Raw genomic sequence first — 115343 nt, 5'->3', positions numbered from 1 at the left:
GAAAAAGAGTTAACACTTCAAATTGCTAGACGTGTGCGAGATATTTTATCTGCAAATTACCCAATCAATATTAAAATGACACGTGATAGTGATGTGTTTATCTCTTTATCAGAACGTGCTAATATTGCTAATTCATTTGGTGCAGATTATTTTATCTCATTTCACATTAATAGTGGCGGTGGCACTGGATTTGAAAGTTATATTTACAATGCGCTATCTAATAGTAGTTCCGCATATGAAAAGCAACAAAAAATGCATGCAGCAGTCAATCCTGTATTAACAAAATATGGTCTTCGTGATCGAGGGGCAAAAAAAGCAAATTATGCGGTACTAAGGGAGACTGCAATGGATGCAATTTTAACTGAGACTGCTTTTATTGATACAACATTTGATGCTAATTTATTGAAAAATCCACAATTTATCGAAGATCTAAGTCAAGCATATGCAAACGGAATAGCAGCTATTTTTGGAGTAGCTCCAAATCCGAATCCTCCAAATCCACAACCTCCAAATCCTCAGCCAACACCACAAACGAAGGGGATTGCTTATATCCTTGGGAAAAATGTGAATTTAAGAAGTGGTCCATCAACGTCTTCTTCGGTTATTCGTCAACTAAACTCCCCAGAATCGTATGTCGTATATCAGGAAAGTAACGGATGGTTAGACTTAGCAAATGGACAATGGGTGTATAATGACCCTTCGTACATTAATTTTGTAAAGACGAGCAATAGCGATGGAAGTGCAATTGGTGTCGCATATATACAAGGAACGAATGTGAATTTAAGAAGTGGTCCATCAACATCTTCTTCAGTTATTCGTAAATTAAATAATCCAGAATCTTATTTAGTATATATTAATCAAAACGGTTGGTTGAACCTTGGTGGAAATCAATGGGTGTATAATGATCCATCATATATTAAATATAATCAATATTAGGAAATGAGTTTATAATGTAATATGAATGCGTATTTATGTATAACGTAGATACGCATTTTAAGAACGTTTATTATTTTCATACTTATACACTTTATTTTAAAAATAAACATTTGAATAGCGGATAGAATCTAAAATGTATATATTGAAAAAGTTTTCTGATATACATTGACAATGTATGTAATATACATTAATCTTTAATTGTTAATGATAATCGATTTCATCTAGGGAGGACATATGGTACATAGCAAAAAAATATTTATGTTCTGCATTATGATATTTATGGTAATAATCGCAGGGTGTAGCAAAGAAGAGAAAAAAGAAAATGATACATCGGCTAAAGCAAAAGATTCGTATACTGTAAAGCATGCAATGGGTGAAACAACAGTAAATGGTACACCTAAAAAAGTAGTTGTTTTAACAAATGAGGGTGCGGAGGCGCTTTTAGCTGTCGGAGTAACACCAGTTGGAACTACAAAACCACGTGCTGGTGATGAATGGTATCCTCATTTAGCGAAAGATTTAAAAGATACGAAAGTTGTAGGTACTGAGCGTGATATTAATTTAGAGGCAGTTATGAAGCTTAAGCCAGATTTAATTATCGGTAATAAAATGCGTCATGAAAAAATATATGAGCAATTGAACGAAATAGCGCCAACTGTGTACGCTGAAACATTGCGCGGGGATTGGAAAGAAAACTTTACACTCTATACAAAAGCTGTAAATAAAGAAAAAGAAGGGCAAAAGGCTCTTGAAGATTATAAAAAACGTATTGAAGGAATGAAAGAGAAGTTAGGAGATAAATTGAATTCTAAAGTTTCTATTATTCGCTTCGTACCAGGTGACGTTCGTATTTATCAGAAAAACTCATTCTCAGGTGCTGTTTTAAATGATATTGGATTTAAGCGACCACCACTACAAGATAAAGATGAGTTTGCGATAAAAGGAATTACAAAAGAGCAAATTCCGAATATGGATGGAGACTACATATTCTACTTCACATCTGATAAAGATGCAGATAAGAATAACGAAGGAACCACGTTAGCAAAAGAATGGACAGAAGACCCACTCTTTAAGCAGCTGCAGGCTTCTAAAGATAATAAAGTATTCCAAGTGGATGAAGTAATTTGGAATACAGCAGGCGGTATTAAAGCTGCAAACTTAATGCTAGATGATATTGAAAAATATTTTTTGAAATAAATGAATGGTTGAGTGCATCACTTTAAATAGGTGATGTACTTTTTTTGTTTAGTTAAATACAGAAAATTCCTTCTTTTAAGTGTGGATAAGTTGTACAATAAAATCAATTATGGAATAAAGGAGTGGGAAGGAATGAAAGCTACTCATAAAGATTGGATTTTATTTAACGGAAGAATTGTGAATACGAAGGAAGAACAGCCGATGGTCCCATTAGAGGAGAGGGGCTTTCAATTTGGTGATGGTATATATGAGGTGTTTAGGTTATATGATGGGAAGCCACATTTATTGGATTTACATTTGGAACGATTTTTTAATTCTATGGAAGAAATAAAACTAATTCCATCGTTTACTAAAGAAGAGTTAGTGGAAGAGTTACATCAAATGATTGAAAAAAATCAATTTCAAGAAGATGGGAATGTGTATCTTCAAATATCACGTGGTGCTCAAGCTCGAAATCATGTGTATGAAAAAGATTTACAACCAACATATTTTGCGAATATTGTTTCGTTTCCAAGACCTACTACTACTATGGAACAAGGAATAAAGGTTACTGTAGAAGAGGATATACGCTGGAAGTTCTGTCATATAAAATCTTTAAACCTTCTACCTAATATCATGATTAAAAATAAAATAAACGAGCAAGGGTATCAAGAAGCGATATTAGTACGAGATGGAGTTGTAACAGAAGGGTGTCATTCGAATTTCTTTATGGTGAAAAATAATAAATTAATTACACATCCGGCCGATAATTTCATTCTACACGGCATTACTCGTCACTACGTTATTACATTAGCGAAAGCTTTACATATTGAAGTAGAAGAGCGTGAATTCTCATTGCAAGAAGTATACGAGGCTGACGAATGTTTCTTTACAGCGACACCACTTGAAATGTTCCCTGTTGTTCAAATTGGTGATGAGAAGTTTGGAAGCGGCGAAAGAGGACCAATTACGAAAAAACTACAAGCTGCATATGAAGAAAGTATTAGTTTGTTTAAAGTGACAAATTAATAATGAGGGAAAAAGCTGGTATTCCCCCAGCTTTTTTTCATGATATAATTCAACCATAGGACAAGTTTTGAAAACGCTGTAAAAAGGGGATTTAATATATGAATTATGAAGATTTTAAAGAAGTAATTCACGGTAGACGAAGTGTTAGAAAGTTTACAGAACAAGAAGTATCCACTAGTGATATAAAAGAAATTATTGATTGTGCTCGTTATGCACCGAGTGATACGAACTCACAAACGTGGGAGTTCTTGGTCATTATGAACCGAGAGAAAATTAAAGAAATTGAACAAATGACATGGGATGCATTACATAAACTTGCAGCAAAAGCAGCAGAAAATGGAGAAGAGAAAGCAGGGAAATTACTTACACGTTCTTTCGGTCCATATGCGACAGCTTTCTCTGAGGCGCCAGTATTAATCGTATGTTTGGCAACACCATATGAATCAAAGTTTCGTGAAAAGATATTTGATCCAATTGCCTTCGTTCCTGATTCAGTATGGGAAGAGGAAGGAATTAAGAGTAGCTGTTTAGCAGCACAAAACTTAATGTTGGCTGCACATGCGAGAGGACTGGGTACTTGTCCAATGACAGGACCTGTATTATTAGCTCAAGATGAACTGCGACAATATTTACAAATTGAGCCTCAAAAACAAATTAATATGGTAATTTCACTCGGGTTTCCGAAAGATAAGCCGAAGAAACTTTCTCGAAAAGAAGTTGATGAGATTACAACATTTATTTTCTAAATGTTATGTAGAAAAGACATTGAAATGACAATGTCTTTTTATTTTGAATGGATATTTTTTTAGTGAATTGGGCTAAAATGATGAATAGATTGGAATTACTATTTATTTCTTTAAAAAAATTAATGTTCTTAAAATGAAAGTATGGTACAGTAATCGTGAGCAAGCTAATATTTGTTCATGAAAGTGTTAAAAACTAGTTTTAAAATCAAGAAGTTATTTTTGTATAATAAATTATAATGAAATAACAGGGGGAATGAATTTTGAAGAAATTCATAATCGCTGGATTGTCTGTATTGTTATTAGTAGGCTGTGGTACTCCAAAGGAAAAAGAGGATGCACAGTCAAACCAGGAAGAACAAGTTGTAAATGCAAGTGATGAGAATATGGTCGTATTTCCTGAAGGAGCAGTGCCAATCGGAGAAGGGAAAGTAAAAGTAACTACTCCAGATGGTACTTCTGAAAATGGCAATATACCAACTGTATTCATAAAAAAGGATACTTTAATTCAGCAAGTCGAATTAGAACTTTCCAATTTTCAAAACGATAAAGAAACATTTGTATTTGTAGATCAAATATTTGCAGATAAACATCAAGTAACTAGTACAACACAGACAACAGTACAATTAAAAGAAAAGACGCTTGAGACAGGTAGTCATACGATTACCGCAGCTCAGTTTGAAAACAATGATCCAAAAGGAAAAGTCATTAGCTTGAATCAAGCGACGTTTGAAACGAAACCTGCGTCTTAATATGGAAAAAAGTACATTACTCAAAAGTAGTGTACTTTTTAGTTTGGATTGAATTATGTCATTGAGAATAATTTGTTTCACTTTCTAGTACGAATGAATAGAAAGAACTTATTCTTTACTATCATGTAAGAGGAAGGAATTGAAAGTTTGAAACGAGTTATTCGTATTTTCTTATTTATTATAATGTTTTCGGTCATTTGGTTTACTTTACAAGAGGCGGTTGAAGTTACGCTCAATTATCACATTCATGACTTGTTAATTGGAGCTGTATGTTTTGTCATTGTGTATCGGTTTTATCAAGCCTTAACGGACAATAAGAACCCCACTTGAAAATTCGGCACATGCGAGGAAGTTAGGTGGGAGATCAACTTGCCCGTAAAAGCCCGATTGGTGAAGGATAATACCCCCTATGATTAAAGTTACGCTTTATGATAAACTCGGATTAAGGTAAGTATTGAGTTGGAAATGTAGGGATTTCATTTGAAATGTCGAATAGTACATACGATGTCGTAATAACAAATTTTCTATTGTTTACTGTGAAACAGAAGAAGGAGAGATTGTAGTTATGAAAAGAGCTCTTATAAATATTGATTATACATATGATTTTGTAGCTGAAAAAGGTGCTTTAACATGTGGGAAACCAGGTCAAGAAATTGAGAAGGAACTTGTAAGTGTAACGAAACAATTTATTGAAAAAGGTGATTACGTAGTATTTGCGATCGATAAACATGAAGACAATGATGTATATCATCCAGAAGCGAAATTGTTTCCACCTCATAATATAGCAGGTACAAATGGAAGAGACTTATTTGGTGAATTACAAGATGTATGCGAGAAATATAAAAATGCAGAGAATGTATACTATATGGACAAAACACGTTACAGTGCTTTTGCAGGAACGGATCTAGAAATGAAGCTAAGAGAAAGAGGAATAGGGGAAGTGCATCTTGTAGGTGTATGTACAGATATTTGCGTCCTTCATACAGCAGTAGATGCTTATAACAAAGGGTTTCAAATTGTGGTTTATGAAAAAGCAGTAGCATCTTTTAATGCGCAAGGGCATGAATATGCACTTGGACATTTTAAATCTTGTTTAAATGCAGAAGTGAAGTGAAAAAAAAGAGGCCTTCAAAAGGTCTCTTTTTCACATTTAAATAGAGACGACTTGCTGTTGAATTAACTTTTTAATGAACGGTCTAATCTTTTCTGGTAGCCCATTTAAATCAAAAAATTGTACAATGTAATGATTCAGCTTCGTCTGCTTTTAACGAGGTGAGTATTGCGGACTTAAAAGAAAGTCGTTTATAAAAAATTCTATTGTAATATCCCTTTAGAGGATTAAAAAGGATTATAGTAAATAGAAAAGAACATCTGAAGTTGAAAGATTGATTAAAGGGTTATATTGTTGAAGATGAACAATGAATACAAATACATAGTTAAGAAAGTACGATTTAAGATCAGGATAAAAGATGTTTCGAAAACAAGTGTTGAGATGATAAATGCGTATTTAAAATATAGTAGCTTTGTATGAAATTTTTATTAGTAAGGAAGTGGATGGATGAGTTTATTAACGTATACTGAAGAGTTTTTTAATTATGTAAGGGAGTTTTTACTTTTAAGGTTTTTACTATTTGCTTTAGTTCTTATCATTATTTCTTTTGTTATAAATCGCATTATTGATTGGTTTTTTAGGAAATCAAGCTTTTTTGATGAAGAGGTAGAGCAGACGATTCAAAGTGTAATTCGATCTATTTTTAGGTATATCATTATCATTAGTCTTATCATATATTTAATTAGTCAATTTGTAGATATAAAAAGTATTATTGCAGGTGCAGGGATAGCGGGAGTTGTCATCGGTTTTGCTGCACAACAGATGCTAAAAGATGTAATATTAGGCTTTGCAAGATTAGCGGACAAAGAGTTCCGTGTTGGCGATTTTGTTACTTTTAACGGAACAAATTCAGGAACCATTGAGGAAATTAGCGTTCGTTTTATGCAAATTCGTGAATGGTCAGGAAAACTCCTTACCATACCACACGGAGAGATTAGAACGATACAAAATTTTAATAAAGGATGGATGCGAGTTATTGAACGCATCACGGTAAGTTATCAGGAAGATCCTACAAGAGTTAAGGAATTGTTAGAAGAAGTGTGTGTTATTTGTAATGAAAAATTGGATCAAAGTCTGTATAGAGTAGATGATGAAGCTGTTGAACCATTTAAATATGTTGGAGTTACAGACTTAAATCCTAACCTTAAATATGTTGGATATGAATTTTGTATTACAGGTTTGATTAAACCGGAAGATTATTTTGAAACTTCTAGACAAGTAAGATTTGAATTAATGTCTATTTTTCATAAAAATCAAGTGCAAATGCCAGCAGCGAATATGTTCGTTAACACTGAAAGTTTACAGAATATCCATGTGGGACAATCTTTATCAGACAGTTAATGAAAACTAGCTAATTTCTGTTTTGGTTTAGAATTTAGATTTGTGAATCAGTAGATTTGAATGAACTGTATGGGATATCTCCGAAAAAAGAGCTGAAGAAATTCGGTTCTTTTTTGTTTGTAGTATTTTGAAATTTCTTAATGTTATAATGGTAGTTGGTGATGAGAATGAACATAGATGAAAAAGAGATGCATCGTTTAGAGGCATTAAAAGAAATTGCTGAGTTACTAAATGAAGCAACAAACTTACAGGAAATGTTAGGGAAAGTGTTACATACATTATTACAAGTTATGAATTTACAAACAGGGTGGATATTCTTTATTGATGAAAGTGGAAAGCATCGTATGCTTGTAGACCAAAACTTACCCCCAGCTCTTACGTGGCAGGAAAAGAAGCCGATGTGTGAAGGCGATTGTTGGTGTGTAGAACGTTTTGTGAATGGAAGATTGGAAAAAGCGACAAATATTATTGAATGTAAACGAATAGAGGATGCGATTGAATGTAATTGGGGCGAGACAGAAGATGTTACACATCATGCGACAATCCCGCTAAGATCTGGATCAGAGAAATTTGGTCTATTAAATGTAGCTTCGCCCCATAAAACACATTTTTCTGAGGAAGAGTTAGCGTTATTAGAAGCGATTGCATTTCAAATTGGAACGACAATACAACGTATTCAATTAGTTGAGAAAGAACGGAAATATGTAGTTGTAGCTGAAAGAAATCGACTTGCACGTGACCTACATGATTCCGTTAAACAATTGTTATTTTCAATTATGCTAACAGCGAAAGGGACTCTAAATATGACGAAGGATAGAGACTTGCAAGAGATGTTAAGTTATATTGGAGAGTTATCACAGGAAGCATTACAAGAGATGACACTTTTAATTTGGCAATTAAGGCCTGAAGGATTAGAGAAAGGTTTAGCAGAAGCGATTCAAAATTACGGAAAACTGTTAGGGATTCAAGTGGAAGTTCGAATTGATGGAATGGTTTTAATTGAAGATGAAATAGAAGAAGTTTTATGGCGTATAAGCCAAGAGGCATTACATAATTGTAAAAAACATGCCTCATGTGAAAAAGTATGTGTTCATTTAAGGATAGAAAATAATAAGTTGCATTTTTACATAGAAGATAACGGAATAGGATTTATACAGGATCAAGTAAGAGAGTCAGCACTTGGTTTGAAAAGTATGAAAGAACGAATTGAATTAATGAGGGGAATTTTTCGAATAAAAGCAGAACCGGAAAAGGGGACAAAGATAGAAATTCAATTACCGGTTTGAGAGGGAGAACGTCAGTGAAAATTAAATTATTACTTGTAGAAGATCATCATATCGTTCGAAGGGGACTCGTATTCTTTTTGAAGACGAGAGAAGAATTTGAAATTATTGGGGAAGCAGCAAATGGTGAAGAAGCATTAACATTCGTCTAAACAGAAAGGCCAGATGTAGTATTAATGGATTTATCAATGCCGAAAATGGATGGTATTGAAGCGACAAAACGTATAAAACAATACGATGAGACAATAAAAATTCTTATGCTCAGTAGTTTTTCAGAACAAGATTACGTTTTACCAGCATTAGAAGCTGGGGCAGATGGTTATCAATTAAAAGAAGTGCAGCCAGATCAACTTGTTGCGTCAATCGTTGCGGTATATCAAGGAAACGCAAATTTTCACCCGAAAGTAACACCAGCACTATTAGGACGATCAGCAGTCAAGAAAGAAAAAGAGAATCCTTTTTCTATGTTAACTAAAAGGGAGCAAGAAGTACTTCGTGAAATTGCGAAAGGAAGAAGCAATAAGGAGATTGCAGCAGAACTTCATATTACAGAACAAACTGTGAAAACACACGTTTCTAACGTATTGGCTAAATTGGAAGTAGATGATCGTACACAAGCTGCCTTATACGCAGTAAAGCATGGGGAAAACTAGAAATAAGTATGAATAATTGTGTCATATGCTACGGAAGAATACATATGAGAAATTAAAATGTATAGAGATGCCGAATAAAGGTTTTTCTTCTTTCAATAATTAGGTACAATAAAGTGAAACTTTAATCAGTGGGGGGGCCATCCCCACTGATTATTAGTTGAACCAATCGGGTTTTTACGGGCAGTTGATCTCCCACCTAACTCCCTTGCATTCATCGAATTTTGAGGTGGGAGTCTTACTGCCCGTTAATACGGGATAAAGCTACTATGGAAGGGGAAGATACGCTATGCCTGGTACAAAAAGTGGGATTGGAAAGATTCAGGCTTCGTTAAATGGTTTATCACCGAAATTACGAAGTATTGCCGAACATATTTTGAAACATCCACAAGATGTTGTACATAAATCGATTACGGAATTAGCGGAAGTTACGAATAGTTCCGAAGCAACGATATTCCGCTTATGCAAACACTTAGGTTTTCAAGGGTTCCAAGACTTGAAAATTACATTAGCTCGTGAGATTGTACATACCCCGATGCAAAATATTCATGAGGAAGTATCGGTAGAAGATAATATTGTCACTGTTGCTAAAAAAGTTTTTCATTCACATATTACAGGACTGCAAGATACATTACATTTGTTAAACGATAACGCGTTGGAACAGGCAGTAAGTGCGCTGAATGAAGCGAAACGAATTGAGTTTTATGGAAATGGTGGTTCAGGTATTATTGCGATGGATGCTTATCATAAGTTTATGAGAACGGGTATTTCTTGTATTGCTCATACGGATTCACATTTTCAAATTATGGGAGCGGGCTTGCTGACAAAAAAAGCAGTGGTCATTGCAATTTCTCATTCGGGCAGTAATAAAGGTTTACTTGAAGCGTTAGAAGTAGCGAAAGCAAGAGGGGCCAAAATTATTGCGATTACGAGCTATCAAAAATCGGCATTAAGCCAACTTGCTCATATAACATTATATACTTCGACGCGTGAGACGGAATTTCGTACAGAAGCAAGTTCGTCACGATTAGCGCAGCTTAGTTTATTAGATACTTTGTATGTGGGATTGTCATTGCAGCGACAAGAGGAAACACTACAAAATTTACAAAGTATACGTGAAACTATTTCGATGAAGCGAATATAAAGGGCTCTTCAAATGAAGAGCTTTTTATATTGGCGAGTAGTCTGTTGATATACCCTCTAGATCTACTTGTTCTAAGTGTCTATAGAAATATGCTAATTACCTATAATAATAATAATCTCTCATCTTTTAGACCCTTCATTTTTTAAACCTCGATATTTTGCATATGAAATTTAACAAGTAGCTTGATACATCAAAATACGTATTGGGTAATAATTCAAATATTGTTCAATATTTAACAATAAGCTTATGAAATTCCATGTTATGATGAACCTGTAATGATGATTGAAAACTTAAATTTGGTACAATAATTAGCCAAAATAGTGAGGACAGTAGTTGTGAGATAAACTCATTAAAACTCTAAAACACTAAAGGGGAGATCACATATGAAAGCAGTAGTAGTTAATAAAAACAGCAAAGCGAATATTGAAGTTATTGAAAAAGAATTACGTCCGTTACACTCGGGTGAAGCGCTAGTAGATGTAGAGTATTGTGGAGTTTGCCACACTGATTTACACGTTGCGAATCATGATTTTGGAAACACCGATGGCCGCATCCTTGGTCATGAGGGTGTAGGTATTGTTACTAAAATTGCTGATGATGTTACTTCACTAAAGATAGGTGACCGTGTAAGTATTGCATGGATGTTCCAATCTTGTGGACGTTGTGAATATTGCGTAACGGGGAGAGAAACATTCTGCCGTGAAGTAAAAAATGCTGGTTATTCAGTAGATGGTGGTATGGCTGAACAATGTATTGTTACAGCTGATTATGCGGTGAAGGTACCAGAAGGATTAGATCCTGCTCAAGCATCATCAATTACATGTGCGGGCGTAACTACATATAAAGCTATAAAAGTATCAGACATTAAACCTGGTCAACCTATCGTAATCTATGGTTGTGGTGGATTAGGTAACCTAGCTATTCAATATGCTAAAAACGTATTTGGTGCAAAGGTAATTGCAGTAGATATCAATGACGACAAATTAGCCTTAGCAAAAGAAGTTGGTGCTGATATGACTATCAATCCGATTTCTCAAGGTCCTGCTGATAAAATTGTTCAAGAGGAGTTTGATGGTGCTTATGCTGCTGTAGTAACAGCAGTTTCTAAAGTAGCATTCAACTCAGCAGTTGATGCAGTACGTGCTTGCGGTAAAGTAGTTGCGGTAGGTTTACCAGTAGAAACTATGGATTTAAACATTCCACGACTTGTATTAGACGGAATTGAAGTAGTTGGTTCTCTAGTTGGTACTCGTAAGGATCTGGAGGAGGCATTTATGTTCGGCGCAGAAGGAAAAGTAGTGCCGGTTGTTCAAACGTGTTCTCTAGATAAAGTACAAAATGTATTCGAAGAAATGGAACAAGGTAGAATTCAAGGGCGTATGGTAATCGATTTTAAACAGCATAATTGTGAGTGTAAATAATTCATTTTAAATATAAAAAGCATGAGTCTAGCAAAGGTCATTTAAAAAAGTTAGACGGCATAAAAAAGATGATCCCTCGTATTCAATAGGGATCATCTTTTTTATATTCTACTAATATCAATGCCAATTAATACTTGATTGATGAGACATGATTAAAGGTTCACTTTATCTACAAATGAAAAAGAATCTTTACTTTTAACAAATTTTTTATGATTTGGAACGGTTTGAATTGATACAACTTGCGAATCTCTTGCTTTCAGTGCATCTTGAATCCCGATTGTCATAAGCTTAATAAATAGAATCGTAATAAAGAATGAAACGAGAGTATACAAAATAATCCACCATGAAATATTCATTTCATAACGATTTAATCCAATAAGGCCTGCCCAATCATTCGATAGAGAAACAGGTTTGAGTACTCCGTCATAGAGTTCACGCATTTGTATCCCACCAATTACAATATCAAGCAACGCTAAATGGATAACGAGTATGAGTGTTTGGACGATATGTTCCATAAATAACACAAATAAGCGATCAAGTAATAAGACTCGTAAGTGTTTTTTGATAATATGAAAACGGCTAGCACCCAGTAATTGTGAACTTAAAATGTAATCTCGTTTCATAAATTCATCAACCTCTGAGGAGATATATAAAGAAAGTGTAGGTAGAGCGACGAAAATAAGTACGAGAACTTGATAAAACGCAAATGAAATATTTGGATCTAATCTATCAGCATTTGATATGATTACAATATTAACGGGCGTGATGAGTATAAATGCGATAAATAAAGTAGGAATATAGTAAAAAACTTCTGAGCATGCCTGGAAAAATCTCTTGAATCTTGGAGCGTATAAACTCAAGAGGATTCCTATACATGTTCCGCATAAAATTCGAAAGAAGCTAATTGCCACGGCTAATAAAATGGTGAATTTTGCTCCTTCTACAATTTGTAAGAAAACAGACTCTCCAAAACGATCAGATCCAAAAGGCGGCATTAACAATGGCGAAAAGGGGGCCTTTCCAAGTAATTCGTTATTGTCATTGTAAAGTAACTGAGGAGGTTTTGGGATGTTATCTTTAAAGAACCAACTATAAATAAAACTAGCTGAAACAAGTATGAATAGATAAGTAAAGCCGATTAAAAATCGTTTTGATTTCCAAATAGATTTCATAATGCTGCTCCTTTCAATTGCTTTTTCCATCTATTCATCATGAATGAGATTATTTGAAAAATGGCATAAAATGGTAAAATAATCATAACAAGTATGATAAATGCAGCTGGAGGTGAAATAAACGCCTTCTTAAATAAAAATTGAATAATGCCTTCCATATTAAAAACAAATTCTAAAATGAATAAGTTAGAAAGTAAGAAAACAAAAATCGTTTTTAAATGATGAAAGAAGTGGATAGATATATTTTTGAATAAATGAATGCGTAGTATATAACTTGATGAAAGTCCTTTTCCATATGCAACCTCTACGTAATGTTTTTCATGTTCTTCTTTTATGTATAACACCATCATCCGAAACATTTGTAATGTAGGTAAGACTGCTAAAGATAAAATAGGGAGTAAATAAGCTCGATTTTCATTAAAAGAAATAATGGTGACAGGAGATTCCCCGAATTTCTGAAGTACCCATATGAAAAATATTTGCAAACAAATCATCATCATCATATCAGGGACAGCTTCTAATATGAACACAATTCGGTTTATCCATTTTTTTATATAATCTTTTGCTAAAAAATAAAAAAATGCCATGCTAGATGATAGAAAGAGTGCAAGCAAAAAGGCTATAAATAATACAGTAAATGAATATAGGTAAGGTTCTAAAACAGTTGGAAATAATGGTGTCTTTTTGAAATGACCAAATTTCGGGTCTGATCCCATAACTACTAATGATTCAGGGGAGAAAACCTGTTTTAACATAGTAACGATCTGATTAAAAAAATGAATTGGTTGAAAAGTGAATCCCTGTTGAGTGATAAATAAATAAGGTAAATTTAGTAATAGTAAGAGTGATAAAAGAATTGATGAAAGTTTTATTGTGAATTGAGATATTTTATATAACATTAAATCCCTCCGACATCTTTTTACAACATTATACAATAAAGTTCATATTTTGTTTTGATTTTTCAGAAAAATATAAATACTATTAGATTTTATAGTATGGAACATATATTTACAAGGTAAAAAAGTGATAGTAGGCAGCCACGCCCTATGTCCATCAAACTAAGAAAACGAGAACTTATATATTATTATCTTTAGGTGGAGGGGAAAGAATGTTTGATAAATTAAAAAGGTTATTTAAAAAAGATAAAGAGAATGATTTAGAAGATGAGAGGTACATTTTGGTTTGAAAAAAATTTTCTTTTCATAACTTGATTTATGAAAAAATATTTTATATACTAATTCATGTAAACGGTTTACTAGATCGTATTTTGCTAGAAACGAAGGGAATGTTCGCATGGAAACAAGGGGGAGAGTAATCGGGATTGACATCGGTACCACAAGTACGAAAACGGTTGTATTCACTGAAAAAGGAAAAGTCGTTGCTTCACATGCAATTGATTATCCAATTATTCAACCGAACGTCGGATGGGCTGAGCAAGATCCTGATGTAATATGTGCTGCTGTATATAAAACTGTAAGCGTTGCCATTGAAAAGGGTAATGTGTCACCGGAAGATATTTCTTCTATCGGGATTAGTACAGCGATGCATGCCTTAATTGCTGTAGATGAAAACGGTGCGCCGTTAACGCGCTCTATTATTTGGGCAGATAATAGAAGCACAAAGCAATCAGAAAAACTATTACAACAAATGAATGGTCATGACATTTATAGAAGAACTGGTACACCGATTCATCCGATGTCACCACTTTCTAAATTATTGTGGATGAAAGAAGAAGAAACGGAGTTATTCAGAACTGCTCATAAATTTATTTCCATTAAAGAGTATGTCATTTATCAATTATTTTCACGCTATGTAGTTGATTATTCTATCGCATCTGCTACAGGGTTATTTAATTTAAAAACATTAAACTGGGATGAAGATGTTTTAACTATGTTAAATATGTCACCAGAACAATTATCAACACCTGTACCAACTACATATATTTTATCGGGAATGAAGCCGGAATTAGCACAAAAGATGGGTATTAGTGAGGATACTCCGGTTGTTATTGGTGCAAGTGATGGTGTTCTTGCAAATGTAGGTGTCGGTGCAATATCACCTGGCTCAGCTGCAATTACGATCGGGACAAGTGGTGCGGTTCGAACAATTTCATCGAGTGTTAATACAGATGAAAAAGGAAGAACTTTTTGTTACGCATTAACAGATGAGCACTGGGTGATCGGCGGACCAACGAATAACGGTGGAATATTACTTAGATGGTTACGTGATGAATTTGGTAGCCCAGAGCAAGAGGTAGCAAGAAAGCTTGGAATTGATCCTTATGATTTATTAATTAAGTATGCAGAAAGTGTACCAGCTGGAGCAGATGGATTACTATTTTTACCCTTTCTATCTGGAGAACGTGCACCCTACTGGAATGCAAATGCTCGAGGTACATTCTTCGGGATAAACCTTCAGCATAAACGAGAACATTTCATACGAGCAGTTATGGAAGGTGTTTGTATGAGTGTGTATTCAGTAGCACTTGCCATTCGAGATTGTACAGGGCCACTTACTGAAATACGTGTTTCAGGAGGCTTTGCGAAATCTGCATTTTGGAGACAAATGTTATCTGACATGATGGGGAAAGAATTGCTTGTTCCAGAAAGTCATGAAGCATCTGCGCTTGGGGCAGCAGCACTTGCTTTGTATGCAATTGGGAAAATTGATTCTCTTGAAGAGGTGAAGGATTGGATTGATATTGTCCATCACCATGTACCGAATAAAGAAAATACGGCTTTATATTTAGAGATGTTTTATATGTATGAACGACTTTACAATCGTTTGAAAGAAGAATTTGATTGTATAGCTGCTTTCCAACGTAAACAATAGGGGGATTGGGAGAAATGGTAGTTGGGATCGTACTAGCGGCTGTTGTTATATTACTTTTACTAATTACGGTAGTAAAATGGCATCCATTTGTCGCGTTAATTTTAACAGCAATCGGAGTTGGGCTAGCAATGGGGATGCCCTTAATTGGAACTTCACCACAACATCCGGGGATTATCGATTCTATTAAATTAGGTCTCGGTAATACGTTAGGGTTTTTAGCGATTGTTTTAGCTTTAGGAACAATGCTTGGAAAAATGATGGCTGAGTCTGGCGGTGCTGAACGAATTGCTAACACATTAATTGGACGTTTTGGGAAAAAGCGTGTTCACTGGGCAATGATGTTCGTTGCATTTATAGTAGGGATTCCGGTATTTTTCCAAGTTGGATTTGTACTATTAATTCCGTTAGTATTTACAATTGCGTTAGAAACAGGGGTATCACTTATTACAATCGGTATTCCGCTAGTAGCAGGTCTTTCGGTTGTACACGGACTTGTTCCACCGCATCCAGCAGCTATGGCAGCGGTAGGTATATTTAAAGCAGATGTAGGGAAGACAATTTTGTATGCATTAATTGTCGGACTTCCAACTGCAATAATTGCAGGTCCGCTTTACGGGAAATGGATTGGTGCTCGTATACATAAAGAAGTACCGTTAGATATAGCGGAGCAATTTATTGAAAGAGATAAGAAGAAGGAACTTCCTAGCTTCGGAAATACATTGTTTACTATTTTACTTCCAGTATTTCTTATGCTAGGTGCATCGATAGCGGAAGTAGCATTAAATAAAACAAGCCAACTTGCACAAGTATTGCATTTTATTGGAGATCCAATAGTCGCATTATTAATTGCAACGATATATTCTTTCTTTAGTCTTGGCTATGCAAAAGGGTTTTCTAAAGACAAAGTCTTACAAGTTACAAATGATTGTTTAGGCCCAATTGCAAACATACTGTTAGTTATCGGTGCAGGTGGTGCATTTAATAAAGTGTTATTAGATTCTGGGATCGGAACTACAATTGCGGAGATGGCGAAAGAATCACATATTTCACCAATATTATTAGGTTGGGGAATTGCTGCACTTATCCGAGTTGCAACGGGATCGGCCACTGTTTCTATGATGACAGCAGCTGGAATTGTAGCACCGATTGCAGCAAGTACACCAGGAGTAAATGTAGAGTTACTGGCACTTGCAACAGGAGCAGGGTCATTAATATTATCGCATGTAAATGATTCTGGATTTTGGATGATTAAAGAGTATTTCGGAATGACTGTGAAAGAAACATTATTAACATGGACCGCAATGGAGACAATATTATCTGTTGTAGCACTTGGATTAATTTCGTTATTAAATATATTTGTATAGAATGGGAGATTGATTAATATGAAACTAGGTTTAATTGGATTAGGAAAAATGGGATTCCCATTAGCTGAACACTTACATGAAGACAAGCATGAAGTAGTTGTATACGATGTAAATAATGAGCTTGTTGAAAAGGCAGGGGAATTAGGGATTACTGCTCGTCATACATTAAAAGAAATGATCGCTGAACTCGAAGCACCTCGTACAATTTGGGTAATGGTACCTGCAGGAGAAGTTGTTGAGTCAGTACTAAAAGATGTATATCCATTATTAGAGGAAGGCGATATCGTTATTGAAGGTGGAAATTCATTCTATAAGGATACGTTACGCCGTGCTGAAGAAGCGAAAAGCTTTGGCTTACATTATGTAGATATCGGTACATCAGGCGGTGTAGAAGGAGCTAGATACGGCGCTTGCTTAATGGTTGGTGGAGAAAAAGAAATTTATGATCAACTAGAACCTTTATTTAAAGATTTAGCAGTAGAAAATGGTTATTCATATGCAGGCCGCGTCGGTAGTGGGCATTTCTTAAAAATGGTTCACAACGGTATTGAATACGGAATGATGCAAGCAATCGCTGAAGGATTTGAAGTACTAGATAAAAGTGATTTTGATTTCAATTATGAAGATGTTGCAAAAGTATGGGCAAACGGATCGGTTATCCGTGGTTGGTTAATGGACTTAACTGAAAAAGCATTTGCAGAAGATCCGAAACTTGATGGCATTAAAGGTGTTATGAACTCTTCAGGAGAAGGGAAATGGACTGTTGAAACTGCGCTTGAATTACAAGCAGCGGCACCAGTTATCGCTATGTCATTATTTATGCGCTACCGTTCACAAGAAGATGATACATTCCACGGAAAAGTGGTTTCTGCACTTCGTAATCAATTCGGTGGACATGAGGTTGTGAAAAAATAGGAAATATTAGTTTTGTGAAACTCATACGAAAGTATGAGTTTTTTTTATTTCTCATACTATTTAATGAAAGTTTTTCCCTCTTTTTACTGTGTTTTGTATAGAAATTTCTGATAATATATAAATATAACTTGAAAACAAAGGGGAGAAATAATTATGAAACTAGTCGTTATTAACGGTACACCAAGAAAATTCGGTAGAACTCGCGTTGTGGCAAAATATATTGCAGAGCAATTTGAAGGGGAGTTATACGATTTAGCAGTAGCGGAATTGCCTTTATATAATGGAGAAGAATCACAACGTGAATTAGAGGCAGTAAAAAAATTAAAAGCTTTAGTGAAAGCTGCGGATGGAGTAGTACTATGTACACCAGAATATCATAATGCGATGAGTGGAGCGCTGAAAAATTCGTTAGATTACTTAAGTAGCAGTGAATTCATCCATAAGCCTGTCGCATTACTAGCAGTTGCTGGAGGAGGTAAAGGGGGAATAAACGCATTAAATAGTATGCGGACTGTCGCTAGAGGCGTTTACGCAAATGCAATTCCAAAACAAGTCGTGCTTGATGGATTACATGTGCAAGATAGTGAACTTGGAGAAGATGCAAAACCATTAATTCATGATTTAGTTAAAGAATTAAAAGCATATATGAGTGTATATAAAGAGGTGAAAAAACAATTAGGAGTTGAGTGATATGTCCTCTCTTTATCATGATTCTCGCTTGTATTACATTCTAGGAGCCAATAGTTTATCAGCTATTGGTTCCGGGATTGTTATGATAACGATTCCGTGGTTGTTAATTAAGGAAAGTGGAGGAGAGACAACATTTGGTTATGTTTCTATCGTTGCAACTCTCATCATGTTTTTACTAACACCATTCATTGGGCAAAGCATAGATCGTTTTTCAAGAAAATCTTTATTGTTATGTAACGAAGGTATCGGGATAGCCATTATAGGAATGATGGCCATTTGGGGATTTGCTGGGCAATCATACAATTCTATTCATTACATTATTATTTATATAGCAGGTTCTTTCTATTATCTATTATTCTATCCCACAATATTTGCATTTAACCAAGAAATATTTCAATCAGAGCATTATAAAAGTTTAAGTGGCACAATGGAAATACAAGGACAATTAACGCAAGTTATTTCAGGCGCAGCTGCTAGCTTTTTAATTGAGATTATTTCTTTGAAATGGATCTTGTTAGTGGATATGTTAACTTTTGCAGGAGCATTTTTTCTTTTCTTATGTATACCGTATGTAAAGAAAAAAGAAGTAAAACGGAAAGCAACATTTAAGAAGCAATTGTTCGAAGGAATTCACTTTATGAAAAAGCGCCCTAAGTTATTTTGGTTTTTACTAGCGACTTATATGCCGTTTATCGGTGTCATGATGGCAAATTATTTAATCCCAGTATATATTTCAGATATACTCAAAGCTAGTGCCTCTGTATACGCAATTGAAGGTATGATGTACGGTGTCGGAGCGGTTCTTGCAGGAATAAGTATTCCAATCATGATGAAATATGTCAAAATAGAAATTTCAATCGTTATGACGATGGTTATTTATGTAATTTCAATTACCGCAATGATTATTGAGCCTTCCATTATGTTATTATATGGACTAGCGATTTTCCATGCGATTGGAAATGCTGGAACACGAGTGGCGAGAAATGTATTGATGATGGAAGAAATCCCAAACGAAGTAATGGGACGTGTGGACAGCTTATTTCGATTAATTGGCACAGGAATTCGAATTGTATTATTAATGTTGTTTACGGCAGGCGTATCTAAAGCAGGGGTAATGATCCCGTTTTACGTACTGAGCTGTATATTGATCCTATCATTAGGGATTGCTTTTTATTATGTAATTTCAAAACGTAAAACGGAAGCGAATGTGTCTAATAAATCAATTGTTTAAAAAATACTTCTGCCTCCTTTTCTTTTTCTATATAATAAAAAGAAAGGGAGTGTTAACTTATTTATGAACAAATGGATATTGCTTATAATCTTATTACTACCTCCGCTATACATCATTTATATGACGTTTCGAATGAATAAAGTTGCTCGTGAAACATTGAGTAATCACTCTCCATACGTTCTTATATTAGGTGCAAAGTTATTTGGAGATAGACCGTCTTTATCTCTTCAAAATCGTTTGGATATAGCGTTGGAATATTTACATGCTCACCCTGAGGTGAAAGTAATTGTTTCAGGTGGTCAAGGGGAAGATGAAGATATACCGGAAGCTCACAGTATGAGAAACTATTTAATGGTACATGGTATAGATGAGAATCGTATTTTAATTGAAGACTGCTCTACAAATACGTATGAAAATTTAAAGTTTAGTATGGATTTATATGATGTAAAGCATGCGGTAGTTGTAAGTAATACGTATCATTTATATCGAACGAAAATAATTGCAAAGCGTTTAGGGATAAAGATGGAAGCTTTGGCTGCTGAAACACCGAGACGCTCTAAGAAAAAAGCGTATGTGCGTGAATATGCTGCAATTATGAAAACAATATTGTTCGACCGTTAGAGCTCAAATGAGAGCTCTTTTTTTGTATAATAAAGCGTATCATTTGAAATGAATGCTATATTCCATCAAAATAAAGGAAACAACATGAAAGGAGTTGTGTCTGTGATTCAATTTAATCATGTGTCAAAAGCGTATGAAGATGGCACAAAAGCAGTGGATTCATTACATTTAGAAATTAAAAAAGGAGAATTTTTTGTTCTCATTGGTCCGAGTGGTTGCGGGAAAACAACGACAATGAAGATGATTAACCGTTTAATTGAAACGACGGAAGGATCAATTTTAATCGATGGAAAAGATATTCAACAATATAACATAAACGAACTACGTTGGAATATAGGGTACGTGTTGCAGCAGATTGCGCTGTTTCCACATATGACAATTGCTGAAAATATTGCAGTTGTCCCTGAAATGAGAAAATGGACCAAAAAGGAAATAAAAGCACGTGTCGATGACTTGCTACAGATGGTTGGACTCGATCCAGATGTATATCGTGATCGCATGCCAGATGAATTGTCAGGAGGGCAGAAACAACGTGTTGGTGTCGTACGGGCATTAGCCGCAAACCCGAAAATTGTACTTATGGACGAGCCATTTAGTGCGTTAGATCCGTTAAGTAGGGAGCAGCTTCAGAAGGATATCGTACAATTGCAAAAAAAGATTCAAAAAACAATCGTGTTCGTAACGCACGATATGCAAGAGGCTTTATCACTTGGTGATCGTATTTGTGTAATGAAAGAAGGAAAAGTTGTTCAATTAGATACACCAGAAGGAATTATACATAACCCGAAAAATGAGTTTGTAGAGGAGTTCATTGGAAATCGTGGACGACCTTGGTATGAGGGGAAGAGTATAGAAGAGGTATTGCCGCTAGACGAGGGTATACGAGTTGAAGGGAATGCTTTATCTTTACATTCGTCATTACAAGAAGCACTAGTCCGCTTACAAACTGAAGAGTCAGTGCCGGTTGAAGAGCATGGTCAATATGTTGGAGCGTTAACAAGTCGTCATATTGTCAATTACATTGTTGAACAAATGAAGGAAAGAGGCTAAACAGTGACTGATTTTATTCAAACGTTCCAAGAACGAAAAGTAGAATTGCTAAGTGCATTAAGTGAGCATTTACAAATATCGCTTATTTCACTATTTTTTGCAGTAATTATTGCAGTGCCACTCGGCATTATATTAACGAGAAAAGAACGAATGGCTGAATTTATTATAGGGACTTCTGCTGTTATGCAGACAGTGCCCTCACTTGCTTTACTTGGACTATTAATTCCGTTAGTAGGAATTGGAAAACTGCCAGCTATAATCGCATTAGTTGTGTATGCACTATTACCTATTTTACGAAATACATATACAGGAATACGGGAATTAGATGAATCACTTATAGAAGCGGCGAGAGCTATGGGGATGAATAGCTGGAAAAGATTATGGAAGGTAGAGCTTCCACTCGCATTGCCAATTATTATGGCTGGTATTCGTACAGCGATGGTATTAATTGTTGGAACGGCTACATTAGCTGCTTTAATAGGCGCTGGTGGGCTCGGTAAGCTCATATTATTAGGCATAGATCGAAATGACCATGCGCTTATCATTTTAGGGGCCGTACCAGCTGCGTTACTCGCTTTATTCTTTGATATAGTACTTCGCATACTTGAGAGCCCGAAACGCTCTTCTAAGCGCGTTATATTGACGATATGTATAGTTGTAGTAATGATAGCTGCTCCATTTCTTTGGAATACCGAAAAGAAAGACATAGTTATTGCTGGTAAACTTGGATCTGAACCAGAAATATTAATTCAAATGTACAAGCAACTTATTGAACAGGATACAGATTTACAAGTGGAATTAAAGCCAGGCCTTGGAAAAACAGCATTTGTATTCGAAGCGTTAAAATCAGGTGAAGTAGATATATACCCAGAATTTTCAGGTACAGCTTTATCTACTTTCGTGAAAGAAGAACCGAAAAGTACAAATCGTGATGAAGTATATGAACAAGCTCGTATTGGAATGGAAAAGAAATATAATATGGTTATGTTAAAGCCAATGGAGTATAACAATACATACGCACTAGCCATGCCGAAAAAAATAGCAGATCAAAATAACATAAATACAATTTCTGATTTAGGAAAAATTGCACAGGAAGCTAAAGTAGGATTTACATTAGAATTTGCTGATCGTGAAGATGGTTATAAAGGAATGCAAAAATTATATAACTATAAGTTTTCAAATGTTAAAACGATGGAACCGAAACTGCGCTATAGTGCAATACAATCGGGAGATGTTAACGTAATCGATGCATATTCAACAGATAGTGAATTGGAGCAATATGGGCTTAAAGTGCTAAAAGATGATAAAGGACTATTCCCGCCTTATCAAGGAGCACCATTATTAAGAAAAGAGACGTTACAGAAATATCCTGAACTCGAAAAAGTATTAAATAAATTATCTGGAAAGATTACAGATGAAGAAATGAGAAAAATGAATTATGAAGTAAATGTGAATGGGAAAAGTAGCGAAGAAGTCGCAAAACAATTTTTACAAAAAGAGAAGTTACTTCGTTAATTTTACAATAAATATACAATTTTATATGTATGAAATGACCGTTCATTACAAAATGAACGGTTTTTTTGTGCATACTTATACATTTTTTCAAAAAAGTATTCCATTTTTCTTCATTTTCTTTTAGAATAAGTAATGTTTTCCTGAAAAAATATAAGAGAAACGTCTATTAGAGAAAAAGGTGACTTTAATAGTTGAACGAACATAACACCTAGAATGACAGATGGGGTGGTACAAATAGAAAAGAAGTTAGGGTTTTTTCCGTTAATCGCATTAGTAGTTGGAACGATGGTTGGTGGCGGTGTTTTTAGTTTACCGCATGATTTAGCAGTAGGAGCAAATAGTGGTGCAACGATAATTGGTTGGTGTATTACAGCAATGGGAATGATTCCACTTGCGCTCGTATATCAAACGTTAGCAAGACAAAAACCGGAGCTTGAGGGCGGAATCTATAGTTATGCACGAGCTGGATTCGGTGAATATATTGGTTTTAACAGTGCTTGGGGATACTGGCTAGCAGGGATTTTAGGAAATGTTGCAACAATTATGTTACTGTTTAGTACATTAGGTTACTTCTTCCCAATTTTTAAAGGCGGAAATAATGTTGCGTCAATCGTAGGTGCATCACTTTTATTATGGACATTGCATTTTCTAATTTTATTTGGAATTCGTGAAGCCTCCATTATGAATGTTATCGCAACGATTGGGAAATTAGTTCCGATCTTATTATTTATTGTCGTGATGGTAACAGCGTTTCGCTGGGATACATTTACACATGACTTTTGGGGCGAAGGAACTATCTCAGTTTCCTCTGTACTAGGTCAAGTGAAAAATACAATGCTCGTAACCCTTTGGGTGTTCATTGGGGTTGAAGGAGCAGTTGTATTATCAGGAAGAGCTAAAAATAGTAGAGACGTTGGAAAAGCGACAGTACTTGGACTTATTTTAGTAATGTCTATTTATATTTTAATTTCTGTTCTGTCAATGGGAGCCATGACAAGAAAAGAACTTTCAGTATTAGAGACTCCTTCAATGGGACATGTATTAGAACATGTTGTTGGGCCATGGGGTGCAATGGCAATTAATATTGGATTAGTTGCGTCACTTGTAGGTACATTAATTGGCTGGTTTTTACTTGTTTCTGAAATTTCTCACGTAGCAGGAAAAGACGGCGTGTTTCCGAAAGTCTTTACGAAAACAAATAAGAAACAAACGCCGCATATGGCATTGTGGATTTCAAATATCGTTGCCCAAACTATATTTATAATCGTTTTGTTTTCACAATCGACATATCAAATTATGTATTTTATTGCGTCAACATCTATATTACTGCCGTACTTATTATCAGCGCTATTTCAATTGAAATTAGTCATCACGAAAGAGCTGAAAGTTGCGAGAGTAAAAAATGGATTGTTAGCATTAATTGCTTCCCTATACTCTGTATGGTTAATTTATGCAGCTGGTTTAAAGAATTTATTGCTTGTTTCAATCGTATATGGTATTGGGATTCTCGTGTATATGTTTGCAAGAAAAGAAAAAGGGAATCGTTGTTTTGCAGGCAAAGAGCGATATGTGATGTTGGCAATTGTTATTGCAGCTATTACATCACTTTATATGTTACTGACAGGAACTATAAAAATGTAAAAGTCCTTTTAATTTAAAGGGCTTTTTTCCTTGTCTAGAGAATATTTAATACATAAGATATTCAGGAGGGATGAAAATGGAAGAAAAAGAACAGTTGTCTAGAATTATGGATTTAGCTAGTGATTTAAGGAAAGTATTAGTACAAGAATCTTTTTTTAATCATCATCCTGAACTTCGAGGCGTGATTGAAAATTTAGCGAGTTCTGTAGAGAATTTGGCGAGTTTGCAGCAAAATAAAGATGAAAATGCCGAAGATCGATTACGGTACGTACTTGCTAAAATGAAAATCGCTCATAATGCCATTTTACAAGAAAAAAAAGCATTTCCTTCTCATTAATATACGTTTTAATTTTGAACCTGACGGATGACGTCAGGTTTTTTATTTCTAGTTTTAGATTGTAGTTCATACAATAAGGATAGTATGAAAAAAAGAAGGTGACTACGTTGAAATTACATAAAGCTCTTCATCCAAGTTTTATAAAGCGAATGTATTATATGAGGTTTATTGGGAAGTTTGCAAAAGCTGAGGGAGAGAAGAATGGAGAAAATTTCTTTGTACAATGTCTTTCTTCAATACCTTTAACTTTACAAGAGTTATTTCCGACTGGAAAATATTTGTTTGAAGGGTTATGCAGTAATAAAAAGAATGAAAAAATCTTTACTGATTTAAAGAAGCATAAATTAGAAAAGCAACTGGTTATGTTTCGTCTTTATTATGATCGTGGAAATTTATTTCTGGAATTAATATGCACAGAAGAGCCTCGGGAAATAGCATCTTCATATAAAGTGATTCCTTCACCAAAGGTCTCAAATTATAAAAAGAGAGCGTCATTGGAACGGAAGTTAAGCAACGGTTATTTATCATTTCTTATGCCTAAATTACCAAAAGACTTTGAGCCTCCAGAATTATTGTGGCATGAAGGAAGGCTATATGGAAATTTATCGTTAAAATCATCAATAAGTTCAATTTCATATTTTGAGCAAAGAAAAGAATGCAAATATATTGAAATAAACGATTGGATGAAACATGTAGAAATAGCAGTAGATGCTCATTTATATTTTGTAAGTGAAAATGTGTATGACCAACTAAATAAACGAATTGCTGAAGAAGGTAAGTTAGTTGAAGTAGAAGATATTAAAATGCAAAAGGATGACTGGGAATGGGATGAGCGTGAATCCTCTTTTTTGCAGTATGTACAAAGTATGGTTCGTAATAAAGGGTTATATTTGGATGATACAGATATATATAATTTTCACATTAGTATTAAAACCAATATGTTAACAATTGTTGGTGGTATACCAGGTGTTGGGAAATCACGCTTTGTGCAAGCTTATGCAGAATCACTTGGGTTACGTTATGGGGAAGAATTAATTTGGATTCCGATTTCACCATCGTATCAAGAACCACATGATATTCTCGGTTACCTTCATCCGAATGGTAATTTTATTGAAAGTGAAACGAAGTTAGTTCGGACATTGTTAAAGGCTAAAGAAAATCCAAATCAATTGTATATAATTGTGTTCGATGAAATGAACATGTCACATATTGAGCATTGGTTTACTCCGTTTCTATCCGTTCTTCAACTTGAAAAGAAAAATCGTATTTTGAGTTTGTATGAGAAAGTACAAGAAATAGAAAATCAAATTCCACCTTCAGTGGAAATTGGTGAGAATATTATTTTCGTAGGCACTGTAAATTTTGATGAAACGACGAAAGAGCTTTCCGATCGATTATTAGATCGAACAAATTTGATTACATTACAAAAAATTCCGTTTTGCGAGATGAGTATAGAACATGAGAAAGTTGTTCAGCAACCCCCGCTGAAAGTAACAACGGGAGAATTTCGACTCAATTGGTTTAGGAATAAAGAGATGATCGAAGTGTATACTGAAGAGGAATTAGAGTTATTGGATAAGTTACATGATGTATTATCATCACACGATATATCAAAAGGAATTTCTTTCCGATGTGCAAGCGCAATCGCTACGTATTTGCAAAATATACCGTTCCAAAATAATCAGTCCTATATGATTAGCAGGGAAGAAGGTTTTGATTTGCAAATAAAGCAGCGTGTATTAACGAAATTAAGGGGGACAGAAATGACAGTGGGCCCTCTACTTTCTGAAGAAGCAAAAAGGGGAGCGACATTGATACCACTTTTACAGTCTCCGCTTGCAAATCGTGTATCTACATTTGAACATTCTTTAGCTTATATAAGACAAAAGCGTAGAGAACTGGAGCTGTATGGCTATGCAAAATGAGGAGCGTTATGAAACAGCAATCGTCGATACGAAAGAAACGCTCCCGTTTGTATTGAAGCTAATTATTGGTACTGAGGGGAAAGGCGATTTTATCCTTTTAAACCGGCTTTGTACGTCTACTACAGCATTAGTTCAATGTATTTATAAAGTACAGGAATTAAAACCACTGAAATTACATTTCCATTATCAAAATCCAATGGATATTACATTCATATGGAATAAAGTATATGAGGGACAAAAGAATATAAAAGAGTCACAATATGAATTAAATGAAAAAAAACAAAGAGTATTAGTGTATGAACATGGAAAAACTGAATTTTTTTATCCGTGGCGCTGTGGCTTATACCATTTTGAAGTGCGTATAGAAGATAAAACTTATTATGGTGCGTTTCAAGTTGTTCCTAAAAACTTTTTTGATGACCAATTTGAAATGATTCAAGATTATGTGAAGTCAATTTTAAACGAGTTAATTTTAGATAGAGGTTATTACAAGAAAACTTTCTCAGCACTTAGCGATATTGAAGATTCTTCTTATTTGGTATTGTTAAGAAAGTTGCCACAAAAAATGAAAAGAATAAAACAAATTTTTAAGAAAGTAGAATCGAATGCGGAATTTGTACACGAATATGAATGGGAAACGAAAGCGCGGAAGGCAACGAGAAAAACTGCCATTATGACAGAAAGAAAGCTTTATGCGAAATATTACAACCGTAAATTTAAGGAGCAAAAAAATAGTATTGAAAATGCATTTCTTAAATTTAAAACGATGCAATTCTATTATTATTTACTTGAAGCAGAAATTTTTGTACGTAAAACTATTGAAATACTAGAAGGAGAAAAGAAGAAAAAGTCAGATGAATTTCAAGCTGTTAAAACAATTATGAAAACGATTGAACGAAATGGATCCGTGACGGATAGGGAAAAACAAAAATATAGAAATCTACATTTACTGAAAGAAGCAGATTTACGGAAAAGTTCTGTGAAAATACAAGAATATAAAATATTAGCTCATATCGTATATGAAAGTGTGCAATACTTTCGAAATTTATTGTATTCTCCATTTTGGAGGGAAGTTTCTGAAACAGCTACCATTAATTCGAACACTTTATCTATACCGCATCAACAATTAATCCACCATTTAGAATTGTTACCGCAACATACGGAGCAACCTCCATCTTTATTATTCGTATATAAACCAACGTTTTTAGTGTATGAGTATTACGCTTTTTTTATCGTTATTTCTATATTAGAACAAATCGGATTTGAAGATAAGAATCCTATCCGTGAACAAATACAAGAACATTTTTATTTAGACGGATTACAAGATGGAACGACAGTGATTTTACATCGAGATGATATAAAAGTGCACGTCGCGTTTAATGATTTAATTGAAACACACCCTCTTATTGCACTAAGCAAAGGAAGTAATTTTTATAACGGAGAGGACACAAAGAAGCCGGATATTCGTTTAGATTGTTATGTAAAGGAAGAAGAGAAGTATGTATATAAATCTTCTATTATTATCGAAGTGAAATATAGTCCTATGTACAATATTTTTCAGCCTGTAGGTAATACGAAAGCAACTGAGCAAATGTATAAATACTGGTCTATTAAGTATGTAGAAGAACAGAATGGTAAACGAATTTTTAAGCGAAGAGCGATTTATGAAGTGATTTGTGTATATCCAGGTAGCCATATGCATAGTAAAAAAATTGAATCTGGATGTGGAGTGTTTTTACAACTATATCCATATAAAACGAAACAAGGAGAAGAGAAGTTGGCTGGGAAGCATGGGATGATTCAAATTTTTGAGAAATGGTTAAAAAGTAATAAAATGTAAAAGAAATCCTTTTTAATGAAGGATTTCTTTAGGTTAAGAAGAATTATATGCAGTACGGAAAGACACATTATACGGTTCGAACTTGATAGTGATTATCATTTTTTTATTAGAGTAATTGAATCTTGTTATGTTTGTAACAGTATGGGGAATTAAGGGGTTTTGCATGTGTATGAATGACTAATAAGTAGGAATTTAATTCATTTTGCAGAATATAATAAGACATAAATATTTTTAGTTGCATACGAAGATTTGTTCTTATATGATAGTAAGTGAAAGCGTTATCAAAAACAGAGCGGCGATGGGAAAGGCGGTTAAATATGTTCCAGCGTGTTCAAACAAAGGAAGAGCATTTTTGGTTCGAGCAACTGTGGGGAGATTTTTGTGAAGAAAGAAACTTAATGTTTGTAGAACGTAATTTAAATCCATCACGATTTTTATTAATAGAAGATGAACATCATATTGGTACAGTAGAATGTATTAAGTTTACAGTACCTGAACAATCAAATTCTGAGTTTTTCTATCCGTTTTCTAAAAATGATTTAGTGAAAGATTTGAAAAATGTGTATGAAATAGGAAAGTTAAGTATTGCGAAAACGTCTCGGGGGAGAGGACATTTCAAAAGGCTGGCAGCTATTTTATTTATGCATGCGTTAGAGACGAAAGCGGAATGGTATATTGCAGCAGTTACAAAAAGAATGTATATGTATTTACTTACACTCGGTTTTCCAATCGAACCGATAGATAGTCCATTCCAGTTTCATGATACTTTACAAGGTGTACCAGTGCGAATTCATGCTCGAAAAGGGGCTACACATCTGTATTCTTTGAAAGAATTCCGTGATATTATTCAAGGGAATGCTCATGCGCAGGCACTTATTGCAGAATACAGTAAAAATATTATGTTAACAAAATGAAAATATATGAATATGTATAGTATGAAGAAGAGTTACTTATTACAGGCATCTGTTTTCATACAAAAAGTAGACCCTTATTCTCAGAATAAGGGTCTAAAATATTATAGTCCAAATATACTAAAAATCATTTTACGACGCTTCGGTTTCTTTTCTCTTTCATATGTTGGTTTTGCATCAGGAGTAATGTATATTGGTTCTTCTTTTTTTAGGGCAGCTTCTAGTTTTTGAATTCGTTCTAACATTTCCTCTATTTCGCGGCGATGTTGTAAAAGTTGGTATGTAACGACATCATTTGCTTTATCTTGCATTTGTTCTTCCATTCGATCTAGTCTTCTCGTAATTGTGGTAAATTGAGCTGTTAATTGCTCAAAATCATTCGATGATGTGTTTTGAACAATTGTGTTTACTTGAGTTTTTAATTTTTCTACATCATTTGAAGATGGTTTTTGAGTAGTTTGAGAGTTTTGAGGCTGGTCTATTTGAGAGCGATGGTATTCTAACATTAGATCTAAATCACCTTGTGTGAAAATAAAATGACCATATTTATTTTTTTTAATCGTAAGATTTAATTGTTGTGCAATCCGGACAACAGCCTTTGGGCTAACACCTAATTTCTTTGCGATAAATGGTGTTTTATATTCCAAAATAATCCCTCCTATATATATCCTGTTGAATGATTTCTAGTTATGTAGCAAGTTCCCTTCAGGTGTGACAAAAGAAGTGTGGAATCGGCAAAGAAAGTGTTTTTTCACGAAGTTCAGCTGTTTAGCACATACTATTTATATAAATCATTTTTAGTTATCGGAAAATTGGGCTTATTATAGTTTGACGATAATAAGCTAATTAGATTATCATAATTATAAATATCTTTTTTATGTATGCATATAATATATAAAAAGGTGGTTACTAATGTAGAATTTTATTAGAGTATAAGAATGCTTACTTCACTTGAATAAATTTAAGTAGGAGGTGGCTTCCTTGCTTACACTGTAAGTAAGGAAAAGTATTTGGACATATATAGTATAAGTATAGTGATTGTTTTAATTGCCTTAACGGCATTTTTCGTTGCAGCAGAATTTGCAATTGTTAAAGTGAGGAGTTCACGAATTGACTATTTAATTGCAAAAGGAAATAATCGTGCAATATCTGTCAAAACAATCATTACAAACTTAGACGAATATTTATCAGCTTGTCAATTAGGAATAACTGTTACAGCTCTTGGGATTGGGTGGTCTGGTAAACCTGCGCTAAAGCACATGTTTGATGTGTTGTTTGCAAATTGGAACTTCCCTACTCAACTCGCAGACATTTTAGCTATAATTTTAGTATTTTTGTTTATCACATTTTTCCATGTGGTAGTAGGAGAGTTAGCTCCAAAAACATTTGCGATTCAAAAAGCAGAACAAGTGAGTTTCTTTGTTGCTAAGCCACTCATTTTGTTTTATCGTATTGCATTCCCATTCATTTGGATTTTAAATGGATCAGCTCGGTTAATTACAAAGTTTCTTGGGTTGAAACCACCAAAAGGGCATGATGAAGTGCATTCAGAAGAAGAATTGCGGTTGTTAGTTTCAGAAAGTTATAAAAATGGTGAGATTAATCAATCTGAATATAAGTATGTGAATAAAATATTTGAATTTGATGATCGTATTGCGAAAGAAATAATGGTACCACGAACAGAGATGAATATTTTAAATAAAGAAATGCCTGCTGAAGAGGCTTTACAAAAAATGTCTCATGAAAAATATACGAGGTATCCGGTTGTTGATGGTGATAAGGACCATGTAATAGGCTTTGTGAATTTTAAAGATATATTTACAGATTTTGTGAAGCACCGAGTTGTTAGTGAAAAGACAGTGGAGCAATATATTAGGCCAATTATTTTAGTTATTGAATCTATCCCGATTCATGATCTATTTTTAAAAATGCAAAGAGAAAGAACACATATCGCTATATTAATTGATGAATATGGTGGTACATCAGGTCTTGTAACCGTTGAAGATATTTTAGAAGAAATTGTAGGGGATATTCAAGATGAGTTCGATACTGATGAACAACCGGAAATCCAACAAGTTAGTGAGACGAAAACGATTTTAGAGGGAAAAGTACTTGTTAGTGAAGTGAACGCATTATTAGGTTTGACTATTGACGACGATGATGTCGATACGATTGGCGGTTGGATCCTAACAAAAAATATTGAGATTTCCGAGGGTGATACCATTGAGATTGAAAATTATAAATTTTGCGTAAAAAAATTAGATGGACACTATATTAAGAGATTAGAAGTAACGAAACCTTCAGAATCGATTGTTATTGTAGGAGATGAAAAAAAGATTTCGCTCCAAGAACAAATTAGTTCGTAAACTCTGCTTTGTAGCAGAGTTTTTTTGAGCAAAATGTTTTTTTGATGTATTAGGGCTATGATACAATTACACAAGTCAGACCTTTCACTAGGTGAAATAAATGAAATGTATTATTGTATACATATATTCGGAAGGAGAACCACTATGAAAAAACATTTATATATAAATGGGGTATGGAAATCAGTAGAGACGTATAAACCATTGTATGCACCATATTCTGAAGAAACATTAGCGGAGATTGCGCAAGGTACAGAAGATGACGTTAAGGAAGCAATAGTTTCGGCCAAAAATGCAATGAAAGAAATGAAAAAATTATCCGCATACGACCGTGCAACTATTTTAGAAAAGGTTGCACAAAAAATGGATGAGAGAAGAGAAGAGTTTGCAGAGATTATCGCAAAAGAAGCTGCAAAACCAATTCGTGCTGCACGTGGAGAAGTAGATCGCACTGTTCAAACATATAAGTTTGCAGCTGAAGAAGCGAAGCGAATATATGGTGAGACGTTACCATTAGATGCTGCACCAGGAGCAGGTGGCCGTATAGCGTATACAATTCGACAACCAATCGGGGTTATTGGTGCTATTACACCATTTAATTTTCCACTTAATTTAGTAGCACATAAGGTAGGCCCAGCAATTGCGGCTGGAAACACTATTGTGCTAAAGCCTGCCGACCAAACGCCACTTTCTTCGTATGCATTGGTAGAATTATTTGAAGAAGCTGGTTTACCAAAGGGAGCTTTCAATATAATTTCTGGACCTGGATCTGTTGTAGGTGAGGCATTAGTAAAAGATGAGAACGTTGCTAGTATTACTTTTACAGGAAGTCCGAAAGTAGGTATTGGAATTAAGGCAAAAGCCGGGTTGAAACGAGTGACGTTAGAATTAGGATCGAACGCTGCAGTAATTATTGATGAAGATGTTGAATTGACAGACGAAATAATTGAACGTGTAAAATGGGGCGCGTTTGTGAATAATGGACAAGTTTGTATTTCAGTACAACGTGTTTTTGTGCATGAACGCAAAATGGAAGAGTTTATTACAAAATTAACGAAAGCAATGGAAAACGTTGTAGTAGGAGATCCGCTTCATGAAGAAACAGATGTATCAGCACTTATTTCAAAAAAAGATGTAGAACGTATAAATTCATGGGTGGAAGAGGCAGTTAAGGAAGGAGCTAATGTTGTATACGGTGGTAACAAACGTGATGCAAGGATTTTTGAACCAACTGTATTAACAAATGTTCCAGATTATGTATCTGTTCAGTGCCAAGAAGTATTTGGTCCACTTATGACTGTAAATACATTTAAAGAATTTGATGAGGCTTTAGAACAAGTAAATAATTCACGTTATGGATTACAAGCAGGTGTATTTACAAACAATCTATGTAAGGCAATGCGTGCAATTGATGAATTAGAAGTCGGTGGTGTCATGATTAATGATATTCCAACGTTCAGAGTAGATCATATGCCTTATGGCGGTGTGAAAGAGAGTGGAACAGGCCGTGAAGGGATTAAATATGCAATAGAAGAAATGACAGAAATGAAATTAGTGTGTATTAAAAAATAAAGTAGATCGAGCTTAAACACCGCAATAAAAAACGAGCAGGAAATGTTTACGATTCCATACTCGTTTTTTATTGTTTGTTTTACGTTTCTCGGAACGATTACATTTAATCAAGTGTACCTTTTACTTCATTTCTTGTTTGAAAATATCATCTTCGACATAAATATGTTCTTTATCTACAGCAGTGCTATGAGAGAGTACTAAACCTATTGGTGTTTCAGTACCTTTATTTTGAACAATTGTAAAATGAATATTTTTTTCAGTTGCTAATTTAATGTATTTTGATAAATGTGGGTAAGCAATGCTTCCATTTAGGAATAGTTGTAATGATTGAGAAGAACGTATGTTACCCGTTACTTCTGTATACACATTACTTTGCATTACTTGACCGATTGTTAAAGCGATTTCTACACGCTCACGTAATGTAGTTAAGTACATATTACGTTCTTCTGGTTTGTTTTGCTTTTGGCCATATATGCCTTCTTGGAGATAGTCTTCCACATTTTTATTTACCATATTTTTCACACCTTTCACTTCTTATTGTACGCAAGAATTAAAAAGGATGCAAAAAAAAAGTAGTTTTGAACAGGAAAATAATTAAAAAAATGAGAAGAGAAAAGGGATATATGAATAAAACTTATTTATATAAGAAGGGAAAAATAAATTTTATCAACAGAAATTAACAAAATGTGACAATAATCTATTAACGAAATGTATTTTTTGTGTTAATATTCAAAATATAAAGGGTATTCGTCGTATGGAAATGGAGGGAATGGAGGTTTTTCCAATCGATAAGGATATTAAAGAAGTATTTTGTTCGCACTTGAAAAACAACAGGCACCAATTCGTAGAGAACTGGAAAAACAAAATGATAATTTCCGAAAAAGATCCATTTAAACAAGAGGTAGTTCAAAATGGAGCGAATTTATTAGAGTTAATTATCGAGCTTATTATGGAAGATAAAGACATTAATTATCTTCAGCCATTATGTGAGAAAATTGCGATTGAGCGTGCAGGGGCAGATGCGAATATTGGAGATTTTGTTTACAATGCAAATGTGGGAAGAAACGAACTTTTTGAAGCAATGTGCGAATTGGATGTAAGCGCTCGAGAACTGAAACCGATTATGGCCAAAATACATACTTGTTTTGACAAATTAATTTATTATACCGTTTTAAAATACTCAGAAATTATATCGAGGAATTTAGAAGAAAAACAGCAATATATAAATGAAACACATAAAGAAAGGCTTACGATTCTAGGGCAAATGTCGGCTAGTTTTGTACATGAATTTCGTAATCCGCTAACTTCGATTATGGGATTTGTAAAGTTATTGAAGACAGATCACCCTAATCTATCGTATTTAGATATTATTTCACATGAATTAGATCAATTAAATTTTAGGATTTCGCAATTTTTACTTGTATCGAAAAAAGAAATGTGGAATGAATCTGAACGTTTTTTGGTAAATGACTTATTTCAAGATATTATACAATTCTTATATCCAAGTTTAGTTAATGCAAATGTTTTGATTGAAAAGAATTTGCCGTATCCTATTCCACTCGTTGGTTACCGGAGTGAAGTGAAGCAAGTAGTTTTAAATATTTTAATGAATTCGATTGATGCTCTTGAATCGGTGAAAGAAGAGCGGAAAATTATCATTGATGTATTTGAAGAGGATCAGGCTGTTCGCATTGTTATAAAAAATAATGGACCTATGATTCCAGCAGACAATGTAGAGACTATTTTTGAGCCATTTGTAACTACTAAAAAGCTAGGAACTGGTATTGGACTATTTGTATGTAAACAAATTGTAGAAAAACATAAAGGATCCATATTGTGTCGTTCGGATAACGATTGGACAGAATTTCAAATTACGTTTCAAAAGTAAACAGTCTACACCATGCGAATGGTGTAGACTGTTTTAATTTGTAAGTATAACGGTTTCTAATTTTGGATCCTCAGTTGAATAACCAACTATTGAAATTGTGTAAATTGTATTTGGTTCAACGTTGAATTTTGGAATGGTTAATAGAACTTTTTTTGTATCAGCAAGTGAAACTTCAATATCTGCTGTACCAGGGCTAACTTGTAAAAAATCTGTTATTTGCTTAAAGAGTACATTTTCAAATAAATGATCCCCATCTTTTAAATTTACATTTACAACTGGAGTGTCTGGTGAAAAATGTGCAAATCGTATTTTTGCTTGACCAGATGGTAAATGAGTATTATCAAGAATGGGTTGTAATTGGAGATGATTATCGCTATTGACCGCTGCAAGGGTATAAGTGTGATTCCCCATTATTGGTACTAATGCTGAAAATATTGGAGTTTCGTTTCCGACAGGGACAATATCAATACGGTATTTACCTTGCACTAATGATAAATACGGACTGAATTGTTTAAAAGAAATATTTTTAATAACCTTTTGTCCGTTTATTATAATATCAACTGCTGGTGTATGGGGAGCTGTGTGGAAGATTCTCATATGTGACGGTAAAGTCGCTTCTTGTGAATCTCTCTTTTCATATGCTTGTACAAGTTTTGTAATTGCATCATAGTATTTCATATAGAGTTCTACATATCTTTTAGGATTGCTATATTGATAGTAACGAGCGAGCTGTTCGTAACGTGCAGCTTCTTGGCCGTATTTTTCAATTTCGGATTGAGTCATGAACATTCCTCCTTTATCATCATTACAAATATATGCGAAGCTAGAAAGAGGTTATGCAAAAAACTTGCCTTTCTAGAAGGAAAAGTTAAAATGGGGATTTTTTTATTTATAGGCAAACACACATACAAATCGATAATTGTCCTACATAAATTATAAAGGAAAGGTAGTTTAACTTTGATGGAAGGAGTGGAACCATTGGGATGGGGATATCCCCATAGTTATTGGGAATGAAGTTATGGAGGATTTGGTGCTATAGGCTGTGGGACGAATTATGGATTTGTATTATGAGTATTTCTATTAATTTTAGTGATGCGTTGGATAAGGTAATACCGATAAAAGAGCGTCGTGCCGAACTGATTAATGTGGTTAATCGGTTCTTTTTTTATTGTTCTAAACAGGTGGTACTATTTGTTAAGAAATAGTTACGATAAATGAGGCGGAGTAAAATGTCGAATTTTGTTTGAAAATATGCAATATAAAGTAGGATAATAGGAAGGAGAATAACGGGAGTTCCGTCGAAGTTTACACAATGTCAGCAATTGAGGGAAGTTGATATTATATTAAAAAAATATTCAATTTGCTGTTATCTTAAATCAGGAAGGGGTATTTAAGCGTACAGGTAAGGTTGGTCTTCATTTCAAGTTCTGAATTTTCTGTTTTTAAAATAATATTTAGCAGTCATTTGTATATTTTATAATAGTTTTTTGATAAATTCACTGCTTTTGCAGAGGATTCTTTTTTATGAAAGAAACGTCAATTTTCTTCATATACATATACAAATTGAAGAAATGGGGGAGCGCTATGCGCGATTACTTAATTAAACCACTTGTTGGTCAGCCGTATCCGATGATTTCACATGGAAAAGGTGTGTATTTGTATGATCAAAACGGAAATAAATATTTTGATGGTTCGTCTGGAGCGATTACGGCAGGTATTGGACATGGCGTAGCAGAGATAGCAGAAGTTATTAAAAAACAGGCAGAGGAGATTGCTTTCGTTTATAGATCACAGTTTACGAGTGAACCAGCTGAAAAATTAGCGAAGAAGTTAAGTGATTTATGTGTAGGAGATTTGAACTGGAGCTTTTTTGTGAATAGTGGTACGGAAGCAAATGAAACAGCTATGAAAATCGCAATTCAGCATTTTCAGGAGCGTGGCATTCAAGGGAAACATAAAATTTTGTCACGGTGGATGAGCTATCACGGGATTACAATGGGAGCTTTATCTATGTCTGGGCATCCACTGCGCAGACAACGTTTCGTTTCTATTTTGGAAGATTATCCGACTATTCCAGCTCCATACTGTTTTAGATGTCCTGTACAAAAGGTATATCCAACATGTCAACTTTCTTGTGCGACTGAACTAGAAAGAGCGATTGATCGAATTGGTGCAGAACATATTGCAGCTTTTATTGCTGAACCGATTATCGGAGCTGCTGGAGGAGCGGTTGTCCCACCGAAAGAATACTATAAAGTAATTAAAGATATTTGTAGTCATTACGATATATTATTTATTGCGGATGAAGTAATGACTGGACTTGGTCGTACTGGTGCATGGTTTGCGATGGAGCACTGGGGTGTAGAACCGGATATTATGACCCTTGGTAAGGGGCTAGGAGCGGGTTATACACCAATGGCAGCAACAGTTGTAAGTGACCGTGTTATGGAGCCAATTTTACGTGGATCACGTTCTGTAATGAGCGGGCATACGCTTAGTGCAAATCCATTGTCTGCAGCAACGGCTTTAGCTGTTATTGAATATATGGAGAAACATAATTTACCTGAAAAAACAGCAGAAAAGGGAGAGTATTTATTAAAAGGTTTGCAGAAAGTTCAGCAACAATCGACAATCATTGCCGATGTGCGTGGAAAAGGATTGCTAATTGGAATAGAATTGCAACCGTTTACAAAAGCGTCGGAGCTTATTTCAGTTGCTGCTAAAAATGGACTGCTCTTATACCAAGCTGTTTCAGGGCAAGCAGGAAAAGAGGATAGTGCACTGCTTGTTGCACCACCAATGACAACTACATATTCCGAGTTAGATGAATTACTTTCAATTTTTGTAAAGAGCGTGGAAGAGATGATGCAAAAAGGAGGGCATAGTATCGCATGACAACTATTACAAATACATTCGGTAAATTAAAAGAAATAGAGGAAGTAATTTCTTTGTTCCATGATGATATGACATTAATGTTTGGGGGATTTGGAGGAATCGGATCCCCTCCATCTTTAATTCAAGCTGTTTTAGATAAAGGCATTACAAATTTAAATTTAATAGGAAATGATACTGGATTTCCTGATGTAGGAATCGGTCGTCTTGTTACGAATGAAAGGGTTAAATCTTTAGTTACTTCTCATATTGGGTCAAATCCAAATGCGGGAAGACAATTAAATGAAGGAAGATTGCAAATTGAATTCTCTCCGCAAGGAACACTCGCAGAGCGTATTCGCGCTGGTGGTGTAGGGCTTGGTGGTATTTTAGTTGACGTTGGTGTTGATACGATTGTAGAAGAAGGAAAGCGTACAGTTGAAATGAATGGAAAGACATATTTAGTTGAAACAGCTTTAACGGCTGAAGTCGCAATTGTATATGCGAAAAAAGCGGATCCGTTTGGCAATCTTGTATTTGATAAAAGCGCTCGTAATATGAATCCACACGTAGCTATGGCTGGTGACATAACGATTGTAGAAGCAGAAGAAATTGTTCCACTTGGAAGTTTAGATCCAGAAGAAATTGTCGTCCCAGGTGTATTTGTAAATTATATCGTGCCATCGGAAGGAGTGAATTGGAAATGGGTATGGGCGTAGAAGTAAGAGATAAGATTGCAAGACGTGCAGCGAAAGAAATTCAGAATGGTATGCTTGTAAATTTAGGTATTGGAATTCCATCGCTTGTACCGAATCATTTGCCAGAAGATATGAATGTTATGTTTCATGCGGAAAACGGTATTGTTGGTATGGGACCAACGCCAAGTAAAGGGAATGAAGATGAGAATTTATGTAACGCAGCTGGTTTACCAACATCTCTTATTACAGGAGCAAGTTATTTTGATAGCTGCATGGCGTTTGGCATGATTCGAAAAGGATTACTTGATGTTACGATACTTGGTTCGTTACAAGTAAGTGCAAATGGTGATTTAGCGAACTGGATTGTACCAGGAAAACGCGTTCCAGGTATTGGAGGAGCGATGGATTTAGCGCAAAAAGCGAAGCGGGTCGTTGTTGTGATGAATCATGTTGATAAATACGGAAATGCAAAGATTGTTTCGGAATGTACATTGCCATTAACTTCGAAAAAATGTGTAGATTTAATTATTACAGACATGGCTGTCATGGAAGTGACCCAAAGAGGACTTGTCTTACAAGAATTAATGAGTCCATATACTGTAGAAGATGTAAAACGACATACGGCAGCTGATTTTCATATAAGCTCAAATTTACTAGTAATTGAATGAGGGGAGTTGTAATATATGGAGCAATTAAAAAAACAAGTTTGTGATTATATTGAGGGTCATGAAGAAGAGAGTGTAAAATTTTTAACACGATTAATTCAAGAAAAGAGCGTATCTGGTGATGAAAGTGGTGCGCAGGCAATTGTTATTGAAAAGTTGCGTGAGTTAGGTCTAGATCTTGATATTTGGGAGCCTGCTTTTAATGAAATGAAAGATCACCCTTATTTCGTATCACCTCGTACAAGTTTTACAGATAGCCCGAATATTGTAGCGACTTTAAAAGGAAGTGGCGAAGGGAAATCTATGATTTTAAACGGGCATATTGATGTCGTGCCAGAAGGGGATGTAAATCAGTGGGACCATCATCCATATAGTGGAGAGAAAATAGGAAACCGCATATATGGACGTGGAACAACAGATATGAAAGGCGGCAATGTTTCACTTATGCTTGCGATGGAAGCGATTATTGAATCTGGTATTGAACTAAAAGGTGATATACATTTTCAAAGTGTAATAGAAGAAGAGAGCGGTGGGGCAGGAACATTAGCTGCTATTTTACGAGGATATAAGGCAGATGGCGTTATTATTCCTGAGCCGACGAATATGAAGTTTTTTCCGAAACAACAAGGATCAATGTGGTTTCGTCTACATATAAAAGGAAAAGCAGCACACGGTGGTACACGTTATGAAGGAGTAAGTGCAATTGAAAAAAGTATGTTTGTTGTAGAGCATTTGAGAAAATTAGAAGAGAAGAGAAATGGTCGAATTACAGATCCGTTATTTAAGGGGATTCCGATTCCAATTCCAATTAACGTCGGGAAAATTGAAGGGGGAAGCTGGCCAAGTTCTGTTCCCGATTCATTAATTTTAGAAGGAAGATGTGGTATTGCGCCGAATGAGACTATAGAGGCAGCAAAAGAAGAGTTTGAGGGCTGGATTGGTGAATTAAAAGATGTGGATAGTTGGTTTGTAAAAAATCCTGTAGAAGTAGAATGGTTTGGGGCTAGATGGGTTCCTGGTGAACTAGAAGAAAATCATCCACTTATTACAACGCTTCAACATAACTTTGTTGAAATCGAAGGGAACGAGCCGATTATAGAAGCTTCGCCATGGGGAACAGATGGAGGTTTGTTCACACAAATAGCTAACGTACCCACGATAGTATTTGGTCCAGGAGAGACGAAAGTAGCACACTATCCAAACGAATATATAGAAGTTGATAAAATGATTGCTGCCGCAAAAATAATTGCATGTACATTACTAGATTGGTGTGAGGTGAAAAAATGAAATACTATGAATCTTTTAGTGAACAGACAAAGCATTATACAGTAGAAGGGGTTTTAGATTATTTTAATAAACGTATTAGAGTTGATCACTATACAGGAAATGTTGAAAGCATCATACAAACAATCGATGAATTAGCAAAGAAACATTCTTTCACTAAATGTATTATTAAAGGAAAGGGAGAGCATGTTTCAACATGGCTCTCTTTCGGTTTCTTACTGGAAGCAACGATACCTCATTATTTTCAAGGGCACGATGCGCACTTCTTCGTGAAATATCATAATGATGAAAGACGAAATAGTATTCATTGGACTGAGGAAGATACTATTTTAAGTGGTGTAAAAGAAAAAGAAGTGAAAGAAAAAATAGTCCCAGAGGAATTTGTGTTAAGAAAAGCGACAGAAGAGGATGCGGAAGAATTAGCAATTGTCTTTGGAAAAGTATTTGAAGTTTATCCGACACCTTTAAATGATGGGAATTATGTAAAGCAGACGATGAAGGAAGACGATACAATTTACTATGTTTATGAATTCGAGGGGAAAATTATTAGTACAGCATCTGCTGAAATGAACGTGAAAGAAGGTAATGCAGAATTAACGAATTGTGCTACATTACCTGAATATCGAAAACATGGTTTCATGAAAAGTCTGTTAATTAAATTGGAGGAAGAGCTCCAAGAAAAATCTATTTTTTGTTCTTATACAATTGCTCGCTCGCTATCTTTCGGTATGAATGCAGCCTTTCATCAATTAGGCTATACATATACGGGAAGGCTTGCGAATAATTGCTACATTTTTGATAAGTTGGAAGATATGAATATATGGGTGAAAGATTTATCAAGCTATTCGAAAGCAGTAAGACTCCCGCCTCAAAATTCGGCTGTAAAGCAAAGAAGTTAAGTGGGAGTCGGGTTAATAATAAAGCCCCACTGATTAAAGTTTCACTTAACCATAAATAAGCAATAAAAATATATATACATTTCATCAAAATAATAGAACGGAATCGTCATGCTTATAATCGCACAGAGGGTGCCGGAAATCCGGCGTTGAATTTGCTGGATTTTCGGCAAAAGGGGGGATGACATTGCTAGCAGTTTCGACACAGGAAGTCATTGAAGCGATTTTGGGCAGTATAGATGAGGCCATACATGCAGTAGATGAAAATGGGATTACAATATTTTATAATACAGTTGCTGCAAAACATGATGGATCTAAAATTGAAAATGTGCTAGGAAAGCATTTATTAGAAGCATTCCCGTCATTATCCAGAGAAACAAGTACGTTGATGAAAGTATTAGATACAAAAAAACCAATCGTACACCAAGTTCAACATTACCAAAATTTAAATGGGGAAGACGTTTGTACGGTCAATACAACGTTACCTATTTTAATAGATGGAAATATTGCTGGTGCTGTAGAAATTGCGAAAGATTATTCTACTATTCAAAAGCTTACTGATACGATTGTAGATCTACAATCGAAAATAAAACGATCGACTAGCAAAAAAACGGTGAAAAAGCATGTTGCATTCGAGACAATTGTAACTGATGATTCCCGCTTTAAACAGACGAAAGAGTTAGCACAAAAAGTAGCGCCAACCGATGCGAATGTTTTAATATATGGTGAAACTGGAACGGGGAAAGAGCTATTTGTACAAGCGATTCATGAAGCTTCTAAACGAAAAAATAAGCCGTTTATTGCACAAAACTGTGCAGCTTTGCCAGAGTCGCTATTAGAAAGTTTGCTGTTTGGCACGACAAAAGGTAGTTATACAGGGGCAATCGAACGAGCAGGATTATTTGAACTTGTAGATGGAGGGACATTATTTTTAGATGAACTGAATTCAATGCCGCTCGATTTACAAGCAAAAATGCTACGTGTATTAGAAGATGGAGTTATTCGTCGCATTGGTGATAATAAGACGAGAAAAGTAGATGTTCGCGTTATTACTGCAATGAATCAGCCTCCAGAAGTATGTTTAAGAGAAAATAAAATTCGCACTGATTTATACTATCGATTAAATGTGTTTTCATTATATATCCCGCCGCTTCGCGAAAGAACTGAGGATGTACTGTTATTAGCGTCTTACTTTTTGAAAGAATATAATAAAAGTTATAAAAAAGGTGTACTTCAAATTGATAAGGAAGCGAAAGAAAGATTACAAGCTTATCAATGGCCTGGAAATGTTCGTGAGTTAAAGCATACGATTGAACATGCTGTCATTATTACAGAAGGGAATTCGTTAACAGCAAATTGCTTGCCACGAACATTTCGGAAAGAGAAACTTCCGAAGAAGAAAAGTATATTACCACTTAGGGAAGCTCTTCATCAAATGGAAAAGGAATTAATAGATCAAGCGTTAATTGAAACGGAAGGGAATATTTTGCAAGCAGCAAAAATGTTAGGTATTCCGCGTCAAACGCTTCAATATAAACTGAGCAAGTATGACAAAACCGCCGAATAACCGGCGGTTTTTGTGTGTTTGCACCAATAAAAGAGCGTTTACATATATAACAAGTAATGAATATGATAGTAAATATCGTTTTAGTACAGCACTTAAAAATATTTATTCTCTTATATAATAGGGTATTTCTCGCATTTACTTATCAAGAATATGAAGTTGGCATAATTATTGCTTATATAAAGGATGAGCGTATAAAAAGGGGGAATAGCAATGTTACATGATGTATACAAACCAAATCGTCACTGGAAGGATATTGAATTATGGAAAGATGTTACAGAAGAACAATGGAATGATTGGGTTTGGCAATTAACGAATACGATCAAAACTTTAGATGATTTAAAGAAAGTAATTAACTTAACACCTGACGAAGAAGAAGGCGTTAAAATTTCAACGAAAACGATCCCGTTAAACATTACACCGTACTATGCTTGGCTAATGAATCCTGATGACCCACGCTGTCCGATTCGGATGCAATCAGTACCGATTTCGGAAGAGTTATATAAAACAAAATATGATTTAGAAGATCCTCTTCATGAAGATGAAGATTCACCAGTTCCAGGATTAACTCATCGTTATCCAGACCGTGTACTATTTTTAGTAACGAATCAATGTTCTATGTATTGTCGTTACTGTACACGTCGTCGTTTTAGTGGACAAATTGGAATGGGCGTACCGAAAAAGCAATTAGATGATGCGATTGCTTATATTAGTGAAACACCACAAGTACGTGACGTTTTAATTTCTGGCGGTGATGGACTTCTAATTAATGATAAAATTTTAGAATATGTATTAAAGAATTTACGAGCAATCCCGCATGTTGAGATTATTCGTATCGGAACGAGAGCACCAGTTGTATTCCCACAGCGTATTACAGAAAACCTGTGTAACATAATTAAAAAATACCATCCAGTATGGTTAAATACTCATTTTAACACTTCTATTGAGATTACAGAAGAATCGAAACTAGCATGTGAAATGCTTGCAAATGCAGGTGTTCCAATTGGAAACCAAGCTGTAATTTTAGCTGGAATTAATGACAGCGTTCCAATTATGAAAAAACTTATGCATGATTTAGTGAAAATTCGTGTTCGTCCATATTACATTTATCAATGTGATTTATCAGAAGGTATCGGTCATTTCCGTGCACCAGTTTCGAAAGGTCTTGAAATTATTGAAGGCTTACGTGGACATACGTCTGGTTATGCAGTACCAACTTTCGTTGTCGATGCACCGGGTGGAGGCGGAAAAATTGCGCTTCAGCCAAACTATTTAATTTCACAAAGTGCGGATAAAGTTGTTCTTCGTAACTTTGAAGGGGTTATTACAACGTATCCAGAACCAGAAAACTATATCCCAGGAAGAGCAGAAGGCTACTTTAAAGAAATTTATCCGACTTATGAAGAGAAACGTTCTGATATCGGCGTTGCAGGATTGATGAGTGATAAGAAATTTAATCTTGTTCCAGATGATTTACAACGTATGAATCGCCGCAAAGATTATGAAGTCAATGAAACGCATGCTTCTTTAAAAGATAAACGTGATAAGCGTGATCAATTAAAAGATAAAAAATATCAAGCACAAATAGCAAAGTTAGATGATGACAAAAAAAATGAGGGTGACGTAGTATGAATTGTATGTGGTGTGACAGTACAGAAGCGAAAGAAAGCTTGAATACTGTATATTGGGAATTACCAGATGGTACGAAAGCCATTGAAATCCAAGAGACACCATGTATTACTTGTTCCTCATGTGGAATGGACTATCAAGCAGACCATACTGTAAAAGAAATTGAAGATCAGTTGTTTTTAATTTATACGAAAGATTTGCCAAAACAACTAACATACGAAGAGTTGATGGGAAGACCACGTTTATTAAAAAGGAATTATTTCGACTTTTAACCAGCTTTTATGCTGGTTTTTTTCTTTTTTGCCTTGTATAATGTACCCAAGTTAGAAAGGTAGGGAATATTTTTGAAAAAGACATTTTACCATTATATGATGAAGCACCGTGCAGCTTTATTTAAAAATGAAATATCAGATTTAGCAGAGGCGATGTATGATGATTTAAGTTTTCCGAAGCAATCTGAAGACTATGATGTAATTAGTTCATACTTAGAGTTAAGTGGAATGCTAGAAAGTATGTCTATATTTGATGATGCATGGGATTTATATATACAAGAGAGATAACGATATGAAGTTTTAGGGAAATGAAAGCATAATGAATACATTACTTTGAAAGAAGTGAAGTATTCATTATGCTTTTTTATTTACAATACGTCTTGTTGTTAGAACATAAATGAAAAGTGAAAGCTAGTTTAAATACTAGCTTTTTTAAGTTATATACAAATTCTACTTTTTTATTGAAAAAATTTATGAATATAAGCTTATGTGATAAGCGTTTTTATGTAGGTTGCATATACTGTTATCAAAATCACGACGTTTAAAAAAGGAGAGATATTGATGGCAAGGAAAAAACAACCTAAATATAACGTAGGAGACATAGTCGTGATTACGCTATATGGAACCGTTGGGAAAGTTACAAATATGAAAGTTTTAGATGGAGTTTACGTATACGAAGTAAATAATCACGATGGATTTTATGTAGAACAAACTTTACAGCATGTTACAGAGCAGGAAATGAAAAAGGGCGACACAGAGTGGATTGAATTAAATTATAACTTTACGTTTGGTGATCTCGTGCAAGTAACTGGATATGATAAAGATGTTTTTCGTATTGTTGGTTTTCGTACAGAAGTATGGAGATATAAAAATGATGCATGGGAAGATACTATATATGAATTGTCACGAATTACTGATGGTGAATGGTTAGAAGCTGATGAATCGGATTTAACATTACTTGCCAATGCACAAACGGCAAATGCAATTTTGAAGAAAATGAAACAAGATAAAGCGGGTATGAATAAATTAGATTTAGGAAAATTGAAGTCAATTAACAATTCGAAAAAAGTAAGTGTAAAGACGAATCGCCAAGAAATTATTGATGGGTTATTAGATATTTATAATGATTATCATTTATTATTCGATACATTTAAAGATGAAGAATATAAAATTGTTATGGATGTTGTTCAAAATTATTTAGTTAAATTGACAGAGAAAAAATAGTTAACTAGAAAGAGAGAATAAATTGAACAACAACATATGCAGTATAAGGTATGCCTACAATTATTAAAAAAATAAAAAGCCATTTAATAAGAGAGTCTGCCCATTGATCTTCATGCATGAACTCTTCTTTTGTTTGCCCTACTTCTTGATCTACTTCATATTGGTATTCCATTATTATTTCCCCCTTTGGATAGCTTGTACTAACATCGTATGCCCTTTACCTACATGATATGACTTATAAAAAAGAAAAACTATTTTTCTAATCTCATATACATAATTTTGAGATTTTTTCATAAAACAGAAATAAAGGAGTGATGCTCATGAAGGAAATTGAAGTCGTAATTGACACGGAAGAGATTGCGGAGTTTTTTTATGAGCGACTAATTGAAAGAGGGTACGTTCCAAAAAGAGAAGAAATTGAGGACCTGGCAGATATTACATTTGAGTATTTATTAGAGAAATGCATGATTGATGAAGTTTTTGATGAAGAGGAAGATTGAAAGTAACGGCGGGCTTAACTCGTCGTTTTTTACTCTTTACAAACTTGTCACAAATATAGACAAGAATTGTTGGTATAATTAAAAGGAAATTTTATACAAGAGGTGAAGGGATGTTCAAAAAAATTATTGATTCTTTATTAGGAAAGAAAAAACATCGTTCGTATTCAAGTAGTGATTATCGTCATAGAGGGCGCTCTTATTCAAGTAGCGACTATAAACGACGTTCATCTGGTTATGGGCATCAGCATTATAAAAGAAAACGTAAAAGCCGTAGCTTCTTTTCAAGTAGCTGATGAAATGGCGTCGTATACTAGCTTTATTTGATAGACCACTGCGAAAAAATACAATCGTTGCAGAGCGTTATAAGATTGAATCAGTAATTGGAATGGGCAGTTATGGGGTTACATATGTCGTTAATGATTTACAAATAAATAAATATAAAGTCTTAAAACAATTAAGGCAAAGTAAACAAAGATATGAGTCTGGTAGAAAATCATTTGAGCAAGAGAAAGTGATTTTACAAACATTAAATCATGCGTCAATTCCTAAGCTACATGACCATTTCATATGGGAGAAAAAGAACTTTTTTGTGATGGAGTATATGCCGGGGGAAAATTTCGAAGATCATATTTTCTTAGATGGGCAAGTATATGATGAACGTGAAGTTTTTGAAATTTTATATGAAGTACTAGGAATTGTTTCGTATTTTCATAGTAAAGGTATCATTCACCGAGATTTACGTATTCCAAACATATTAATGAAAGAAAATCAGATTAGTATTATTGATTTTGGATTGGCTAAATTGAAAGGTGAGGGTGATGAGCGAGCTATAACTTATGAAGGTGAACAAGCTTTGATGCGAGAAGTTCACTTTCGTAGCGACTTTTATGCGCTCGGTCATTTCGTATTATTTTTATTGTATGCTAGTTATCAATCGACTGAAAAAAAGGAAAAACCTTGGTATGAAGAGTTAGTGCTGGAAGAATATAATCGCGACATGCTGATGCGAATGTTACAAATGAAAGCGCCATACTATGAAAATGTACAAGATTTGAAAAAAGATGTAGCTTACGCTTTAGAAAGGATGGAGACCCCATGTTTCAAAAGTTTTTAGCAAGCGTTGGAATTGGAAGTGCAAAAGTAGATACTGTTCTTGAAAGAGATGAGTATACAGTTGGAGAAGAGATAGTAGGGAAGATTCATATAACTGGAGGTTCAGTTAGCCAAGAAATTGAAAGCATTTACTTAACGTTGTCGACGTCATATGTAAGAGAAGTGGATGATAAAAAAGTAACTGCATCGTATGATTTAGAGCGAGTTCGTTTAACAGATCCATTTTCTGTAGAGCCAAATGAAAAAGTGGAAATTCCATTTTCGTTTTTAATGCCAATTGAAGCACCACTAACACTTGGAATGAAAACGGTTTGGGTTCATACAGGTCTTGATATTAAACGTAGTATTGATCCAAGTGACCGTGATTATATTCAAGTATTGCCGAATGCGCTATTGAACAGTGTATTAAATAGTGTAAATCAATTAGGTTTTAAAGCGCGTCATGTAGAATGCGAAGAATTACCGTATCGATTACGTAAGCAAGTTCCATTCGCGCAAGAATTTGAGTTTATTCCAGTTTCCGGAGAGTATTATGGGAAATTAGATGAATTAGAATTATTAATTTTGCCAAGTGCCCACGACCGATTAGAAATTATTATGGAAGTAGATAGAAAATCACGTGGATTGGCTGGTTTATTCGCAGAAGCACTTGATCTTGATGAGAAGGTTATTCGCTTTACAGTAACAAACGAAGATATTCCAACGATGCAGCAAAAAATTAACAATAATATTTTTTAATAAACTATGCATAAAAAAGAAATGGAGAGGAAAACTAAAACAACCGCTCCATTTTTTTGCATAGTGAGGTTATGTATGTGAAACGATACCGACATTTATACTTGTTAAGTTGTACACTACTCATTTGTTTTGTCGCACTATCACTTTCGTATCATACCGCTTGTATTGAAAAATTTGATAATGTAGTCGCACACTTTATTCAAAGTTTCCGAAACGAGTATTTGACAACCTATTTTACTTGGGTGTCCTTTATCGGTTCAAAAAGAATATATTTCCCGTTACTCATTATACTTGTAATGTATTTTCTTCTTAGAAAAAAAATATTAAGTGCATTACTTCTAACAATTAATTATTACGGATCACGTTATTTGAACAGCATGCTCAAACTATGGTATGAACGAGCACGACCTGATGTGACGCAGCTTGTTACAGCAACTGGATATAGCTTTCCGAGCGGTCATACGATGAATGCTACTGCTTTTTTAGGATTTATTGCATACGTCACAATTACAGAAGATCGTATTTCATTGCATAAAAAGTTGCTGATTATTTTTATAGCAAGCTTCGTTGTATTATCTATTTCAGTTAGCCGAATTTATCTTGGCGTGCACTATCCATCTGACATATTAGCCGGATGGGCAGCGGGCGGTAGCTGGCTCGTTTTATGTATTATATTTCATAAGGCGTTCATTAAAAAAGAACCTATGTCATAATAGGTTCTTTTTGCATGGGCTCCACATGAATATGAGCATGGTAAATTCCGAATTTTTTTCGAAGCATATCTTCAATATTGTCAGTAATACAATGGCTTTCGCTAACATCCATTCGAGCATCTACTTCAATTGTAATATCCACATACGTTTGGTTCCCATACATACGAGCACGAATATCTACAATATGTTCTACACCTGAAATATGCCCTATAGCATCAGCGTATTCATCCATTTTTTCAGGATCAATTCCATCCGTTAGCATATGAGAAGCTTCTACGAAAATTTCCCACGCGGTCTTACAAATAATAAGACCGACAAGTAAAGCTGCAATAGGGTCCAAAATAGGCATTTGGAACTGTGCTCCGACTATACCTACTACTGTACCAATACTTACAAGAGCATCTGATAAATTATCTTTTGCAGCAGCCTCTAATGATTTACTTTTTGTTCGCATTGCAATCTTTTTCGTATACTTGTATACACCGTACATAACGACAGCAGAAAATAAAGCTACCCATGCAGCAAGTACATTAGGTGCTGCTTGTTTCGGATTGAAAAACGATTGAATTGCACTAATAACAACTTCTAATCCGACCGTTGCCATAATAAAGGAAGCAACAAGTGATGCGATTTGTTCTGCACGCGAATGCCCATATGGATGATCTGGGTCACGAGGCTTACGAGAAATTTTCAGGCCAATTAATATTGCTAAAGAAGCACCAATATCCGTTAAGTTATTCAAACCGTCAGCACGTAATGCGCTAGAGAGGGTAATATAACTGATGATGATTTTCATAGAGGATAAAAATATGTAGGCTATAATGCTGACAATAGCACCTTTATCAGCTTCTTTATGAGAAAGAGAATCCATTTTAATCACTCGCCTTTCTACAAGGAATTTCTTTCTATACATAGAGTATCAAACGAAACTCGTGTGGGTCTATACAAACATTGTTGACGTTTTATAGCTTTTTAAGAAGGGGATAACAAAGTTTCGTTAAGGAAAAAAATGTTGAAAAGTACAAAGCGGAAAATTGTTTAAACCATTAACGATGATTATGGTATAGGAGAAGGTGGCGTGAATAATGATTCGCATAATTCCATTCATATATATATTTCACAAAATAACTCTTCGTAATTCCTCGTGGGAGTAATATATAAGAAATGATAAAAAATTAGTGGATAAGAAGAGGAGAATAATATAAAAATGTTCATTTTCTATAAAGAGAAAAATACAAATAGCATACTAAGAAACGAAAAAACCTCTGAAAATATTTTCAGAGGTTTTTCGTTTCTTAGTATGCTTCTAAAAACTCAGTAACTTGCTCTTCAGTTTTTGCGTTAGCACTATGTAAGTGGCCAAGCTTCTCGCCATTTTGATAAACAAGCAGGCTTGGAATACCCATTACTTGATACTCTTCCGCGATACTTGGGAATTCATCTTTATTAATAGAATACCATTCAAACTTATTGAATTCTTCCATTACATCTCCGATAAAGTTGTCCATACGCACGCAATCCGGGCACCATGTTGTAAAGAACTTAACAACTACTGGCTCCTCGCTTGCGATGATGTCTTTGAATTCTTGTTCAGATTTGATTTCTTTCATGTTTTTGACTCCTCTCAATGTCACACGGATAAGCTAGTATTTTTTATGCAAAATCCGTAACTGCAAAATCTTCGACTGCTTTTTCTTGTAGGTCTGGTATACATATGAGTAGGTGTCTAATGTGATCCCTACTCTTTTATGTCCTAATCGTTTACTTACGATTTTCGGATTTACGCCTTATATCCTGCAAACGAATATTAGGAACCTCACTTTTCTTTATAAGCTTTTTCAGGAGCTGTGTCAAACTTCTGAAATTGCACGGGTTACCATTATAGGTTGGGCAAACTAAATCATAATTATTATTTCCATCGCCATACCGTTCTTTTTCTTCATTGATTTTTTGAAGATGTCCTTGAAGAGCCAGCAGAGTAATTTCAGGTAAAACAATTAATCTCTTTCCTGAAGATGTTTTAGGCTCATGAAACTCTTTGGTAATATGCGAGAGGGAATGATTAACAGATAAGGTACGTCTGTCAAAATCAATATCCTTCCATACAAGAACGTTGGGGAGCTTGGTTACAAAGGTTTGCAGAATGGGAAAAGGGGAGCAGCGTGAGCAATGTTGTTCGAGGCTACCCAAAAGGAAAGTACGCAGTATAAGTAAAAAAGGACAAGCAGTCGTACCTGCTGTCCTTTATAGGAGAAAAATTATTCTGGATTAAAACTACGAATAACCAGAAAACGCGCTTTTAACCAGTGTTGTCAAAGATGTAATAATCTATGCAATAAAAAAGCTTAGTCGGAATTCAAAATACCAAAATGGCTTGCATTGGTAAACAGGCCCAAGAGTAGTATATGTATAATGAAAAATCTCATACAAAAAGCAGACAACAATTTTGGTTGTCTGCCAGCGAGTCGAATGAGCTAGTCAATTGTGATAAATTGCTTTCCCATTACAAGAAGAGTGAAGCTGATAGTTCAAACAGCTTGTAGGTAGTCTTTTAGATATTTAAAAAAATATACAGAGAAAGCAGATAAGTGACGAATCTACCTGCTTCTGTTGTAACAAAAGAAAGAAGTATTAGCCGTGAATATGACGGCTTGAAAATAGTATGTATTGATTTGGAAAAATTATTCAAGGGGTGAAGAGAAGAATGGCATCGATAGTGAATAGTGTATGTGAAATAATTCAGTTAATGAGTAAAACGAAAGTAGAACGCATCCAAATCACATACGAAATTGGCGATATTATTGAGGAGAAATGCAGAAGGTGTTATTACAATCGTTCGGAAAAAGAGTGTTTCAGTATTAGTGTCTGTCAAAATTGCCCGACTGGCCAAGAATTACGTCAGTTGGGTAGATATTTTGATACACAACCGATAGAGCACGGTGGAAAACGAAAAGACAAACCCATCGGACTTACTCCGGAGCGTGTGCGCGAATTGAATCAACAAGGCATTCCAGATAAAGATATTAGCATTATGTATGATCGTAGTCCTTCTTATGTCGGGAAAATGAAAAAGGAATGGAAGCAAGCTGGTATATGGAGAGGACCAACAATAATGCGGGAAATCAACCGGTGTCGCCAGTAGGTCCAGTAATACCAGTAGGTCCGGTGTTCCCTGTCAATCCCGTATTCCAAGTTGGCCCGATTGATCCGGTCGGTCCAGTAGTACCTGTTGAACCAGTGGGACCTGTAGGGAATTGAAAGGGTTGCATAGGTGGAAGTGTCGGCCCAATCGAACACGGATTTAATGCAGTAGAAGATAAAAACTCGTCCAATATAATTCACCTCTAAAAGTTCGTATTACTAATAGTAAATGCAATGATAGAGCAAAGTGTAATGAACAAGCGGTTGTATTTAGGGAATTTAATAAAAACGCTATTTTAATAGCAAGAAGGGAGGGGTGGCTTTGATTAAAATACTTGAATTATTCGGAGGAATCGGAGCGCCAAGAAAGGCACTTGTTAATTTAGGGATAGATCATAAAGCAATTGATTATGTAGAATGGCAAACGTGAAATATGACTTTGTATGGATTCCGCGTTATGGTGGAAATAAACCAGCGTATCCATGCGATATTTGGCAATACACGGAAACAGGAAATGTACCTGGTGTCGGTAAATGTGATTTGAATTATCTTGTGGGTAGCAAGTCATTAGCTTGGTTTACGAACCAATCACAAACTACTGAAAAGGTAAAAGAACAACCGCAACAAGATAATGAGAAAGTTGAAGGGATCGGAATCGCAACTTCAAAATACGCAGATGGTTATGGCGTGAATTTATATGAGAATCCTGCTGATCCGCAATACACAGGAAATATCACGAAAAAAATCCCGTATCTTATTTTTAAGGGATATTGGGGTGGCGGTGATAAGGATATGATTTGTTTAGGTAGCGAGAAGCAGTGGGCGAAATTAGAGCATTTTGATGTGCAATGGTTCTGCGCATACTCTAAATATCCTCCAGGATACGGAATTGCGGTTCATAGCGAACCTGAGTGTACGAATCATATTGATAACATCGATGGTACGGTTCCTTATCGTGTTTGGGGTAAACACTTAGATGCTATTGATATAGGTGGTAATCGATGGATTAAAGCGGAGCATGTAACGATTAAGTAATGTAAAAAGAGCCGTCCTGTTGGGCGGCTTTTTTCTTATTTATTCTCCAAATGTTTCTTTATTCATATTTAATTCACCGTTTTTTATCATTTCTTCTCCATAGATATTTTCCATTAGCTTTTGATGATCTTCTTGCTTCTTACGTTCTCCATCTTCTGGAGTCTCCTTAGTTTTCTCTATGGCGTTTTGTTCCGCCTGTTTTCTATAGTACTCATTTATTTCATCATATTTCATCGGTAAACCTTTTTCAAAAAGTGTACGGTGCACTTTTTATAATTTTATCGAATCATACTTTGCGGTCTATGACAACAACTCTGTCACTACCCCCATACACTGGAATCTAAAACATTTGTAAAAAATAGCATAGTTGTTACAAAACCTATATCGTTACCAATAAAAAACCTTGAAAGGCAAGCCAATCAAGGTCTCTAAATTTTTTTAAATGTCTAATAAAGTATTCACACCTACATTATTTTCTAATAATTCGGTTAGCGATGTTGCAATTTTCACTGCCTCCTCAATATCCAAATCTGCGAATCTGTTATAGTATATTCCAAAACCATCTTTACCCTGTAGATAGATTAATGCACCGCCTCCTTCATCATCACCAATTGCGAGTGAATTCGGGAGATATTTCTGCACTTCATAAGCTTCATTCATTTCAATGCACCCCGAAGCTCCCCAAATTCGAATATAAATTTGGTCGTTAACATTAATTTCAATGTCTGAAGCTAGCTGAATTATTTCTATATATTCTGTAGGTACATCTATTGTTGAAAAATCCTGAAGCGCTTTAATTTCTTCTTCTTTCGAAGGAGATTTTTTGGCATCAATTCTATACACACTACTGATATTATCTAATCTGTTCATTAATAATCAATCCTTTCATATTTAACTCCTAGTTTATCTAGCATCTTGTATTGTTGTTCAAGAACTTGGCTAGTAGTATCACGTGAAAAACCAGCTTTAGTTAAATCACCCACCATGAATTGCATTTCTTCTTGTAAAGTAGTACTCCATTTCCCTACCCCTGAAGCCACCCGTTCATTTCGTCTCGCAGTTTGAGCATTAGTAATGATTGTATGTGGTAGTCCTTTTCCAGTCTCGACAGTTATTGTTGGAGCAAGTTTCGAATCATACCCATACTGACTGAAATTATTTTTTGCCCATTCTTGTTGTAATCCATGATGAGATTGTAATCGCCCACCATTTGGCCCATCTCCTTTTGGCTTAGGTAAGGAATCTTTATGTGTTTTATTAAAATGAACATAATTAATTTCACCTTTACGCATTCCACATGTAATAGCAAGAAGATAAGCGATATAATAACGTTTTTTTTTTGCATGTTCTAAAAAACGAAGAACTTCTTCATCAATTAAAAATCAGGGGGATAACGCTGATTTAGTGGAGAGAGCTCATTATATCACTCTTTCGGAGGAGGTGAGTTAGGATGCGGAAATGGTGAAAGAAACTATTTTCGAAAAAACGCCCACCCTGCATTGTTCGTGAGGAACAATGCAGGGTGGGCTAAACTGATAGGATCTGTGAAAATTGTGCCCAAATTATGCATGGAAAAGGTATTGAAAGAGATGAATAGTACTCTTTACATCTTATTCCATATATAACAAAGCTGGTTAGCTTCTGATTCAAGCGCTATTAAATGATCATTATTAATAGAGTTATTCGTATACATTCTGTTCTTTTGGATGTTAAGAACCGTATAATTCACATCGTTATGTTCATTTGAAAATGTCGATTCGTTTAATAATGTCAGCGTTGAGTTGATGTTGTATTTATCAATTCGCTCTTTTTTTCCTTTGAAAAACAGTTTGATAAGATGCGGCTCATCATTAATGAGCAAACCGAGTTCAGGTGATGAGCGGACGATTAAATCATCTGATATCCAATGTGATTTACCTGGATCGAACCAAGAGACGTCTTTGTTTTTAATAAATTTTTTGTACTGTTTTATGACATCAATGTAGTTTTGCTTTTTCTTCTGATCAACCGTTTGCACTAATGTTTCGAAACATTCAAAAGGTAGTTCGTTTTGATGAAATTTAATAACAGTGTCTCGTAATTGTTTCCAGTAATCAAAAGCTGGTTGGTATTCCGGTTGAGATTTTAGATTTTTCGCAAAGTTTGTTTTAGCTGCACTACTTTTCAGTGTGAAATCTAAAAATTGTGTAAGTCCTACTTTAATTTCTGCCATATTACACCCCCTTTTCAAACATTACTAATTCGATAATGGAAAGGAAAATCCTGCATTTTTTAAGGGGGTGAGCTAGATGCTAGAAAACCCGATGTCCATGCACAATGGCTATGGTAAAGCTGATTCGCAAGAACAAGAGGGAATTATTACAACTTCTATCGATATCGAAAAGTTACAAGATGTCATAAGTCGAGCGGTAGTGATTTTGCAGGAGTGTCCAGAAGATGCTGAACTTGATGATTTAAATGGGAGCATTAATGAAGCGTTGGAATTGTTACAAAAGTATTTGGGGCAATAAAAAAGGACGAGCAGTCGTACCTGCTGTCCTTTATAGGAGGAAAATTATTCTGGACTAGAACTACGAATAACCAGAAAACGCGCTTTTAACCAGTGTTGTCAAAGATGTAATAATCTGTGCAACATAAAAGCTTAGTCGGAATTCAAAACACCAAAATGGCTTGCGTTGGTAAACAGGCTCAAAAGTAGTATATGCAAAATGAAAAATTCCATACAAAAAGCAGACAACAATTTTGGTTGTCTGCCTGTGAGTTGAATGAGTTAGCTAATTGTGATAAATTGCTTTCCCATTACAAGAAGAGTGAAGCTGCTAGTTCAAACAGCTTGTAGGTAGTGTTTTCGATATCTAAAAAAATATACAGAGAAAGCAGATAGGTGAAGAACCTGCCTGCTTACTACTGTAACAAAAGAAAGAAGTACTAGCCGTGGATACGACGACTTGAAAGTAGTATGTATTTTTATTTAAAAAATATTCAAGAGGTGAAGAAACATGGAGTGTTTGATAAATGGTGTCTATGAAATAGATAATGATTTTTTTGGTCCAATAAACTTTGCTAATGTTGTAGCTGTTTCATCCATAATTCAATTGAGTGCAGGGGATTTAGTCGAGATTTTTGCACAAAGTAGCGTAGCTGGAGTTATTAGTAATGTAGAAGATAGTACGCATTTTGAAGCTGCAAGATTCCCGTCTCCAAAAGTATAAGTGGTATGAAACCTTGTAAGTAATTTAATATCAGGACATTCCAAAATTTATACTCATCCTGTACAAGAACGGATAATTTATTTGTAGTGCATGAAGTATTTTAACGGTGTACAAGTTGTTTTGAAAGTGCTGGATAAATGAACTATGTACTGTTAAATAGTGTCTGATGATTGTAAACGAAACAGTCGAAGAAGAGTAGCGGTGTATGCAAAAAGAAATGCATGATGTTTAGGTAAAGAAAGCTTACTAGTTAGGGGATCTTACCGATTTAGTTTATGAAAAAAGGCAAAGAGTAACTCTTACCTTACTCCTTGTCCATGGAATACACAAAAATTATACGTTTGTACAGGTCAATAATTTACAATAATAATATTTGAATATAATGCTTGCAGGTAATTCTAAAGGATGAAAAAGTATTTGTTATAGAGTAAGTGTTGATTTTAAAGTGTTTTAAAGAGGATGTTTACAACTCAACGATAATAAAGGAATATTGAAATAATAAAATATGAAATATTGCATATCTCACTTAACAATATAATCTATTCAATAATAATAAAATCGTACAGAGGAGTTTTTTCTGAAAATCCGAGTTGATGAAACTAGATAATTTGTATTACTGATTTAACCAGAATATTACATGAGTGCTTTGTTTTTAAAAGTTATACTTTCTCTTCGCTCTGCCTTATGGTGGAGCATTTTTATTTTTGTAATCGCAATAACCTGTCCAAACTTTTCAAGTCTAGCATACATATTATGCAGTAGTAGATTAGAAAGGAGCACTATATATGTCTTGTTATTACTACTGTAAGAATTGTGAGAGTTACCAAAAGAAAAATCATGATTGCTGTAAAAAAAGAAGTGATTATTATAATAAGTGCGGTAAAAGATGTGATGACTGTTCTTGCGATCATAAGGAGAATAACCTTGTAAGAGCATCTGCTTTTAGAGCTGTAAATACAGTTAATCAAAACCTTCCAGCTAATACTTTTGTTAAAGTATTATTTCAAAATGAACAATTTGATTTAGCGAACGAATATAACCCAGCAACATCAGATTTTACTCCGAAGACTAGAGGAGTTTATTCCGTAATTGGGACGATTGGTTTCTTTCCGAACGATACAAATTTAAATTATAGAGCGCGTGTAGAAGTTCGAGTGAATGGAAATGCGGCAATTGCTATAGATAACGACTTTTTTGGTCCGATAAATTTCGGTAATGTCGTAAGTGTTTCAACAATACTTCAATTACATGCAGGTGATATTGTCGAGATTTTTGCACAAAGTAGTATAGATGGGGTTATTAGTAGTACAGAAGACGGTTCTCATTTTCAGGCTGCAAGATTCCCATCTCCAATTGTATAAATATTAAAAAGGAAAAAATTTATTAACTCTGCTTTTCGGTGGAGTTTTTTAATTTCATAATAGCAATAGCTCGTCCAAACTTTTTAAATTTATTTTGCATAGTATACAACAATAGATTTAGAAAGGGGATATAAATATGTCTTATTATTATTGTAAGCATTGCAATGGCTATAAAAAGACAAAGCATACTTGTTGTAAGAAGAGTACAGATTATTACGATAAGTGTTGTGATAATGAGAAAGATAAACTTGTAAGGGCATCTGCTTTTAGAGCGGTTAGTACAGTAAATCAAAATGTCACTGCAAATACTTTTGTTAAAGTATTATTCCAAAATGAACAGTTTGATTTAGCGAATGAATATAATCCAGTAACATCAGATTTTATTCCGAAGACTAGAGGGGTTTATTCTATTATTGGTACAATCAGCTTTGCACCTAATGATAGTAATACGAATTATAGAGCGCGTGTAGAAATTCGGGTAAATGATAATCCAGCTATAGCGATAGATAATGACTTTTTTGGTCCACCCAATTTTGCAAATGTCGTAGCTGTTTCAACAATACTTCAATTACATGCAGGAGATGTAGTTGAAATTTTTGCTGAGAGTGATGTAGATGGACTGATTATACAAAATGATCCAGGATTTATTAGTACGCATTTTGAAGCTGCAAGATTCCCATCTCCAATAAAATAAAAGACATGTTTGTGATTTATGGACTATTTTTTAAAAAAGGCCCTACCTTATGGTAGGGCCTTTTAGTTAAAGGTGTTAAATTGGTAATATATTAAAATAAGTTCATAAACACTTGATAAGCAACACCTAGAGTTAATATGATAGCTAACAGTTTTGCTACTCATCTCGGTGCATTTAAATTTAGTAAAAGGGAATGACATATACTAAATGTAATGCCGAGTGTTAAAAGAATTGCGATAAGATATAAAATTAATAGGAATAAAGGTTGCTCTATGGAGCCGAAGTCAATTTTGGATGGATTCATGTAATATGTACCTCGTTTTTTATTAATATATTAATGAAATAATGAAGAATATAAGGAATTGGAAGAGTAATGTAATAAATATTATAAAAGTAAATTTGAAGTTATGGATGGAGTAGATAAAATAATCTTTGAAAGACTATTCAAAGCCAACATTTGTTTAAGTTTAATATACAAGAACGAACGTTCTTGGTATACTGGAAAATAAAAAAGGTGCGTTTACATGACAAATTTTAGTAATATAATTGAAAAACTAGATGAAATGATTTACAAACCTAATAATCTATTAATTACTAAACGAAAAGAAGAAAAGCAAAATTCAGAATATGCAGGAGGGGTATTCCAGCTAAATAATAGAAGCATCCGATTTAGGGTATCAAAAATTACGCCTAATAAGATTGGACAATTTGTTTCTTTTTGGGAGAAGAATGCCTCCATGAGCAATCAGGCATTTTCTTATGATTCAGCTCCTAACCTTTTAGTTATCACTTGTATAGCGGATAATAACCTAGGACAATTTATTTTTCCAAAAGAGATTCTTCTAAAAGAAAAAATATTAAAAACTCAAAATCAAAAAGGGAAAATGGCTATGAGGGTTTACCCTATTTGGGATAAACCTATTAGTAATCAAGCTAAGAAGAGTCAATTGTGGCAACTTCATTATTTTGTCGATTTAAGTGATACTGAAAATGTAGCTACAGATAAATTATTAAACTTATATTCATAGCACATAATAAAAAAATTGAAATATTCAATGTTCGTTCAGATGATATTTGGAAATATTAACAGGGTAAGCCGTTAAGTAAAGAATAAAAAAGGAGCATACAAATAAAGTATGCTCAAAAAAAGATAGGTTTTATGAGTGGAGAATCTCCATACGATAATATATGCGCATTTCATTAATATGTGTAAAATATCAATAAAATATCAACAGAATATCAATTAATGAGTTATTTTAGTTTTTTAATGAAGTCATGTTTTGTGAAATGAAAAAGAGCCGTTTCTTTTGAAAGATGCGGCTCTTTTTATTATTTTGTTATCGTACTGTTCGAAATGATAAATCATAAAATTATACGATTAACAATTTGATAATGATCGGACTTCAGTTATATATTTCTTGAAGTCTGGATATTGAGATACAGTTTGGCAGGTAGTGGTGAGTAGTTGATTAATTAAAGATACATTTGTAATTACTTCGTTACAAGGACCATAGAATGTAACTTTTAGCTTTGAATTCGGGGGAACTTTGAATACGATAGGGATTTTTTTCATTAAATAAACTCCTTACATAACAGAGGTTATATGTTTATTTCCTTTTAATTAGGAAGACATATTAATATAATATGTAATTTTTATTGTAGTTGATTATTACATATACTGTATGAGTTGATGTAATTTCTATTACGTATCAAAATAGTGTTGTGAAAAAATATATATCATGTTTATAAAAAGCTTAAAAACAGACTAATATGAGGGAATAAGCGTTAATTAACTTGTCTCTATATAATAAATTGTAAAAAGGCAGCTTTTTTTAGCTGCCTTTTACAGGGAGATTGAAAAATCTTGGAGGTCATTCATGAGTATAAGCAAAAATTGCTTATATGTAGTATGTACATTATTTATAGTTTTATTCCAATATTTAGTATGAAATAAACGCAAGTTTATCGTTTACAAATGCAAAAAAAGAAGGACTTATTTATTATCGATAAAAAGAAATTATTTAGTTTTAAAAAATGATGAAAATATATTTATTTGTCTTATAGAAGCTTGCTATTAGGCGTATGGGTCTAGCAATAAAACAAGCTTTGAATAAGATAATAAAAAGGAGTTGATTAGTAATGGGTTATATTGTAGATATTTCGAAATGGAATGGAAATATTAATTGGGATATTGCAGCGTCTCAGCTAGATTTAGTTATTGCTAGAGTTCAAGATGGTTCGAATACGATCGATTTTATGTATCAAGGTTATGTGAAAGAAATGAAGAAACGTAGTATCCCATTTGGGAATTATGCATTTTGCCGTTTTATATCTATTTCAGATGCAAAAAAAGAAGCACAAGATTTTTGGAATCGTGGCGATAAAAACGCTAAATTTTGGGTGGCAGATGTAGAAGTTCAAACAATGATAGATATGCAAGGCGGGACTCAAGCATTTATTGATGAATTACGCCGATTAGGTGCAAAAAAAATTGGTTTATATGTAGGACATCACACGTATGTATCATTTGGAGCTCGCAATATTGATGCTGATTTTATTTGGATTCCTCGTTATGGAGGGAATAAACCAGCATATCCTTGTGATATTTGGCAATATACTGATTCAGGAAATGTTCCTGGTATTGGAAAATGTGATTTGAATCAATTAATTGGGAATAAAAATCTTTCTTGGTTTATAGGTTCAAATCAAACAAATCAATCTAGTATTGGAGACAGTAAGCGACCAAATGGAATTGGTATTGCAGTTTCAAAATATGATGATGGATACGGAATTAATTTATATGAAAATCCTGCGAATCCGCAATTTATAGGAAGACTTACGAAAAAAATCCCATATTTAATCTATAAAGGTTATTGGGGAGGTGGCGAAAAAGATATGATTTGTTTAGGTGGTGAACAACAGTGGGCTAAGTTAGAACATTTTAATGTACAATGGTTTTATGCATATTCAAAGTATACACCTGGATATGAAATTAGAACGTACGATGGGCCAAACGGGAATGATACAGGTGCGGTCGATGGGAGGGTTCCTTATCGTATTTGGAATCGTCAAGATGGATATATAGATATAGGTGGGAACAAATGGATCAAAGAAGAACATGTGCAGATTAAATGATGTTAAAAGTCGGATTTATGCCGGCTTTTTTATTTAATAAGGCTTGTCTCTGGCATGAAGAGAAATACTTGCAGAAAACACATTGATTTCACAATAGCGCTGTATAGTTCCTAATATACATTTATCAAAGTGAGGTATTTGAATTGAAAAAGAAAAAGCTATTTATGGGAACTATTATTGCATGTGTGGCGCTAACATTGTCTGCGTGTGGTTCCTCAGAAAATGTTGCAACATCAAAAGTAGGAAACGTGACAGAGAAAGAGTTAAGTAAAGAATTAAGGCAAACATATGGAAAAAGTACTTTATCTCAAATGATGTTAAATAAGGCATTGCTAGATAAATATAAAGTTTCAGATGAAGAAGCTAAAAAACAAGTAGAAGCAGCGAAGGAACAAATGGGTGACAAGTTTAAAGTGGCTTTAGAGCAAGTAGGATTAAAGAATGAAGATGAATTAAAAGAGAGAATGAAGCCAGAAATTGCACTTGAGAAAGCGATTAGAGCGACTGTCACAGATAAAGATGTGAAAGATAACCATAAACCTGAAATGAAGGTAAGTCACATTTTAGTGAAAGATGAAAAAACTGCGAAAGAAGTAAAAGAGAAAATAAATAATGGTGAAGATTTTACTGCTTTAGCGAAACAGTATTCGGAAGATACTGGTTCAAAGGAACAGGGCGGAGAAATCGCTGGTTTTGCTCCTGGTCAAACTGTGAAAGAGTTTGAGGAAGCTGCATATAAATTAGATGCAGGACAAGTAAGTGAGCCAATAAAAACATCTTATGGTTATCATATAATAAAAGTGACGGATAAAAAAGAATTGAAACCATTTGATGAAGTAAAAGATACGATTCGAAAAGATTTAGAACAACAAAGACTGCAAGATGCGACAGGTAAATGGAAACAACAAGTAATCAATGATCTATTGAAAGAAGCAGATATTAAAGTAACAGATAAAGAATTTAAAGATACATTTAAATTCTTAGATGAGAAATAAGGTTTAGAAGAAAAACAGAGATTTAGCATAATGCTATATTTCTGTTTTTTTGTTTTCAATAGAAAAGGGAACTCATATAGAGTTCCCTTTTCGCGTTAGTGTGTGAGTTATAAATAGATAGTAAGACAATACAATATTACATTTAAATATTAAGAATTACAATAGGAAAATTTGGATGTAGATAAAAGGAATAAGCAATTAAATTCGCAAAATGTTGAAATGATAATGTTTTAGTTAATTAATTTTGTTAAATATAAACTAAATATATTTTCGTGGAGAGTGAATTGAGGACATAATTTAAAGAATGGTACATATCATATTTATTGGAGTATAAATTAACTTTATAGGAAGTGACATGTTGAACATTTAGTACAAAAGTATGTTCTTAATGATGATAAGAATTATTTATCCCGCTATTTATGGGAGTCTTACTGCTCGTAAAAGCCCGATTGGTGAAGGCTAATAATCAGTGGGTGATGGACAAAACCCTCACTGATTATTAGCCTTCACCTTATTAAAATAGGATGAATATTTTTATATTTACTAGATTATTAAATTAATTTGGGGGAGAATATATGAAAGTTATTTTTAAGAGAGAAGGCGGAGGGAAAATTTTTGAATCATCTAATGAAAATATAAGCGTTCTATTAGCTGTATTAAAAGAAACAAAAGGGATAAAGATTGGGATGGTTGAGTATGAAGTATTAGAATATAAACTGGAATATTATCGGAATCCGAAAAAAACAGAAACAGAGAGAGAATTACATATTATAATGCAACCCAAGCATATTCAATAAAGAAAGTGAAAAATTGATGAGTGTGAATCTTACTGCCTACAAATAGCAGGATAAATGGTAGTAATTGTCGATATGTATGAAACTTATGAGGAATGAATTGTTTTACATCATAAGTTTCTAAAGCTTTGTGAGTTCGTTCATAATAAAAGTGTATGCTTTTGTTGAAGGATGGTTAATGAGATATAGCTGAAATTTGTATTCCAGAAAGAACGTTAGTTAGGATAGAAAAGTAAAATTAGAAATATAATTAGTTCAATAAAAGCGGCTTCACATTAGGTGGAGTCGCTTTTATTGTTGCTACACGTATTCTATGATGCGATAGGAAGTGCAAAGAAATTTGATTAATAAAAGGGAGTAATAAATGAGTATGAATAAACTTCATATATTAAAGTTGCATTTTATTTGAAAAATTTACATGTTGCACTTCCGTAAGAACGTTCGTTCGTGTATAATTAGAACGAATGTTCTTTCGAAGTGGAGATGTCTACAAATTCATAAATAGTTTTGAATTGGAAAGCTACGCTACGTATAAATAAGAGATGGATAAAGAATGAAGCGATAAGGCTTCTAACCGCAAGGGCTGCGGAGATAGCCTAATAAATTAGAGTTCGATAGAACTCTTTACTTAGGAATCCCCCACTTCTAAACGAAGTGAAAGTGGGGTAGTTCAAGCATGGATAGATATAGAAAATTGAGGAGTAAAGAAAATGAATTATGTAAAGATACAGGAAAAAGGAAGAGAGTGGGTTCCGTTTACAGTAATGTCGGAACAATTATTAAGTATGAAAAAAATTATTGGAGAGAAATTAAAAGTCCAAAGACCGCTAATAACAAATGAAGCGAAAGACAGCATTTCAGACAAATTATTAACTTCATTATTGTCTGAAGAAGAGATGTTAGTGACATATTTTGAAGAAGGATACATACTTACGAGTTATATGACAGTGGTTCATATAAATCCAATTCAACAAATTGTAAAATGTACAGATGCATTTTATAAAACATATATATTTTCTGCAATGGACATAATTGATGTAACCTAAAAGAAGCTGAATTTTGAAGTTTAGCTTCTTTAATTTATCTAGCTATTTACGGACAGGCAGATTCACACCTCAAAATTCGGCTGTGAGTCAGGCTACCTGTTAAAACCTAATTTTTTGAAGAGGTGAAGAACTAAATGAAAAAGCAGCTAGCTGCAAGCTAGCTGCTTAGTCCCAGGGAAAGGGAGAAAAAGATTGGCACTCAAAAAATCAATGATAGCTGTGTATCAGCCTGAGTATAGTATAGACAAATTTTAAAATGTTATACAAAAATGATTACAGATCTGGTTAGGCCGTACCAACTTGGTTTTGATCTGCTAGATCAGAATCAAATGTATTAGTCGCGCTAACCCCACTAAAAGTGTTCACTACGAAACCAACGTTAGATGCGCCAGAGCCGTTATAAGCTTTCGTATTCTCTTTTGGAGAAACATTGTAGAAATCACCTAAGTTGAAAGATCCGTTACTATTTTGTACAACTAAATTCCCAACAACTGAGGGCATAATTTTCACCTGCTTTATAAGTAATTGTTTGCATTACTATATGAAGGTATAGTCTAATTGGTTCATTTGACAAATATTCCGGAATAGAAAAATGTTTGAAGCTTTGTTTAATCAATCGAGCAAAAAGTATGTTAAAATTAATGAAGAGCTGAATTTTAAAAAGAATAAATTCGAATAATTAATATATATGGAATTAAAGGAGGCGAAATGTAATGGATAATGTTATAAAAACAGTGGATTTAACAGATGCAGAATCAAGTAAACTTATTGCTTATATTTATAGTAATGATGTCACATTGATCGAAAAAGCATTTTGTCCTAATGAAATAAAATTAAAGTTTAATGAAATAGCAATTTTATCGGCAATTAAAACCGCATATATTACGAAAGTATCTATAAGGAAAGAACTTGAAGCAATTTTTCACGATACAGGCGTTTTATTAGTAAAGCAAAATGTTGAAAGGAATAGTATTCAATCTATAACAATGCATTTTGAGCAATTTAAAAAGTTGCAAAATGAGATTGAGAATTTAAATAAAAGTATGTTATAAGACTAGGTGGAAATTTATTGATAGAGGTGGGCTCTGTTAAGTTGAAAAAGTGGATTGAAAAGTATTTGGATAAATCGAACCGTAAACATAAATATACTTTCATTAAGGTGTAACCTATATTTATCGATGTGAGAAATGTAGGGAATAGAAGATACAATTTAAAAATAATAACGATACAAACAAAAAGAGTAACTATGATGGTTACTCTTTTTGTTTGTAATATGTAATATCAAAAATACTTCTAAAGTATGAAATGAATTGATACTTAAGTGAGAAGTTGAATAAGAATAAAAAGAGTAATATTAATGGAAAGGAGGAGATGAAGTTGGAGCGAAACGACATTGGGAAACTTGTAATTATTACTGGAGTAACGCAAGGGTTAGGACGTGCAATGGTTGATAGGTTTCATGAATTGGGGTGGAACATAGCAGGGTGTGGACGCTCAAAAAATAAAATTGAAGAGCTTAATAAATATTACGGTGCTTCACATGATTTTCAAATAATTGATGTTTCAAATCATCACCAAGTTAGTAAATGGGCAAGTCGTATTCTTAATAAGTATAGGGCTCCCGATATGTTAATAAATAATGCATCGATTGTTAATCAAAATGCACCTCTATGGAAAGTTACCGCACAAGAATTTGAAAGTGTAATGAGTGTAAATGTGAACGGGGTAGTAAATGTCATTAGGGCGTTCGTCCCGGCGATGATAGCTAGGAAAGAAGGAATTATTATTAACATGAGCTCTAGTTGGGGAAGAGAAGGCGAGGCTGAACTTGCGCCATATTGTGCCTCGAAGTTTGCTGTTGAAGGTATCACGCAGTCAATGGCAATGGAACTGCCAAATGGTATGGCAGTAGTTGCTTTAGATCCAGGTGGCAGTATTAGCACTCCAATGCTTCACTTATGTGCACCTCAATATGTAAAAGAATCTCCTACACCTGAAATGTGGTCACATAAAGCAATTCATTATATATTAAATATATCAATAGATAAAAACGGTGAGTCATTGACATGTCCGGCATACATTCATTGAGAAACTCCTTGTCAAAAAGAGCGCCTGAAAGGTGCTTTTTTGTATTATTAGTACATTATGTGATGCACAAAATTACATATGAAAAATAGAATAATGAATTAAAGGTGATATTTGTTTGTTTTGAATGTACTAGAAAATTTAAATATAGGTGATGGGAAATGAACCTACGCGATTTAGAATTGACAGGTGCCTGGTTTCAAGTAGGAGGAAATCTTATAGCAGCAATTGGAACAACTAGAGGGTTTGCAGGGGAAGAAAAGATTGAGTCCGATCTCGTTATTGTAGGGAGTTCATTACAAGCTCTCGGATATATATTACAAATTATAGCAACTAATGATGCGAAAGATGAAGATAAATATGAGAAGCAAGAGGTAACTATAGATAATAAAAATAAAGCGCTAGCGAAAACGGGGATTGAGTTATTAGCTTTAGGTAATATTTCAAATGTAATAGGAACGTATTTTAATCTCAATGAACAAATGAAAGAAAATGATTTCCTTATAATTACTGGAAATAGTTTGCAATCAATTGGCGCTTTTTTAGGAGTAGAAGTAGCATTGAATGAGATAAATGGAATACAGTGGATTATCGTATTAGGGAATTCAATGCAAAGTTTAGGTGCGGGATTACAAGCATATGAAGGTATTAAAAATATACCAAAAGAAGAAAAGGGAAAAGAAGACAGTAATATAGATAAAGAAGATCAACGTATAATAGGGCTAATAGGTATTTGGATACAGGCAATAGGTACTGTAATTTCAGCAATTGGATTAACCGAAATAGTAGAGGAACAACGATTGGAATCTAAGAAAAGGTGATGAAATACTCATTTCAATGAAGTTTGGAGTATTTCAATTTTAGAAGTAGGACAAGATGGATGTGTTAATTGTTTTTGTAGGCTTTTTCATATAGGCGTAGAATATACATATAAACGAACAGGTGAAAATAACTTGTTAACGTTAGTGAGAGGTTCCTCATTTAGTTATACTATTATATGTGATTTTTGTAATGATGAGTTCTTATATACGCTTTTAGAAATAACATGATTTCATAGGTTTGATAGTGTAGGAGATGGATGGGGAAGAATCGAAAAATAAACATTAAGGAGTTTTTCAGACATGATGTACTTATTAGCAATTTTACTTCCGCCGGTAGCTGTTTTATTTTGCGGAAAGCCATTTCAAGCGATTATTAATTTCATTTTAACCTTAATTTTTTGGGTTCCAGGAGCGATACACGCAGTTCTTGTCGTACATGATAAAAAAGCCGACAGGCGACTTAAAAAACAAGTTCAGGCGTATGATGAAATTAATAAAAGAAATAGAAGGTAAATTGCGATTGACATACAAAAAAGAAAGGGGATTTGATTCGCCTTTCTTTTTTGTATGCCAATCAAGTTTAAATTTTAGTATAGCGGTAAGAATTTTTAATATAAGTATTATGATAATAACTTTTAGAATGTGCGTTTAATAAACCGGTGTAAATGCTTTCTGGCACATTAAAGAAATCATACATACCATTCTTTAGTTGAATACGTAAAATCATAGAAAAAGGATTATAGCCAACAGCAACTAATTTTTTTGAAATAACGGGAGATAGCTCCATCATTACGCAACTCCTTATTTTTCATTTTAGATGGTTTCTTGTAGAGAAGGGGATTGTCGTGTTGAAATCCTAATAATTAAAGGAGTATTATACTTATATGCAATATATTAAATGTTTGTTATACGTAATTATAAGGAAGTTCACACGAAGTACATATCGTTGTGCTATTTTTATTTCACCTTTGATTTATAAATAAGAAAATATTGACCATTTGAAAAAAAGGTATATTATTTATACGAGGTATTAAAAATTCACTTCTTACATTCTATGCTTTAAGGGGCAGTATTATTAGAAAAAATAGAAGTGAAAATAGTTTGTATAAGAAGTATTCTAAAATGTATAATCTGTGAATTAGGAAAATATTGAATGCTCCAGGTCAATATACTTTCTTGATTAAATGTATTTGGGAAAGTGACCTCAATATTTTCAAGTAAATCAACGGGAGAATTGAAAGGCAGGAGAAAGTAACATGTCAGAAAATTATCGTTCTCGAGAGGAGCGACGACAAGTTCAAAAGAAAAAACAACCAGCTTCTAAAAAAACAAAACCAAAAGGTAAAACATCGTTTTTTCGTAAATTTTTAATCAGTTGTTTACTACTTGGTATTGTAGGTTTAGTGGCAGGGGTTGCAACCTTTTTCGTAATGATTAAGGATGCACCAAAACTTGAGAAAGCAAAACTTGTTAATCCGTTATCCTCAAAAATCTATGATAAAGACGGGAATTTGGTATATGAATATGGGAAAGAAAAGCGGACGAATGTTACGTATGATCAAATCCCTAAATTGGTAGAAAATGCATTTTTAGCAACAGAAGATTCGCGTTTTTATGAGCATAGCGGAGTAGATTTTAAAGGTACTGCTCGTGCAGTTTTAGTTAGTCTTAAGGGAGATTATGGCTCTCAAGGTGGTAGTACGATAACGCAGCAAGTTATTAAAAACTACTTCTTATCGATGGAAAAAACGTCAAAACGTAAAGTTCAGGAAATATATTTAGCGTATAAGCTAGAACAACAATATTCAAAACATGAAATATTAGAGATGTATTTAAATAAAATTAATTTAGGAAACCGTTCATATGGAATCGCAACAGCAGCACAAAACTACTACGGTAAAGAATTGAAAGATTTAACATTACCAGAAGTTGCGATGCTAGCTGGCTTACCAAAAGCACCGAATAACTATGACCCAACGAAAAAAGAAAATGTTCAAAGGGCAACAGAAAGAAGAAATACTGTACTAAACTTAATGAATAGACATGGTTATATTACAAAGGCAGAAATGGAAGAAGCTTCGAAAGTACCAGTGGATAAAAATATTAAGAGTGCAGCTGAACTACAAGCGATGCCATATACTGCATTTATGGATGCAGTAGTTAAAGAAGTAGAAAAGGAAATACCAGATGTTAATATTGGATCTGATGGTTTAGAAATTTATACAACATTGGATCCAAAAGCACAGAAATTAGCTGATAATATTTTGAATACAAATATTATTAATTATCCAAATGATAAATTCCAAGGTGCTTTCACATTTATGGATACGAAAACTGGAGAAGTTCGCGCTATAGGTAGTGGGCGCGGTGAAAATAAAGCAGTATTTAAAGGGCATAATATGGCGATTGAATTAGATCGTGCAGCTGGTTCAACGATGAAACCAATTTTTGATTACGCTCCTGCAATTGAATATTTAAAATGGGCTACTTATCATCAAATTGATGACTCTCCATTTAAGTATTCAACTGGCCAAGAAGTTAGAAATGCAGATAGAAGTCATTTAGGGCCAATCTCAATGCGTGAAGCACTAACAAAGTCACGTAATATCCCAGCTATTAAAACAGCTAAAGAGGTAGGTATTAGTAAATCGAAAGAGTTCTCTGAGAAATTAGGTATTACATTTAATGTAGCACCGACAGAATCAACAGCGATCGGTACAAATGAAGCGTCACCAACTGAAATTGCAGGTGCTTATGCGGCATTTGGGAATGACGGTAAGTATACGAAGCCGCATTTTGTTAAGAAAGTAGTTTATCCAGACGGCAAGTCACAAAGTTTTGGACAAAAACCAAAATCAGTTATGGCGGATTCTACAGCATATATGATTACTGATATGCTTCGTTCTGTAGTTACATCAGGTACTGGTACATCGGCAAATGTGGCCTCTTTAGATGTAGCTGGTAAAACAGGTACAACTAACTATTCTTCAAAACAACTAGCACAATATGGAATTCCAGAAAGTGCAACTCGTGATAGTTGGTTTGCAGGATATACACCGCAATATACGATGGCAGTATGGACTGGATATACGAAAGATGGTAAAGACGAGTATATTAGTAGTAAAAATACGAAAATTGCACAGTTGATCTTTAAAGAAATGATGAGCGAGATGGCTACAGATAAATCACGCTTTAAAATGCCAAGTAGTGTTATTCAAGAAGGTAGTGAATTGCGTATAAAAGGTGAAAAACGTGATTCATCTCCAAATACTAGCGTACCGGATACAACGGAACAACCAAAACAAGATCAACAGCAAAAAACTGAAGAAGAGAAAAATCAAGAGGAATTAAAGAAACAGGAAGAACTTAAGAAACAAGAAGAGCAAAAGAAACAAGATGAACTTAAGAAGCAAGAAGAGCTTAAGAAGCAAGAAGAGCAAAAGAAACAAGATGAACAGAATAAGCAAAATGAACAAAACAATGGAAATGGTCAAGGAACTCCAAATCCACCAACTAATGGAGGTGACCAAGGAACTCCAAATCCACCAACCACTGGAGGTGGCCAAGGAACTCCAAATCCACCAACCACTGGAGGTGGTCAAGGAACTCCAAATCCGCCAACTACTGGAGGTGGCCAAGGAACTCCAAATCCACCAACCACTGGAGGTGGCCAAGGAACTCCAAATCCACCAACCACTGGAGGTGGCCAAGAAACTCCAACCCCACCAACTACTGGCGGGAACACAGGAGAGGCTCCTTCCAATAATGGACAATAAATAATGCATTTTAAAAGCACCGAAGGTACCGGGAAAAACGGTTTCTTTGGTGCTTTTTGTATTATAAAGAGTAATATTATTTTTAAATATTAAAAGTACCATAGAAATTTTGAAAGTAAATTGATGGGAAATGATAAAAAATTTGAGTTGGCGGTATTGGATAACTAGGGCCATAAAAAGTAGTACTACTCGGGTGTGTACCATGATGCCAAAATGAAGGGGTGACTTGGTCAGTCGATTGATATTGTTGCCAAGCGGCAGGAAGTTCGATACCAACATCAGAACTAGCTGTATGAACGACAGGAACATGTATTGAGGGAGCTGATGGGACAACGGCGGTTATTCTTGGTGATACCCACATGAAAACGATCACTCCTAAGTTTAATAATAAAATAGTATATTCTTCTAAAACCTATAAAGGTACATATATAGGTTTTTTGCTTAAAACATAGGCATAAAGTCGTAAGACCAACTTAAATTGATGGTAGACCATTTATTATGAAAAGATACGTCTATTAGCGGAGGGCAAGGGAACATGAAAAATATACAATTGATGTGTTGATTGTATATTTTACGTGTTTATGGAGGGATTTTAATGGAACGATTATGGACGAAATCATTTATACAAATGACTATCGCGATGTTATTTTTATTTACGGGGTTTTATTTACTTGTTCCAACGCTCCCGCTCTTTATTAAAGAGATTGGTGGAAATGAATCGCAAGTTGGACTGATGATGGGAATGTTTACAATAGCGGCAGTTGTAATACGACCGATTATTGGAGGTATGTTAGATCAATATGGTAGAAGATCTTTTATTATTTTCGGACTCATATTTTTTGGGATAACGATGTATTCGTATAATTTAGCATCGACTATTGTCCTTTTAGCTGTTTTACGCGTTATTCACGGAGTGACGTGGGCTGTTTCTACAACAGCAGTTGGAACAGCGATAACTGATATTATTCCAGATTCACGTCGTGGTGAAGGGATGGGCTGGTATGGCATGGCGATGACAATCGCGATGGCAATTGGCCCGATGATTGGATTATGGGTTGTACAAAATTATTCATTTCATGGTCTATTCTTGTTAGCAACTCTTTTATCCTTTATGGCAGTCGTATTATCGTTAATAACGAAAATGCCATTCACGCCACAAAAAGAAAAAGGGAAAATTCAGCTGTTTGAAAAATCCGTTTTATCAATAACGGTTGTTGTTTTCTTTTTATCATTTGCATATGGAGGAATAACAACATTTTTACCGTTATTCGCGTCATCAATTGATGTGAATCCTGGGACATTCTTTCTTGTATATGCAATTGCTTTAACAATTGTACGACCTATTTCAGGAAAACTATTAGATAAGTATGGAGAAGTTTTTATCATACTTCCGGCACTATGTATTACTATTTTAGCGATAGTTGTACTAACGATTTCAAATGGTTTGATAGGTGTAATGATTGCAGCGGCATTATATGGTGTTGGATTCGGTTCAGCACAGCCCGCTTTACAAGCAGCGATGCTGACAATTGTTGATCCTAGTAAAAGAGGAGTTGCTAACGCTTCATTCTTTACCGCTTTTGATTTAGGGATTGGATTAGGTGCGATTTTACTTGGAGTAGTTTCACAAATGTTTGGTTACCGTATTTTATTTGCAGGTAGTGCAATTTCAGGATTAATAGCTTTAATTATATTTGTCATTTTTGTAAAACAACGATTAGGCAAAAAAGATTTTGCGTATAAAGCATGATGAATCTATTTGATGTATTGTAAGGTACGGAGGAAATAGCTCAATTCAGCCCGGATATTCTTTAGGGATTGTTTCTGAGAAATCAGTTCGGGAAATAGTGTCAGTTGAGAAAGACGGTAGTTTATTTTTATAGATTTTGATGATCTTTCGTACTTTCAAAACTATGAATTAGTTGTAAGCTATCGTAAAGAAACGGAAGAAATTTAATTTAATTATGTAAAATAATAATTTTATTAAAAATAAATAAATTTTATATAAGAATTATATTTATGGGAATATGAAATAAATATTATAAAAAACCGAGCTGCGCATGAGTGCAGCTCGGTTTTTTATGTTTGTTGAAGAAAAAGGGATTAAAGGTATATTTAGTGGGATTATATGGATAATTGTTATATTTCGTTTTAAAACATTGTAAAAGGATGTCTGTCCTTTCTTTATAAAAGATGAAAGTTATTTTTGAAAAATTGTATTATTACATCGGTAAAAGTATAGGAAACTTATCATTATAAAATAAATTGAAATCTTCTAAAAACTCTGATACATTGAAATAGAAATGTAGTTTCATATTATTGTAAAGGCTTACAGTTATGTGCACGAAGATCTATTAGGATTGGAGGAAATAATGATGAAAGCTGAAGAAAAATTTTCCCCGGGATTAGATGGTGTAGTAGCAGCGGAAACGAAAATTTCGTTTCTTGACACAGTAAAAGGTGAAATTGTAATTCAAGGGTATGATTTAATCGAACTCTCAAAAACAAAAGAGTATTTAGACATTGTGCACCTTTTATTAGAAGAACGTTTACCGAATGAGGATGAGAAAGCAACAATTGAAAAGAAATTAAAAGAAGAATATGCAGTGCCAGAAGGTGTATTCAATGTTCTAAAGGCATTGCCTAAGGAAACGCATCCTATGGATGGGCTACGTACAGGTGTGTCTGCATTAGCTGGTTACGATAGTGATATCGAAAACCGCTCGTTAGAAGTGAATAAAAGTCGAGGATACAAGCTTTTAAGTAAAGTGCCAAATATTGTAGCGAATAGCTACCATATTTTAAATAATGAGGAACCAATTGAGCCTCTTCAAGAATTGTCATATAGTGCGAATTTCTTCTATATGTTAACTGGAAAGAAACCAACTGAACTTGAAGAGAAAATCTTTGATCGTTCCCTTGTTTTATATAGTGAACATGAAATGCCAAACTCTACATTTACAGCACGCGTTATTGCATCAACGCAATCCGACTTATACGGCGCTTTAACAGGAGCAGTTGCATCCTTAAAAGGAAGTCTTCATGGCGGTGCGAATGAAGCGGTTATGTACATGCTTTTAGAAGCTGGTAATGTTGAGAAATTTGAAGAGTTATTACAGAAGAAACTATATAACAAAGAAAAAATTATGGGCTTTGGACACCGTGTTTATATGAAAAAGATGGATCCAAGAGCACTTATGATGAAGGAAGCATTAAAGCAGTTATGTGATGTGAAAGGCGATTATACACTATATGAAATGTGTGAAGCTGGAGAAAAAATTATGGAGAAGGAAAAAGGAATTTATCCGAATCTTGATTATTATGCTGCTCCAGTATATTGGATGCTTGGTATTCCAATTCAACTTTACACACCAATCTTCTTTAGTTCTAGAACAGTAGGGCTATGTGCACACGTAATTGAGCAACATGCGAACAATCGTTTGTTCCGTCCACGTGTAAATTATATTGGCGAGCGACATGCATTTAGTAAATAAAAACAACTGGGGAGTTGTTAGCGCCGCCCGCCAGATGGGTGTTTGACCGACACCCATCATTAATAATAACGAATTTTCGACAGAAAGGGAAGAATAGCATGATTAAAACAAATGAAATTAAACAAAAAGATGCATTATTAGAAGAAATTACGGACTATGTATTAAATAAAGAGGTTACAAGTGCAGAGGCATTCAGTACGGCTCGCTACGTATTACTTGATACACTTGGATGTGGAATTTTAGCACTACAATACCCAGAGTGTACGAAATTATTAGGACCAGTTGTACCAGGAACAATCGTGCCAAATGGTACACGTGTACCAGGAACATCTTATGTGCTAGATCCAGTAAAAGGCGCATTTAATATCGGATGTATGATCCGTTGGTTAGACTATAACGATACTTGGCTTGCAGCAGAGTGGGGACATCCATCTGATAACTTAGGCGGAATTTTAGCAGTTGCAGATTATATTAGCCGCGTTCGTATTTCAGAAGGAAAAGAACCATTAAAAGTACGTGAAGTACTAGAAATGATGATTAAAGCACATGAAATTCAAGGTGTACTTGCTTTAGAAAACAGTTTAAACCGTGTTGGTCTTGATCACGTATTATACGTAAAAGTAGCGACGACTGCAGTAGTTGCAAAAATGCTTGGCGGAACGCGTGAGGAAATCTTTAATGCATTATCACATGCGTGGATTGATAATTCTAGTCTTCGTACATATCGTCATGCTCCAAATACAGGTTCACGTAAATCATGGGCAGCAGGTGATGCGACGAGCCGCGGTGTTCATCTTGCAATGACTGCATTAAAAGGTGAAATGGGTTACCCAACGGCATTATCTGCACCAGGATGGGGATTCCAAGATGTGTTATTTAACAAGCAAGAATTAAAATTAGCAAGACCGCTAGAATCTTATGTAATGGAAAATGTATTATTCAAAGTGTCATTCCCAGCAGAATTCCATGCACAAACAGCTGCAGAATGTGCAGTGAAATTACATCCGGAACTTAAAGAAAGATTAGATGAAATTGATCGTATTACAATTACAACTCATGAGTCAGCAATTCGTATTATCGATAAAGAAGGTCCATTAAATAACCCAGCTGATCGCGATCACTGCCTACAATACATTACGGCAATAGGTTTATTAAAAGGAGATATCGTTGCGGATGATTATGAGGATGTAGTAGCGAATGATCCACGTGTAGATGAATTACGTAATAAGATGGTTGTTGTTGAAAACAAACAGTACAGTTTAGATTACCTTGACCCGAACAAGCGCTCAATCGCCAACGCTGTTCAAGTTCATTTTAAAGATGGTACTGTAACAGAAAATGTGGAATGTGAATACCCACTTGGCCACCGTTTCCGTAGAGACGAAGCAATTCCAAAAGTTGTTCGAAAATTCACTGCAAATATGGCAGGTCATTATTCTAGTAAGCAACAAGAAAAAATCCATGATGCTTGTCTAAATGAAGAAAAACTAGAAAATATGAATGTAAACGAATTTGTAGATCTATTCTTAATTTAATAATAGGGGGAATTTAGAATGGCTTGGGTTGTGAATAAACAGTCAACACAAGAGGAGCTTGCGAATCGCTTCCGAGCTTTAGTAGAAGCAAATGAAATTTTGCAAATTCCAGGTGCTCATGATGCAATGGCGGCTCTTGTTGCGAAAAACACAGGTTTTTCAGCTCTATATTTATCGGGAGCTGCTTACACTGCAAGTAAAGGACTACCAGATTTAGGAATCGTGACGTCTACTGAAGTAGCAGAGAGAGCAAGGGATCTAGTTAGAGCTACAGATTTACCAGTTCTTGTTGATATTGATACAGGATTTGGTGGAGTACTAAACGTAGCGAGGACAGCTGTAGAAATGGTGGAAGCGAAAGTTGCGGCTGTTCAGATTGAAGATCAACAATTACCAAAGAAATGTGGACATTTAAATGGTAAGAAACTTGTTACTACAGAAGAATTAGTTCAAAAAATTAAAGCGATTAAAGAAGTTGCGCCAAGTTTATATATTGTAGCACGCACAGATGCTCGCGGCGTGGAAGGATTAGATGCAGCGATTGAAAGAGCGAATGCATATGTAAAAGCAGGGGCAGATGCAATATTCCCAGAAGCGCTTCAATCGGAAGAAGAATTCCGTTTATTTACTAGCAAAGTGAATGCACCTTTACTAGCAAATATGACTGAGTTCGGAAAAACACCATATTATAGTGCAGAGGAATTTGCGAATATGGGCTTCCAAATGGTAATTTATCCTGTAACTTCACTTCGTGTTGCTGCAAAAGCATATGAGAATGTGTTTACGCTAATTAAGGAAACGGGTTCTCAAAAAGATGCACTTTCTAATATGCAAACGAGAAGTGAATTATATGAAACAATTTCATATCATGACTTTGAAGAGTTAGATACTGGAATTGCAAAAACAGTATTATCTGAAGATCAATAGGTAGAAGGATTTAGGCGATGAAAATACATCTTTGGCAAAACGAACTGCTTGATGTGAAAAATCATCGCCTTCTGTTTTCAATAATAAGATATTCCACTCATCGTAGACGAGCATATGCAAAAATCAACGAAGGCCGAAATGATAGGGGGATTCAGATGGAGAAAACGAAGTTACCATGGGATGAATTTTTTTCACTCAATAAAGATGTGAATAATACTTTCTTTACACCAGAAGATTTTTCAGGGGATGAAGATTTAATTGCAAAAACGACAGAACAATTCGTTAAACAAGAAATTGTCCCGCAAATTGAGAATATTGAACAACATAACTATAAAGTTTCTCGTCAATTATTTGAGAAAGCTGGGGAACTTGGATTATTAGGCATTGAGGTACCAGAAGATTATGGCGGATTCGAGTTAGGAAAGGCTGTCTCAGGTCTTGTAGCAGAGAAAATGGGTTACGCTGGTGCATTTAGCGTTTCTTTTAATATACACGCCGGTGTAGGTACGTTGCCTTACATATATTATGGAACGAAAGAACAGAAAGAAAAATATTTGCCGAAAATTGCGTCTGGAGAATGGATTGGGGCTTATGCTTTAACTGAGCCAAATGCTGGTTCTGATGCATTAAGTGCAAAAACGAGTGCAGTATTGAATGAAGATGGAACTGCTTGGAAGTTAAATGGTGAGAAGCAGTGGATTACAAATGCTCATATGGCAGATGTATACGTTGTTTTTGCGAAGACAAATAAAGGAATGACAGCGTTTATTGTCGAAAGAACATGTGAAGGTGTATCCATTGGACTAGAAGAAAAGAAAATGGGGATTAAAGGTTCTTCAACAGCGACGCTTATTTTAGAAGATGTTGTCATCCCTGCTGAAAATGTTTTAGGGGAAGTTGGGAAAGGGCATCACGTAGCTCTTAATATCCTTAACTTTGCTAGACTAAAACTGGCTTTTGGAAATATTGGAACAGCAAAACAAGCAATTGGTTTATCGGTTCAATATGGAAAAGAGCGAAAACAGTTCCAAACGGAATTAGTAGATTTTACGATGATTCAAGAGAAAATTGCCAATATGATTATTTCTACATATGGAGCAGAAAGTGCAGCTTACCGTACAGCGGGTGTAATTGATGAAGCAATTCATGAGAGTGATGAAGATCTTATGAAAAAAATGTCCCAATTTGCAATTGAATGTGCACTGAATAAAGTAAACGCTTCTGAAACACTTGCTTATATCGTAGATGAAGCTGTACAAATTCATGGTGGTTACGGTTATATGCAAGAATACGAAGTAGAACGATTATATCGTGATGCTAGGATTAGTCGTATTTTTGAAGGAACGAATGAAATTAATAGATTAACAGTTGCAAAAATGTTAATGAAGCAAATCGAGCAAATAGAAGATGCTGAAGTAGAAATTGATGTGGCAAATGTAGAAAGAAACCATCGTTACATTTTATTAGCGAAAAAATTGTTGAAACAATCTTTGAAAACGCTCTCTAAAAATCCAGGTTTAAAAATTGAGCAAGAGCAAGAATATTCACGCGTATTATCAAATATGTTGACGGACGTGTACGTCATGGAATCAGCATTTTTACGTACGAGGAAAGCAGTTAGTAAAAATGGTGAGGAAAAAGAGCGTACGAAACAAATGATAACAGATGTTATTTGTGAAGAAGGATATCGTAAAGTAGAAGAATCCGCGATTTCCATTCTTTCAGCAGCTGTCACAGAAGAACAAAATAGACAAGAAATATTAGCTGAAATCCGTCAATTATTAGTGCCTTTATACTCAAACTTATTTACGAAAAAGAGAGATATTGCGAAAGTTATTATAAATCGCGGGAAATATATTGTGTAAATAGGAGGAAAGCGATATGAAAAAGATTGGTTTTATCGGTTTAGGTAACATGGGTCTTCCAATGTCTAAAAATTTAGTTAAATCTAGCTACACAGTATATGGAGTGGACTTGAATAAAGAGGCGGAAGCTTCCTTTGAAAAAGAAGGAGGAATTATCGGCCTATCAATCTCAAAACTAGCAGAGACATGCGATGTGATTTTTACAAGCTTACCATCACCTCGTGCTGTTGAAGCGGTATATTTTGGGGAAGAAGGATTATTTGAAAATAGCCACTCGAATGTAGCTTTAATTGATACAAGTACAGTATCTCCACAATTAAACAAACAATTAGAGGAATCGGCGAAGGAAAAGAAAGTAGACTTTTTAGCAGCACCTGTTAGCGGTGGGGTAATTGGTGCAGAAAACCGTACATTAACGTTTATGGTTGGTGGATCGAAAGAAGTGTATGAGAAAACTGAATCTGTCATGGAAGTGCTTGGAGCGAATGTTTTCCATGTTAGTGAGCAGATTGATAGTGGTACAACTGTTAAATTAATTAATAATCTATTAATTGGTTTTTATACAGCTGGTGTGAGTGAAGCTTTAACATTAGCGAAAAAGAACAATATGGATTTAGATAAAATGTTTGATATTTTAAATGTAAGTTACGGTCAAAGTAGAATTTATGAGCGTAATTATAAAAGTTTCATTGCATCAGAAAATTATGAGCCAGGCTTTACTGTGAATTTATTAAAGAAAGATTTAGGATTTGCGGTAGATTTAGCGAAAGAAAGCGAACTTCACTTACCAGTAAGTGAGATGCTATTAAACGTATATGAAGAAGCGAGTGAGGCAGGATATGGTGAAAACGATATGGCTGCTTTATATAAGAAAGTTAGCGAACAATTAATTTCTAATCAAAAATAGTGCACTTATAAAAACCATGATAAAAAAGGAGAGAATATAATGATTACAACTGAAATTAAACGAGTGAAAAATCATATTAATGGCGAATGGGTAGAATCTACTGGTACGGAAGTAGAAGCGGTTCCGAACCCGGCAACCGGAAAAATCATCGCTTACGTTCCACTTTCTCCAAAAGAAGATGTTGAAAAAGCTGTTGAAGCGGCAAAAGCGGCATACAAAACATGGTCTAAAGTGCCAGTTCCAAATCGTTCAAGACAACTATACAAATATCTACAACTGTTACAAGAAAATAAAGAAGAGCTTGCAAAAATCATTACGCTAGAAAACGGTAAAACGCTAACGGATGCAACTGGTGAAGTACAGCGTGGTATTGAAGCGGTAGAACTTGCAACATCAGCACCAAATTTAATGATGGGACAAGCCCTTCCGAATATTGCTAGTGGAATTGATGGATCGATTTGGCGCTACCCAATCGGAGTTGTTGCTGGTATTACACCGTTTAACTTCCCGATGATGATTCCATTATGGATGTTCCCACTTGCAATTGCTTGCGGTAATACATTCGTATTAAAAACATCTGAAAGAACGCCACTTTTAGCTGAGCGACTTGTAGAGTTATTCTATGAAGCTGGTTTTCCAAAAGGGGTATTAAATTTAGTACAAGGCGGAAAAGATGTTGTAAATAGTATTTTAGAAAATAAAGATATTCAAGCAGTTTCGTTTGTTGGCTCTGAGCCAGTGGCACGCTACGTATATGAAACTGGTACAAAAAATGGTAAACGTGTACAAGCGTTAGCAGGTGCGAAAAACCATGCGGTTGTTATGCCAGATTGCAACCTTGAGAAAACAGTACAAGGTGTAATTGGGTCTGCGTTCGCAAGTAGTGGAGAGCGCTGCATGGCATGTTCAGTAGTAGCAGTAGTTGATGAAATTGCTGATGAATTCATTGATGTATTAGTAGCGGAAACGAAGAAGTTAAAAGTAGGTGACGGTTTCAACGAAGATAATTATGTTGGACCATTAATCCGTGAATCTCATAAAGAACGTGTTTTAGGCTATATTAATAGTGGTGTAGCAGATGGAGCAACTTTACTAGTAGATGGCCGTAAAATCAATGAAGAAGTTGGAGAAGGTTACTTTGTTGGTGCAACAATCTTTGATGGTGTAAATCAAGAAATGAAAATTTGGCAAGATGAAATTTTCGCTCCGGTATTAAGTATTGTAAGAGTAAAAGATTTAGAAGAAGGTATTAAGCTGACAAATCAATCGAAATTTGCGAATGGTGCTGTTATTTATACATCAAATGGAAAACATGCACAAACATTCCGAGACAATATTGATGCTGGTATGATTGGTGTAAACGTTAATGTTCCAGCACCAATGGCATTCTTCGCATTTGCAGGAAACAAAGCTTCATTCTTTGGAGATCTTGGTACAAATGGTACGGATGGCGTTCAATTTTATACACGTAAAAAAGTTGTAACTGAGCGCTGGTTTTAATAAAGTGAAATGATAATGAGTGGGGTGCATTCCCACTCATTATAAAAATAATACAAACGAAAATACACTACTCATAATGGAGTAGTGTATTTTCGTTTGTATTGTGTTAACTATTTCTTTCAAAGGCTAATTTAATACCAAACCCAATTAAGACGATTCCTGTAATCCCTTGAATATAACGCTGTGTCTTCGGTTTTTTCATAAAAGCACTAATTTTATCAATTAAAAATATATAAAAAGCAAACCAAATGACGGTTAAAATGAGATAAGTAAGTCCCATAACGAGAAGTTGTATAAATGTATTATGATTTGGATTTAAAAACTGTGGTAAAAAAGTTAAAAAGAAGACTGCAATCTTAGGGTTTAGTAAATTTGTAAGAAACCCTTGGCGAAAGCAAGAAGTATGTTTATTGTCATTATTTATTGGAACGTCATTTGTATTTAAGTCTTCTGTGTTTCTTACTGCTAAAAGGGCTTTAATACCAATATAGACTAAATATACAGCACCAACATATTTAAAAATAGAAAATAAAAGAGCAGACTTTACAATAAGTGCTGAAAGACCAATTACAGCAGCTAAAGTGTGAATTAAAAGCGCAACACAAGTACCAAAAACAGTTTTTACGCCGCCGATTTTGCCGGCAATCAATGTGTTTTTCGTAGCCATTGCTGTATCAGGACCGGGTAGAATAATAAGACATATAGACATAATAATAAACAGAAAAAAATTTTCCATAATGTTATCCGCCTTCCTTTTTTGTTTTTAGAAAATTCGATTAACGTTAGTTTAACATACATTTTAGTTAAATAAAATTAAATTATATTTAAAATTATTTAACTAAAAAGAAGAGGCCATATAGAGTAGCTGAGAGTGTGCTACAATATATGGCCTCTTTGTTTAAGCGTTAAGTAAGTTAAAGAATCGATTTACATCTTCTTCTGAAACATCACTTAATTGTTTATATTTATAATTTGGATTTTGGTCTTTATCAACTACAACGGAGCGTACTCCTTCAAAGAAATCTTCATGTCGCATGAAGTTTTTAGCGAGTATAAGATCTGTCGCGAAACATTCTTCAACTGACTTTTCTTGGCCATCAATAAACTGTTTTAATGTTACCTTTAATGAAACAGGGGATTTGGATAATAGCTTTTCTTTCGTTGTTTGGGCAAATGGACTTTGATCTTTCTCTAACGATTGAATGATTCCCTCAATTGTATCGAATGCAAAATGCGAATTAATTTCTTCTACTGAGGAAGAAAGATTGCCATCTAAGTTTGGAGCAGTTGCAAATGTACGAATAACTTCTTTTAAATGAGTATGTACATCTTCTTTTTTCCAATTTACATTTTCAAGTGCGGTAAGGAAATTTGGTAATGAATCTGATGTCATAAAGTAATCAGCAGCGTTAATATATAATACATCAGGAGCTTTTAAAATAGATGCCGTTAAAGCAACATATCGACCAGTATATCCAGGCGCTTTATTTAAGAAATAAGCAGCACCGACATCCGGGAAGAAACCGATGTTCATTTCAGGCATTGCCCACTTCGTACGCTCTGTTACAATTCGATACGTCGCTCCATTTGTCAGACCGACACCACCGCCCATTACAATTCCATCTAAACAAGCGATAATTGGTTTTTTGTATTGATAAATAAATGTATCAATTTCATATTCTTCTTCAAAAAACAGCTCTGCATGTTGTAATGCAACTTCGTTAGAACGTGCTTCGTATAGCGTTTTAATATCACCACCTGCACAAAAACCTTTCGTCCCAGCTCCTTTTAAAACGATGAGTTCAATACGCTCATCTTGCTCCCATTCTTTAAGTTTTTGCCCAATTGGTTGTAACATGTCATAGGATAAAGAATTAAGTGCTTTTGGACGGTTTAAAGTAATAGATGCAACGCCGTTTTCGCTAACAGAAAATAAAACGTGTTCAGTCATTATAAATCCTCCCTTACTTATCTTTCTATTCTTATTTCTTGATACATGTTGAAATGTCCTCTATAATTTTTGTCTAAATTAGGTGCTTAGTGTTAGTATTTATCGCATATTTTGACGAGTTATATTTGCAGGATTTCAGAGAATGAAGAGGAATATTACAACATTACTGTAAGTGCTATTATTTGAAAATGTCGTGTTGAAGGCGCTATTATATGTATAACTTATATTGAGTTAGTATACGTGGTGTAAATTAAAGAGTGGATGTAGAAAAAGTTAAAAGGCTGAATTATCTAACTTTTAAAGAGCGCGGGGTTTGTATATAATTAGAAATAGAGAAAGGAGAGATCGGAATGCCAGGACCTTTACTATTGTCGGTTATTATTTTGTCATCTCTTATGGTAGGAATTACACAGTATTTTCATCATACAGATACGACAGAAGAAGTGAAGGCTAAGGTACGTCTCGTGTTTCCGATTTTTATAATATCTATTTCCATATGCTTTTTATTAAATAAAGATGGGTATGTTGTGGCCGTATTTGCGTTTTTTGTAGCGATTGTCTTAATAACTGTATTGTACTACGTTATGAAAGAGTACTTACAAAAATAAGGATGCCTGAAAGGGCATTTTTATTTTTGTAGATTAATAATTTCACATACCGTATTTCATATAAAAAAACATAAAACATTTATAATTAAAAAAGTATGTACATCCCGGTGTATTTACTTGTCAATCTTGCAGGACCACTATACTATTAAAATGTAAAGATTAGAAAAAAGGGGTTGTATCTAGCATGAAATTTGAGATGCATACAAAAATTATTTCAAATGAAAAAGAAGTAAGATTACATATAGAAGATAATTTATTTCAATTAATTTTAGATGGTTATCATCTATTTACTATTCAAGAAATATTGCCTTTATATAAATCAAACGAAGAAAGAATCGGTAGTGCAATTGTCCAAAAGTTAGAATGGGAGAACGGAAAAACTACACTAAACTATCAGCTTGTTTCACTACAATCAGTAAACTAAAAGGAGAAGGGTAATATGAAGTTTTTTCATACAGCGGATTGGCATTTAGGTAAGCTTGTTCATGGTGTATATATGACTGAAGACCAAAAAATTGTGTTAGATCAGTTTGTACAAGCTGTTGAAGAGGAAAAACCGGATGCTGTAATTATTGCAGGAGATTTATATGACCGAGCAATTCCACCTACAGAAGCAGTAGACTTATTAAATGATGTATTACAAAAGATAGTTATTGATTTACAAACACCAATAATCGCAGTTGCAGGAAACCACGATAGTCCGGACCGCATACATTTTGGTAGTAATTTAATGAAAAAACAAGGATTACATATTGTTGGACAATTCCAGTTTCCATACAATCCCGTTGTTTTAAATGATGAATACGGAGAGGTTCATTTCCATCTCGTTCCGTATGCAGATCCAAGTATTGTTAGACATATATTGAAAAATGAAGATGTTCGTTCTCATGATGATGCGATGCGTATTTTTATGAACGAACTCTCTGAAACGATGGATAAAGAAGCGAGACACATATTTGTAGGACATGCATTTGTAACTTCTTCAGGAGAGGCAGAGGAAAATACGAGTGATGCGGAACGACCACTTTCAATTGGTGGTGCTGAATATGTAAATAGCCATTATTTTGATAAATTTCATTACACGGCGCTTGGCCATTTACATCAAGCGCATTTTGTACGTAATGAGACAATTCGTTATTCAGGTTCACCACTTGCATATTCTATTTCTGAAGAAAAGCATAAAAAAGGATATTATATTGTGGAACTGGATGAAAAAGGTGAAACAACAATTGAAAAACGTTTACTTACACCACGTCGTAAAATGCGTACAGTAGAAGCGAAAATAGACGATTTATTGCTTCATCCAGTGAGTGAAGATTATGTATTTGTGAAATTATTAGATGAAAATCCTGTCTTGCAGCCAATGGAAAAAATACGTTCTGTATACCCAAATGCAATGCATGTTGAAAGATCTATTCAAAGACGAGAGTTCACAGATGAAAATGAAGTAACTGTTTCAAGACATAAAACGGATGATTTATCTCTTTTAAAAGCATTTTATAAAGAAATGAAAGGGCTAGATCTATCAGAAGAGAAAGAACGTCTATTTTTAGATGTTTTGCAAACAGTGCAAGAACGGGAAGGTGAGCGAGGATGAGACCGATTCAGCTTATAATGACCGCGTTTGGTCCATATAAACAGAAAGAAGTAATCGATTTTAAAGATCTTGGTGAGCATCGTATTTTCGCTATTTCTGGAAATACAGGAGCTGGAAAGACAACGATTTTTGATGCAATTTGTTATGTATTATATGGAGAAGCTAGTGGAGAAGAGCGCAGTGATACTAACATGCTTCGTAGCCAATTTGCTGATGATGATGTTTATACAAGTGTGGAATTAACTTTTCAATTAAAAGGAAAAAGTTATGAAATTAAACGACAACTGGGCCATAAAAAACAAGGAAATAAAACAATTACAGGACATGCAGTCGAATTATATGAAGTAATTGATGAGGAGAAAGTTCCATGTGTCGATCGTTTTCATGTAACGGATGTAAATAAAAAAGTTGAAGATTTAATGGGATTAAGTAAACATCAATTTAGCCAAATTGTCATGTTACCGCAAGGAGAGTTCCGAAAATTATTAACATCTGAAACGGAAAATAAAGAAGAAATACTACGCCGCATTTTTAAAACAGATCGTTATAAATTAATGCGTGAGATATTAGATCAAAAGCGTAAACAATGGAAAGACGTCTTACAAGAAAAACAAAAAGAACGTGAGCTATATTTCCGTAATGTATTTAAATTACCAATACGTGATGGGGCATTATTAGAGACATTAGTGGAGCAAGAGCATGTAAATACACATCAAGTAGTAGAGGCATTAGAACAAGAAACAATTTGGTACAATGCAGAGGTTGAGCAATTACACTTAGAACAAAATGACAAAACGAAACAATTAAAAGAAGCAGAGGCACGTTTTCATGCAGCAAAAGCTGTAAATGAGAAATTCAAAGATTTAGAACAAAAGAATGAGAAGTACAGTATTTTACAAGAAAACCGTGCCGTAATCGAAATGAAAGAAAAATCTTTTAAACATGCGGAACAGGCGAAGCGATTATTACCATTTGAGCAATGGTATGAGGAAGCGATGCAATATGAACAGCAGTCTGAAAGTTTGTTAAAACAGATAATCGCAAAAAAAGAGCATATAATGAACAGTTTTGCACTTGCTCAGGAGAAATATGAAGCATTAAAGAATAAGGCATCCGAGCGAGAAAATGCTAAAAAACAAGTTCAAAGACTAGAAGAGTTACAGCCAATTATTGCATCATTAGCTGAGAAAAAGTTAAATTTGCAAAATGCTGAAATTCACATAGGAAAATTAAAAGAAGGTATGCAAAAGTTAGAGGAACAACTAGAAGCGCATAAAAATGAAAAACAAAGAATGTCTGGCGAATTACAGCAATTAGAAGCAGCGCTTGAACAATATGTAGCTAAAGTAGAAGAACTAACGAATATGCGAGAAGATGCAAAAGTATTAAAGCAGGCATATGATGTATGGCAAGAAAAACAAAAATACGAGCTAGAAAAAGAAAGTGCGTTTCATAAGATGCAACAGGCAGTTAGTACATATGAAAATATGGAACGCCGCTGGTTAAGTGAACAAGCTGGTATATTAGCTCTTCATTTACATGATGGTGAATCTTGTCCAGTATGTGGTAGTATGGACCACCCGAAAAAAGCTACAGAGCAAAGTAATGCAATTGATGAAAAAGAGTTAAATGAGCTAAGAGAAAAGAAAACTATTGCGGAAAAATTACATGTTCAATTAGAAGAAAAGTGGAATTTCTATCGAGTTCAATATGAACAAGTGATAGAAGAAGTGCTAAAGCGAGGCTATCGCTCAGAAGAATTAGTAGAAACATATAGTGCGCTCGTTCAAAAAGGAAAGCAATTAGCAGCAGAAGTTAATGCGTTAAAAGCAAGTGAAGAAACGCGTAAGCAAATTGCTGTGAATATAAAAAGCGTAGAAGAAAAAGTAGAAGAACTCCAGAAACAAAAGCGTGAAGTAGAAACTGTGCAGCACCGTACTGAAATGGAGTGTATGCAGCTTCGTACGTCATATGAACATGATAAGCAAAATATTCCGGAAAGCTTGCAAACGGTACAAGCTTGGAAAGTACAGTTTGACCAAGCTCTGCAAGAACTTAGGTTAATGGAAGATGAATGGGAGAAAGTACAAGAGGCGTATCAACATTGGCAAAATGAAAATATACGTATTCAAGCAGAACATGATAATGCTTCTAATCAATTTAATAGTGCAAAAGAGAAGAAAGAAGAGACGTTCACACGCTTTATGAAAGAGCTAGAACAAAGCGGATTTACAGATCAATTAACATATAAAGAATCCAAATTAAATGATGCTGAGATGGATAAGTTACAACAAGAAATCCAAAGTTATTACTCATCTCTAGAAGTACTTACAAAACAAATTGAAGAATTAAAAGCAGACTTAAAAGATAAAGAGTATATGGACATTTCTTCATTAGATGAGCAAGTGAAAGAATTGGAAATTAGCCTTGATATTATTAAAGAAAAACGACAACGTGCTCAAAACGCCGTATCATATATTACGGATTTACATGAAAATATTAAACGAATTGATGAACAAATTCATGAGGAAGAAAAAGCATTCCAAGAACTTGTTGATTTATATGAAGTAATGAAAGGGGATAACGATAGTCGTATATCCTTTGAACGTTACATCTTAATTGAGTATTTAGAACAAATTGTTCAAATTGCGAACGAACGACTACGTAAATTATCAAATGGACAATTTTATTTAAAACGAAGCGAACGAGTTGAAAAGAGGAATCGACAAAGTGGATTAGGATTAGATGTATATGATGCATATACAGGTCAAACCCGAGATGTAAAAACATTATCTGGCGGTGAGAAATTTAACGCATCACTTTGCTTAGCACTTGGAATGGCAGATGTAATTCAAGCGTATGAGGGTGGTATTTCCATCGAAACGATGTTTATCGATGAAGGATTCGGCTCATTAGATGAAGAGTCATTAACGAAAGCAGTTGACGCCCTAATCGACTTGCAAAAATCAGGTCGCTTTATCGGTGTAATTTCACACGTTCAAGAACTGAAAAATGCAATGCCAGCTGTATTAGAAGTAACGAAGCAGAAGGATGGGTGTAGTCAGACGAGGTTTGTGGTGAAATAAGCTTGTCAAATTGAAAGTATCTATCCTTACTTTGAACATTGTACCAAATTGTTATAACGTTTTTTCAATTAAGTTCAAATGAATTTAATAATGTTTTTATATAAAGCCGTCTCTATAGTAGAGGCGGCATCTTTATTATTTAAAGGAATGAATGATGCAATTATGAATCATTTGAAGAAGGTGGCGTATTTGCCAAACGATTATAACTTTTAAAGGCTGAAATTGCAGATATAACACCACCTGTTAAAAATAAAGCTGAACCACCAACTAAAATAATACGACTGACATATGTTTCACGAGCTTCTTCAACTTGTTCTTGTGACGGTGTTGGCATATAAAGTCCCCCTCAATATTAATGTGTTTTGCAATAGTATATACAAATGCCTAAAATATGTTAAAATCACTGGATAGTATTATGAGGAAGTATATAGTTAGATGTGAATTGTTTGAAAAATCTTCATTATAAATTTATGCTAACTTCACATAGAGCACAAATTGAAATTGTATTATGTATATGTACCAAATAGATGAAATTGTATAGTATTGCTGTTTTTAAATAATCAAAATCCTATTATTTCTATATAAGGGTCTTAATTGTATATTTAGAGATAATATTTTATTTAGAAGCAGATTTTAATAAAAAGGAATTCAAATAAAAGGGGAATGTCTTATGACAACATATACGAGCGAGATAAAAAAAAGTTTAGTAACTGAAGAAGATGTGGATATTTTAAAAATAATGGCGCATCCAATACGATTACAAATTGTAAATGAATTAAGTGCACGCAAAACTTGTAATGTAACACAATTAACAGAAATATTAAATATTCCTCAATCGACTGTTTCGCAGCATTTATCAAAAATGAAAGGTAAAGTGCTAAGAGCTGAGAGAAGAGGGTTAGAAATTTATTATTATATTAATAATTTAAAAGCAAGCAAGATTGTTAGTGTTTTAGGATATGTAAATTAATGAATTGTTATTATACAAAATAGCCTCCGCTGTTAAGCAGGGGCTATTTTGTATTGTATTGTTTTATTTATTTGCATTTAAAATTTTATAGTTTTTATGATTTACAATTGTTCGGTCAAATTCAAAAGTACCACCGCTTACATCTGTGACTTCAACTAAGACCGATTCAGTGTATAGTTTTAGTACAGATGCTGTGATCTTTAAGTTATTTCGTTGAAATAGTATAGTATCGCCTACGTTTGCTTTCATAGTACCTCCTTATAAAAGTCAGAAATGTTTGTTTATTATATATATTAAACCACGTATAGATATATTAGTGAATGTTTAGTTTTATTTATCAATAAAATATTTGTTGTTTAATAAAAATTAAAGTGCAAAATTATGTAAATGAATTATATATTTTCTGTTTTTATGTAGAAAATTGTAAAAAACGTTGTACTTTTGTATGTTTCGTTAGAAAACAAGATATACGGAAGTGGAAATGGTGGGATTTTTGATTACAAGCATTGTAACGAGAAGCCAGATTACAAGACTATTAAATGATTTGTATTAAGAAATATAGACGCAACATGTTATAAAGCTGGGGAGTTAAAAAGAATATGGTGTTTTTTTGTTTATATAGGATAATCAAAATTTTGAAGTCCAGCCATGGTGTAACAGGGCGCATAACTTTGTATAAAAGAGGATATGAAAACACACATAAGTCGTATTGATGTAAAACATTATAAAAACTACTACGTATTTAACAAGTAGTTTTTTGTATTTCACCCTTCGTTTTCTGTAACTGATTCCATATTTTTGACGCTCCATCTTGTAAGTGCTTACATAAGCGAAAACATCCTATACAATGAAGTTGTTAAGTCGAATGAGGTGGCGAAAATAAAAATAAAAAAAGCATATTTAGCGAATAGCATTGAAATAGAAAGAGGAGGAGAGATGGTATGAAAAAATCATCGGTTAATCCATGGCTTGTTGTCCTTGGAACAGTCATAGTACAAATGGGGCTTGGTACGATATATACATGGAGTTTATTCAATCAGCCCTTAGTGAGTAAATACGGTTGGAGTCTTAACGCTGTTGCTATAACTTTCTCAATTACTAGCCTGTCTTTAGCGTTTTCAACTTTGTTTGCGAGTAAATTGCAAGAAAAATGGGGACTTCGTAAACTTATTATGATAGCTGGACTAGCATTAGGAATTGGATTAATACTTAGTTCACAAGCTTCCTCATTAATATTGCTTTATGTACTAGCAGGGGTTGTTGTAGGTTATGCAGATGGTACAGCATATATCACTTCATTATCCAATTTAATAAAGTGGTTTCCAAAGCGTAAAGGTTTAATTGCTGGTATTTCTGTCTCTGCATATGGTTCAGGTAGCTTAATTTTTAAATATATTAACGCACAGTTAATTGAATCAGTTGGTGTATCACAAGCGTTTATATACTGGGGTTTAATTGTTACAGCTATGATTGTCCTTGGCGCTTGTTTAATCCATCAAGCTGCAGATCAAGGAGCAGTTCATGAAACAAAAACTCAGGAATATACAACGAAAGAAATGTTAGGCACAAAACAAGTATACTTATTATTTATTATGTTATTTACATCATGTATGAGTGGCTTATACTTAATTGGTATGGTAAAAGACATTGGTGTTCAACTTGTAGGGCTTAGCGCAGCGACAGCAGCTAATGCGGTGGCTATGGTTGCAATCTTCAATACATTAGGTCGTATTATTTTAGGGCCGTTATCAGATAAAATCGGCCGTTTAAAAATCGTTACTGGTACATTTGTTGTTATGGCAGCTTCAGTCTTGGTTTTAAGTTTCGTAGATTTAAATTATGGTATCTACTTCGTATGTGTAGCAAGTGTAGCGTTTTGCTTTGGTGGAAATATCACTATTTTCCCAGCTATCGTTGGTGATTTCTACGGTATGAAAAATCATAGTAAGAACTACGGAATTGTGTATCAAGGATTTGGATTTGGAGCGCTCGCTGGTTCCTTTATCGGTGCAGTTCTAGGTGGGTTCAAACCAACTTTCATGGTGATCGGCGTATTATGTGTCGTATCATTTATTATCGCACTTTTAATCCAAGTGCCTAAGCAGAAAAAAGAAAAAGAAGAAGAGTATCGCAGTGTAGCGTAAGTATATAAATCTTCTTTAACACTATGTTTACTAAAAAGCACCCTATTTAATAGGGTGCTTTTTTATGAATTACAACATGTGGAATTTTCTAGAGGCAAAAAAATGAGTAAAGTATCCGTTTGGATTATATTGGAATATCATAAATTGATATATTATATTCGAAATACTTATTAAATCTTAAATTATAAACACGACATGCATCGGTAATTGCAAGATATACTTTCTTGATATTTTCAGAAAAATGTTGAGAAAATATATACTTGAGTTTTTGGTAAGGCTTTGTAAATGAAGGTATCTACAGTTTATCTTCTTCAATTTTAAAAAGAGGAGTACGAATTAAATTTTTTAATGTAAGTACTTATTAATGCTTTTAGATGTAATTGTATTGAGAAGTACTAAAATATTTTATCTGAAAAATAAAAATAGGTTGACAAGTTTATTGAGAAAGATTATCATTTCGATGTAAGAATATTAAATGAAAAACATTATCAATGAATAATATTTTGATGAAAAGTACACTTGACCAATTAGTTTAGTAAGTGTATTATTTTTTACATTGATAGTGATAATCGTTATCATTATCGCTATTTGTTTAATTAGATTAATTTTCAAATGAAAGGATAGAGGAAATGAACTTAGGGGAATTTGATGGAAAAACGGTTTTAGTAACAGGTGCAGCTCAAGGTATAGGCAGTGTTGTTGCCAAAATGTTTTTAGAAAGAGGAGCTACAGTTATTGCGGTTGATCAAAATGAAGAGGGGTTAAACGTACTCTTAAATGAAAATGAATTAAATGAAATACGTATGAAAATATTTCATTTAGATGTGAGTGATAGTACCGCTGTTGAAGATATGGTAAACGGTATTGAAAATGATATAGCACCAATAGATATATTAATAAATGTTGCAGGGGTATTACGTATGGGACCAATTCACTCTTTAAGTGATGAAGATTGGAATAAAACCTTCTCTGTAAATTCTACAGGAGTTTTCTATATGTCTCGAGCAGTAAGTAAACATATGATGCAAAGAAAGTCAGGGGCAATTGTTACAGTTGGTTCAAATGCGGCAAATACTCCGAGAATGGAAATGGCTGCGTACGCTGCATCAAAAGCCGCAACGACAATGTTTATGAAGTGTTTAGGGTTAGAGCTTGCAGCATACAATATTCGCTGCAACTTAGTTTCTCCTGGTTCTACTGAAACTGAAATGCAAAGATTACTATGGGCTGATGAGAATGGAGCTGAAAATATAATTGCTGGTTCTCAAAATACATATAGACTCGGTATTCCGTTACAAAAAATTGCACAACCTTCAGAAATTGCTGAAGCAGTATTGTTTTTAGCTTCTGATAAAGCGAGTCATATTACAATGCACAATTTATGTGTCGATGGCGGAGCTACATTAGGAGTTTAATAAAAAATTCAGGAGGTTATTATACTATGAATGAACTTACAGCCGTAAAGGAACTGTCAGAAAAACTTTTAGAAGATTATAAGACAGAATCTTCATTCTTTTTCGCTTCACCAACTCGAACAATATTAGCAGAAGGAGAGTTTACTACAGTAAAACATCGTGAAATTGAAAGCTTTCCAGAACTTGTACAAGCGGTATTAAGTAATGCAAAACAAGCCGGAAATCCGAATCCTATCGTTGTTGGTGCTTTGCCCTTTGATCGTAGAAAAGAAGTTCAACTTATCGTACCAGAACATAGTAGAATTACTGAGCGTTTACAGTTAGAGACGACAAATGAGATAAAACGAAATGAGAAACTGACATTTGAAATGACACCGGTTCCAGCTCCTGAAGTTTATATGGATGGTGTGAAGCAAGGAATAGCAAAAATTCAGGACGGAGATTTAAGGAAAATCGTTCTATCTAGATCATTGGATGTTAAGTCTTCCGAGAAAATTGATCAACAAAAACTACTTCGTGAATTAGCGGAACATAATAAGCACGGCTACACATTTGCTGTTAATTTGCCGAAAGATGAAAACGAGTACAGTAAGACGTTAATTGGAGCAAGTCCTGAATTACTTGTTTCACGTCATGGTATGCAAGTAATTTCTAATCCGTTGGCTGGCTCAAGACCACGAAGTGAGGATCCAGTAGAAGATAAAAGAAGGGCAGAAGAATTACTTTCTTCTCCAAAAGATTTACATGAACATGCGGTAGTAGTTGAAGCGGTTGCCGCTGCGCTTCGCCCTTACTGTCATATATTACATGTTCCAGAAAAACCCTCAGTTATTCATAGTGAAGCAATGTGGCATTTGTCTACGGAAGTGAAAGGTGAACTAAAGGACCCAAATACGTCTTCTTTAGAATTAGCAATTGCTCTTCATCCTACGCCAGCAGTTTGCGGAACTCCAATGGAAGAAGCGAGAGAGGCTATTCAAAAAATTGAGCCATTTGACCGTGAATTCTTTACAGGAATGTTAGGGTGGAGCGATTTAGATGGAGATGGCGAATGGATTGTTACAATTCGTTGTGCTGAAGTGCAAGAGAATACACTTCGCTTATATGCAGGTGCTGGAGTTGTTGCTGAATCAAAGCCAGAAGATGAGTTAGCAGAAACATCTGCTAAGTTCCAAACAATGTTGAAGGCTTTAGGGTTAAGAGATAATGCGCTGAATGAAAAATAGGGGGAAGAAAGAATGTTAATAGGTTATACGGAATGGCCAAAAGAATTTGCCAATCGCTATCGAGAAGAAGGGTGTTGGCTTGGAGAAACATTTGGTTCGATGTTAAAAGAACGCGCTGAAAAATATGGGGATCAAATTGCGGTTGTAAGTAGTAATACGCATATAACGTATAGTGAACTTGATAAAAAGGTAGATCGCTTAGCTTCAGGTTTACTGAATTTAGGAATAAAGAAAGAGGACCGAGTTGTAATCCAGTTGCCTAATATTATAGAGTTTTTCGAAATATGCTTTGCGCTATTTCGCATTGGAGCACTCCCTGTTTTTGCACTACCTTCTCATCGCAGTAGTGAAATTAGTTATTTTTGCGAGTTTGGTGAAGCGAGTGCTTACGTTATTTCAGATAAGGCTCTCGGCTTTGATTATCGAAAACTAGCAAGAGAAGTGAAAGAGAAAGTTCCCGCTTTACAACATGTAATCGTAGTGGGGGAAGAAGAAGAATTCGTGAACATAACTGATCTTTATATGGATCCGATTCCGTTACCAGAAGTTCAGCCAAGTGATGTTGCGTTTCTCCAATTATCAGGAGGGACGACAGGACTTTCTAAATTAATTCCTAGAACACATGATGACTATATTTATAGTTTACGTGTTAGCGCTGACATTTGTAATTTAAATGCAGAAAGTGTCTATATGGCAGTTCTTCCAGTAGCACACAATTACCCGATGAGTTCTCCAGGGACATTTGGAACTTTCTATGCGGGTGGAAAAGTAGTATTGGCAACTGGAGGCAGTCCAGATGAGGCATTTGCTCTTATAGAAAAAGAAAAAGTTACGATTACAGCGCTCGTTCCACCATTAGCAATGATTTGGCTTGATGCAGCATCTTCCCGTAACGACGATTTATCGAGCCTGCAAGTTATTCAAGTAGGAGGTGCGAAATTTAGTGCCGAAGTTGCGAAGCGTATTCGCCCTACATTTGGATGTACGTTACAGCAAGTGTTCGGTATGGCAGAAGGGTTAGTAAATTACACAAGATTAAATGATCCTGAAGAAATCATTATTCATACGCAAGGTAGACCGATGTCTACATTCGATGAAGTAAGGGTTGTTGATGAAAATGATAACGATGTAAAACCCGGTGAAGTAGGAAGTTTATTAACAAGAGGGCCATATACAATTCGTGGTTATTATAAAGCGGAAGAGCATAATGCACGATCATTTACAAAGGATGGATTTTATCGTACAGGAGATCTTGTGAAAGTAAATGAACAAGGTTACATCATTGTAGAAGGAAGAGATAAAGATCAAATTAATCGTGGCGGTGAGAAGGTTGCTGCGGAAGAGGTTGAAAATCATCTATTAGCACATGATGCAGTACATGATGTAGCAATTGTATCTATGCCTGACGATTATTTAGGAGAACGCACTTGCGCTTTTGTTATCGCTCGTGGACAAGTTCTAACTGCAAACGAATTAAAAATGTTCTTAAGAGAACGTGGTATAGCAGCTTATAAGATTCCAGATCGAATTGAATTTATTGAATCATTCCCACAAACAGGTGTTGGAAAAGTAAGCAAAAAAGAATTACGTAAAGTCATTGCTGAAAAACTTATTACAGTAAAACAATAATAAAAATCGGAAGGAAGTGATTAGATGGCTATCCCATCTATTTCAGTATATAAAATGCCAATTGAATCAGAACTACCAAAAAATAAAGTGAATTGGACGCCAGATCCGAAACGTGCGGTTCTTCTAATCCATGACATGCAAGAATATTTTCTTGATGCATATAGCGATAAAGAATCGCCAAAAGTAGAACTAATTTCAAATATTAAGGTGATAAGAGAAAGATGCAAGGAACTTGGTATACCAGTTGTTTATACAGCACAACCTGGTGGACAAACGTTAGAACAACGAGGGTTATTACAAGACTTTTGGGGTGACGGTATTCCTGCTGGACCAGATAAAAAGAAAATTGTCGATGAGCTTACTCCAGATGAGGATGATATATTCCTAACCAAATGGAGATATAGTGCATTTAAAAAGACGAATCTATTAGAAATTTTAAATGAGCAGGGAAGAGATCAACTTATTATTTGCGGTATTTATGCGCATATTGGCTGCCTTTTAACAGCTTGTGAAGCATTTATGGATGGTATAGAGCCATTTTTTGTAGCAGATGCAGTTGCTGATTTTTCGCTAGAGCATCATAAACAAGCATTGCAGTATGCATCTAATAGATGTGCAGTAACGACATCAACAAACTTACTATTAAAAGATTTACAAAGTGTAAAAAGCGATGAGAGTGAAGGAATCACTTTACAGAAAGTACATGAACTAGTTGCACAACTACTCCGTGAGCCAGTAGAGAGTATTGAAGTTGATGAAGACTTATTAAATAGAGGACTTGATTCGGTCAGAATTATGAGTTTAGTAGAGAAGTGGCGCCGCGAAGGGAAAGAAATCACTTTTGCAGATTTAGCAGAACGTCCAACTGTTGATGATTGGTACCGTTTACTATCTTCACAAGCAGCACAAGTGCTGTAACAAATAGACTACATAATAAAGGGGTAGTAAAGAATGCCTAATAGTCAAAAGATTCGTCATTCGTTATCATCTGCGCAGTCTGGTATGTGGTTTGCGCAACAATTAGATCCGCTTAATCCGATTTATAATACTGGGGAATATATAGAAATAAACGGAAATATTAATCATGAAATTTTCGAGTTAGCTGTGCGTAAAGTGGTAAAAGAAGCAGAAGCACTTCATGTTCGTTTCGAAGAGGATGAAATTGGCCCATGGCAAGTTATTGAGGAATCGTCAACGTTTCATATGCATTTTATTGACGTTCGTAAAGAAGAAAATCCTGAAGAAGCTGCTAAAGTATGGATGAAAAATGATTTATCTGTACCGATAGATTTAAAAGAAGATAAATTATTTACTGAAGCACTTATTCAAGTTGAAAATAATCGTTTCTTTTGGTATCAGCGCATCCATCACATTGTGATGGATGGCTATGGATTTTCACTTCTTAGCCAAAAGGTAGCGAATGAGTATACATCACTTATAGAAGAAACAAATAAGAATGAAAAGCCATTTGGTTCTCTTGCAAAAATTGTACAAGAAGATAATGAGTATCGTGAATCTAAACAAATTCAGGAAGATCGTACTTTTTGGCTAGAAAAGTTTGCAGATGAACCGGAAGTTATAAGTTTAGCAGAACGAGCGCCGAGAACATCAAATGGATTTTTAAGAGAAACTGCTTATCTATCAAATGCTAGTACGAAAACTTTACTAGAAGATATTAATATTTCGTTAACGAGTTGGCCCGAATTTGTTGTAGCTGTAACAAGTATTTATATGCATAAATTAACAGGTGCAAATGATATTGTTTTAGGTTTACCGATGATGGGGCGTCTTGGTTCTGTATCTATTCATACACCTAGCATGGTAATGAATTTAGTTCCTCTTCGTCTAAAGTTAACTCCAAATATAACTTTTGCAGAATTAATACAGCAAGTTTCTAAAGAAATTCGAGACGTACGTCGTCATCATAAATATCGTCATGAGGAATTAAGAAGAGACTTAAAGTTACTAGGTGAAAATCAAAGGTTGTTTGGGCCGTTAGTGAATGTTATGCCTTTTGATTACGGGCTTAACTTTGCTGGAAATCGTGGTATTACACATAATTTATCAGCAGGACCTGTCGATGACTTATCGATTAATGTATATAAGCGCTTCGATGAAAATGAGTTAATGATTCATTTTGATGCGAATCCGGAAGTATATAGCGATACGGAACTAGCATTGCATAAAGAAAGATTTATGAATCTATTAGAATTAGTGATAAATAATTATCACAAAGACGAGCCGATTGGAAAAATAAACATTACTCTTCCTGAAGAAAATCATAAAGTTTTATTGGAATGGAATGAAACGAAGAAAGCTGAAGAGCTAATTAATCTACCTATATTATTTGAAAAACAAGTACAAAAAAATCCAAATAAAATAGCAGTTACTTGTAACGGGATAAAACTTACGTATAAAGAGCTAAATGAACGAGCGAATGAACTAGCACACTATTTATTAGAAGAAGGAATAGAAGTAAATCAGTTTGTAGCCTTAGTATTTCCAAGATCAATAGAAATGGTAGTTAGTATGCTAGCAGTTCTAAAGGCTGGTGCAGCGTATTTACCGATAGATCCAGAATACCCAGCCGAGCGAATTCATTATATAGTAAATGATGCAAATCCAGTTTGTATCATAACACATTCATCTGTTTCATCTACTTTAGTTATAGAAAATGATATTAAAAAAATCATATTAGATAGCGAAGAAACGAAAATAGCGTTAAAAACATATTCTCATATGAATCTACCATTTAAAAATGATGAATCACTTTTAAACCAAGCTTATACAATTTACACTTCAGGATCAACCGGAAATCCAAAAGGTGTAATTGTTACTATGAAAGGTTTAAGTAACTTCTTATTAGCTATGAAAGATATGTTTTCATTAAATGAAAACGATCATTTATTAGCAGTTACAACGTTTGCGTTTGATATTTCTGCTCTAGAAATTTATTTACCTCTTATTAGTGGTGCAAGTTTAACAATTGCACAAAAAGAGGTAATCCAAGAGCCTTCTGCGTTAACGACATTGTTACAAGAAGAAAGAGCGACAATTATGCAAGCTACACCGACGCTCTGGCAGGCGTTAATAACTGAATATCCAGAGAGGTTACAAAGGCTAAACGTACTCGTTGGCGGTGAAGCTCTTCCGGCACATTTAGCAAATAAATTAAAAGAATTAGGTTGCTCTATAACTAACTTATATGGACCAACTGAAACGACTATTTGGTCTACTTTCATGAACATTGATGACAGTGAAAATGGTATCCCTCCTATTGGAAGACCAATTTGGAATACAGAAGTGTACGTTTTGGATGCAGGGTTACAGCCTGTTCCACCTGGAGTTATCGGTGAATTATATATTGCAGGAGAAGGACTTGCGAACGGATATTTAGGAAAACCAGCGTTAACGGCTGAACGGTTTGTTGCAAACCCTTATGGAAAAGATGGAGCACGTATGTACCGCACAGGTGATCTTGTGAAATGGCGTAACGATGGTGTGTTAGAGTACATTAGTCGCGCAGATCATCAAATTAAAATTCGCGGTTTCCGAATTGAATTAGCTGAAATTGAAACGGTATTACAACGACATGAAAATATACAACAAGCAGTGGTAATGGTACGAGAAGATCGTCCAAATGATAAACGAATCATTGCGTATATCGTTGCCGAAGAGAAGGAACCAATTAATCTTTCGGAAATTCGTTCTTATGTTTCAGAAAGTTTAGCGAATTATATGGTGCCATCGGCATTTGTTGTGCTAGAAGAATTACCATTAACACCAAATAGTAAGGTTGATAGAAAGAAATTACCTGCTCCTGATTTTAATGGAATGAACAATGAGAGAGTTGCTAGAAATCCGAAAGAAGAAATATTATGTGATTTATTTGCTGAAGTACTTGGTGTTTCGCGAATTAGTATAGATGATAATTTCTTTGAAATGGGTGGCCATTCGCTTCTTGCATCTCGTTTAATGGCAAGAATTCGTGAAACGTTAAGTGTAGAATTAGGAATCGGAAAGCTATTTGAATCACCAACTGTTGCTGAATTAGCGAACCAGTTGGATCGTGCAAAAAGCGCAAGGCCAGCTATTAAGAAAGTAAGTAGGCCAAATGAAGTTCCACTTTCATTTGCACAGCGCAGGTTATGGTTCTTAAATTGTTTAGAAGGTCCAAGTCCTACTTATAATATTCCGTTAGTCATTCGTATGTCTGGAAAATTGAATGAGGAAGCACTGCAAGGTGCCTTTTATGATGTAGTTGAGAAACATGAAACACTTAGAACGATTTTCCCGAATTCACTTGGCAGTTCATATCAAAGAATTCTAGAAATGGATAAATTGAATTTAAAAATGATTATAACAAATACATGTAAGGATGAATTAGAAAGTACACTGTCTGAAGCTGTAAGATATAGCTTTAATCTTGATATCGAACCAGCAATTCGTTTGCAACTTTTTAAAGTGAGTGAAAACGAACATGTTTTACTAATTCTTTTGCATCATATTGTAGGAGATGGATGGTCATTACAAGCGTTAACGAGAGACTTTACAGCGGCTTATAAAGCACGATGTCAAGGTGATAGTGTTCAACTAGAAACCCTTCCAGTTCAATACGCAGATTATTCACTATGGCAACAACAGCTATTAGGTGATGAAACAAAACCAGACAGTATTATTTCAACACAATTAGATTTTTGGAAAGAAGAGTTAAAAGGTTTACCAGATCAAATGGAGTTACCTACAGATTACCAGCGCCCAATTGAAACTAGTTATCGCGGGGAAACAATTCATTTTCATTTAGATGAAGGTATGCATAGTAGGTTAGTGGAGCTCGCTCGTAAAAATGGAGTTAGTTTGTTTATGGTGTTGCAAGCAGGACTAAGTGCCTTATTTACAAGATTAGGTGCTGGAACTGATATACCATTAGGTAGTCCGATTGCTGGAAGAAACGACGATGTACTCACGGATATAGTTGGTTTATTTGTAAATACATTAGTGTTACGCACAAATACATCAGGAGATCCAAGTTTTAAAGAATTATTAAATAGAGTGAAACAGGTAAACCTTACAGCTTATGAAAATCAAGATGTTCCATTTGAACGACTTGTTGAAGTGTTAAACCCAGTACGAACTCGAAATAGTCATCCGCTGTTTCAAGTTATGTTAGCTTTCCAAAATACGCCAGAAGCAACGTTTAATGTACCGGATTTAGAAGCGAGCCTTGAAATTCAAAGTGTTGGTTCTGCAAAATTTGATTTAACATTTGAAATTAGCGAGAGTAACAGAGTTGATGGTACTCCAAACGGCTTACACGGATTGTTAGAGTTTAGTACCGATTTATATAAACGTGAAACGGTTCAAAAAATAATAGAACGATTCATTCTATTATTAGATGATGCAGAGAAACATCCGGATCAATCAATTGGTAGATTAGAAATATTAACTTTAGCAGAGCGAAATACAGTTTTAGAAAAGTGGAATGGTGGTTTTCAAATTGTACCTGAAATGACATTGCCACAATTATTTGAAAAGCAGGCTCATGTAAATCAAAATTCTATTGCTGTCGTCTTTGAAGATGAAAAGCTAACTTATGAAGAGTTAAATAGAAAAGCGAATAAAATAGCTCGTTTGTTAATAGCGAAAGGAATCGGTCCTGATCAACTTGTTGCTTTAGCGATGCCGAGATCTTTAAATATGGTTGTAAGCTTACTTGCTGTTCTTAAAGCTGGTGCGGGATACCTTCCGTTAGATCCGGATTATCCGTCAGATCGTATCTCATTTATGCTAGACGATGCGAAACCATCATGTGTTTTAACAAATTCAGATGTGGAAATTGAATGTGATGAGGCACTAAAGATTTTAGTTGATGATGTGAACGTAATAGAAGAAATTGAGAAATATAGTGAAGACAATATAGATGAAATGGAGCGCATGAAGCCGTTATCTCCTTCACATATTGCTTATGTTATTTATACGTCAGGATCAACAGGTAGACCGAAAGGCGTTATGATACCTCATCAAAATGTAGTAAGACTTTTAGGAGCAACTGATCATTGGTTCCAATTTGACGCAGACGATGTGTGGACGATGTTCCATTCATACGCTTTTGATTTCTCGGTTTGGGAAATTTGGGGACCTTTATTATATGGAGGGCGTTTAGTTGTAGTACCACATACTGTAAGTCGCTCGCCGAAAGAATTTTTACAGCTTCTTGTTAAGGAAAAGGTTACTGTTTTAAACCAAACTCCATCAGCGTTCTATCAATTGATGCAAGCAGATCGTGAAAATGAAGAGGTTGGTCAAAAATTATCTTTACGATATGTTGTTTTTGGCGGAGAAGCACTTGAACTAAGTCGATTAGAAGATTGGTATAGTCGTCATCCTTATAACGCACCGAAGCTTATTAATATGTACGGAATAACGGAGACGACGGTACATGTTAGTTATATTGAATTAGATGAAAGTATCGTATCTTTACGAGCAAATAGTTTAATCGGGTGCAGTATACCGGATCTTAAAGTATACGTATTAGATAACTATTTACAACCGATGCCACCTGGAGTAGTTGGAGAAATATATGTTGCAGGTGCAGGGCTCGCTCGTGGATATTTAGGAAGAGCAGGATTAACTGCAGAACGTTTTATCGCAGATCCATTTGGTAAGCCAGGTACAAGAATGTATCGTACAGGAGACCTAGCGCGCTGGCGTCAAGATGGGACGTTAGATTATATAGGACGTGCAGATCATCAAATTAAAATTCGTGGATTCCGAATTGAATTAGGGGAAATAGAAGCGGTAATAATGAAACATCCTAAAGTTGAACAAGTAGCTGTTATTGTACGGGAAGATCAACCAGGGGATAAACGATTAGTTTCTTATATCGTCGCATCAAATAATGAAACGATCGATACGAATGAAATGCGTCAGTATGCTGGAGGTAGTTTGCCAGATTATATGGTTCCATACGCTTTTGTAGTAGTAAATGAGTTACCTTTAACTCCAAACGGTAAATTAGATAGAAAGGCATTGCCAGCTCCAGAATTTATTGCATCATCTTCTAGCCGCGGACCAAGAACACCGCAAGAAGAAATGTTATGTGACTTGTTTACAGAAGTTTTAAGTGTGTCTCAAATTGGAATTGATGACGGATTCTTTGATCTTGGTGGTCATTCACTTCTTGCAGTGCAGCTGATGAGTCGCATTAAAGAGGCACTTGGAGTTGAACTAAATATCGGAACTTTATTTGCAGCACCTACTGTTGCAGGGCTTGCTGAAAGACTTGAAATGGGGAATGGTCAAAGTGCACTTGATGTGTTGCTTCCATTACGAGCAAGCGGAGATCAATTACCACTATTTTGTGTACATCCAGCAGGTGGATTAAGTTGGTGCTATGCAGGACTTATGAAATCTTTAGGAACAGATTATCCAATCTATGGTTTACAAGCACGTGGTATCGCTGAAAATGAAGAACTTCCAAAAAGCTTAGAGGAGATGGCGGCGGATTATTTAAAACACGTTCGTGAAATACAGCCTCACGGACCATATCGTTTACTCGGATGGTCGCTTGGAGGAAATGTTGTTCATGCAATGGCGGCGCAACTTCAAAATGAAGGGGAAGAAGTAGAATTACTCGTTATGCTTGATTCGTATCCTGGTCACTTCTTACCGAATACGGAAGCACCTACTGAAGAAGAAGCGTTAATCGCATTACTTGCTTTAGGTGGATATGATCCAGATAACATGGATGGTAAACCACTTACTATGGAAAGTGCGGTTGCAATACTTCGCAAAGATGGAAGTGCATTAGCAAGTCTTGAGGAAGAGACTATTTTAAACTTGAAAGAAACATATGTAAATTCAGTAGGGTTGTTAGGGAAATACGTGCCAAAAGTTTATAACGGGGATATTTTATTCTTTAGATCTACTGTTATACCAGACTGGTTTGATCCTATTTCTCCAAATACGTGGCTAAATTATTTAGACGGGGAAATCGTGCAGCATGACATTGATTGTAGACATAAAGATTTATGTCAGCCAGGTCCACTTACAGAAATTGGACAAGTGCTAGCGAAATATTTGCAGAATAAGAAAGGGGTAAGTAAAGTATGACGAATCCATTTGAAAATGATAATTACACATATAAAGTATTAATGAATGAGGAGGGCCAGTATTCTCTCTGGCCTGCCTTTCTCGATGTACCAATTGGATGGAATGTCGTACATGAAGAAGCTAGCAGACAAGTTTGCTTAGAATACGTTGAAGTTAACTGGAATGATTTAGAGCCGAAAAAAAATCAAATTAGCGAAAAAATATTAGTAGGAAAACAATAATGAAAGTAAAAATTAATCCAAAAGTAGTTGTAAGCATCGTTTATATAACAGCGATGTTTATGGCTGCGATGGATGCAACGATTGTGAATGTAGCACTGCAAACGATAAGCAAAGAACTGCAAGTGCCCCCATCTGCAATGGGAACTGTAAATGTTGGGTATTTAGTTAGCTTAGCTATTTTCCTTCCGATTTCTGGTTGGTTAGGAGATCGCTTTGGTACGAAAAAAGTATTTTTAACTGCCCTTTTCGTTTTTACAATTGCATCTGCACTATGTGGAATTGCTAATGATATTACTTCATTAAACATTTTTCGTATCATTCAAGGTGCTGGTGGCGGACTTTTAACACCAGTCGGGATGGCGATGTTATTCCGAACATTTTCACCAGAGGAAAGACCAAAAATTTCTCGATTTATTGTACTTCCAATTGCTGTAGCACCAGCGATCGGACCAATTATTGGTGGTTTCTTTGTAGATCAAATGTCTTGGCGCTGGGCATTTTATATTAATCTGCCGTTTGGCATCATTGCGTTGCTATTTGGACTTCTATTTTTAGCAGAGCATATTGAAAAATCGGCTGGTCGTTTTGATTCTCTCGGTTTTGTTCTTTCAGCACCAGGTTTTGCGATGCTCATCTATGCACTCAGTCAAGGCCCGTCAAAAGGTTGGGTTTCTCCAGAAATAATTAGTATTGGGATAGCTGGGATTGTATTACTTACATTGTTTATTATTGTAGAACTTAAAGTAAAGCAACCGATGTTAGATTTACGCTTATTAAAAGAACCGGTCTTTAGAAAAATGAGTCTTATTTCGTTGTTTTCATCAGCTGGTTTACTAGGAATGTTATTTATTTTTCCGCTTATGTATCAAAATGTAATAGGAGTTTCCGCGCTGGAGTCGGGTCTTACTACATTCCCAGAGGCGATTGGATTAATGATTTCTTCGCAGATTGTACCATGGTCATATAAGAAATTAGGAGCTCGAAAGGTAATCTCCATTGGATTAGTAAGTACGGCGGTTATCTTTATTTTATTAAGTTTTGTAAATCATGATACGAATCCATGGCAAATTCGGGCACTATTGTTTGGCATTGGTATTTTCTTAGGCCAATCTGTCGGTGCGGTTCAATTTTCTGCTTTTAACAATATTGCACCACCTTCTATGGGTAGAGCAACTACTATATTCAATGTGCAAAACCGATTAGGATCAGCAATAGGAGTTGCTGTTTTAGCTAGTATACTATCTGGTTTTGGAAGTAATAACGTACAGAATAATGCACAGTCAGATTTCTTACCATATCAAGCAGCATTAATTGGATCAGCAATATTTTTACTCATAGCATTACTATTTTCTTTACGTATTTCTGATAAAGAGGTAATGTCAAAGAAGAATAAAAAGCCGTTATCTGTATTACAAAAAGAGAAAGAAGTTGTAAATGAATGAGTTGCAGCATGCTAATACTCTTTTGAAATAAAGTAATATTGGCATTTAAAAGGAGAGAGTTTACATGATAGAGAGTAAAGTTGTAGATTCTGTACCAACTCTTAATGAGAATAGTTGTCAAATATGGTGGGCAAGAATTTCAGATTTACAATCATGGCATTACAATTTACTAAATGATGTAGAGCGAGAGAAAGCAAATTCATATCATCATTCGGCAGACCGTGCGCGTTTTATAATAGGGTGTGTAAGTAGTAGATTAGTACTTGGAAAGGTACTTTCTATGTCGCCAGTCCAAGTGCCAATTGATCGAATGTGCCCAGTATGTAAATTACAACATGGCAGACCACAGTTACCAGAAGGTATGCCGCAAATATCAGTCTCACATTCGGGTGAGTGGGTTGTTGTTGCATTTACTAAATCTGCACCTGTTGGTGTTGATGTTGAGCAAATGAATCCAAATGTAGATGTTATGAAAATGGCAGAGGGCGTATTAACAGACATTGAAATAGCACAAGTTATGAAGTTACCTGATGAGCAGCGACTAGAAGGATTTTTAACATATTGGACTCGAAAAGAAGCAGTGCTGAAAGCGACAGGTGAAGGACTATTGATCCCACCAGTAGAAATTACAGTATCAGCTCCAAATGACCCTCCAAAATTGTTGATTTTTAAAGATAGACAAGAGTTAGCAGAAAATACAATGATGGAAGATGTAAGACCTAGTTTAGATTATATGGCTTCCATTGCAATATTTAGTAAAGAAGTAACTGAAATTACGCAGTTAGACGCGGGATTGCTATTAAATCATCGTTAATTTTTAATAAAATTTCTTATAGAAGAGGTGTTCCTCATGTTAGTAGCGGAAAATAGAAAAACTGAATTAACTTATAATGTACAGGCAATTAAAGATATGTTGTTTTCTAGAAATACGTCATCTATTCTAGCTTTAGAAAAACTTGTAAAAGATACAGTTCAATTTGATGTACTTGAACAGGAAGCGCTCGATAGACAATACATTCCCAAAGAAGCAAAGAATTTCTTTGATAAAAACGGAACATTTCTTTATCGCGTATCTAATGTTAGTTATAAAGGTAAGGTGTTATCTGAAAATCTAATTTTTGCAGACACTTCGTTTTTACCGGATACAATAAAGAGTGAATTAGAGAGTGGAAATATTCCTGTTGAAAACCTTATAGAAAAGATGGAAGTAAGAAGAAATGTATTATATGAAGGATATCAGCCATCTGGAAATATTATCGAATTGTTTGATGGATGTTCTGTTGCGGCGAATGTTTATCCAACTAGAAAATATCAAATTGTAAGTAACTGCAAATGTGTATTTTATATTTGTGAAGTGTATCATGCAGAGAATATAAAGGAACTGCTTAAATAAGAACTAAACAATAAACAAGAAACCAGCCTATAAAATGGCTGGTTTCTTGTTTATTTAACAGCTTCTTTTAATTCTTTTCCTGCTTTAAATGCTGGAACTTTACCAGCAGCAATCTGAATTTCTTCTCCAGTTTGCGGATTACGCCCTGTACGAGCAGATCTTTCACGCACTTCAAAAGTTCCAAAGCCGATTAGTTGCACTTTATCGCCAGATTGTAATGCATTAGCAATTGTGTCAAATACGGATTGTACAGCTGCAGAAGCATCTTTTTGAGAAATATCAGCTGATTGTGCTACATTTTTAACTAATTCTGTTTTGTTCATGTTTTCACCTCATAAAAATTTTTTTAGAATGAATGTTTTAGTATAATGGTTAGTAAAGATAAAGCTAACTTTGTGATTAGAAAGAATGCTGTATATTTATGTTAATTTCGTTGAAAGAAACTGAATCCCTGCTAATATTTAGGGATTAATTAAGAATTGATGCATACAACAAGCTGTAATATGAGGATGAGGGGGAATATACGGATGATTTTTCGTGAAAAGAATGAGAAAGAAAGTATATTAATTCGTCAACATGATCATGGTTTTTTAGCTGGTGAAATTGCAAGACATATAATAGAAGATTTTTTTGAAGATAAAATATACTTAAAAGAGACAATTGATGCTATATATGAGCATGATAGAGGATGGATAGAGCTTGATAAAGTACCAATTTTGAATGATACTAAAAATATTCCATATACATTTATGGATTGTCCAAGTTCATTACGCTTTGTTTTTTATACGATTGGTTTGAATGCAATTGAAGAGTCAAATCCATACGGGGCGCTACTTTGTAGTAAGCACTTTTTATCATTTTCATTAAATGAGGAAGATGAAGAGATGATGTCTTTTTATAAAAATGAATTGGAACGACAAAAAAGAATTTTGAAAACGTTAACAAAAGAACAATATGCGATGTTTGATAAACATTATAGATTATTAAAGTTTTGTGATGAACTTTCTTTATATGTATGTATGAATAAACCTGGTGTAAAAAAGAAAGATGAAATTGATTTATTTAAAGAGGGTTTTGAAGGAACAGAAATGTTTAATAGTAAGGGGGAGAAGCCTATTCAAGCTGAATGGGTGGATGAAGAAACAATTCAAATTACATCGTTTCCATTTAAAACGGAATTTTATACATATGTAAAATATAAAACTATAAATAAACATGAAGTTAAAGAAAAAGGGATTGTAAAAGCTGATAGAGAATCGGAAATGAAGAAGCAAAACATTCGTTTCATACAATAAGGAGGAGATTTAGATTGAAAGATTACATGTTAAAACAGTTTGATTACCATGCTTGGGCTAATACACGATTATTCAACCGACTAAAAGAGTTACCAAACTATGAGACAATTTTTAATGAACAGATACAGAGTGTATTCCCATCAATTAAGGATACTTTTGTACATATTTATATTACAGATCAAGTGTGGTTACACATATTGCATGGTAAAAGTATGAGTGAAGTAATACAAGACCGAGAAAAATTACGAAAACAAATCGAAACTAAATCGTTACATGAATTAGAAAAAATGTTTGAAAACATGGCAAATCAATATAAAGAATTTTTAAGTAGAATACAAGACGTAAATACTGTATTTGTTATTGAGAACCCATATGCAGGTGCATTAGACACTTCCATTTTAGAGTTAGTGCAACACGTCGTAAATCATGGTACATATCATAGAGGGAATATAACAGCAATGATCCGTCAACTTGGTTATTCATCTACAATGATGGATTTTGTACTTTATTTACATATGGTTCAGGAGGGAAAGGAATTGAAATAGAGAAAAAAGGAATGGCTTATTATAAATGAGCCATTCCTTTTTTTAGTGATTAACTTGCCTGTTTTTTATGACTTTCTTTCAATTTCTCTGCTTGTAAAAAGCGATTCGTTTCAGCGACAACAATACCACTTAATCCGATTAGGCCAATTAAGTTTGGAATCGCCATAAGTCCATTTGCAATATCGGCAAATGTCCATACGACACCTAGCTTTAAATTAGCACCTATTGCAATCATAACGATAAAGATTGCTTTATAATATCGTACAGCACCTTGTCCGAATAAATAAGCTACACACTTCTCTCCGTAATACGACCAACCTAAAATAGTAGAGTAGGCGAATAATATAATGGCGATACCGAGAATCATACTACCAGCAGTACCGAATACGGATTGGAATGCTAATGTTGTAGCTTCAACACCAGTTTTACCTGATTTCCATGCGCCTGTAGTAATTAATACTAGCCCCGTAATTGTACATACAATAAATGTATCTAGAAAAGTACCAGTCATAGAAACTAAAGCTTGTTTTGCAGGTGAATCTGTTTTGGCAGCAGCCGCAGCAATAGGAGCACTCCCTAAACCAGCCTCGTTAGCAAATACACCACGTGCCATTCCTATTTGAATTGCAGATGCAACTGTTGCTCCGATAAAACCACCGGCAGCTGCAGTACCTTGAAATGCACCAGAAAAAATAAGTGAAAATGCTTCTGGAATTTGATCAAAGTGATAGAAAATAATAATAAGGCCAGCGATTATATAAAAGAATGCTTTAATAGGAACGATATATCCAGTAACTCTACCAATCTTTTTTACACCGCCCAAAATAACGATAGCGATTAAGAATGACATGAGTATACCAGTTAATGCAGGAGGGAAAGAAAAATTGATTCGCATTGCCTCTGCAACTGAATTAGATTGAACCATATTACCGATACCGAAAGAAGCAGCTGTGCCGAATATAGCGAATAAAACAGCCAGCCATTTTTTCCCTAAACCACGTTCTAAATAATACATTGGTCCACCGGAGTATTCACCATTTTCATTACTAACACGGTATTTCACCGCAAGGATTGCTTCGGCATACTTTGTTGCCATTCCAAATAAAGCAGTAATCCACATCCAAAAGATTGCGCCGGGTCCACCGATTGTCACAGCAGTTGCGACACCTGCTATATTTCCCATACCAATCGTTGCAGCCATAGCTGTCATCAGTGCTTGGAAGTGACTAATATCTCCAGAAGATGATGTATCCTCTGATTTTTTAAAAGCTAGCTTGTGAGCGTATATTAGTTTACTAAACTGTAAACCTTTTAAGCGCACTGTGAGAATGATACCAGTTCCAACGAGTAGCAACAAAGTTGGTAACCCCCACACATACTGATTAATTTGTTCTAATACTTTACTTACTGTCTCCATCTGTATTCTCCTTTTTTAGAAAAAATAAAAACCACTTCAAGGAAATGAAATGGTCTCTGGAGAAACAAGGGATAGAAAAATAAACCGATACAAATCGGCATTTTCTTTCGCTTGTCTCTGTCCTTTTACCTGAGAGATTATCCGCTAGATTAGCGGATTTGCTCCTTCGGTGCTCGTTTTCCTCCGCGCTATATTAAGCGAGAGGGAGTCTCTCCAGAGATTCGTCCCCATGCAGTTCTACTTGTAAACAAGACCTGAGAGTTTCAAAGTTGGTTCAGCAACTTTTTGCCCCGTCGGTAGATCAATAGACCTTCTCCTGAATGGTTCATCCGAATTATAAAATTAAAAACTTAAACGCATTGATTGTGTATAGAATCAATAAAAACATTATAGATATACAATTAGTGAAATGCAATCATTTTTTATTTTGAAATAGTAAATAAACTTATTTTTTTGGTATTCCTAATTTATCTTCTATTTTATGATCTCAGGAGAGATTACTTATTATATATTCGAAAAATGAATGGTGATAAAAGAGATAGGACGTAACAATGTAGGATTATTTATGTCTTACTTTCAAATTTTCAATTCTGAATTATTTGAATTATAATTGTTGTATGTGTGGAATAAACCAATATTTTATAGGGAAATGAGTTGATAAATTGCCAAGAATAAAAAAAATAGGGCGTTTTTGTCCTGTGGATGATGAAGGATTTATTATAAACGATGCACATTTTAATAAAATTCAGCCTGTGTTTTTGGAGGTAATACAAGAAATAAAGGATACTTGTTGTCAATTTTTGCGGGATGATTTGCACAGTGTTTATATAAGGGGTTCTATTCCAAGAGGGATTGGGATAGAAGGGGTTGCAGATGTAGATATGATTATATTAGTTCGAAAGAATCCTCAAGTAATTGACTTAAGCTGGAGAAAGGAGCTAGAAGTCCAAATTACACAGCAGTTTAATTGTATATCAGGAGTGGAGTTAAGTTTTTATAGTGAAAAAGAAGTAATAAACTCAGAGGATTTTTCTTTTATAGGATTTATGATTCAGACACATAGTGTATGTATATTAGGTGAAGACGTAAAATTATATTTACCTAAATATAAAGTAAGTCAGGAGATAGTGTATGAACATCTCATTCATTTGCGGAAACAAATTGAACAAACACACGAAGAGTTAATTCATAATAAGGACGTAGATGATATAGAGGATTGTTGTCGTTGGATCATGAAGATTGTAGTCAGGGCAGGTCTAGCATTAACAATTGATAGAGAAGGGCTGTATTCCAGGGACTTATATCCAGCATATGAGTTATTTAGTAAGCATTTTCCCGAACAAGAAAAAAATATGAGGAAAGCACTACAATATGTAATTGAACCGATAAAAGATATAGAAGAAATCTTATCATTTTTAGATACGTTTGGTGATTGGTTGATAGAAAAAGCAGAGGATTCTTTGAAAAATATACAAATTTAATAAACTATAATTTCATTATGTAAACAGGTTGTATTGAAGAATAGAAGAGAGGAGAGATATTGGGATTTTTACATTGTGGATGTATTCTCGCAAGGCAAGTATTCAGGTAATCAACTTGCGTTATTTATGGGAAATTAGGGATTTTATAGTTAGGGAATCAATGATCTTAATGTCCGTGATTTTGCAGATTATTATGGAATCACAGAGGATATGGCAACAGGAAGCTCAAATGGATGTTTAGCGGCGTATCTTATAAAATATCGTTATCTTGGAACGGAAAAGATAAATATGCATGTCGAACAAGGGTATGAGATAAATCGCCATTCTCTAATACACATACAAGCAGAGGTGATTGAGAGTAAAATTAATGTTTGCATTGGTGGAAAAATAGAAAGTATTGCAAGTGGGAAATGGACCGTATCATAAGGGGGATTAGAAATGCTATTAAAAACAATATTTTGCAAGGTGGAAGAAGAGAAAAGGGAATTGTTTTCTGATGCGCAAGAAAAATGGCGTGATTTACAGTATTTAGACGGATTCTATGGACAATTTGGTGGGTGGAATGAAGGGGAAGCGTGTGTATATACTTTATGGGAAGATAGAAATGCATATCAATCATTCATGAATGATGCTCATGATACAATTTTTTTAAATAGTAATCAAGAAGGCACATATATTTCCTGTAATATTGAAATGTTTCAAACGTTGTATGATATAACAGAAACTCCTTTGAAAGACGTAACTGCACAAGGGTCATTTGTAAGAGTTGCAATTTGCGATGTGAAAGAAGGAAAAGAAAAGTATTTTTTACATAAGCAAGAAACAATTTGGAATAAAGGAATGGAAAATGCAAAAGGAATGTTAGGTGGAGTTGTTGGGAAGTCTTTAAAGACTGAAAATCGTTACATAGTATTAACGTATTGGCAAGATGAAATAGCACACGAACTCTATATGAAAGAAATTTTCCCAGAGTTATATCAGTCAGCAAATGTAAATGAGTATGTTGAAAATATAAATGGGAAGAGAGTTATTCGGAAGGAAGAATGGTCTGTTGCCGCTTCTAAATAAAGTTAGAACTTATTAAAGTAGCTAGTTTCGAAAAATTCAATACAGAACATTAGTCCTTGTGCAATTACTTTGTACAAGAATAAGAGGGGGGATATTTAAATGAGTAGAGTTTTAAGATTTGAATTGCAAGTCCCAAACCCTGAAGAAGCTATTCAATTTTATACAAATAGTTTTGGATGGAAGTTTGAAAAAGTGCCTGGGCCACATGACTATTGGTTCATAATTACAGGTGAGAGTGATAGACTTGGTATCGATGGTGGATTAATGAAATCACCTGATGGTGCTACTAGGACAACTAATTCGATTGAAGTACCTTCAGTTGATGAGTACATAAATAAAGTTATTGAAAATGGTGGACAAGTAGTTGTACCTAAAACTGCTATTCCTAATATGGGTTACTTTGCTTATTGTATAGATAATCAAGGGCTACTTTTTGGAGTATGTGAAGAAAATAGTGAAGCGTAAAAAATTAGGGGAGTTCGAGATTATTTTGTTTGTTGAACGATGTTTTCTATCAAAGATTATAATTATTGAACACTTTTGTATAAAAACTAGTATTCGTTTAGTTGAAGAAGGATCCATTTTGATTATTTTCAAAAGGGTTCTTTTTTATTTTTCACATATTGTGAGTTATTTAGGCATGATTAATCAAACTTATATCGGTATATTATCTATGAAAAAAGTAAATAAATGATGTTATATTCAAGGGTTGATCTATTGACTGCTAAACAGTTTGAGGTGAAAAGGAAAAGAGGACCAATTATTTTCGTGTAAACATGTAATTAAGTGAAGACGTCATATACCCTTTCATGTTAATATATTTAAGTTATAATAGGAGGCTTACCCTTTTGTATTGTACGGTAGAAGCAGTGTGAGCTTGAAATTTTTTATGAAAAGGATGTGCCTAACTTGCGTATCAATAAATTTATTAGTGAAGCTGGAAAAGCGTCTCGACGTGGAGCAGATAAGTTAATTAACGAGAGAAAAGTAATTATTAACGGTAAGGTTGCAAAAATTGGTGACCAAGTAAATCCAGGTGATGACGTACGAGTAAATGGAGAGCAACTTCGTATTGCTCGAGACCATGTGTATATCGCTTTAAATAAACCAGTAGGTATTACATGTACAAGTGAAAAAGCAGTAAAAGGTAATATTATCGATTTAGTGAATCATCCTTTACGAATCAATCACATCGGACGTCTCGACAAAGACTCAGACGGTTTAATTTTGTTAACGAATGATGGCGATATCGTTAATGAGATTTTACGTGCTGAAAACAAACATGAGAAAGAATATATCGTTTCAGTAGATAAGCCGATTACACCGGAGTTTTTAGAAAAAATGGCAGCAGGTGTTAAAATTTTAGATACAAAAACACTTCCTTGTGAAGTAACACAGTTATCAAAATATGAGTTCCAAATTATTTTAACACAGGGGCTAAATCGTCAAATTCGCCGTATGTGTGAAGCTTTGGGTTATCAAGTATACACGTTAAAACGTACGAGAATTATGAATATTGAGTTGAATAATTTACCAGTCGGACAGTGGAGAGATTTATCGAAAAAAGAGAAAAAACGCCTATTTTCAGACTTAAATTACGAACCACAAGATTGGTAAAAAAGAGAAGGGGAGACCAAAAAATGTTTTTGGTTTCTTTTTTTTGAATAAAAAATATATTTTTAACACTTGTAAAAATAAAATGAATAGGATATATTAAATAACAATAAATGTAATTGTTACAAAAGCAAAGAAAAGGACACGAGTTATTTTAAACGGTTATACAGAGAAGGAAGGAAAGCT

106 protein-coding genes, 10 pseudogenes and 1 riboswitch (1 of these 117 cut by a window edge) are annotated in these 115343 nt (G+C 34.6%); of the genes and pseudogenes, 90 read left to right on the top strand and 26 right to left on the bottom strand.

What is annotated here, in order from left to right; genetic code table 11:
• The 7 genes from AC0IXC_RS05980 to AC0IXC_RS05950 form a co-directional block, all read left to right on the top strand.
• Positions 1 to 936 carry the 3' portion of an N-acetylmuramoyl-L-alanine amidase gene (locus AC0IXC_RS05980; RefSeq protein ID WP_471652700.1) on the top strand. The gene continues 66 nt to the left of window position 1, outside the view, so only the last 936 of its 1002 coding nucleotides appear in the window; its start codon lies beyond the left edge, outside the window; its stop codon occupies positions 934 to 936.
• Between the two features lie 234 nt (positions 937 to 1170).
• Entirely contained in the window at positions 1171 to 2133 is a 963-nt protein-coding gene (locus AC0IXC_RS05975) for an ABC transporter substrate-binding protein (protein ID WP_471652699.1), read from the top strand.
• A 132-nt stretch (positions 2134 to 2265) separates the two neighbouring features.
• Positions 2266 to 3141, top strand: coding sequence for a D-amino-acid transaminase (dat, locus tag AC0IXC_RS05970; RefSeq protein ID WP_002141635.1), 876 nt, complete (start codon positions 2266 to 2268; stop codon positions 3139 to 3141).
• Between the two features lie 98 nt (positions 3142 to 3239).
• Positions 3240 to 3887, top strand: coding sequence for a nitroreductase family protein (locus AC0IXC_RS05965; RefSeq protein ID WP_002012699.1), 648 nt, complete (start codon positions 3240 to 3242; stop codon positions 3885 to 3887).
• Positions 3888 to 4147: 260 nt separating this feature from the next.
• On the top strand, positions 4148 to 4636 hold the full coding sequence (locus AC0IXC_RS05960) for a putative periplasmic lipoprotein (RefSeq protein WP_002065200.1): 489 nt from the start codon (positions 4148 to 4150) through the stop codon (positions 4634 to 4636).
• A 147-nt stretch (positions 4637 to 4783) separates the two neighbouring features.
• Entirely contained in the window at positions 4784 to 4966 is a 183-nt protein-coding gene (locus AC0IXC_RS05955) for a hypothetical protein (protein ID WP_012260876.1), read from the top strand.
• Positions 4967 to 5201: 235 nt separating this feature from the next.
• On the top strand, positions 5202 to 5750 hold the full coding sequence (locus AC0IXC_RS05950) for a cysteine hydrolase family protein (protein WP_107887470.1): 549 nt from the start codon (positions 5202 to 5204) through the stop codon (positions 5748 to 5750).
• 36 nt (positions 5751 to 5786) lie between these two features.
• Here the strand turns inward: AC0IXC_RS05950 and AC0IXC_RS05945 are convergent.
• Positions 5787 to 5907: pseudogene (locus AC0IXC_RS05945) on the bottom strand (NUDIX hydrolase); the annotation flags it as partial.
• Positions 5908 to 6194: 287 nt separating this feature from the next.
• Between AC0IXC_RS05945 and AC0IXC_RS05940 the strand changes: the two are divergent.
• The 5 genes and pseudogenes from AC0IXC_RS05940 (at position 6195) to adhP (ending at position 11586) form a co-directional block, all read left to right on the top strand.
• Positions 6195 to 7088 (top strand): mechanosensitive ion channel family protein, encoded by an 894-nt coding sequence (locus AC0IXC_RS05940; protein ID WP_078176553.1) that lies wholly within the window; start codon positions 6195 to 6197, stop codon positions 7086 to 7088.
• A 167-nt stretch (positions 7089 to 7255) separates the two neighbouring features.
• Entirely contained in the window at positions 7256 to 8374 is a 1119-nt protein-coding gene (locus AC0IXC_RS05935) for a GAF domain-containing sensor histidine kinase (RefSeq protein WP_002031724.1), read from the top strand.
• 14 nt (positions 8375 to 8388) lie between these two features.
• A pseudogene (locus tag AC0IXC_RS05930) lies at positions 8389 to 9024 on the top strand (response regulator).
• A gap of 286 nt (positions 9025 to 9310) precedes the next feature.
• Positions 9311 to 10165: a MurR/RpiR family transcriptional regulator gene (locus AC0IXC_RS05925; protein ID WP_002031820.1), complete on the top strand. Its 855-nt coding sequence runs from the start codon at positions 9311 to 9313 to the stop codon at positions 10163 to 10165.
• A gap of 383 nt (positions 10166 to 10548) precedes the next feature.
• Entirely contained in the window at positions 10549 to 11586 is a 1038-nt protein-coding gene (gene adhP, locus AC0IXC_RS05920; RefSeq protein ID WP_002031819.1) for an alcohol dehydrogenase AdhP, read from the top strand.
• Between the two features lie 152 nt (positions 11587 to 11738).
• Here the strand turns inward: adhP and AC0IXC_RS05915 are convergent, their stop codons facing one another.
• Together AC0IXC_RS05915 and AC0IXC_RS05910 are read right to left on the bottom strand one after the other, a co-directional pair.
• Positions 11739 to 12758: an ABC transporter permease gene (locus tag AC0IXC_RS05915; protein WP_471652698.1), complete on the bottom strand. Its 1020-nt coding sequence runs from the start codon at positions 12756 to 12758 to the stop codon at positions 11739 to 11741.
• Positions 12755 to 13657: an ABC transporter permease subunit gene (locus tag AC0IXC_RS05910; RefSeq protein ID WP_326996540.1), complete on the bottom strand. Its 903-nt coding sequence runs from the start codon at positions 13655 to 13657 to the stop codon at positions 12755 to 12757. The genes AC0IXC_RS05915 and AC0IXC_RS05910 overlap by 4 nt, the downstream gene beginning before the upstream one ends.
• A 394-nt stretch (positions 13658 to 14051) precedes the next feature.
• Here AC0IXC_RS05910 and gntK point away from each other — a divergent pair, with 394 nt between their 5' ends.
• From gntK to AC0IXC_RS05845, 13 genes are all read left to right on the top strand, one after another.
• Positions 14052 to 15590 carry a gluconokinase gene (gene gntK, locus AC0IXC_RS05905; protein WP_305927454.1) on the top strand — a complete coding sequence of 513 codons (1539 nt, stop codon included), beginning with the start codon at positions 14052 to 14054 and terminating at the stop codon, positions 15588 to 15590.
• A gap of 14 nt (positions 15591 to 15604) precedes the next feature.
• The gene (locus tag AC0IXC_RS05900; RefSeq protein WP_002141651.1) at positions 15605 to 16954 is read left to right on the top strand and encodes a GntP family permease; all 1350 of its coding nucleotides are present in this window, start codon (positions 15605 to 15607) and stop codon (positions 16952 to 16954) included.
• An 18-nt stretch (positions 16955 to 16972) separates the two neighbouring features.
• Entirely contained in the window at positions 16973 to 17869 is an 897-nt protein-coding gene (gene gnd, locus AC0IXC_RS05895; protein WP_002189506.1) for a phosphogluconate dehydrogenase (NAD(+)-dependent, decarboxylating), read from the top strand.
• A 153-nt stretch (positions 17870 to 18022) separates the two neighbouring features.
• Complete coding sequence (locus AC0IXC_RS05890; RefSeq protein WP_002031805.1) at positions 18023 to 18559, top strand: NADPH-dependent FMN reductase; 537 nt, start codon at positions 18023 to 18025, stop codon at positions 18557 to 18559.
• Between the two features lies 1 nt (position 18560).
• Positions 18561 to 19790: an MFS transporter gene (locus AC0IXC_RS05885; RefSeq protein WP_016102081.1), complete on the top strand. Its 1230-nt coding sequence runs from the start codon at positions 18561 to 18563 to the stop codon at positions 19788 to 19790.
• Positions 19791 to 19853: 63 nt separating this feature from the next.
• Complete coding sequence (locus AC0IXC_RS05880; protein ID WP_002165881.1) at positions 19854 to 20411, top strand: YdcF family protein; 558 nt, start codon at positions 19854 to 19856, stop codon at positions 20409 to 20411.
• A gap of 102 nt (positions 20412 to 20513) precedes the next feature.
• Positions 20514 to 21461: an ABC transporter ATP-binding protein gene (locus tag AC0IXC_RS05875; RefSeq protein ID WP_033709046.1), complete on the top strand. Its 948-nt coding sequence runs from the start codon at positions 20514 to 20516 to the stop codon at positions 21459 to 21461.
• Positions 21462 to 21464: 3 nt separating this feature from the next.
• Positions 21465 to 22976, top strand: a complete 1512-nt coding sequence (locus tag AC0IXC_RS05870; protein ID WP_002085827.1) for an ABC transporter permease/substrate-binding protein — start codon at positions 21465 to 21467, stop codon at positions 22974 to 22976.
• A gap of 213 nt (positions 22977 to 23189) precedes the next feature.
• Positions 23190 to 24617 (top strand): basic amino acid/polyamine antiporter, encoded by a 1428-nt coding sequence (locus AC0IXC_RS05865; RefSeq protein ID WP_002189509.1) that lies wholly within the window; start codon positions 23190 to 23192, stop codon positions 24615 to 24617.
• Between the two features lie 76 nt (positions 24618 to 24693).
• The gene (locus AC0IXC_RS05860) at positions 24694 to 24954 is read left to right on the top strand and encodes a hypothetical protein (RefSeq protein ID WP_002085825.1); all 261 of its coding nucleotides are present in this window, start codon (positions 24694 to 24696) and stop codon (positions 24952 to 24954) included.
• A gap of 107 nt (positions 24955 to 25061) precedes the next feature.
• Positions 25062 to 26879, top strand: coding sequence for an AAA family ATPase (locus AC0IXC_RS05855; protein WP_471652697.1), 1818 nt, complete (start codon positions 25062 to 25064; stop codon positions 26877 to 26879).
• A complete protein-coding gene (locus AC0IXC_RS05850) occupies positions 26869 to 28719 on the top strand; it encodes a hypothetical protein (protein WP_002136129.1) in 1851 nt (616 codons plus the stop codon). Before AC0IXC_RS05855 ends, AC0IXC_RS05850 begins: the two co-directional genes overlap by 11 nt.
• 317 nt (positions 28720 to 29036) lie before the next feature.
• Positions 29037 to 29633: a hypothetical protein gene (locus tag AC0IXC_RS05845; protein ID WP_002085820.1), complete on the top strand. Its 597-nt coding sequence runs from the start codon at positions 29037 to 29039 to the stop codon at positions 29631 to 29633.
• Between the two features lie 101 nt (positions 29634 to 29734).
• On the opposite strand, the gene racA is transcribed toward AC0IXC_RS05845, so the two are convergent.
• A complete protein-coding gene (racA, locus tag AC0IXC_RS05840) occupies positions 29735 to 30277 on the bottom strand; it encodes a chromosome-anchoring protein RacA (RefSeq protein ID WP_471652696.1) in 543 nt (180 codons plus the stop codon).
• 363 nt (positions 30278 to 30640) lie between these two features.
• Here racA and AC0IXC_RS05835 point away from each other — a divergent pair, with 363 nt between their 5' ends.
• Together AC0IXC_RS05835 and AC0IXC_RS05830 are read left to right on the top strand one after the other, a co-directional pair.
• Entirely contained in the window at positions 30641 to 31996 is a 1356-nt protein-coding gene (locus AC0IXC_RS05835) for a hemolysin family protein (RefSeq protein ID WP_471652695.1), read from the top strand.
• A gap of 144 nt (positions 31997 to 32140) precedes the next feature.
• Entirely contained in the window at positions 32141 to 33565 is a 1425-nt protein-coding gene (locus tag AC0IXC_RS05830; protein ID WP_002012663.1) for an aldehyde dehydrogenase family protein, read from the top strand.
• Between the two features lie 120 nt (positions 33566 to 33685).
• Here AC0IXC_RS05830 and AC0IXC_RS05825 read toward each other — a convergent pair whose 3' ends face one another.
• Positions 33686 to 34078: a YueI family protein gene (locus tag AC0IXC_RS05825; RefSeq protein ID WP_002141658.1), complete on the bottom strand. Its 393-nt coding sequence runs from the start codon at positions 34076 to 34078 to the stop codon at positions 33686 to 33688.
• Positions 34079 to 34319: 241 nt separating this feature from the next.
• Here AC0IXC_RS05825 and AC0IXC_RS05820 point away from each other — a divergent pair, with 241 nt between their 5' ends.
• Complete coding sequence (locus tag AC0IXC_RS05820) at positions 34320 to 35453, top strand: BA2291 family sporulation histidine kinase (RefSeq protein ID WP_002031784.1); 1134 nt, start codon at positions 34320 to 34322, stop codon at positions 35451 to 35453.
• 33 nt (positions 35454 to 35486) lie between these two features.
• Here the strand turns inward: AC0IXC_RS05820 and AC0IXC_RS05815 are convergent, their stop codons facing one another.
• Entirely contained in the window at positions 35487 to 36236 is a 750-nt protein-coding gene (locus tag AC0IXC_RS05815; protein ID WP_002012659.1) for a DUF4397 domain-containing protein, read from the bottom strand.
• Positions 36237 to 37037: 801 nt separating this feature from the next.
• Here AC0IXC_RS05815 and AC0IXC_RS05810 point away from each other — a divergent pair.
• From AC0IXC_RS05810 to AC0IXC_RS05765, 10 genes are all read left to right on the top strand, one after another.
• Positions 37038 to 38348, top strand: coding sequence for an aspartate aminotransferase family protein (locus AC0IXC_RS05810; protein ID WP_033708325.1), 1311 nt, complete (start codon positions 37038 to 37040; stop codon positions 38346 to 38348).
• Positions 38345 to 39043 (top strand): acetate CoA-transferase subunit alpha, encoded by a 699-nt coding sequence (gene atoD / locus AC0IXC_RS05805; RefSeq protein WP_002085805.1) that lies wholly within the window; start codon positions 38345 to 38347, stop codon positions 39041 to 39043. The genes AC0IXC_RS05810 and atoD overlap by 4 nt, the downstream gene beginning before the upstream one ends.
• Positions 39028 to 39690 carry a CoA transferase subunit B gene (locus tag AC0IXC_RS05800; RefSeq protein WP_471652694.1) on the top strand — a complete coding sequence of 221 codons (663 nt, stop codon included), beginning with the start codon at positions 39028 to 39030 and terminating at the stop codon, positions 39688 to 39690. Before atoD ends, AC0IXC_RS05800 begins: the two co-directional genes overlap by 16 nt.
• Positions 39691 to 39705: 15 nt before the next feature.
• Positions 39706 to 40974 carry a peptidase gene (locus AC0IXC_RS05795; protein ID WP_002012655.1) on the top strand — a complete coding sequence of 423 codons (1269 nt, stop codon included), beginning with the start codon at positions 39706 to 39708 and terminating at the stop codon, positions 40972 to 40974.
• Complete coding sequence (gene ablB, locus AC0IXC_RS05790) at positions 40971 to 41870, top strand: putative beta-lysine N-acetyltransferase (RefSeq protein WP_002085802.1); 900 nt, start codon at positions 40971 to 40973, stop codon at positions 41868 to 41870. Before AC0IXC_RS05795 ends, ablB begins: the two co-directional genes overlap by 4 nt.
• A 178-nt stretch (positions 41871 to 42048) precedes the next feature.
• Entirely contained in the window at positions 42049 to 43434 is a 1386-nt protein-coding gene (rocR, locus tag AC0IXC_RS05785; protein WP_002012652.1) for an arginine utilization transcriptional regulator RocR, read from the top strand.
• Positions 43435 to 43644: 210 nt separating this feature from the next.
• Positions 43645 to 45063 carry a lysine 2,3-aminomutase gene (gene kamA, locus AC0IXC_RS05780; RefSeq protein ID WP_002012651.1) on the top strand — a complete coding sequence of 473 codons (1419 nt, stop codon included), beginning with the start codon at positions 43645 to 43647 and terminating at the stop codon, positions 45061 to 45063.
• A complete protein-coding gene (locus tag AC0IXC_RS05775) occupies positions 45060 to 45332 on the top strand; it encodes a YokU family protein (RefSeq protein WP_002085797.1) in 273 nt (90 codons plus the stop codon). Before kamA ends, AC0IXC_RS05775 begins: the two co-directional genes overlap by 4 nt.
• Before the next feature lie 72 nt (positions 45333 to 45404).
• Positions 45405 to 45620 (top strand): YozE family protein, encoded by a 216-nt coding sequence (locus AC0IXC_RS05770; protein ID WP_002085796.1) that lies wholly within the window; start codon positions 45405 to 45407, stop codon positions 45618 to 45620.
• Between the two features lie 273 nt (positions 45621 to 45893).
• On the top strand, positions 45894 to 46556 hold the full coding sequence (locus AC0IXC_RS05765) for a hypothetical protein (protein ID WP_002012647.1): 663 nt from the start codon (positions 45894 to 45896) through the stop codon (positions 46554 to 46556).
• Between the two features lie 4 nt (positions 46557 to 46560).
• On the opposite strand, the gene AC0IXC_RS05760 is transcribed toward AC0IXC_RS05765, so the two are convergent.
• A complete protein-coding gene (locus AC0IXC_RS05760) occupies positions 46561 to 46728 on the bottom strand; it encodes a DUF3930 family protein (RefSeq protein ID WP_000456534.1) in 168 nt (55 codons plus the stop codon).
• A gap of 148 nt (positions 46729 to 46876) precedes the next feature.
• Here AC0IXC_RS05760 and AC0IXC_RS05755 point away from each other — a divergent pair, with 148 nt between their 5' ends.
• The 5 genes from AC0IXC_RS05755 to AC0IXC_RS05735 all read left to right on the top strand — a co-directional run bounded on the left by AC0IXC_RS05755 (position 46877) and on the right by AC0IXC_RS05735 (position 49620).
• The gene (locus AC0IXC_RS05755; RefSeq protein ID WP_002012644.1) at positions 46877 to 47056 is read left to right on the top strand and encodes a YozD family protein; all 180 of its coding nucleotides are present in this window, start codon (positions 46877 to 46879) and stop codon (positions 47054 to 47056) included.
• A 110-nt stretch (positions 47057 to 47166) separates the two neighbouring features.
• A complete protein-coding gene (locus AC0IXC_RS05750; RefSeq protein WP_000473368.1) occupies positions 47167 to 47349 on the top strand; it encodes a hypothetical protein in 183 nt (60 codons plus the stop codon).
• Positions 47349 to 48170: a serine/threonine protein kinase gene (locus AC0IXC_RS05745; RefSeq protein WP_002031735.1), complete on the top strand. Its 822-nt coding sequence runs from the start codon at positions 47349 to 47351 to the stop codon at positions 48168 to 48170. Before AC0IXC_RS05750 ends, AC0IXC_RS05745 begins: the two co-directional genes overlap by 1 nt.
• Positions 48152 to 48907, top strand: coding sequence for a sporulation protein (locus AC0IXC_RS05740; RefSeq protein WP_326996542.1), 756 nt, complete (start codon positions 48152 to 48154; stop codon positions 48905 to 48907). The genes AC0IXC_RS05745 and AC0IXC_RS05740 overlap by 19 nt, the downstream gene beginning before the upstream one ends.
• A gap of 77 nt (positions 48908 to 48984) precedes the next feature.
• Complete coding sequence (locus tag AC0IXC_RS05735; RefSeq protein ID WP_002127255.1) at positions 48985 to 49620, top strand: phosphatase PAP2 family protein; 636 nt, start codon at positions 48985 to 48987, stop codon at positions 49618 to 49620.
• Here AC0IXC_RS05735 and AC0IXC_RS05730 read toward each other — a convergent pair.
• From AC0IXC_RS05730 to AC0IXC_RS05720, 3 genes and pseudogenes are all read right to left on the bottom strand, one after another.
• The gene (locus tag AC0IXC_RS05730; RefSeq protein ID WP_002085782.1) at positions 49610 to 50491 is read right to left on the bottom strand and encodes a cation diffusion facilitator family transporter; all 882 of its coding nucleotides are present in this window, start codon (positions 50489 to 50491) and stop codon (positions 49610 to 49612) included. The two genes, AC0IXC_RS05735 and AC0IXC_RS05730, sit on opposite strands and share 11 nt — an antisense overlap.
• A gap of 424 nt (positions 50492 to 50915) precedes the next feature.
• Positions 50916 to 51230, bottom strand: a complete 315-nt coding sequence (locus AC0IXC_RS05725; RefSeq protein WP_000658777.1) for a thioredoxin family protein — start codon at positions 51228 to 51230, stop codon at positions 50916 to 50918.
• Positions 51231 to 51273: 43 nt separating this feature from the next.
• A pseudogene (locus tag AC0IXC_RS05720) lies at positions 51274 to 51597 on the bottom strand (site-specific integrase).
• A gap of 727 nt (positions 51598 to 52324) precedes the next feature.
• Here AC0IXC_RS05720 and AC0IXC_RS05715 point away from each other — a divergent pair.
• The gene (locus AC0IXC_RS05715) at positions 52325 to 52762 is read left to right on the top strand and encodes a hypothetical protein (RefSeq protein WP_242489454.1); all 438 of its coding nucleotides are present in this window, start codon (positions 52325 to 52327) and stop codon (positions 52760 to 52762) included.
• Here AC0IXC_RS05715 and AC0IXC_RS05710 read toward each other — a convergent pair.
• Positions 52746 to 52952: pseudogene (locus AC0IXC_RS05710) on the bottom strand (exosporium leader peptide-containing protein); the annotation flags it as partial. The gene AC0IXC_RS05715 and the pseudogene AC0IXC_RS05710 sit on opposite strands and share 17 nt — an antisense overlap.
• Before the next feature lie 131 nt (positions 52953 to 53083).
• Between AC0IXC_RS05710 and AC0IXC_RS05705 the strand changes: the two are divergent.
• Both AC0IXC_RS05705 and AC0IXC_RS05700 read left to right on the top strand, forming a co-directional pair.
• Positions 53084 to 53179: pseudogene (locus AC0IXC_RS05705) on the top strand (DNA (cytosine-5-)-methyltransferase); the annotation flags it as partial.
• Positions 53180 to 53184: 5 nt separating this feature from the next.
• Positions 53185 to 53796, top strand: a pseudogene (locus tag AC0IXC_RS05700) (N-acetylmuramoyl-L-alanine amidase); the annotation flags it as partial.
• 39 nt (positions 53797 to 53835) lie between these two features.
• On the opposite strand, the gene AC0IXC_RS05695 reads toward AC0IXC_RS05700, so the two are convergent.
• The 4 genes and pseudogenes from AC0IXC_RS05695 to AC0IXC_RS05680 all read right to left on the bottom strand — a co-directional run bounded on the left by AC0IXC_RS05695 (position 53836) and on the right by AC0IXC_RS05680 (position 56008).
• Positions 53836 to 54030 carry a hypothetical protein gene (locus AC0IXC_RS05695; protein WP_012260894.1) on the bottom strand — a complete coding sequence of 65 codons (195 nt, stop codon included), beginning with the start codon at positions 54028 to 54030 and terminating at the stop codon, positions 53836 to 53838.
• 204 nt (positions 54031 to 54234) lie between these two features.
• Positions 54235 to 54666: an SMI1/KNR4 family protein gene (locus AC0IXC_RS05690; RefSeq protein WP_341085919.1), complete on the bottom strand. Its 432-nt coding sequence runs from the start codon at positions 54664 to 54666 to the stop codon at positions 54235 to 54237.
• Positions 54666 to 55166, bottom strand: a pseudogene (locus AC0IXC_RS05685) (hypothetical protein); the annotation flags it as partial. The pseudogene AC0IXC_RS05685 and the gene AC0IXC_RS05690, both read right to left, overlap by 1 nt.
• 233 nt (positions 55167 to 55399) lie before the next feature.
• Complete coding sequence (locus AC0IXC_RS05680) at positions 55400 to 56008, bottom strand: hypothetical protein (RefSeq protein WP_201067191.1); 609 nt, start codon at positions 56006 to 56008, stop codon at positions 55400 to 55402.
• A 76-nt stretch (positions 56009 to 56084) separates the two neighbouring features.
• Here AC0IXC_RS05680 and AC0IXC_RS05675 point away from each other — a divergent pair, with 76 nt between their 5' ends.
• From AC0IXC_RS05675 to AC0IXC_RS05660, 4 genes and pseudogenes are all read left to right on the top strand, one after another.
• Positions 56085 to 56306, top strand: a complete 222-nt coding sequence (locus AC0IXC_RS05675) for a hypothetical protein (RefSeq protein WP_040963065.1) — start codon at positions 56085 to 56087, stop codon at positions 56304 to 56306.
• Positions 56307 to 56822: 516 nt separating this feature from the next.
• Positions 56823 to 57008 (top strand): annotated as a pseudogene (locus AC0IXC_RS05670) (hypothetical protein); the annotation flags it as partial.
• A gap of 785 nt (positions 57009 to 57793) precedes the next feature.
• Positions 57794 to 58369, top strand: a complete 576-nt coding sequence (locus AC0IXC_RS05665; RefSeq protein WP_002031829.1) for a C1q-like domain-containing protein — start codon at positions 57794 to 57796, stop codon at positions 58367 to 58369.
• A gap of 136 nt (positions 58370 to 58505) precedes the next feature.
• Positions 58506 to 59063, top strand: coding sequence for a C1q-like domain-containing protein (locus tag AC0IXC_RS05660; RefSeq protein WP_002031830.1), 558 nt, complete (start codon positions 58506 to 58508; stop codon positions 59061 to 59063).
• Positions 59064 to 59154: 91 nt separating this feature from the next.
• Here the strand turns inward: AC0IXC_RS05660 and AC0IXC_RS05655 are convergent.
• A pseudogene (locus AC0IXC_RS05655) lies at positions 59155 to 59367 on the bottom strand (hypothetical protein).
• Positions 59368 to 59587: 220 nt separating this feature from the next.
• On the opposite strand from AC0IXC_RS05655, the gene AC0IXC_RS05650 reads away from it, so the two are divergent.
• The gene (locus AC0IXC_RS05650) at positions 59588 to 60091 is read left to right on the top strand and encodes a MepB family protein (RefSeq protein ID WP_002141670.1); all 504 of its coding nucleotides are present in this window, start codon (positions 59588 to 59590) and stop codon (positions 60089 to 60091) included.
• Between the two features lie 350 nt (positions 60092 to 60441).
• On the opposite strand, the gene AC0IXC_RS05645 is transcribed toward AC0IXC_RS05650, so the two are convergent.
• Entirely contained in the window at positions 60442 to 60636 is a 195-nt protein-coding gene (locus AC0IXC_RS05645; RefSeq protein ID WP_002189528.1) for a hypothetical protein, read from the bottom strand.
• A gap of 566 nt (positions 60637 to 61202) precedes the next feature.
• Here AC0IXC_RS05645 and AC0IXC_RS05640 point away from each other — a divergent pair.
• The 4 genes from AC0IXC_RS05640 (at position 61203) to AC0IXC_RS05625 (ending at position 65033) form a co-directional block, all read left to right on the top strand.
• Positions 61203 to 62198 (top strand): glycoside hydrolase family 25 protein, encoded by a 996-nt coding sequence (locus tag AC0IXC_RS05640; RefSeq protein ID WP_002031833.1) that lies wholly within the window; start codon positions 61203 to 61205, stop codon positions 62196 to 62198.
• A gap of 143 nt (positions 62199 to 62341) precedes the next feature.
• Positions 62342 to 63193 (top strand): peptidylprolyl isomerase PrsA, encoded by an 852-nt coding sequence (locus tag AC0IXC_RS05635; protein ID WP_002031835.1) that lies wholly within the window; start codon positions 62342 to 62344, stop codon positions 63191 to 63193.
• 575 nt (positions 63194 to 63768) lie between these two features.
• Positions 63769 to 63990, top strand: a complete 222-nt coding sequence (locus AC0IXC_RS05630; RefSeq protein ID WP_002012623.1) for a hypothetical protein — start codon at positions 63769 to 63771, stop codon at positions 63988 to 63990.
• Positions 63991 to 64697: 707 nt separating this feature from the next.
• On the top strand, positions 64698 to 65033 hold the full coding sequence (locus tag AC0IXC_RS05625) for a YolD-like family protein (RefSeq protein WP_002085766.1): 336 nt from the start codon (positions 64698 to 64700) through the stop codon (positions 65031 to 65033).
• A gap of 285 nt (positions 65034 to 65318) precedes the next feature.
• Here the strand turns inward: AC0IXC_RS05625 and gerPF are convergent, their stop codons facing one another.
• Positions 65319 to 65534 carry a spore germination protein GerPF gene (gene gerPF / locus AC0IXC_RS05620; protein ID WP_001141569.1) on the bottom strand — a complete coding sequence of 72 codons (216 nt, stop codon included), beginning with the start codon at positions 65532 to 65534 and terminating at the stop codon, positions 65319 to 65321.
• A 212-nt stretch (positions 65535 to 65746) separates the two neighbouring features.
• Here gerPF and AC0IXC_RS05615 point away from each other — a divergent pair, with 212 nt between their 5' ends.
• The 4 genes from AC0IXC_RS05615 (at position 65747) to AC0IXC_RS05600 (ending at position 68452) form a co-directional block, all read left to right on the top strand.
• On the top strand, positions 65747 to 66085 hold the full coding sequence (locus AC0IXC_RS05615) for a hypothetical protein (protein WP_002031841.1): 339 nt from the start codon (positions 65747 to 65749) through the stop codon (positions 66083 to 66085).
• A gap of 325 nt (positions 66086 to 66410) precedes the next feature.
• Positions 66411 to 67121, top strand: coding sequence for an SDR family oxidoreductase (locus AC0IXC_RS05610; protein WP_002085764.1), 711 nt, complete (start codon positions 66411 to 66413; stop codon positions 67119 to 67121).
• Between the two features lie 158 nt (positions 67122 to 67279).
• On the top strand, positions 67280 to 67939 hold the full coding sequence (locus tag AC0IXC_RS05605) for a DUF6944 family repetitive protein (RefSeq protein ID WP_471652693.1): 660 nt from the start codon (positions 67280 to 67282) through the stop codon (positions 67937 to 67939).
• 300 nt (positions 67940 to 68239) lie between these two features.
• Entirely contained in the window at positions 68240 to 68452 is a 213-nt protein-coding gene (locus tag AC0IXC_RS05600) for a YqaE/Pmp3 family membrane protein (protein WP_002085763.1), read from the top strand.
• Positions 68453 to 68519: 67 nt separating this feature from the next.
• Here AC0IXC_RS05600 and AC0IXC_RS05595 read toward each other — a convergent pair whose 3' ends face one another.
• Complete coding sequence (locus AC0IXC_RS05595; protein WP_002035375.1) at positions 68520 to 68729, bottom strand: KTSC domain-containing protein; 210 nt, start codon at positions 68727 to 68729, stop codon at positions 68520 to 68522.
• Positions 68730 to 69195: 466 nt separating this feature from the next.
• On the opposite strand from AC0IXC_RS05595, the gene AC0IXC_RS05590 reads away from it, so the two are divergent.
• Complete coding sequence (locus AC0IXC_RS05590) at positions 69196 to 71715, top strand: PBP1A family penicillin-binding protein (protein WP_061688759.1); 2520 nt, start codon at positions 69196 to 69198, stop codon at positions 71713 to 71715.
• Between the two features lie 82 nt (positions 71716 to 71797).
• On the opposite strand, the gene AC0IXC_RS05585 is transcribed toward AC0IXC_RS05590, so the two are convergent.
• A complete protein-coding gene (locus AC0IXC_RS05585) occupies positions 71798 to 72076 on the bottom strand; it encodes a hypothetical protein (RefSeq protein WP_002085760.1) in 279 nt (92 codons plus the stop codon).
• 234 nt (positions 72077 to 72310) lie between these two features.
• Between AC0IXC_RS05585 and AC0IXC_RS05580 the strand changes: the two genes are divergently transcribed.
• The 8 genes and pseudogenes from AC0IXC_RS05580 (at position 72311) to AC0IXC_RS05545 (ending at position 81943) form a co-directional block, all read left to right on the top strand.
• Complete coding sequence (locus AC0IXC_RS05580) at positions 72311 to 73465, top strand: MFS transporter (protein WP_002031843.1); 1155 nt, start codon at positions 72311 to 72313, stop codon at positions 73463 to 73465.
• Positions 73446 to 73672, top strand: a pseudogene (locus tag AC0IXC_RS05575) (HesB/YadR/YfhF family protein). The gene AC0IXC_RS05580 and the pseudogene AC0IXC_RS05575 overlap by 20 nt, the downstream one beginning before the upstream one ends.
• Before the next feature lie 415 nt (positions 73673 to 74087).
• Positions 74088 to 75209 (top strand): citrate synthase, encoded by a 1122-nt coding sequence (gene mmgD, locus AC0IXC_RS05570; protein WP_002127276.1) that lies wholly within the window; start codon positions 74088 to 74090, stop codon positions 75207 to 75209.
• Between the two features lie 98 nt (positions 75210 to 75307).
• Complete coding sequence (prpD, locus tag AC0IXC_RS05565; protein ID WP_002031844.1) at positions 75308 to 76744, top strand: 2-methylcitrate dehydratase; 1437 nt, start codon at positions 75308 to 75310, stop codon at positions 76742 to 76744.
• Between the two features lie 18 nt (positions 76745 to 76762).
• Entirely contained in the window at positions 76763 to 77671 is a 909-nt protein-coding gene (prpB, locus tag AC0IXC_RS05560; protein ID WP_002031847.1) for a methylisocitrate lyase, read from the top strand.
• A 155-nt stretch (positions 77672 to 77826) separates the two neighbouring features.
• Positions 77827 to 79536, top strand: a complete 1710-nt coding sequence (locus AC0IXC_RS05555; RefSeq protein WP_471652692.1) for an acyl-CoA dehydrogenase family protein — start codon at positions 77827 to 77829, stop codon at positions 79534 to 79536.
• 16 nt (positions 79537 to 79552) lie between these two features.
• Positions 79553 to 80443, top strand: coding sequence for an NAD(P)-dependent oxidoreductase (locus AC0IXC_RS05550; protein WP_002031851.1), 891 nt, complete (start codon positions 79553 to 79555; stop codon positions 80441 to 80443).
• A 39-nt stretch (positions 80444 to 80482) separates the two neighbouring features.
• Positions 80483 to 81943 (top strand): CoA-acylating methylmalonate-semialdehyde dehydrogenase, encoded by a 1461-nt coding sequence (locus AC0IXC_RS05545; RefSeq protein WP_002031853.1) that lies wholly within the window; start codon positions 80483 to 80485, stop codon positions 81941 to 81943.
• A 106-nt stretch (positions 81944 to 82049) separates the two neighbouring features.
• On the opposite strand, the gene AC0IXC_RS05540 is transcribed toward AC0IXC_RS05545, so the two are convergent.
• Together AC0IXC_RS05540 and AC0IXC_RS05535 are read right to left on the bottom strand one after the other, a co-directional pair.
• The gene (locus AC0IXC_RS05540) at positions 82050 to 82682 is read right to left on the bottom strand and encodes a LysE family translocator (protein WP_085960726.1); all 633 of its coding nucleotides are present in this window, start codon (positions 82680 to 82682) and stop codon (positions 82050 to 82052) included.
• 159 nt (positions 82683 to 82841) lie between these two features.
• Entirely contained in the window at positions 82842 to 83894 is a 1053-nt protein-coding gene (locus AC0IXC_RS05535; RefSeq protein WP_471652691.1) for an enoyl-CoA hydratase/isomerase family protein, read from the bottom strand.
• A gap of 350 nt (positions 83895 to 84244) precedes the next feature.
• Between AC0IXC_RS05535 and AC0IXC_RS05530 the strand changes: the two genes are divergently transcribed.
• From AC0IXC_RS05530 to AC0IXC_RS05515, 4 genes are all read left to right on the top strand, one after another.
• A complete protein-coding gene (locus AC0IXC_RS05530) occupies positions 84245 to 84502 on the top strand; it encodes a hypothetical protein (RefSeq protein ID WP_002012747.1) in 258 nt (85 codons plus the stop codon).
• 184 nt (positions 84503 to 84686) lie between these two features.
• Positions 84687 to 84926, top strand: coding sequence for a DUF2584 family protein (locus tag AC0IXC_RS05525; protein WP_002085739.1), 240 nt, complete (start codon positions 84687 to 84689; stop codon positions 84924 to 84926).
• 15 nt (positions 84927 to 84941) lie between these two features.
• Complete coding sequence (locus tag AC0IXC_RS05520; protein WP_002012752.1) at positions 84942 to 86099, top strand: exonuclease SbcCD subunit D; 1158 nt, start codon at positions 84942 to 84944, stop codon at positions 86097 to 86099.
• Positions 86096 to 89185: an AAA family ATPase gene (locus AC0IXC_RS05515; RefSeq protein ID WP_471652689.1), complete on the top strand. Its 3090-nt coding sequence runs from the start codon at positions 86096 to 86098 to the stop codon at positions 89183 to 89185. The genes AC0IXC_RS05520 and AC0IXC_RS05515 overlap by 4 nt, the downstream gene beginning before the upstream one ends.
• A 160-nt stretch (positions 89186 to 89345) precedes the next feature.
• On the opposite strand, the gene AC0IXC_RS05510 is transcribed toward AC0IXC_RS05515, so the two are convergent.
• Positions 89346 to 89519 (bottom strand): hypothetical protein, encoded by a 174-nt coding sequence (locus AC0IXC_RS05510; RefSeq protein WP_002157923.1) that lies wholly within the window; start codon positions 89517 to 89519, stop codon positions 89346 to 89348.
• 336 nt (positions 89520 to 89855) lie between these two features.
• On the opposite strand from AC0IXC_RS05510, the gene AC0IXC_RS05505 reads away from it, so the two are divergent.
• The gene (locus AC0IXC_RS05505; RefSeq protein ID WP_002012759.1) at positions 89856 to 90155 is read left to right on the top strand and encodes an ArsR/SmtB family transcription factor; all 300 of its coding nucleotides are present in this window, start codon (positions 89856 to 89858) and stop codon (positions 90153 to 90155) included.
• Positions 90156 to 90218: 63 nt separating this feature from the next.
• On the opposite strand, the gene AC0IXC_RS05500 is transcribed toward AC0IXC_RS05505, so the two are convergent.
• Positions 90219 to 90404 carry a YkvS family protein gene (locus AC0IXC_RS05500; protein ID WP_002012762.1) on the bottom strand — a complete coding sequence of 62 codons (186 nt, stop codon included), beginning with the start codon at positions 90402 to 90404 and terminating at the stop codon, positions 90219 to 90221.
• Positions 90405 to 91096: 692 nt separating this feature from the next.
• Between AC0IXC_RS05500 and AC0IXC_RS05495 the strand changes: the two genes are divergently transcribed.
• From AC0IXC_RS05495 to AC0IXC_RS05450, 10 genes are all read left to right on the top strand, one after another.
• On the top strand, positions 91097 to 92299 hold the full coding sequence (locus AC0IXC_RS05495; protein WP_002085734.1) for an L-lactate MFS transporter: 1203 nt from the start codon (positions 91097 to 91099) through the stop codon (positions 92297 to 92299).
• 629 nt (positions 92300 to 92928) lie between these two features.
• Positions 92929 to 93714 carry a 2,3-dihydro-2,3-dihydroxybenzoate dehydrogenase gene (gene dhbA, locus AC0IXC_RS05490; RefSeq protein WP_471652688.1) on the top strand — a complete coding sequence of 262 codons (786 nt, stop codon included), beginning with the start codon at positions 92929 to 92931 and terminating at the stop codon, positions 93712 to 93714.
• A 26-nt stretch (positions 93715 to 93740) separates the two neighbouring features.
• Positions 93741 to 94940: an isochorismate synthase DhbC gene (gene dhbC, locus AC0IXC_RS05485; protein ID WP_326996804.1), complete on the top strand. Its 1200-nt coding sequence runs from the start codon at positions 93741 to 93743 to the stop codon at positions 94938 to 94940.
• Positions 94941 to 94952: 12 nt separating this feature from the next.
• The gene (locus tag AC0IXC_RS05480) at positions 94953 to 96569 is read left to right on the top strand and encodes a (2,3-dihydroxybenzoyl)adenylate synthase (protein ID WP_063219574.1); all 1617 of its coding nucleotides are present in this window, start codon (positions 94953 to 94955) and stop codon (positions 96567 to 96569) included.
• Between the two features lie 24 nt (positions 96570 to 96593).
• Positions 96594 to 97487 (top strand): isochorismatase family protein, encoded by an 894-nt coding sequence (locus AC0IXC_RS05475; protein ID WP_002012770.1) that lies wholly within the window; start codon positions 96594 to 96596, stop codon positions 97485 to 97487.
• Between the two features lie 33 nt (positions 97488 to 97520).
• The gene (locus tag AC0IXC_RS05470) at positions 97521 to 104681 is read left to right on the top strand and encodes an amino acid adenylation domain-containing protein (RefSeq protein ID WP_471652687.1); all 7161 of its coding nucleotides are present in this window, start codon (positions 97521 to 97523) and stop codon (positions 104679 to 104681) included.
• Positions 104678 to 104902 carry an MbtH family protein gene (locus AC0IXC_RS05465; RefSeq protein WP_000184075.1) on the top strand — a complete coding sequence of 75 codons (225 nt, stop codon included), beginning with the start codon at positions 104678 to 104680 and terminating at the stop codon, positions 104900 to 104902. The genes AC0IXC_RS05470 and AC0IXC_RS05465 overlap by 4 nt, the downstream gene beginning before the upstream one ends.
• A complete protein-coding gene (locus AC0IXC_RS05460) occupies positions 104902 to 106344 on the top strand; it encodes an MDR family MFS transporter (RefSeq protein WP_061674678.1) in 1443 nt (480 codons plus the stop codon). Before AC0IXC_RS05465 ends, AC0IXC_RS05460 begins: the two co-directional genes overlap by 1 nt.
• A 64-nt stretch (positions 106345 to 106408) precedes the next feature.
• Entirely contained in the window at positions 106409 to 107158 is a 750-nt protein-coding gene (gene sfp / locus AC0IXC_RS05455) for a 4'-phosphopantetheinyl transferase Sfp (protein ID WP_328068383.1), read from the top strand.
• Between the two features lie 36 nt (positions 107159 to 107194).
• Positions 107195 to 107737, top strand: a complete 543-nt coding sequence (locus AC0IXC_RS05450) for a hypothetical protein (RefSeq protein ID WP_002012778.1) — start codon at positions 107195 to 107197, stop codon at positions 107735 to 107737.
• Between the two features lie 50 nt (positions 107738 to 107787).
• Here the strand turns inward: AC0IXC_RS05450 and AC0IXC_RS05445 are convergent, their stop codons facing one another.
• Positions 107788 to 108060 (bottom strand): HU family DNA-binding protein, encoded by a 273-nt coding sequence (locus tag AC0IXC_RS05445; protein WP_002012780.1) that lies wholly within the window; start codon positions 108058 to 108060, stop codon positions 107788 to 107790.
• Positions 108061 to 108264: 204 nt separating this feature from the next.
• On the opposite strand from AC0IXC_RS05445, the gene AC0IXC_RS05440 reads away from it, so the two are divergent.
• The gene (locus tag AC0IXC_RS05440; protein WP_002085720.1) at positions 108265 to 109032 is read left to right on the top strand and encodes a DUF3891 family protein; all 768 of its coding nucleotides are present in this window, start codon (positions 108265 to 108267) and stop codon (positions 109030 to 109032) included.
• A 14-nt stretch (positions 109033 to 109046) separates the two neighbouring features.
• Positions 109047 to 109577 (top strand): DinB family protein, encoded by a 531-nt coding sequence (locus AC0IXC_RS05435; protein ID WP_002085719.1) that lies wholly within the window; start codon positions 109047 to 109049, stop codon positions 109575 to 109577.
• Positions 109578 to 109626: 49 nt separating this feature from the next.
• On the opposite strand, the gene AC0IXC_RS05430 is transcribed toward AC0IXC_RS05435, so the two are convergent.
• On the bottom strand, positions 109627 to 110994 hold the full coding sequence (locus tag AC0IXC_RS05430) for an alanine/glycine:cation symporter family protein (RefSeq protein ID WP_002012784.1): 1368 nt from the start codon (positions 110992 to 110994) through the stop codon (positions 109627 to 109629).
• Positions 110995 to 111101: 107 nt separating this feature from the next.
• Positions 111102 to 111221, bottom strand: a riboswitch (glycine riboswitch).
• A gap of 435 nt (positions 111222 to 111656) precedes the next feature.
• On the opposite strand from AC0IXC_RS05430, the gene AC0IXC_RS05425 reads away from it, so the two are divergent.
• The 5 genes from AC0IXC_RS05425 to AC0IXC_RS05405 all read left to right on the top strand — a co-directional run bounded on the left by AC0IXC_RS05425 (position 111657) and on the right by AC0IXC_RS05405 (position 115160).
• On the top strand, positions 111657 to 112475 hold the full coding sequence (locus AC0IXC_RS05425) for a hypothetical protein (protein WP_002085716.1): 819 nt from the start codon (positions 111657 to 111659) through the stop codon (positions 112473 to 112475).
• Positions 112476 to 112631: 156 nt separating this feature from the next.
• Positions 112632 to 112901: a PhzF family phenazine biosynthesis protein gene (locus tag AC0IXC_RS05420; RefSeq protein ID WP_078176586.1), complete on the top strand. Its 270-nt coding sequence runs from the start codon at positions 112632 to 112634 to the stop codon at positions 112899 to 112901.
• A 12-nt stretch (positions 112902 to 112913) separates the two neighbouring features.
• Complete coding sequence (locus AC0IXC_RS05415; protein WP_471652686.1) at positions 112914 to 113543, top strand: DUF4937 domain-containing protein; 630 nt, start codon at positions 112914 to 112916, stop codon at positions 113541 to 113543.
• Between the two features lie 99 nt (positions 113544 to 113642).
• On the top strand, positions 113643 to 114008 hold the full coding sequence (locus AC0IXC_RS05410; RefSeq protein ID WP_471652685.1) for a VOC family protein: 366 nt from the start codon (positions 113643 to 113645) through the stop codon (positions 114006 to 114008).
• Positions 114009 to 114452: 444 nt separating this feature from the next.
• Entirely contained in the window at positions 114453 to 115160 is a 708-nt protein-coding gene (locus AC0IXC_RS05405) for a pseudouridine synthase (protein ID WP_002085707.1), read from the top strand.
• The last annotated feature ends 183 nt before the right edge of the window (positions 115161 to 115343 follow it).

It is taken from the genome of Bacillus sp. AC266 (genome assembly GCF_979253805.1).
The sequence above is the reverse complement of the archived record's forward strand: the minus strand, read 5'-3'. Positions and strand labels throughout refer to the sequence as shown.

Excerpts from the sequence above, each read along its gene's own strand:
- AC0IXC_RS05975 (WP_471652699.1), top strand. The coding sequence starts at position 1,171 with ATGGTACATAGCAAAAAAATATTTATGTTCTGCATTATGATATTTATG.
- dat (WP_002141635.1), top strand. The coding sequence starts at position 2,266 with ATGAAAGCTACTCATAAAGATTGGATTTTATTTAACGGAAGAATTGTG.
- AC0IXC_RS05965 (WP_002012699.1), top strand. The coding sequence starts at position 3,240 with ATGAATTATGAAGATTTTAAAGAAGTAATTCACGGTAGACGAAGTGTT.
- AC0IXC_RS05950 (WP_107887470.1), top strand. The coding sequence starts at position 5,202 with ATGAAAAGAGCTCTTATAAATATTGATTATACATATGATTTTGTAGCT.
- AC0IXC_RS05940 (WP_078176553.1), top strand. The coding sequence starts at position 6,195 with ATGAGTTTATTAACGTATACTGAAGAGTTTTTTAATTATGTAAGGGAG.
- AC0IXC_RS05935 (WP_002031724.1), top strand. The coding sequence starts at position 7,256 with ATGAACATAGATGAAAAAGAGATGCATCGTTTAGAGGCATTAAAAGAA.
- AC0IXC_RS05925 (WP_002031820.1), top strand. The coding sequence starts at position 9,311 with ATGCCTGGTACAAAAAGTGGGATTGGAAAGATTCAGGCTTCGTTAAAT.
- adhP (WP_002031819.1), top strand. The coding sequence starts at position 10,549 with ATGAAAGCAGTAGTAGTTAATAAAAACAGCAAAGCGAATATTGAAGTT.
- AC0IXC_RS05915 (WP_471652698.1), bottom strand. The coding sequence starts at position 12,758 with ATGAAATCTATTTGGAAATCAAAACGATTTTTAATCGGCTTTACTTAT.
- AC0IXC_RS05910 (WP_326996540.1), bottom strand. The coding sequence starts at position 13,657 with ATGTTATATAAAATATCTCAATTCACAATAAAACTTTCATCAATTCTT.
- gntK (WP_305927454.1), top strand. The coding sequence starts at position 14,052 with ATGGAAACAAGGGGGAGAGTAATCGGGATTGACATCGGTACCACAAGT.
- AC0IXC_RS05900 (WP_002141651.1), top strand. The coding sequence starts at position 15,605 with ATGGTAGTTGGGATCGTACTAGCGGCTGTTGTTATATTACTTTTACTA.
- gnd (WP_002189506.1), top strand. The coding sequence starts at position 16,973 with ATGAAACTAGGTTTAATTGGATTAGGAAAAATGGGATTCCCATTAGCT.
- AC0IXC_RS05890 (WP_002031805.1), top strand. The coding sequence starts at position 18,023 with ATGAAACTAGTCGTTATTAACGGTACACCAAGAAAATTCGGTAGAACT.
- AC0IXC_RS05885 (WP_016102081.1), top strand. The coding sequence starts at position 18,561 with ATGTCCTCTCTTTATCATGATTCTCGCTTGTATTACATTCTAGGAGCC.
- AC0IXC_RS05880 (WP_002165881.1), top strand. The coding sequence starts at position 19,854 with ATGAACAAATGGATATTGCTTATAATCTTATTACTACCTCCGCTATAC.
- AC0IXC_RS05865 (WP_002189509.1), top strand. The coding sequence starts at position 23,190 with ATGACAGATGGGGTGGTACAAATAGAAAAGAAGTTAGGGTTTTTTCCG.
- AC0IXC_RS05860 (WP_002085825.1), top strand. The coding sequence starts at position 24,694 with ATGGAAGAAAAAGAACAGTTGTCTAGAATTATGGATTTAGCTAGTGAT.
- AC0IXC_RS05850 (WP_002136129.1), top strand. The coding sequence starts at position 26,869 with ATGCAAAATGAGGAGCGTTATGAAACAGCAATCGTCGATACGAAAGAA.
- AC0IXC_RS05845 (WP_002085820.1), top strand. The coding sequence starts at position 29,037 with ATGTTCCAGCGTGTTCAAACAAAGGAAGAGCATTTTTGGTTCGAGCAA.
- AC0IXC_RS05830 (WP_002012663.1), top strand. The coding sequence starts at position 32,141 with ATGAAAAAACATTTATATATAAATGGGGTATGGAAATCAGTAGAGACG.
- AC0IXC_RS05825 (WP_002141658.1), bottom strand. The coding sequence starts at position 34,078 with ATGGTAAATAAAAATGTGGAAGACTATCTCCAAGAAGGCATATATGGC.
- AC0IXC_RS05820 (WP_002031784.1), top strand. The coding sequence starts at position 34,320 with ATGGAAATGGAGGGAATGGAGGTTTTTCCAATCGATAAGGATATTAAA.
- AC0IXC_RS05815 (WP_002012659.1), bottom strand. The coding sequence starts at position 36,236 with ATGACTCAATCCGAAATTGAAAAATACGGCCAAGAAGCTGCACGTTAC.
- AC0IXC_RS05810 (WP_033708325.1), top strand. The coding sequence starts at position 37,038 with ATGCGCGATTACTTAATTAAACCACTTGTTGGTCAGCCGTATCCGATG.
- atoD (WP_002085805.1), top strand. The coding sequence starts at position 38,345 with ATGACAACTATTACAAATACATTCGGTAAATTAAAAGAAATAGAGGAA.
- AC0IXC_RS05800 (WP_471652694.1), top strand. The coding sequence starts at position 39,028 with ATGGGTATGGGCGTAGAAGTAAGAGATAAGATTGCAAGACGTGCAGCG.
- AC0IXC_RS05795 (WP_002012655.1), top strand. The coding sequence starts at position 39,706 with ATGGAGCAATTAAAAAAACAAGTTTGTGATTATATTGAGGGTCATGAA.
- ablB (WP_002085802.1), top strand. The coding sequence starts at position 40,971 with ATGAAATACTATGAATCTTTTAGTGAACAGACAAAGCATTATACAGTA.
- rocR (WP_002012652.1), top strand. The coding sequence starts at position 42,049 with ATGACATTGCTAGCAGTTTCGACACAGGAAGTCATTGAAGCGATTTTG.
- kamA (WP_002012651.1), top strand. The coding sequence starts at position 43,645 with ATGTTACATGATGTATACAAACCAAATCGTCACTGGAAGGATATTGAA.
- AC0IXC_RS05775 (WP_002085797.1), top strand. The coding sequence starts at position 45,060 with ATGAATTGTATGTGGTGTGACAGTACAGAAGCGAAAGAAAGCTTGAAT.
- AC0IXC_RS05765 (WP_002012647.1), top strand. The coding sequence starts at position 45,894 with ATGGCAAGGAAAAAACAACCTAAATATAACGTAGGAGACATAGTCGTG.
- AC0IXC_RS05760 (WP_000456534.1), bottom strand. The coding sequence starts at position 46,728 with ATGGAATACCAATATGAAGTAGATCAAGAAGTAGGGCAAACAAAAGAA.
- AC0IXC_RS05755 (WP_002012644.1), top strand. The coding sequence starts at position 46,877 with ATGAAGGAAATTGAAGTCGTAATTGACACGGAAGAGATTGCGGAGTTT.
- AC0IXC_RS05750 (WP_000473368.1), top strand. The coding sequence starts at position 47,167 with ATGTTCAAAAAAATTATTGATTCTTTATTAGGAAAGAAAAAACATCGT.
- AC0IXC_RS05745 (WP_002031735.1), top strand. The coding sequence starts at position 47,349 with ATGAAATGGCGTCGTATACTAGCTTTATTTGATAGACCACTGCGAAAA.
- AC0IXC_RS05740 (WP_326996542.1), top strand. The coding sequence starts at position 48,152 with ATGTTTCAAAAGTTTTTAGCAAGCGTTGGAATTGGAAGTGCAAAAGTA.
- AC0IXC_RS05730 (WP_002085782.1), bottom strand. The coding sequence starts at position 50,491 with ATGGATTCTCTTTCTCATAAAGAAGCTGATAAAGGTGCTATTGTCAGC.
- AC0IXC_RS05725 (WP_000658777.1), bottom strand. The coding sequence starts at position 51,230 with ATGAAAGAAATCAAATCTGAACAAGAATTCAAAGACATCATCGCAAGC.
- AC0IXC_RS05715 (WP_242489454.1), top strand. The coding sequence starts at position 52,325 with ATGGCATCGATAGTGAATAGTGTATGTGAAATAATTCAGTTAATGAGT.
- AC0IXC_RS05695 (WP_012260894.1), bottom strand. The coding sequence starts at position 54,030 with ATGAAATATGATGAAATAAATGAGTACTATAGAAAACAGGCGGAACAA.
- AC0IXC_RS05690 (WP_341085919.1), bottom strand. The coding sequence starts at position 54,666 with ATGAACAGATTAGATAATATCAGTAGTGTGTATAGAATTGATGCCAAA.
- AC0IXC_RS05680 (WP_201067191.1), bottom strand. The coding sequence starts at position 56,008 with ATGGCAGAAATTAAAGTAGGACTTACACAATTTTTAGATTTCACACTG.
- AC0IXC_RS05675 (WP_040963065.1), top strand. The coding sequence starts at position 56,085 with ATGCTAGAAAACCCGATGTCCATGCACAATGGCTATGGTAAAGCTGAT.
- AC0IXC_RS05665 (WP_002031829.1), top strand. The coding sequence starts at position 57,794 with ATGTCTTGTTATTACTACTGTAAGAATTGTGAGAGTTACCAAAAGAAA.
- AC0IXC_RS05660 (WP_002031830.1), top strand. The coding sequence starts at position 58,506 with ATGTCTTATTATTATTGTAAGCATTGCAATGGCTATAAAAAGACAAAG.
- AC0IXC_RS05650 (WP_002141670.1), top strand. The coding sequence starts at position 59,588 with ATGACAAATTTTAGTAATATAATTGAAAAACTAGATGAAATGATTTAC.
- AC0IXC_RS05645 (WP_002189528.1), bottom strand. The coding sequence starts at position 60,636 with ATGAAAAAAATCCCTATCGTATTCAAAGTTCCCCCGAATTCAAAGCTA.
- AC0IXC_RS05640 (WP_002031833.1), top strand. The coding sequence starts at position 61,203 with ATGGGTTATATTGTAGATATTTCGAAATGGAATGGAAATATTAATTGG.
- AC0IXC_RS05630 (WP_002012623.1), top strand. The coding sequence starts at position 63,769 with ATGAAAGTTATTTTTAAGAGAGAAGGCGGAGGGAAAATTTTTGAATCA.
- AC0IXC_RS05625 (WP_002085766.1), top strand. The coding sequence starts at position 64,698 with ATGAATTATGTAAAGATACAGGAAAAAGGAAGAGAGTGGGTTCCGTTT.
- gerPF (WP_001141569.1), bottom strand. The coding sequence starts at position 65,534 with ATGCCCTCAGTTGTTGGGAATTTAGTTGTACAAAATAGTAACGGATCT.
- AC0IXC_RS05615 (WP_002031841.1), top strand. The coding sequence starts at position 65,747 with ATGGATAATGTTATAAAAACAGTGGATTTAACAGATGCAGAATCAAGT.
- AC0IXC_RS05605 (WP_471652693.1), top strand. The coding sequence starts at position 67,280 with ATGAACCTACGCGATTTAGAATTGACAGGTGCCTGGTTTCAAGTAGGA.
- AC0IXC_RS05600 (WP_002085763.1), top strand. The coding sequence starts at position 68,240 with ATGATGTACTTATTAGCAATTTTACTTCCGCCGGTAGCTGTTTTATTT.
- AC0IXC_RS05595 (WP_002035375.1), bottom strand. The coding sequence starts at position 68,729 with ATGATGGAGCTATCTCCCGTTATTTCAAAAAAATTAGTTGCTGTTGGC.
- AC0IXC_RS05590 (WP_061688759.1), top strand. The coding sequence starts at position 69,196 with ATGTCAGAAAATTATCGTTCTCGAGAGGAGCGACGACAAGTTCAAAAG.
- AC0IXC_RS05585 (WP_002085760.1), bottom strand. The coding sequence starts at position 72,076 with ATGTGGGTATCACCAAGAATAACCGCCGTTGTCCCATCAGCTCCCTCA.
- AC0IXC_RS05580 (WP_002031843.1), top strand. The coding sequence starts at position 72,311 with ATGGAACGATTATGGACGAAATCATTTATACAAATGACTATCGCGATG.
- mmgD (WP_002127276.1), top strand. The coding sequence starts at position 74,088 with ATGATGAAAGCTGAAGAAAAATTTTCCCCGGGATTAGATGGTGTAGTA.
- prpD (WP_002031844.1), top strand. The coding sequence starts at position 75,308 with ATGATTAAAACAAATGAAATTAAACAAAAAGATGCATTATTAGAAGAA.
- prpB (WP_002031847.1), top strand. The coding sequence starts at position 76,763 with ATGGCTTGGGTTGTGAATAAACAGTCAACACAAGAGGAGCTTGCGAAT.
- AC0IXC_RS05555 (WP_471652692.1), top strand. The coding sequence starts at position 77,827 with ATGGAGAAAACGAAGTTACCATGGGATGAATTTTTTTCACTCAATAAA.
- AC0IXC_RS05550 (WP_002031851.1), top strand. The coding sequence starts at position 79,553 with ATGAAAAAGATTGGTTTTATCGGTTTAGGTAACATGGGTCTTCCAATG.
- AC0IXC_RS05545 (WP_002031853.1), top strand. The coding sequence starts at position 80,483 with ATGATTACAACTGAAATTAAACGAGTGAAAAATCATATTAATGGCGAA.
- AC0IXC_RS05535 (WP_471652691.1), bottom strand. The coding sequence starts at position 83,894 with ATGACTGAACACGTTTTATTTTCTGTTAGCGAAAACGGCGTTGCATCT.
- AC0IXC_RS05530 (WP_002012747.1), top strand. The coding sequence starts at position 84,245 with ATGCCAGGACCTTTACTATTGTCGGTTATTATTTTGTCATCTCTTATG.
- AC0IXC_RS05525 (WP_002085739.1), top strand. The coding sequence starts at position 84,687 with ATGAAATTTGAGATGCATACAAAAATTATTTCAAATGAAAAAGAAGTA.
- AC0IXC_RS05520 (WP_002012752.1), top strand. The coding sequence starts at position 84,942 with ATGAAGTTTTTTCATACAGCGGATTGGCATTTAGGTAAGCTTGTTCAT.
- AC0IXC_RS05515 (WP_471652689.1), top strand. The coding sequence starts at position 86,096 with ATGAGACCGATTCAGCTTATAATGACCGCGTTTGGTCCATATAAACAG.
- AC0IXC_RS05510 (WP_002157923.1), bottom strand. The coding sequence starts at position 89,519 with ATGCCAACACCGTCACAAGAACAAGTTGAAGAAGCTCGTGAAACATAT.
- AC0IXC_RS05505 (WP_002012759.1), top strand. The coding sequence starts at position 89,856 with ATGACAACATATACGAGCGAGATAAAAAAAAGTTTAGTAACTGAAGAA.
- AC0IXC_RS05500 (WP_002012762.1), bottom strand. The coding sequence starts at position 90,404 with ATGAAAGCAAACGTAGGCGATACTATACTATTTCAACGAAATAACTTA.
- AC0IXC_RS05495 (WP_002085734.1), top strand. The coding sequence starts at position 91,097 with ATGAAAAAATCATCGGTTAATCCATGGCTTGTTGTCCTTGGAACAGTC.
- dhbA (WP_471652688.1), top strand. The coding sequence starts at position 92,929 with ATGAACTTAGGGGAATTTGATGGAAAAACGGTTTTAGTAACAGGTGCA.
- dhbC (WP_326996804.1), top strand. The coding sequence starts at position 93,741 with ATGAATGAACTTACAGCCGTAAAGGAACTGTCAGAAAAACTTTTAGAA.
- AC0IXC_RS05480 (WP_063219574.1), top strand. The coding sequence starts at position 94,953 with ATGTTAATAGGTTATACGGAATGGCCAAAAGAATTTGCCAATCGCTAT.
- AC0IXC_RS05475 (WP_002012770.1), top strand. The coding sequence starts at position 96,594 with ATGGCTATCCCATCTATTTCAGTATATAAAATGCCAATTGAATCAGAA.
- AC0IXC_RS05470 (WP_471652687.1), top strand. The coding sequence starts at position 97,521 with ATGCCTAATAGTCAAAAGATTCGTCATTCGTTATCATCTGCGCAGTCT.
- AC0IXC_RS05465 (WP_000184075.1), top strand. The coding sequence starts at position 104,678 with ATGACGAATCCATTTGAAAATGATAATTACACATATAAAGTATTAATG.
- AC0IXC_RS05460 (WP_061674678.1), top strand. The coding sequence starts at position 104,902 with ATGAAAGTAAAAATTAATCCAAAAGTAGTTGTAAGCATCGTTTATATA.
- sfp (WP_328068383.1), top strand. The coding sequence starts at position 106,409 with ATGATAGAGAGTAAAGTTGTAGATTCTGTACCAACTCTTAATGAGAAT.
- AC0IXC_RS05450 (WP_002012778.1), top strand. The coding sequence starts at position 107,195 with ATGTTAGTAGCGGAAAATAGAAAAACTGAATTAACTTATAATGTACAG.
- AC0IXC_RS05445 (WP_002012780.1), bottom strand. The coding sequence starts at position 108,060 with ATGAACAAAACAGAATTAGTTAAAAATGTAGCACAATCAGCTGATATT.
- AC0IXC_RS05440 (WP_002085720.1), top strand. The coding sequence starts at position 108,265 with ATGATTTTTCGTGAAAAGAATGAGAAAGAAAGTATATTAATTCGTCAA.
- AC0IXC_RS05430 (WP_002012784.1), bottom strand. The coding sequence starts at position 110,994 with ATGGAGACAGTAAGTAAAGTATTAGAACAAATTAATCAGTATGTGTGG.
- AC0IXC_RS05415 (WP_471652686.1), top strand. The coding sequence starts at position 112,914 with ATGCTATTAAAAACAATATTTTGCAAGGTGGAAGAAGAGAAAAGGGAA.
- AC0IXC_RS05410 (WP_471652685.1), top strand. The coding sequence starts at position 113,643 with ATGAGTAGAGTTTTAAGATTTGAATTGCAAGTCCCAAACCCTGAAGAA.